Raw genomic sequence first — 111651 nt, 5'->3', positions numbered from 1 at the left:
GACGTGTTTCTGAATAAAATATAACATGATGATTCACGATATGAGGTGAAAAAGATGCTTGCTGATAAAGTAAAGCTTTCTGCGAAAGACATTTTGGAAAAAGAATTTAAAACAGGCGTTAGAGGTTACAGACAAGAAGACGTTGACAAATTTTTAGATATGATTATTAAGGATTATGAAACCTTTCATCAAGAAATTGAAGAACTGCAGCAGGAAAATCTGCAGCTGAAAAAACAGCTTGAAGAAGCAAGCAAAAAACAGCCAGTGCAGTCCAATACGACCAACTTTGACATTCTGAAAAGGCTGTCCAACCTTGAGAAACATGTATTCGGCAGCAAACTTTATGACGAATAAGGCAGATGCACTTGTCAAATGAGACAAGTTGCTTTATAATGAACAAGTGTTCTTAACGTTCGGGTAATCGCTGCAGATCTTTGAATCTGTAGAGGAAAGTCCATGCTCGCACGGTGCTGAGATGCCCGTAGTGTTCGTGCCTAGCGAAGAAATAAGCTAGGGCAGCCTTCATAGGCTGACGGCAGGAAAAAAGCCTACGTCTCCGGATATGGCTGAGTATCCTTGAAAGTGCCACAGTGACGAAGTCTCATCAGAAATGGTGAGAGTGGAACGCGGTAAACCCCTCGAGCGAGAAACCCAAATTTTGGTAGGGGAACCTTCTTGAAGGAACTGAACAGATAGAAGGACAGAATACTTTCTGTAGATAGATGATTGCCGCCTGAGTACGAGGTGATGAGCCGATTGCAGTACGACGGAACAAAACATGGCTTACAGAACGTTAAACATTATTGATATGACAAATTAGAGCTCTCCTTTAAAGGGGAGCTTTTATCTTGAATGAAACGAAAGCTTAAAAGAGACAGGGTGATACGATGAAGAAGTACACACTAATAGCGACGGCGCCGATGGGAATTGAAGCGATCGTCGCCAAAGAAGTGCGTGATTTAGGTTATGAATGCAAAGTAGACAACGGAAAAGTCATTTTTGAAGGAGATGCGCTTGCGATCTGCCGCGCTAACTTATGGCTGCGGACGGCTGACCGCATTAAAGTACAGGTCGCCGAGTTTCAGGCAAAAACGTTTGATGAGCTGTTTGAAAAAACAAAAGCGATTGACTGGCGCGCGTACATTCCCGAAAACGCAAAGTTCCCCGTTATCGGAAAGTCCGTGAAATCAGTGCTTGCCAGTGTGCCCGACTGCCAGCGGATCGTCAAAAAGGCGATAGCGGAAAAGCTGAAACTTCAATCAGGAAAACAAAATGAATGGATTGAAGAAACGGGACCCGAGTATAAGGTGGAGATTTCCCTTTTAAAAGATAAAGCGGTGCTTACGCTGGATTCATCAGGAACAGGCCTTCACAAACGGGGATACAGGGTTGATCAGGGCGGAGCTCCGATTAAAGAAACGCTCGCTGCCGCGTTAATTCTGTTAACCAACTGGACGCCTGACCGTCCGTTCGTCGATCCGTTCTGCGGTTCCGGCACGATCGCCATCGAAGCCGCTTTAATCGGGCAAAACATTGCTCCGGGTTTTAACCGTGATTTTGCTTCAGAAGGCTGGGAATGGATCGGAAAAGAACTGTGGGACAAGGCGCGCCTTGAAGTGGAAGAAAAGGCGAACTATGATCAGCCGCTGCAGATTTTTGCCAGTGACGTGGATCACCGGATGGTAAACATCGCCAAAGAAAACGCAGAAGAAGCGGGACTTGGGGACCTGATCGAATGCAAGCAGATGCGAGTGCAGGATTTTACGACGAAACTCGAATTCGGCGTTATCGTCGGAAACCCTCCGTACGGCGAACGGCTCGGCGAAAAAAAGGAAGTCGAGCAGATGTATAAAGAAATGGGCCGGGCATTTGAATCTCTTGATACATGGTCTGTCTACATGTTAACGTCAAATGAACAATTTGAAGAGGTCTACGGAAGAAAAGCAACAAAAAAACGGAAGCTCTTTAACGGTTTTATCAAAACGGATTATTATCAGTACTGGGCTAAAGTGCGGCCGCAGCGGAAAAAGCCGCAACAAAGAGAAGACGCCTGAAACAGCGTCTTCTCCGGCATCTTTACGTTTTATTCTGCCATTACCAGCGGTGCGCTTTTGCGTTGCTCCGTAAAATAATGTTGGTCTGGGACATTTCGGTGTGGCCGTTCACCTGCGATTTAGAGCGTTTCGGCCGCGTCCAATTGTGATGAAACAATTCAGAATGCTGATCTAATCGATCTTTATAACTCATGTAACCATCACTCCCGGATAGAATAATTTTGTGAAGATGGATATTCGATCGAATATCTGTTGTAGTTTGTGCAGGTCAGGTGCGGATCATTCAGGATGGCATGTATAGAAAGTGAAGCATCGGCATAGAATGATGATTATTTCTATTTGAGAGGTGATCTTATTTTATGCTGAACAGCGAGCACTTCAGTAAAATACAAAAGGCGTTAGACGCAACTGCTTTCCGGCTGGAGGAAGCCGGAGCGGAGTTCGGTCCTTCCGCCATGACACACGCACAGGAAGAACTTGAAAATGCGGTAAAACATACACATTCAACAGACCATCCGTTCCTATGTACACATATCATTAACCGGAAATGAGTAATGACAAAAACTTGGCGTGGCCAAGTTTTTTTGTTGTATTGAAAAGGGTTAAATGATATTATAGATGGTCTGAATGCCGAATAGTTAGGGGTTGGAGTTGGGTGACAACATCACGTTTGCCTTTTGCTTTAACAAAAGAAAAGAATTTTTACGAAGAATTGAACAATTGGATTGGTGACGTGTTTTACGATATCCTTCCCGAGAAAGGCTTTGACCTTCGGGATGAGCAGGTATTTATGGCGTTTCAGCTTGAACGGGCATTTAAAGAGAAAAAGGTCATGTTCGCTGAGGCAGGAGTCGGTACGGGGAAAACGCTGGTGTATCTGCTGTTTGCCATCAGCTATGCCAGATATACGGGTAAACCGGCCATTATCGCATGCGCCGATGAAACGTTAATTGAACAGCTTGTCAAAAAAGAAGGCGACATTTCCAAGCTGACAGAACATTTGGATCTGCAGATTGATACACGGCTGTCCAAATCCCATGAGCAGTATCTGTGTCTGAAAAAGCTTGAGAAAACGATGCAGCGTTCTGATGATGAAAAGTGGCTGGATCTTTATGAGTCGCTGCCTTCATTCGTACACGAATCACAAGCGATGCAGCGCTTTTATCCGTACGGCGACCGCAAACAGTACGCTGATTTGACAAATGAAGAGTGGGCAGGCGTCAGCTATGATTCCTTCCAAGATTGTTTAACATGTGATATGAGACATAGATGCGGTTTAACACTTTCAAGAGATCATTACAGAAAATCAACGGATCTGATTGTTTGCTCCCATGATTTCTACATGGAGCATGTATGGACGGAAGAATCACGCAAAAGGGAAGGGCAGCTGCCGCTTTTGCCGGATCACAGCGCCGTCGTGTTTGATGAAGGACATCTGCTGGAATTCGCCGCGCAAAAAGCGTTAACGTATCGTGTGAAGCAGTCGACGCTTGAGCTGTTTTTAGAGCGTCTGCTTCAAAATGACATCAGAGAGGAATTCGCCGAACTGATTGAAGATGCCCTTGCCGCAAACGATGAGTTTTTCTATGTGCTGTCAGAGGAATCGAAGGAAATCGCCGGCTCTCACCGATTGGACATCCAAAACGACCAGCGTGTTAAGCGTGCGGCTGACGAACTGTGCCGTCTGCTCGATAAAATCGGCGAGGCGCTCGTATTTGAATCGGAAATGTATACGATCGATAAGTACGAGCTGTCAGTCGTAGAAGAATACGTCGAACAAATGGCATATTCGCTGTCGCTGTATCAAAAGGATGCCATCAGCTGGCTTGAAACGCGGGATACAGACTCAACGTTTGTCGTTATGCCGAGAACTGTAGCCGAAGTTTTGGGAGAAAAGGTCTTTTCTAAAAAGATTCCTTATATCTTCTCATCGGCCACTCTTTCTGAGGGCGGTTCATTTGATTATATCGCTGACAGTCTCGGAATCCGTGATCCTTTATCATTTACCGTTGAATCTCCGTACGATTACGAGGAGCAAATGTCTGTTTCGCTTCACGGTGACATGACGTCTGAGCAGAAAACAGCCGAAACGATTGAAACCATTAAGGAGAATGAAGGACGCACTCTCGTTCTTTTCCCTTCCTTTGAAGACATGAAGGAATTTAAAGAACAGGCTGCCGCGTGGGAGCTGCCGTATCCGATTTACTACGAAGGTGACGAGGAGATCAGCAGTCTGGTCGAAAAATTCCAGCGGGATGAAGAATCCGTGCTTTGTTCCGTCCACTTATGGGAAGGTCTTGACATTCCCGGTGACTCGCTCCGGAATGTGACCATTTGGGCATTGCCGTATCCGCCTCATGATCCTGTGTTTACCGCAAAGCGAAACGGAGCGAAAAAAGATCCGTTTGAGGAAGTTGATCTGCCGTACATGCTTTTGAGAGTCCGGCAGGGAATCGGCCGCCTCATCCGTTCTAATCAGGACAGCGGAACCATATCCATTTATGCGGGCGGAGAAAGTGAACGGGTCCTGGCCGAAGTCAAAAAGGTCTTGCCTGTTACACCGAAAATCATATAAAAACAAAAGCTGCAGGAATCTTATCCTGCGGCTTTTTTAAATCCGGGAAGTTGACTTTATTACGGCGTTCCATTAGCCTGTAATTGATAGTGAAAAGGGAGGGGAACGGATATGGATTTACATACATATGAAAAAGAGTTTTTTGATCTGTTAAAAAGAGTATCCCACTATGAAGAAGCCATTGCGCTCATGCATTGGGACTCAAGAACGGGAGCCCCGAAAAAAGGTTCTGATGACCGGGCGGAAAGCATCGGGCAGCTGTCGGCTGACGTTTTTCAAATCCAGACATCCGACCGGATGAAAGAGCTGATTGACATCCTTCTCGCGCATGCAGAAGAGCTCTCTGAAGATACAGTGAAAGCTGCGGAACTTGCAAAAAAAGATTATGATCATAATAAAAAAATACCTGAAGATGAGTATAGAGAATATGTCATTTTGACATCGAAAGCGGAAACGGCTTGGGAGGAGGCAAGGGCAGCCTCTGATTTCTCTATGTTTGCTCCGTACCTTGAGAAGCTGATTGATTTTAATAAGCGGTTTATTTCGTATTGGGGCTATGAAGATCATCCATACAACGCATTGCTCGATATTTTCGAACCGGGCGTTACGGTAAAGGTGCTGGATCAGCTGTTTTCTGAATTGAAGGAAGCGATCATTCCGCTTGTCAAAAAAGTGACGGCATCCGGAAATAAACCGGACACTTCCTTTATAACGAAAACGTTTCCGAAAGAAAAACAAAGAGATCTCTCCTTGTATTTCTTAAAAGAACTTGGGTATGAGTTTGACGGCGGCCGCCTGGACGAAACGGTTCATCCGTTTATGACGACGATCAACCGCGGCGATGTGCGGGTGACGACCAGATATGACGAAAACGATTTCCGCACGGCGATTTTCGGAACGATTCATGAATGCGGGCATGCGATCTACGAGCAGAATATTGACGAAGCGCTGAGCGGAACGAACTTATCTGACGGTGCATCCATGGGAATTCATGAATCCCAATCGTTATTTTATGAAAACTTTATCGGCAGAAATCAACAATTCTGGACCGCCTATTATGAAAAAATGGTTGAGGCTTCACCTGATCAATTTCAAAATGTAAAAAGAGAGGATTTTGTACGCGCCGTAAACGAGGCGAAACCGTCCTTTATCCGAATTGAAGCCGATGAGCTGACATATCCGCTTCATATTATTATCCGTTATGAAATTGAAAAAGCGATTTTCAGCAATGAAGTGACAGTGGAAGAACTGCCGGCATTGTGGAATCAAAAATATCATGATTATTTAGGCATTACGCCGCCATCTGACGCAAAAGGCATTTTGCAGGACGTACATTGGGCGGGCGGCGATTTCGGCTATTTCCCTTCCTATGCGCTCGGATATATGTATGCGGCACAGCTGAAGCATACCATGCTTGAGGATCTGCCTGAATTTGATCAATTAATAGAACGGGGCGACTTTGAGCCGATCAAACAATGGCTGACAGAAAAGGTTCATCAACACGGAAGACGCAAAATGCCGCTTGATATCATAAAAGATGCAACGGGAGAAGAATTGAACGTTCAATATCTCATTGAGTATCTCGACGGCAAATATTCAAATTTATATTTATAAACGAAACGCCCGGCATACACCGGGCGTTTTTCTAAAAATTCTAAAAAGACGAATAATCGAAAACTAATTCTTTGTAAAAGTTCGGAAATATTCAAATTTCACTATGCAAAAGAAGTGTATCTTGTTATAATTTGATTAATATCATACGAACACTCATATAATCGCGTGGATATGGCACGCAAGTTTCTACCGGTCACCGTAAATGTCCGACTATGAGTGAGCAATGGGACGGCTTTATTCGGCTGTTACGTGTAGATCATTCGGCATTGCTTGCTCTTTTTTTGGAGAGCGGGCAATGCTTTTTTTATTTTTTATAAGCGGGGGTAATCATTGTGGAAGCATTAAAACGAAAAATAGCAGAAGACGGAATCGTTCTTTCTGATCAAGTGCTGAAAGTGGATTCTTTTTTAAACCATCAAATTGATCCGGTTCTCATGCAGCAGATCGGCCGGGAATTTGCGAGCCGTTTTGAAAAAGACGAGATAACCAAAATCGTCACAATTGAATCTTCGGGCATTGCCCCTGCGGTAATGGCCGGTCTTGAACTCGGCGTTCCCGTCATCTTTGCGAGAAAAAGGAAGTCTCTCACGTTAACGGATGATCTGCTGACGGCGTCCGTCTATTCTTTCACGAAAAAAACAGAAAGTCAGATTGCAATCTCCGGAAATCATCTCTCGAAAGAAGACCGCGTGTTAATCATTGACGACTTTTTAGCGAACGGACAGGCGGCAGAGGGGCTTTTGTCCATCGTAAAACAAGCAGGCGCAGCAGTTTGCGGGATCGGAATCGTCATTGAAAAGTCATTTCAGCCGGGAAGAGACGAGCTGGTGAAAAAAGGATGCCGGGTCGAATCACTGGCGAGAATTCAATCGCTTGAAGACGGAAAAGTGACATTTGTACAGGAGGTCCGTTCATGAAAAACGGCTATGCCAAAACACTTTCCCTCGGTATCCAGCATGTGCTTGCCATGTATGCCGGCGCCGTCGTTGTTCCTTTAATTGTAGGAGCGGCATTGGGACTGAACGCAGAACAGCTGACATATCTCGTATCAATTGACATTTTTATGTGCGGGGCGGCTACGCTGCTTCAAGTATGGAGGAATAAATGTTTCGGCATCGGCTTGCCCGTTGTGCTCGGCTGTACGTTCACCGCGGTAGCGCCGATTATTTCTATCGGTAAGGAGTACGGGATTTCAGCCATTTACGGAAGTATTTTGGCATCGGGTCTGCTTGTCATTCTGCTGTCATTTTTCTTCGGCAAGCTCGTATCCTTTTTTCCTCCTGTCGTAACCGGATCTGTCGTGACGATTATCGGGATGACCTTAATGCCGGTCGCGATGAATCATATTGCCGGCGGGGAAGGCAGCAAGGATTTCGGTGATCCGGCTAACCTTGCCCTCGGATTTACGGTGCTTGTCATCATCGTGCTGCTTTATCGGTTTACAAAAGGATTTTTGAAATCCATTTCGATTTTAATCGGCATTGTCATCGGGACGGCCATCGCTTATTTCATGGGAAAAGTGCAATTTGACAATGTGGCGAATGCTGACGCAATTCAAATGATTAAACCGTTTTATTTCGGGACGCCGACATTTCATGCGGCACCGATTATTACGATGTCCATCGTTGCCATTGTCAGCCTTGTTGAGTCAACCGGCGTCTATTTCGCTCTCGGTGACCTGACAAACCGGCGCCTGTCTGAACGTGATTTAGCAAAAGGCTACCGCGCGGAAGGTCTGGCGGTATTCATCAGCGGCATTTTCAATGCTTTTCCGTATACGGCCTATTCCCAAAACGTCGGCCTCGTGCAGCTGACGGGGATTAAGAAAAACGCGGTCATCGGTGTCACGGGCGCACTTTTAATGCTCTTCGGCCTTTTTCCGAAAATCGCAGCCTTCACGACCATCATCCCGTCTTCAGTACTGGGCGGCGCGATGGTGGCCATGTTCGGCATGGTCATTTCCTACGGCATTAAAATGCTCAGTCAAATTGACTTTAAAAAGCAGGAAAACCTTCTGATCGTCGCGTGTTCGGTCGGATTGGGACTCGGTGTAACCGTCGTTCCCGATATGTTTAAGCACCTGCCGTCTTACTTAAATCTTTTGACCACAAACGGAATCGTCGCCGGAAGCTTTACCGCCGTCCTTTTGAATATTATTTATAATATGATTCCTAAAACGAAAAAAACCCTTGATGTGACAAGGGTTCAAGAGGGGTAATCACCCGTTTTTCTTTAAAATAACATCTTATTTTATCCAGATCGAGGATGCTTCCGAAAGTTGCTGAACTTTTTGCGAGGCATTCTCTTTTTTTTATTAGTTTCATTGTTTGAAAAAAAACAAATTGGGTGATGCGGCATCCGCCTTATTTCGCCGAAAAACCGTCCCGAACTATATGTACGTGAACATATGACTAAATGTAAGAAAAAAAAGGAGAATGGGGGATCATATCGTAAACAATATCATTGCTCGCACTGTGATGACACGAAACTTGGTTGAGACATGGAATGAAATGCCTGATGCCGAAATGAAACTGCAGGATGGGCACTGAGGGGGAGTGTCTTGTGCACCGATCCTTACAAAAGAGAGTAAAAGAAGGGAAAGCCCCTTCTTCTAATTAATCCATCCTTCAAAAGTTGCGCGATAGAACCCTTCGATTATCTCTACTTTCTTAAGGTAATAAGTAACACCATTTTTAACAGTTGTATTTGGGATATCCCATCTATGAAGGTAATCCATTGTAAAAGAATCTTTGGTCGCTTGTGTCGAAATTTTTGTTTGAGTTGAGTCGCTATTTGTATTGCCAGGGCTGGATGCAAAAGCAGGGGAAGCGGAAACGAGTAAAGTGAGAGACAAGGCAGAACCAGTTAAAACTTTTTTTAATTTCATTTTAAACACTCCTTTGTTTTTGATACACTTGTATTATTACATGAAATACAAAAATAACCAAGGGGTTTTTTGTTAATATTTTGTGAGCGTAGCGTGAATTTTGTTAGGGGAGTGGATGGCAAAAGGGATACTGATAAGTATATAGAGAAAAAGAGTTGATTATTGCTGGCCTCTGGTGAACTGCAGCCTTTGAGTGAGTGTTTGCTTTAGCTATTCCAGCGCTTTTCCAACGGGAAAGGTGTGATATGAAATTTAAAACTGAAACAATTGTACAAAAGTAAAAACTTTATTTAAAATGTTATAAATACTAATTTTCAATATAGGAGGTTATCTGGTGGCAGAAAAGAAAAAAGCGTTAATCATTGTAGATGTACAAAAAGCTTTCGATGATAAAAAATGGGGAGAACGAAATAACGTAAAAGCGGAAGAAAACATTAGTAAAATACTGAAATTATGGAGAGAAAAAGGATGGACAGTCATATACATACAACATATTTCTGATAAACCTGGTTCTTTGTTTTATCCTAAGAATGAGGGGGTTGCTATAAAGGAAATCGTTAAACCTATGGATAAAGAAGTCATTATAACCAAGAAAGTAAACAGCAGCTTTATCGGGACTAATCTAGAAGAGATTTTAAAATCAAATGATATAACAACTGTCGTAATAACTGGTTTGACTACGCCCCATTGTGTTTCAACAACTACAAGAATGAGCGGTAATTTAGGGTTTGATACCTACCTGATTTCAGATGCAACAGCAGCCTTCGGAATGAAAGACCAAAATGATACATATTATGATGCCGAGACTATTCACAATATATCTCTGGCTACATTGCATGACGAATTTGCCACAATATTAACGACTGATCAATTAATCAATGATTTTATAAAAACAAACTGATTAACATTATGGGTAAGGCCGGCGGTGGGTATGGCGGCTGAAAAGCATATTCAGGCGCATACAAGGACCTCGTCGGAAAAAAGGCATCTGCTTCAGATGCTTTTTTGTTTCTTGTAAAACGGGTTTGTAAAAAATGATTGGCGCGGTTAACGGTGTGATTCGGCTTCGGTTTTGAATAACAAAAGGCTTTACTAATCAGCGAATTATTCAAGATTTTTTGGCTTGTGCTGAGTCTGGTGTCTTTTGATTTCCTCAAATAGATTGGCTTGACCCTCTATTTGAGATGGAGACTCATGGTTAAGGAATTTTGGATCGATCACATTTTTAAGATCTTTGATGGTTAAAGGCTTACAGTCATCTTTTAATTCGTAGCCTAATTGTCCATTAGCTTCTAAAGTGGCATATTTAATTGTGTTTATTTTTGAAATGCCAAGAAGCCTTAGACGCATTTCGAGTTGATCTGCTGTCAGTCTCAGCTTCTTTAAGTTTTCTATATTGAGTTGGCCGTCTTCTATAACAAATTTAGATTTTCCGGTTAAAAAAATTCAATCCAGTTTACTTTTACTTGAAACCATTCCATCTAAATCAAAGCACTAAAAAGGATAGACGCAGCGATTAATGTTTTCAATAAACTAGTTTCTAAAATGGGATGAACGATAATCGTACCGATTGAAATCATCACCATTGTCTGTGCAATGGTCATTTGTGCAATGGATTTTCTCCCTGAAATTCTCAGTAAAATCATTCCGAATGCAATTATAATTAATTCTTCCCAAGCAAATCTCATGTTATCACCCTGGATTGTGTTTTATCAAAAATAAAAGAGCAAGTAAGAGGTTTCTTAACGTTAGCTGGGGAACTCAGGCGTCGATAAAATGTTCCGGATTGATAGAGTTGAGACTCGGCTTTTGGATAGACACGCGGGAGAGAATTTTAGATTATGTGTTTTTGCGTCTAAAAGCAGAAAACAGTACGACTGATAATGATCATCGGGTGAAATGAAATTACGCACCTAGGTGCTATATGCTGGATCAATTATAAAAGGCAGTGAAACTAAAAAAAGGGGCAAAGCCCCCTTATATTAGCAGCTTTTTAGTTGTTACTTAAGACAATCATTCCGCCGTCATGAAAAATCAGCTTTTGTAGACGGCTGTCCAAGTGCCATCAGCACCATGGAAGGTGATGTTGTCTAAATAATAGGTGATTCCATTCTGGTAAATTGAAGTAGGATAATCAGGGCCAGAACCATTAAGTATGAACGTCGCCAAAGCAGATACTTCCTTCGTTTTGCTTTCTGCAGAAGGTGTATCAGCAGGACCTGCGGCAAAAGCAGGGGCGGCAGAACAGAGTAAAGCGAGTGATAGGGCTGAGCCGGCTAAAGCTTTTTTCATTTTCATTGCAAACACTCCTTTTCTTTTTTAATACAATTGTATTATTACATATTATGTTAAACATGTACATGCCTATCTTTGTTAATTTTTTGTGAACAAACAGATAATCTATTTAAACGCAGAGATGTAATAAGTATGATGATGAAGCAATTATCATCTATAAAAATAAGAACAGGAAGTGGATGATTTTCTCGAAAATCATCTGCTCTTGCGAAATGAGGAGTTACATGACATTTACGGAACGGGCGGTAGCCATTATCAAACAGATTCCTGAAGGAAAAGTGATGACGTATGGTCAAATTGCCGGTCTTGCGGGAAGTCCGCAGGGAGCGAGGCAGGTTGTGAGGATTCTTCACTCCATGAGTAAAAAGCATCGTCTTCCTTGGCACAGGGTCATCAATGCAAAGGGTGAAATCGGATTAAGAGATGAAGAGATGTTTTCTGTACAGAAGCTGTCTCTTGAAGCTGAGGGGGTAGCGGTCACCTCAGACGGACGGATCGATCTCAATTTATACGTCCATGATCCGAATATGTAAAAACCTTCCGTATATCGGCAGGTTTTTCAGTTATATGCTGCGAGCCGGCCAGAAAGGTTTTGCCGGATATAAGGCCATTCCGCCCGAAGGATGGAGTAGTAGGCGGTATCTCTGAGGCCGCCGTCGACAGCCGGAATATGCGCGCGGCGGATTCCTTCAAATTGGGCACCGATCCGCAAAATCGCAGTTCGTGAGCGCTGGTTGCGAACATCGGTTTTCAACGTCACCCTGACAGCTTGCCACGCGTCAAACGCATGGGTCAGCAACAGAAGTTTACATTCCGTATTGACACCGGTCCGCTGTACGGCAGAGGCATACCATGTGCTGCCGATCTCACACACTTCCGGGGCTGCGTCCGCCGGCCGCGTAAACACTTCCGCATCCATAAACCGCGTGCTTCCGACGATTCGGTCTGTTTCAAGACTCCGTACTGCAAATGGCAATGCAAGTCCTTTTTCATAATCGGAAAGCGCACGTTCAATATAACGCTTTGTTTCTTCGATTCCGTCAGGAACATGGGTGTAAGCGTAAGTCGTCCTATTTTCTGAAGCAGCTTCACAAAGTGCCTGAGAGTGATCAATCGTCATCGGCTCTAACTGAACGAGTGACCCTTTAAGAATGACGGGTTTCAGCATGCTTATCACAACCTTTTTTTATGAATGGATCAAGTATAGTCGAACGGTTTATCATTCAAAAGGGCCAATTTTAAATTAAAATGGCATGTCAGTGAAATCCTCGATTCAAACTTATGCATACATTCAGGAAAAAAGCGGAAACCTTTATGTGAAGAGGTGATGGGCATGGCATATGTGTTGTCGGTCGGAACGAGCATTCCGGAATATCATGTCTCGCAAGAAACGGCGGCAGATTTTGCGAGAGGGATGTTTGCCGATTCATTTAAGGATATTGACCGGCTGTTAAAAGCCTTTCAAAACGGCGAAATTGAATCAAGGCAGTTTGTCCGGCCGATTGAATGGTATAAAACGGCGCGGGGTTTTTCAGAAAAGAACCGGCTGTATACGGAAGAAACCGTTAAGCATAGTGCGGATGCGGCGCTTGATTGTTTAACAAACCCGGATTGTTTAACAAATCCCTTCCCATATGAAAAAGTGGATGCGATCTTTTTTATTTCCAGCACCGGGCTTTCGACACCCAGCATTGAAGCGAAAGTGATGAATCAGCTGCCGTTTTCTGCGAAAACAAAACGGATACCGATCTGGGGCTTAGGATGCGCGGGCGGAGCGGCCGGCCTGTCCAGGGCGTACGAATACTGCCGCGCATATCCTGAAGCATACGTGCTTGTCATCGCGGCTGAACTCTGCAGCTTAACGTTTCAGCCGAACGACAAGTCAAAAAGCAACTTAATCGGAACTTCCCTGTTTGCGGACGGAATTGCCGCAGTACTAATCGGAGGGGAAAAGGCGAACCGAAACGACGTCAAACAGCCGCTTCTTCCGCGGATATTTGCCACTCAATCGGTGATGATGCCGGATGCGGAAGATGTGATGGGCTGGGAATTCACCGACAGCGGTTTTCAAGTCATTTTTTCAAGAGATATTCCCACCCTGGTTTCACAGTGGCTGAAGGACAATGTTGATGAATTTTTATTAGAATATGGTGTCGGTCCTCACGACATTAAAACCTTTCTTGCCCATCCAGGCGGGAAAAAGGTCATTGACGCCTATTTAACGAGTCTTTCAATGGACACCGGTCAGCTTGCGGCATCTCGGAAGGTGCTGCAAAAACACGGCAACATGTCTTCCGCAACTATTTTTCACGTGATAAAAGAACAGTTGCTCCGCGGCCGGCAGAAAGAAAACGAAAAAGGGCTGATCGGCGCTCTCGGGCCGGGATTTTCGTCTGAGCTTTTGCTGTTCAGCTGGGAAAAGGGGGCTTCTTAATGTTTTGGCTGTTTATCATGCTGCTTGCGGCCCAGCGGATTGCGGAGATGATCGTGGCCCGGCGCAATGAGCAGAAGGTGAAAAAGCAAGGCGCAGTCGAATACGGAGAAGGACATTATCCCTTTCTCGTCCTGATGCACGTGCTCTTTTTTGTCTCTCTTACAGCTGAGGTGGCGGCGTTTCAAAAAACGCTTTCTCCAAGGTGGGCCGCCATTATATGTATTATTTTATTTGTACAGGGGATCAGGTATTGGGCTCTATTATCATTAGGGCGGTATTGGAATACGAAAATTCTTGTCGTGCCGGATGCGGAGCTTGTCAGAAAGGGGCCGTACAGGTGGATGAAGCACCCGAACTACGCGGTCGTCATCTTAGAATTTATTTTTCTGCCGCTGTTATACGGAGCATATTGGACACTGTTTCTCTTTTCGATTCTCAATGCCTGCATGCTCACTGTGAGGATTCGCGCCGAAGAGAAAGCGCTAGAAGAAAACACCGCAAAATAGAGATTGAAAATCATTCTCACTCATGATAAGATGTAAATATGAAAATGATTCTCATTCAAGGTGGTGCCGAAAATGACAATGTTATTTTTATTTGCAGCCGTTTGTACATACAGTGTTTTAATTGGTTTCGTATTGAAAAAAGTTTCGAATAAATCGATGTCTTCTTAAACATCTGCGGTTTTTAATGCCGCGGGTGTTTTTTTTATCAGCTGCCGATATCGGCGGCTTTTTTACGTTTCCTGAAGAAAAGTAGGCCATTCTTGTGTAAAATGGGGGAGAGGTTTTTTTCAGAGCTTTCTAAAAATGAAAACGTCATTTGATGCGACAGACACAAAGGGGTAAAGACACATGACAGAAGAAGAACGCCATAACAGGGAGATTTTCAGCAGAACGGGTGCCTTATACGCACAATTTTTGGATCATCAGGATGAAAAACGGGCCGATCAGCTCGCAGCCATTATGAAAAAAGCGGCTGATGAAGAGGTTTATATCGCGTTTACCGGGCATTATTCGGCCGGAAAGTCCTCTTTATTAAACACATTGCTCGGTGAAGACATACTGCCGACAAGCCCGATTCCCACAAGCGCCAACCTCGTTGTCATCCGCCACGGTGAAGATAAAGTCGTGCTTCATACGACGGACGGGGCTTATGCAGAAATTAAAGGAAGTTACGATAAAAAACAAGTGCAGCAATTCTGTAAAGACGGTGAGCAAATTGAAACGGTGGAAGTCTATGCCGGCTTTAAGGAGTCAGAGCCTTATGCGGCCTACATTGACACACCGGGAATTGATTCGACGGACGAAGCGCATTTTTTATCGGCGGCTTCGGTTCTCCATCAGGCTGACGCTTTATTTTACGTCGTTCATTATAATCACGTTCATTCAGAAGAAAATATGCTGTTTCTCAGCTCCATCAAAGACCGTATTCCGAATTTGTTTCTGATCGTCAACCAAATTGACAGGCATGATGAAACCGAAACGAAGTTTGAAGAGTACCGCAGGCAGGTGGAAGATATGCTTGAAGGCTCGGGAATACCGAAAGAATCGCTTTTCTTTACGTCTGTCACTGAGTCTGACCATCCTTTAAACGGCATGGAACAGCTGAAAAAACATCTGCAGAAGCTGAAACAGCAGGCAAAATCAAATTTATGGTCCTTAACGGAGAGAAAAGTCGCACACTTAGTCAAAGAGCATACAGAGATGCTCGTAAAAGAAGATAAAAACGGCAGCGGAGAGCAGTTTGACAAACAAGAAGCACTTGTCCGTTCTGTTGAAGATGAGCTTAAAAAAGCCGTTCAACAGGCTGAAACAGCAGAGAAAGACATCAGAAAAGACGTGCAGAACATATTGCAGAACGCTAATCTGACACCTTTTGAGATGAGGGAGCTTGCATCTGCTTATATTGAATCACAGCAGCCCTCATTTAAAACCGGATTATTCTTTTCAAAAGCGAAAACGGCTCAGGAGAAAGAGAGAAGGCATGCTGAATTTTTTGCCGATATTAAAAAAAGAACGGAAGGGGAAGCGGATTGGCATATTATCGACACATTTACGAAAGCGGCCAAGCGGTATGAAGCGGATTCGGACGAACTGATCAAGAAAATCCAGGCGTACCGCACACCGCTTTCTGATGATATCACCGCTCAGGCCATTAAGCAGGGAGCGGCCTTTTCATCTGAATACGTATTAACTTATACGAAAGACCTCGCTGAGATGATCAGAAGGGAAGCCAAAAGACAAACAGCGGAACTCATTGAGGAGCTGACCGCTTATGTTCAGGCAAAAAACGGACCGCTCATTGAGAACTTGAAAAACCGGCTCGAAAAAGAAAAGAAGATAAGGGATGAGCTCGCGCAATCGGCAAAAGAAGAACGCAATGCCTTGGAAAAAGCAGCCCGGGTCCGCGCTTTGTGGGAAGAAGAATTGACCTGTGATACGGGAAGCGGCGACTGGTATACGCGAAAAAAACGTCTTGCAAAAGCGCCCGTCCAAATAGAGAAACCAAAAGAGACTGTACAGTATGAAGTAAACAAGCCCGAAAAAAATGCGATGAAGGAACTTCCTATAAAAGAGCAGAATGATCGATTCTATGAGCTTGCCGGGATTCTTGAATCCTCGAGCATATTAGGAAAACAGGCAGAAGCCTTTCGAAGCAGGATTGAGCGGCTTGAAAACCGCCAGTTTACCTTGGCGTTATTCGGCGGATTCAGTTCCGGTAAATCATCATTTGCAAATGCGCTTGTCGGTGAATACGTGCTTCCGTCATCACCGACGCCCACAACGGCTACGATCAACAAAATAACGAAACCGCAAGCCGGCAAACCGCATAAATCTGCGGAGATCGTTTTTAAAACGGAGGAGGAGCTGGACGCTGAAATGCTTCAGCTGACTGAGCTGAAAGACGCTGATGTAAAGGGACATTCACTGAAAGAGAGATGGAATTATGCCATTAAAAAGGGAAAAGTTCCGGATGAACTTATCCCGGTGATTCAGACGATGCTGCAGGCGTTTGATTCGTATGAAGAACAGATCCGTCAAAGGCTGACACTGACGGTGCCGGTTGAAGATTTAAAACCGTATGCAGCGGAAGAAAAAACGGCCTGCTGCGTAAAAGAAGTCACCGTGTATTATGATTCGCCTCTCACGCAAAAAGGCATCACCATTGTTGATACGCCGGGAGCAAGCAGTATAAACAAGCGCCATACGGAACTTGCCTTTCAATATATAAAAGATGCTGACGCGTTCTTTTATATGACGTACTATCAGCATTCTTTTTCAAAAGGAGACAGGTCTTTTCTGAAGAAACTCGGCCTCGTCAAAGAATCATTCGGCATGGATAAAATGTTTTTTGTCATTAACGCCGCAGATCTGGCCAAAACCGAAAGCGAGCTGGAAACCGTCAAAGACTATGTCCGCTCAGAACTCTCAAAAGAGGGAATTAACCGGCCGAAATTATATCATGTCTCAAGTAAAGAAGAGCTTGCGGGTAAAAAAGCAGCTTTTTATAACAGGTTCTCTGATGTAAGAACCGGGCTTGAGCACTTTATTGAGGAAGATGTAATGAGGGCAAGCTGCGCCCAGCTGAAAACAGAGGCCGACAAATTGTGCGATATGGTGGAACAGCTTCACGAATCTCTTCACCAGTCGGCAGAAGAAAAAGAGAAAAAGAAAAAGCGTCTGGAGTCTTCCTATGAAAAAGCTCTCGCTGACATTTCAAAGCGCCGTACGTCTGAGGTCATCATTCGAAAAGTGATGAAAGATACGGAAGAGCAGCTCTATCACATTAAACATCGCCTGACGTTTTATGCGAATGATATGCTGAAAACCGCCTTCCATCCGGGTCTTCAAAACGGTGATTGGAAACAAAATATATCAGCGGCGCTGAATGAAGCGCTCAAGGAATTCCGTTTTGAATATATTCAAGAGCTGAAAACGCTCGATATCCGGATGACCGGTTTTATTGAGCGTCATATGACTGAGGAATGGATGGAAAACTGTCAGAAGAAGCTTATGGAAGACGGAGATTTCTCTATTTATGTGAGCGCCGAAAACGAATTTGCCGTTCAGCTGAAAGAGGTCGCTCCGGTCATTGACGTCTCGGCATTCACACATCACATAAAAGAAGTTAAATCGCCGAAGCAGTTTTTTGAACAGAACGGAAAAGCAGCGTTTGTGGAAGGGCTCAGGCTCAGCCTGCAAAAAGTGACAGAAAAGTGGCTTGAGCAGGAGAAAGAAAGCCTTTCAGAGCGATATACTGAGCAGGTGCGCCGTCTGCAAGAAGACATGGCGGATAAAAGCCTGTCCCAGATCCACGAGCAGCGGGACACTTATTTACAAGGTCTTGCGGAAAATACGAGTGCAAGGGAAATTGAACACCTTTACGAAGCCGAAAAAGCATGGAAAAAGAAAGATGAAATGCTGAAAATTTAAAAATCCGGTTGGCGGGCAGATAACAGTCATGGTAGACTAAAATGAAAAAAGCGAGATGAAACCTTTTATGTCAGAAGTCCATAAAGCAATTTCAGCACATTCCGCAAAACAGCATCAGCACGTCAAAACATTTGTACAGCTTGACTATGAGCGTGAACAGGCCATTGAAGAAGCCATTGTAAAATGCAGACAGAATGAACCGTTCACGACAGATGCCATCAATGGCATCACCGCAAAAATGAACCAGCTGGCGAAAAAGGGCATCGTGCCGCAAAGACGATTCGTAAGTGAAGAGATGGTGAAAGAATTCGTCAGCAGACAGTAATGGATGAACCTGCCGCGTGTGTCATCAGCGCTTGCTGTACATACTATCCGTATCTTCTCTAAAGGGGGATATGACCATGGGCAGAACAAAACTGGGAAACAGAAATGCTCAGCAGAATAACAATGCCAAAAAGAAAAACGGTTTCGGACAGAAATTTGATTCCTATGCCGGCCGTGAAGCTGAAAAGCTGATGGCAAGCAATAAAAGACACGGTGAGTAACGTGAGGGCAGCATCTTCCAAATGGGGGGATGCTGTTTTTTTACCGCCTTCTTTGGTAAAATAGGAACATTGAATAAAAAAAGGAGTTTCGATATATGAATAACAAATTACTGCTCGTTGACGGCATGGCGCTTTTGTTCCGCTCGTTTTTCGCGACGGCCGTTCATCGCAATTTTATGATAAATGAAAACGGAATCCCGACAAACGGCGTCAACGGTTTTTTAAAGCATCTCATCACGGCGGTTGATACGTTTCAGCCCACACATGTCGTCTGCTGCTGGGATATGGGGAGCAAAACGTACCGCAATGATTTGTTTCAAGATTATAAGGCCAACAGAAGCGAACCGCCGCTTGAGCTGATTCCGCAATTTGATTTAGCGAAAGAAGCAGCGCGAGAGCTCGGGTTTTTAAACATCGGCATAAAAGGCTATGAGGCGGATGACTGTATCGGTACGCTTTCTGCCCTATTTGCCGGGGAAGCGGAAATTACGATTGTAACGGGCGATAAAGATCTGCTTCAATTGCTGAATGAACAAGTTCAAGTAGCGCTGCTGCAAAAGGGTATCGGCAATTATAAGGTATATACAGATGAGATATTCAGAGAAGAAACGGGGGTTCCGCCAAAAGCGCTGATTGACATTAAGGCGCTGATGGGAGACACAAGCGATAACTATCCCGGCGTTAAAGGGATCGGGGAAAAAACGGCGTACAAGCTGATCCGTGAATACGAAAACATAGAACGGTTATTAGAAAGCCTCGCTCTCTTGCCGAAGGGCCAGCAAACGAAAATTCAGCAAAGCTTGAAAGAATTGGAGCTGTCAAGGCAGCTTGCTGAAATACATTGCGAGGTGCCGTTAGTCTGTACGCTTGAAGAAGCACTTTTTTCATTGAAGATGGAAGAAGCATCCTTAATGCTCAGACGCCATCAGATAAAAGGAATTGAAAGAATGCTCGAAAAGCTGAACGCCAGAGAGATCAGCTGATCCCTCTAGCGTTTTGTATTGCTTTTTTTTGCGTTGTTTTCAAGGGCTGATTTCGGGTCTTTATGCGCATTTCCTTCCATATTTCCCTGAGGATTCACGCCCCCGGTCAGCCGGCCTTTATTTTCTTTTCTCACAGCTGTTCACCTCATTTGTAGGATGAACAGTGAGACGCAATTTCATTCCGGTTATTTATTCAGCCGAATCGCTTTTTTTGCGAGCTGATCGGCTGTTTGGTTTTGTCTGCCGGGAATCCACTTAATGAAAAACAATGGAAACCCGGCCTTTAATCGGACGATTTCATCCACAAACGGCTGGAAAGCCTTGTTTTTAACCGCTTCAAGATCCGCGGCCCGCTCCACGATATCCGAATCCGTCCGGAATGACACGGACTCAAATCCGCGGGCGGCACACAGCTTCATTCCTTCAATTAAAGCGAGAAATTCAGCTTCCTGATTTGAATGGTCGCCGATCGGAATTGAGAAAGATTCTGTTTTCCCGTCATGTTTAATAAAAATACCGATACCGGACGGGCCCGGGTTTCCGGCGCTTGCACCGTCCACGTAAATTTCAGCGGGCATCATCCGTCACTCTCCCTTCGGTGTCATTCGTTTTGCCGCATACGCATAAGGGACAGAAATGAGTGATACCGCAAATTTAATCAGATAAGTCGAAATAAAGATGCTGAACCAGACGCCCGCGGAATAAACGCCGAGAAAGGCCACGGCAGTGAAGATAAATGTATCCAGCAGCTGGCTGAGGGCCGTGCTTCCGCTGTTTCTGAGCCAGAGAAGCCTGTCTGAAGGAAAGATTCTCCGAATGGCTGAATATACATAAACATCTATCGTTTGGCTGAAAATAAAAGCCAAGAGGCTTCCGAGCGCAACACGCGGCAGAAAACCGAAAATCGTCTCAAGGGCAGGCTGTGCGATATCTGACGCAGCCGGTTTATATAAAAGAGCCCCCTGCATGGCGCATGTTAAAGCGAGCAGAGTGGAAAAGCCGAGCCAGACGGCTTTGCGCGCTTCCCGGGGACCGTATTTTTCGTTCAGCACATCCGTTGCGAAGAAAACGGTGCCGTACATGATATTTCCCAGTGTTGCCGTGAGCCCGAACAGCTCAACTGTTTTGACAACCTGCAAGTTGGCGCACACCGTGGCGAAACCGATCCATACGAATAGGCCCGTTTTGCCAAATCCTTTATAAAACAGAAGAACAATGATAAAATGAATGACCGCAAATAAGATCCATAACACATCGTTAAACAAAACCTGCTGACTTCCTTTCAATTTGAGAATGGTTTGATTATAGCACACGCCCGTCAACTAATGAATGGTAAGGTGATTTCAATGAATCTTAAGCCGTATATCGAAATAGAAGCAAAAGGAACAGGCCCTGTCGCGTTTTTTTCCGAAGATTGGCTGACCGTTCCGAAAGCGCGCATGCTTGCAAGAGAAGTCAGCCGCTTTCCTTATATAAAAGACATTTATTTTGAGGATGAAAAAGGCGCGAGCTGGACGCTTAAAGAATTAGAAAAGCTTACTGAAGAACTTGCGTACGAACCTGACGACATTACAGTGTATTTCGACGGCGGCTTTGACAAAACAAGCGGACGCGCAGGACTCGGAATTGTCGTGTATTATTCTCTCGGCGGCAAGCGGCATCGCATACGGAAAAACAAAAGCTTAACGCTTCAGACGAACAATGAGGCGGAATATGCCGCTTTGTACGAAGCGCTTAAGGAAGTGCAGGAACTTGGCGCAAGCAGAAATTCAATCACGATAAGAGGGGATTCCCTCGTCGTTTTGCATCAGCTTGACGGCAGCTGGCCGTGTTATGATGAAACGCAAAACGAATGGCTGGATAAAATTGAAGCGCTGCTCGAATCCTTAAAGCTGACACCGACATATGAAGCCGTAAACCGAAAGGAAAATCAAGAAGCGGATGACCTTGCCAGAAAAATTCTCTCGGACCGGCAAATTGAAAGCCGCATAACATTAGAAGGTAACGGAGATGACTGATATTGGATAAAAAAAGCATTTATAAAGAATTGACAGAGCTTCAGGATGAATATTGCAAAGACTGTTTCGTAAAAAAGCATTTCCGCAAAGAGTTTGGAAAAACGCACGCTCATTCTTTCTGTATCAACCAATGCACGGTGGGGGAGAAGCTGAAAGCCTACGGCAAGGTGCTGACAAATCAATAAAAAATAAAACCGCAGCTTCTGCGGTTTTATTTTTCGAATTCATCAAGCTGATGCTGGCAATCGTCGAGAAGCATTCGCTGCTTTTGCAGAAAATCCTGGTCGAGAGCTTGCAGTTCACTGGATTGTGACATCGTTCTGGCATCCTGAATCGCTTGGTAAGCAGATTCCACCAAAGTTGAATTTTGGCCCCGGGTAGCCGCTCCCGTTGTTTTCTGGGCAGTTTCCACTGCTAATTCAAGCTGGCGTTTATCCGTCAGTCCGTTTGGAAAAAATTCAGAGTCCATTAAAAAACACCTCCGCAAATAGTTTGGAGATTTTTTTTAGAAATATGTACGGAAAATAGAAAAAAATATAGAAAATAAGCCGATATAACTATTGAACCTGATTAATTAGGGCTTATTTACTATTATTCGGGGTATCTTGGGAGAGAAGGGAAAAACCAGCCGTGAATGATAATGATTTAAAAACAATCCTTCAGCAGACATTTAAAGAAATATACGGTGATTTGGGAAGTTTGGCGGAAATGGCAAAAAAAGGAATGCCGTCAAAGGAGAAGCAAATTGAAGAAATCGAGCAGCGCTGTAAGCAGAATCTTGTCGCAATTGAGATTCAGACGGCAATCAAATAGGAGAGGCATACGCCTCTCCTCTATTTGTCATCTGATCAACATGTATTGAGTTTAGAGTTTTACAACATTAGAAGCTTGAGGTCCACGATTACCTTCGACAATTTCAAAAGAAACTTCTTGTCCTTCTTCTAATGATTTGTATCCTTCTCCTTCGATAGCAGTGAAGTGAACAAATACGTCGTCTCCGCCTTCAACTTCGATGAAGCCGAATCCTTTTTCGTTATTGAACCATTTTACTTTACCGTTTTGCATATTGCTTAATTCCTCCTAGTACTGTAGCACCTTCGTGCTAAAAAAAATTTTGTCATCATCCAACCGTACGTATGTAAACGTTGTTAAATGATGGTTCAACTATACACCATATGGGAGCGGGCGTCAAGCGGCCGCTCCCTATTTTTTATCTTTATTTTTCCAGTAACAAAGCTTAACCGGAAAAAAACAAAAAGCACACGAATCGTTCGTGTGCTTTTCTTTTACGATAATGCCATATCCGCCTTCCCGGCCATCATTTCAGATTCTTTTATAATGTCCTGCAAAATGACTTCAGAAGAGTTGGGGAGGTGAAGGCTTTTAATATTGTCCTTCATCCGGTTCAGTTTCTCCTCATCCGCAAGAAGGGAGGTGACAGACTCTAAAATTTCTTCGTGGCGGTTGACCACGACAGCCGCACCGCGATCTTCAAAGAAAATGGCGTTTTCTTTTTCCTGTCCGGGAACCGGTTTGTACAAAATAACGGGTACTCCGATCGCCGTCGCTTCCGTCAGTGTGATGCCGCCTGGTTTTGTGATCATGCAGTCCGTAATACGGAACAGCTCGTCAATTCTTTCTACATAGCCCAGCACTTTCAGCCGGTCGGCATTGTCACTTTCCAAGCTGCTGAGGGATTCTTTCAGCGAGCTGTTTTTGCCGCACACCACCACAACCTGCACCTGATCGTCATGAACGAGATTTTCGCACAGTTCTTTTACGTTTTTCAGCACACCATGCGCTCCCGCCATAATAAGAAGAACTTTTTTGTCGGGAGAGAGATTGTATTTTTTATAAATCGGTTCTTTCGGCATCGATTCCTCGAATTGAGGCCTGATGGGAATGCCTGTGATCTTTACGTTGTTCGGGTGAGTGCCGATTTCAATCAGTTTTTCCTTCACGTAATCTGTGGCGACATAATATTTATCAACATTTTCATGAACCCAGATTTTGTGAAGGCAGAAATCGGTCATAACGTTGAACGTCGGGATCACTTTTCCGGTTCTCCGTCTGTATTCCGGTACGACAATCATCGGAAATGTATTGATAATAATGTCCGGCTTATGCTCTTCGACGAGCTGGCCTAAACGTTTATTCCCCATTTTAAAATAAATATTGAATTTGCGTTTATTATAGATTTTGTCAACTCCGTAATAAAACAAACGATAAAACTGTTTCCCGATTGAGAAGCTTTTTAAATAAAGGTATTGAGTAACCTCTGAAACAATCGGATTTGACTCTTGATACAAATTGGAAACCGTCACATCTAAGCCGAGACGCAGACATTGTTCGTAGAGCGTTTTGGCCACTTGAACATGCCCGTTTCCGTAATTTGCAGTCAAAATTAATACTTTTTTATTGGTATTCAAGTAAATTCACCTCAATGTAATCAACAACAAGCAAGCTTCATGCATCGTAAGGAGTTATTGTCTATAGATAAACATAACACAAGTGCATCATTTTATAATAAGCGCGGCAACATATTTAAACTAAATTTAATTGATATGTTCCATTATTTTAAAGTTTTGTTATACGCATACTGAATCAAGAGTATTTTATCATATTTTTGTCACCGTATCACTCAAAACAAAAATTAATCCCATTCATACGGGGTTTCCTGATATACGTAATAATTCAGCCAATTCATAAACAATAACGTTGCATGAGCTTTCCAGCGGTTAACAGGTTCTTTCCCGCCGGGCGCAAAATAGTGCTTAGGAGCTTCTACGTTTGAAAGATTTCTCTCTATGTCTCTCTCATACTCCTGAAGCAGCGTATCGGTATCATATTCCGGATGACCCGTTAAGAAAATCTGTTTTTCGTCTTTTGAAACGATTAAACAGACCCCCGCTTCCTCTGAAACGCTGAGCACATCCAGATCCGAAGCCGATTGCAGCTGCTCTGTATTAATATCTGTATGCCGTGAGTGGGGCACATAGTATAGCTCGTCAAATCCTCTTACCAATCTCTCATGTTTTTTAAGAACGGTATGCTCAAACACACCGAAGATTTTTTTCGGCAGCTCCACTTTCTCAATGCCGTAATGATAGTATAAACCGGCTTGAGCGCCCCAGCAGATATGGAGTGTTGAAGTGACGTTCGTTTTGCTCCATTCCATGATTTCCTTCAATTCTTCCCAGTAAGAAACATCTTCAAACGGCAGGTGCTCAATCGGAGCCCCGGTAATAATCATTCCGTCAAACCGTTTGTGGCGGATGCTGGAAAAATCCGTATAAAATTCATCCAGATGCTGTCTTGCCGTATTTTTTGGAGTATGTGTGCTCGGAATTAAGAACGTAAAGTGAACTTGTAAAGGTGAATTCCCAAGCATCCTGAGGAGCTGGGTTTCCGTTTGGATTTTTTTCGGCATCAGATTTAAAATCACGATCTTCTGCGGCCGGATATCCTGATGAAAAGCCCGGCTTTCATCCATTACAAAGATGTGTTCACTTTCAAGCACCTGCTTAGCGGGCAGGTGATTTGGTATATTAATAGGCAACATGCCACCTCCGTTATTCCCCGTTAATTTTCTTCATTATAGAAATTTTTAAGCCATTTTTCAATCCATCCCGGCGTAATAAACCGCATTTAACGCATAATGACAGGGATAAAAGCGGTAAATGGACATAAATTCGGAGCGGCTCTTTATTATGACGGGTAAAGAGCCGTATGGTTCCTCGGAAAATACGTTTTCCGTTAAGTGGAAGGAAAAAGCGGTTACCGTTTGTTTTGCAGTGTAAAACAGGTAAAATAAATGAAGAATGTAAAAAGGAGGGCCGCAGATGACAATTTACGATATAAACGTACGGACCATAACAGGCGAAGACATGACGCTATCGGCTTACAGAGGCAAGGTGATGATCATTGTGAATACAGCAAGCAAATGCGGGTTTACATCCCAGCTCAAGCAGCTTCAGGAGCTCTATGATACATATCGGGAGGAAGGTCTTGAAATATTGGGATTTCCCTGCAACCAATTCATGAACCAAGAACCTGGAAACGAAGCGGAAATTCAAGAGTTCTGTGTGAAAAACTACGGAGTCACATTCCCGATGTTTGCGAAAGTTGATGTCAATGGAGCAGACGCTCATCCTCTCTTCACATATCTGACGGAGCAGGCGAAGGGGATGCTCGGCACAAAAGCGGTCAAATGGAATTTCACTAAGTTTATCGTGGACCGAAACGGTGAAGTCACCGGGCGTTTTTCACCTAACGTCAACCCAAAAGAGCTTGAAGATACGGTGCAGAGGCTTTTGGCCCAATAAGAGGTGATACGGTGAACGAAAAAGAGCAGCTGGAAAGCGTCAGGAATTGGGTCAGAGAAAAGCTTATCAATGAACGTACGGGCCATGACTGGCTTCATATTTCCCGGGTCGCAGCACTTTCTGTTTATATGGCAAAAGAAGAAGGCGCCGACTTATTTATCACTGAGACGGCCGCGCTGGTTCATGATCTGATTGACACCAAGCTCGAAAAAAGCGAAAGGCTGACGGCAGGCGAAGTGACAGAACGGCTGGCTGCTTTCAACATTGCGGCTGGCTCCATTGAGGAGATCGCGGATATCATCACGAGAATGTCATTCAGACACAGGGAACTGCTGATAAAGCGGCCGCTTTCATTGGAGGGGAAAGTTGTTCAGGATGCAGACATGCTTGATGCGATAGGCGCAGCGGGCATCGGCAGGGCTTTTATGTTTGCCGGCGCGAAGGGTCACCCGATGTACGGAACTCAAACAAGTGTGCTGGCCCATATAGAGGATAAATTAATCAAGCTTAAAGGCTTAATGAATACAAAAGCGGGGGCCGGTTTAGCAGAGGAGCGGCATCAATTTCTTTTGCAGTTCGCCGCCCGTATCCAAAAAGAGGCCGGCATCGGCAAAAGCTAAGCGGCGCAATAGAACGCTTGTGCCGACTATGTTAGAATAAGTGTCAGATTGCGCATAGGAGGACCAATATGAAGATTAAATCAATAGAACCGACGCCGAGTCCGAACACGATGAAAGTGATTTTGACTGAAGAGCTTCCGGCGGGGAAAAGCAACAATTACAAGCCCGATCAGGCAGATGATGCTCCGGCCGTCGTACGTGATATTTTAAACATTGAAGGAGTAAAGGGCGTTTATCACGTTGCCGATTTCCTGGCTGTGGAGAGAAACGCCCGTTTTGACTGGAAGGACATTCTGCCTCAGGTCCGTTCCGCTTTCGGAATGGAACATACGGAGCAGTCTGAGAGCCGTTCTGAACAGGAATCGTTCGGTGAAGTGAAGGTTTTCGTACAAATGTTCAGCGGAATCCCGATGCAGGTCAAATTGACGGACGGCGAACGTGAAGAGCGCTTCGGCCTTCCGGAACGTTTCCAAGAAGCCATCTTAAAGCTGCGTTCCGAAGCTTCAAATGTTGTATTTGAGCGGGCTTGGAAAGAACAAGGCGTGCGTTTCGGGGATTTTACCGAAATCGGACACGATGTCACAGAAGAGCTTCAGGCCGCCTACAGTGATGAGCGGCTCAAACGCCTGACAGAAGCAGCCGTACAGCAAAAGGGTGAGGCCAAACCGGCAGTGCAGCGGAAAGCTTATAAAGTGACTTTGGAAATGCTCGATGATGAAGACTGGAAACAGCGCTATGCCCATCTTGAGCAAATGGATCCGGATGAAGACGATTTACCAGTATTGGAAAAGGCGCTGCATGATCCGAAGACTTCGATCAGAAGACAAGCCGTCGTTTATTTGGGAATGATCGAAAAGCCGTCTGTGCTTCCGCTGTTATACAAAGCGCTTGAAGACAAAACGGTGACGGTCAGAAGGACGGCGGGTGACTGTCTGTCGGATCTCGGCGATGCGAGCGCCATCCCGGCTATGATGAAATCGCTCAGTGACTCAAGCAAGCTCGTGCGCTGGCGCGCGGCCATGTTTTTATATGAAGTCGGCGATGAAACAGCGCTGGAAGCATTAAAAGCGGCGGAAGACGATCCGGAATTCGAAGTCAGCCTGCAAGTTAAAATGGCGATTGAACGGATTGAGCACGGAGAAGAGGCGAAAGGTTCAGTCTGGAAACAAATGACTGAAAGCAGAAAAAAAGAACAGTTATAACAAAAAGGTGCGCCATGCACCTTTTTTATTTGAATTCACTTTTTATAAAAATTATTTAGAATATTGTTGAAAAATGATTCAAAACTCTATATAGTAAGTACAATATTAATTGTTGGAGGGTTTTTATCGAAATACAGAAAGAATAGAAAAGCGAGACAGGGCAAAGACACTGTAAACAGGTAATTTGCAGAACGCGCCCTAGAATAAACTGAAAATTTTAAAAATAATGCACAGTCTAAAAACAGTAGGGGGATCACCATGGCAGAATTACGCAGCAACATGATCACACAGGGAATTGACAGAGCGCCGCACCGCAGCCTTCTTCGCGCTGCCGGCGTAAAAGAAGAAGACTTCGGCAAGCCGTTTATCGCGGTCTGTAATTCATACATCGATATCGTTCCCGGGCATGTTCACCTGCAGGAATTTGGAAAAATCGTAAAAGAAGCAATCAGGGAAGCGGGCGGTGTGCCTTTTGAATTTAATACGATCGGAGTAGATGACGGAATCGCGATGGGGCATATCGGCATGAGATATTCGCTGCCGAGCCGTGAAATCATTGCCGATTCAGTTGAAACGGTCGTCTCGGCGCACTGGTTTGACGGAATGGTCTGCATTCCGAACTGCGACAAAATTACGCCGGGGATGCTGATGGCGGCTATGCGGATTAATATTCCGACCATTTTTGTCAGCGGGGGGCCGATGGCAGCCGGCCGTACAAGCGATGGCCGCAAAATTTCGCTTTCTTCAGTATTTGAAGGCGTCGGCGCATATCAAGCCGGGAAAATCGGTGAAAGCGACCTGCAGGAGCTGGAACAGTTCGGCTGTCCGACGTGCGGATCTTGTTCAGGCATGTTTACGGCAAACTCCATGAACTGTCTGTCTGAAGCGCTCGGTCTGGCGCTTCCGGGAAACGGAACAATTCTGGCAACTTCACCGGAGAGAAGAGAGTTTGTGAGAAAATCAGCGGCCCAATTGATGGAGACCATCAAAAAAGACATTAAGCCGCGTGATATTGTCACCGAAAAAGCGATTGACAACGCGTTTGCGTTAGACATGGCTCTCGGCGGCTCAACCAACACAGTGCTACATACGCTTGCGCTTGCCAATGAAGCTGGGGTTGAGTACTCTTTAGAACGCATTAACGAAGTGGCTGAACGAGTGCCTCACTTATCGAAATTGGCGCCGGCCTCGGACGTCTTCATTGAAGATCTGCACGAAGCGGGCGGAGTCTCGGCGGCCCTTAATGAATTGGCGAAAAAAGAAGGGGCGCTTCATCTTGACGCGCTGACTGTAACAGGCCGCACACTCGGAGAAACAATTGCGGGTCATGAAGTAAAGGATTATGACGTGATTCATCCGCTTGACAATCCGTTTACCGAAAAAGGCGGTTTGGCCGTCCTGTTTGGGAATCTGGCTCCGGACGGCGCCATTATCAAAACAGGCGGCGTACAGGACGGGATTACAAGACATGAAGGTCCCGCTGTCGTCTTTGATTCTCAGGATGCCGCGCTTGAAGGCATTATAAACCGCAAAGTAAAAGAAGGAGATGTTGTCATTATCCGTTATGAAGGGCCAAAGGGCGGACCGGGCATGCCGGAGATGCTTGCTCCGACGTCTCAGATTGTCGGAATGGGGCTTGGCCCGAAAGTGGCGCTTATTACAGACGGCCGTTTTTCAGGAGCGTCCCGGGGTCTTTCAATCGGGCACGTATCACCTGAAGCGGCTGAAGGCGGCCCGCTCGCATTCGTAGAAAACGGCGACCATGTCATCGTTGACATAGAAAAACGGATTTTGGACGTACAAGTGCCTGAAGAAGAATGGGAAAAACGCAAGGCCGAATGGAAAGGCTTCGAGCCGAAAGTAAAAACAGGATATCTAGCCCGGTATTCCAAACTCGTAACAAGCGCCAATACAGGCGGAATCATGAAAATATAAAACAGAGGCCTGAACAATTGAATTCCGGCCCCCTCTATAGTATCCTTGACTTCATATAAGGATTTTAGAGGGGGCTTTTTTATGTCAATGGCTTATGAAGAATATATGCGCCAGCTGGTCGTGCCGATGCGCCGTGAGCTGACGGGTGCGGGTTTTCAGGAATTAACGACTGCTGAAGAAGTAGAAAGCTTTATGGAACAGGCAGAGGGAACGACATTGGTCGTTGTCAACTCCGTGTGCGGCTGTGCTGCAGGTCTTGCCCGTCCGGCTGCGACTCAGGCTGTTTTACAGCATGAAAAAGCGCCTGATCATACGGTTACCGTATTTGCCGGTCAAGATAAAGACGCAACTGCAAAAATGCGTGAATATTTTACGGGGCAGGAACCTTCCTCGCCATCAATGGCGCTGTTAAAAGGGAAAGAGGTCGTTCATTTTATTCCCCGCCACGAAATCGAAGGGCATGACATGGAGGAAATTATGAAAAATCTGACGGATGCCTTCGATGCGCACTGCTGAAATGCCCGAATTCCGGGCATTTTCTTTTTGGAGAAAAAGATGATCACAACGAGTTACAGACCAAGCGAATACACGATACAAACAGCGCAGTCACTCAGTGTCAGGCTGGGTGACACTTACTGCAGCCGCAATAAACAGCCCATTGAAAAAATGCTGGAACGAGCCGCTAGCGATCTTTTAGTCATCGGAAAGGAACGGTTCGAACTTTACACGAAGCAAGGGGAGAAGTTCTTTTTTCACCCGAATACAGCGATGTTCCGCGCAAAGCGGTTTTTGAGAGGGGAAGCCGAGCCGTTGTTAAAAGCAGCCGGATTACGCGAGGGGGATTCCTTTTTAGATTGTACACTCGGCCTGGCATCCGATGCGATTTTGGCAAGCCTGGCAGTCGGAAAAAGTGGGCAAGTCATCGGCCTGGAGAAAAACAAGCTTGTCTCATTGCTTGTTGAAACAGGACTTCAAACGTGGGAAACCGGAATGGAGCAACTCCAAACCGCCATGAAACGCATTCAGGTTAAACATGCCGACTGCGCCGATTATTTGCGGGAGCTTCCTGATTCATCGGTAGATGTCATTTATTTTGACCCGATGTTTCACGAACCTGTTGAAACGTCAGACGGCATTGCACCGCTCCGCGCGCTGGCAGAAGAGGGTTTTAACGAAGAGTGCATCACGCAAGCCGTCCGGGCGGCGAAAAAATGCGTAGTGCTTAAAGACCATTGGAAAAGCCCGCGGTTTGAACGATACGGCTTCAAGGTGCTGAAAAGAAAGACGGCGCTTTTCCACTTCGGTGTCATCCATGTAAGCTCATGATATCATGGGCTTCTTTTTCGTTAATCAGTGATTTCCATAACGACAAAATAAAGCAGCGTGAGAAGTGATACAGTCGCAAATAAAGCGTTAATCATCTCATCCCCTCCTTTTTCTCCTTCTTATTGTAAGCGGTTTATCCGCTCGGTCACAGTTACCAATTTCCCATATTGCATGATAATACGCTGCCGGGCATGACGCCGCGCTTTAATCTATGCTAAAATAAAGGAAAAAGAGGACAATAAAACAGAGGGGAACAATCTATCATGAAATTGTGGATGAAAAAGACCCTTGTGGTTCTGTTTACCATTGTAACGTTCGGACTTGTGTCTCCTCCGGCTGCTTTGATGACAGACAAGCCTTCAGGACAGTCGAGCAGTCTTGAGCAGAATGATTACACCGCTTTTTATGATGAACACGCCCTGCCGGGAGAAGCGAAGGCAGGGCGGGAGCCTGAATTTCTGTTTCAATCGTATCAGCAGCAGCTTCTCGGTGATGCTGAAAATCAATCATTTTTAAAATTCGGCAGCAAAATCTCTCCGGTCATTGAAGATGATTACAGAAGTGAAATTCTGCCGAAAATCGAAGATGTGATCACAGGACATTTAGCCAAGTTTCAAGATGATGAAGCGTATCAGGATGTGGTTATTTCCAGTAAACCGTCGGCCGGAAAAACCGAAAAAATTTTTCATGTGTATAACAGGCTGACAGGTGAAGATCTTTTAAGGTTCCACGTCCGCCGGGATCATCCTCCGCAAGACGGCTACTGGTTTAATTTTCATTACCATACCGCTGAAGACGGATTTCAATCACATCATGAGCTCGGCAGCATTTACTGGGACCGCAATACGCCGCCTGACTGGATGAGCGTGTAATAGCGAGAAGAAATAAAAAAATCATTTCTGAGAAATTTTGCAGAAATGATTTTTTATTGTGTTACACTACTAAAAGACTACTTTAAAAGGATGAAAAAAATGAAACAATATAAAGATTTGTGCCGTCATGTGTTAGAAAACGGAGAAAAAAAAGGAGACCGTACGGGAACGGGTACGATCAGCACGTTCGGCTACCAAATGCGGTTTAACCTTCAGGAAGGTTTCCCGATGCTTACGACGAAAAAGCTCCATTTTAAATCCATCGCGCATGAGCTGCTTTGGTTTTTAAAAGGAGATACGAATGTCCGCTACCTTCAGGAAAACGGAGTCCGCATCTGGAACGAATGGGCGGATGAAAACGGAGAACTCGGACCGGTTTACGGCTCTCAATGGCGTTCGTGGCGCGGAGCGGACGGCGAGACCATTGATCAAATCTCCCGGCTGATTCATGACATCAAGACAAACCCGAATTCCAGACGTTTAATCGTCAGCGCTTGGAATGTCGGCGAAATTGATCATATGGCGCTTCCGCCTTGCCACTGCCTGTTTCAGTTTTATGTCGCGGACGGAAAACTGTCGTGTCAGCTTTATCAGCGCTCAGCGGATGTCTTTCTCGGCGTGCCGTTTAATATTGCGTCTTATGCGCTTTTAACAATGATGATCGCGCATGTGACGGGGCTTGAACCGGGTGAGTTTGTTCATACATTCGGAGACGTCCACATTTACCAAAACCATGTGGAGCAGGTGAATTTGCAGCTGACAAGGGATGTCCGTCCGCTGCCGAAACTGCGGTTTGCGCGAAATGTTGATTCTATTTTTGATTTTACGTTTGAAGACTTTATCATCGAGGATTATGACCCGCATCCGCACATAAAAGGAGCTGTCAGCGTATGATTTCGTTTATTTTTGCGATGGATGAGAACCGGCTGATCGGAAAAGATAACGATCTGCCTTGGCACCTTCCCGATGATCTCGCGTATTTCAAAAAAGTGACGACGGGCCACACCATTGTAATGGGGCGGAAAACGTTTGAATCAATCGGACGCCCGCTTCCGAACCGGCGTAACATCGTTGTAACCTCACGGGACGAATCTTCATTCCCGGGCTGTATTGCCGCCCGCTCGGCTGAGGAAGTGCTCAAGCTGATCCCGGCGGATGAAGAATGCTTTGTAATCGGCGGCGCCCAGCTGTACAGTGCGCTCTTTCCTTATGCGGACAGACTCTACATGACAAAAATTCACCATGTCTTTGAAGGAGACCGTTTTTTTCCGGAATTTAATGAAGCCGAATGGGAATTGACCTCCCGCAAACAGGGAGTAAAAAATGAAAAAAATCCTTACGATTATGAGTACCTTGTATACGAGAAAAAGAATTAAGCAGGGGGACAAGAATTGATTCGTTACGGCTGCCTTGTGATGTACGTTGTATTTATGTTCATGAAAAATATTCAGGAATATATCAATCAAAAAGAGCTTGACCCGCGGCTTTCTTTTCAAAAACAGATGAGGCTGGTGTATGAACGGCCGAAAGCCTTTATGAGAGGCTGTATTGACGTCTCGGGATCGACAATCGGCATTCATCATGATCAGCCGATCCCGGACGGCCCCGTATTGTATGTGCATCCCAAATTGCGCCCGGCTGATCTTCTGCTGCTCGCGGGACATCTTGAAGAGCCGGCTGGTTTTATCGCTGGCGAGAAAGCTTTCCGGATGCCGTTTCTCGGAAATTGGCTGCGTCTGATGGGTGTCATTTGTGGCGGAGACAGCCGGGATGCAGTGCTTCAGGAGGCGGAAGTCCGTCTGCAAAAAGGGCAAAGTCTGATTCTGTCCGAAGACGGCAAAATCAATCCGGAGGAACTGGCCCTACGTTTCGATCTCCCGATTGTGCCCGTCAGCACTTCGGGAACAGACCGGCTGCTGCGGGGCAGATTATTGAAACGGCTGAAACCGGCTGACATTGAATTACATATAAAGCCCGCTTATTATCCGGCCGGTCAGAAACGGCTCCGTGCATAAAAAAAGCACAGTCTCTATACGAGAGGCTGTGCTTTTTTATTTCAGATAAAGGGAACTTTGACGCAATAAAACAAAATACAGAAAAACATCGAGGCGCTGCCGCCTAAAACAAAACTGTGCCAAATGGCGTGATGATACGGAACTTTTCTCCAAATATAAAATATTGTGCCGGCGGAATACAATAAGCCGCCGAAAAGAAGAAGACCGAAACCGGGGCCTGACAGCGAAGCGTACAGCGGTTTAATGGCGATGATGATCAGCCAGCCCATCATTAAATAGACAAGCGTTGAAAAAATGATAAACCGCTTCACGAAAAAGATTTTAAACACGATGCCTCCGATGGCAAGCGACCAAACAATAATTAAAAGGGTCAGACCGAGCGCCCCTTTAAGGGGTCCTAATAAAAATGGCGTATATGTTCCGGCTATTAATACGTATATCGCGGAATGATCCACAATCTCAAGAATGTCTTTCGTTTTTTTATGCTGGATGCTGTGCAAAAGAGTCGAGCTGAGATACAGCAGGAGCATTGAAGCGCCGAAGATTGAAAAGCTGACGATGTCTGTCGGCGAGCCGTATTTCACCGCGAAGATAATGAGAAAAATAAGCGCCGGAATCGACAGCAATACACCGATTCCGTGTGTGACGGCATTTGCGATTTCTTCTTTTATTGTGAACAATCAAATGTCCTCCTTTTTAAAGGATTTGTTTTTGCAGTGACTGCAAAAAGGTCAACCCTTCTAATGTGATTTTTGTTCCTGCGCGTCCCCGGCCTTTTGTCACATAGTTCATCTTTTCTAAGTAATCAAGCCTGTTTCTGACTTGCTGGGGCGTTAATGTCATTGTGCTGTTTTCGCTTAATTCGGATATGCTCCGTCTGCTGGCGGGTTCGCCCTTTGTATTTAAGTCTTTAATTGCTTCCAAAATAAACAAAAACTCTTCTTTCTCCATCAATGTCAGCCGTTTTTCTTTTTTCTTAGCGGTTTTCGCTTTCTGGCTGTTTTTGATATACGGCGGGACATGCTCGGGATAAATCGTGCTGCCGGATGCTGCCGCGGCCATATAGTGCGCCGCATTTTGAAGTTCTCTGATGTTGCCGTTAAAGGTGTGCCGCTCAAACAGCGGATAAACGGACGGGTCGATATGAATATGCTGTCCCGAGGCTGTCAGCATATGCTGCAGAAGAAGCGGTATATCGCTCTTTCGTTCAGATAAAGCAGGGAGCGGAAGGCATAACACGTGAAGCCTGTAAAATAAATCTATGCTGAACGTGTTTTCCGCGCCGGTATCGCCAAGATTCGCCGTGCTGCTTGCAATGATGCGGGCGGAAAGCCCGGCGTCCAGCTCGGAAAGAAGGCGGGCCTGTACCGAGAGCGGCATGTCTCCGATTTCATATAAGAATAATGTTCCGCGGCGGGCTCTGTTTAATGCACCTTCAGCGCCGAACAGTTCATATTCGAGCCGATCTTCGCTTTGGCTGCAGTGAACGGTAATAAATAGTTCGCTGTTTCTGCGGGATTTATGATGGATCGCTCTGGCCATTTGTTTTTTTCCGGTTCCGACTTCACCTGTTATGAAGACTGGCAAATCAGATAAGGCAAATTGCGAGGCCAATCGTTTCGCTTCTGAAAAGGTGTGATGTTCGCCGGTTAGCTGATAAAAAGGATCAGTTTGTTCAATTACACTCATGAATTGGCTCCTTTTGGTTCTAATTGGTTTAAGTATAACACGTTTATGCGATCGAAAATATCTTTTTCTCTTGTATCGGTTGATTTATTTTTATTTACAAAATTAAAATAATTATCTTATTGTTCGAATATTCATGTTATAATGGCATATTAAATAGGGATTTAAATAAGAAAGGACTCTGTAAATGAAACCGTTGCTTAAAGAAGACTCTCTCATCCAGGTAAAAGACATTTTAAAAGCGCACCAAAACGTAAAGGACGTGGTGATACATACGCCTTTGCAGAGGAATGACAGACTTTCTGAGAGGTATGGCTGCAATATCTATTTGAAAAGAGAAGACCTGCAGGTGGTCAGATCATTTAAGCTCAGAGGGGCTTATAATAAAATGAGGCAGCTCTCAAAAGAGCAGACTGAAAACGGAATTGTATGCGCAAGTGCGGGAAACCATGCGCAGGGGGTTGCGTTTTCATGCAAACACCTCGGCATTCACGGCAAGATTTTTATGCCGTCAACTACACCGAGACAGAAAGTATCCCAAGTGGAGCTGTTCGGAAAAGAATTTGTTGAAATCATATTGACGGGTGACACTTTCGATGATGCGTATAAGAGTTCTGCGGAATGCTGTGAAAAAGAAAACCGCACGTTTATTCATCCGTTTGACGATCCCGATGTCATGGCCGGACAGGGAACGGCTGCCATCGAAATTTTAAATGACATTGATGTTGAACCGCATTTTCTTTTTGCAGGCGTAGGGGGAGGGGGACTCCTGTCCGGGCTCGGCACGTACATGAAAAACATCTCGCCGGATACAAAAATCATAGCGGTAGAGCCGAAGGGCGCAGCCTCCTATTTTGAATCGAAAAAAGCCGGACAAGTGGTTGAACTTGAGAAAATTGATAAATTTGTCGATGGGGCGGCCGTAAAAAAAATCGGCGCTGAAACCTTTCAAACGCTCGAAACCATCGTCGATGACGTTTTGCTTGTCCCGGAAGGAAAAGTGTGCAGCACGATTCTTGAATTATATAATCAATGCGCTATCGTGGCTGAACCGGCGGGTGCATTGTCCGTGTCAGCACTTGATCTGTACAAAGAAGAGATTAAAGGGAAAAACGTCATCTGCATGGTCAGCGGAGGGAATAATGACATCGGCAGAATGCAGGAGATGAAGGAGCGCTCCATGATTTACGAGGGGCTGCAGCATTATTTTATCGTTAATTTCCCGCAAAGGGCGGGAGCGCTTCGCGAATACCTTGATGAGGTGCTCGGTCCTGATGATGACATCACCCGGTTTGAATACACGAAAAAAAATAACAAAAGCAGCGGCCCCGCATTGGTCGGCATTGAGCTTAAGCATCGGGAAGATTACGGCGCGCTCATTGCCCGGATGAATCAAAAAGGATTTCATTACGTAGAGGTGAATAAAGATCAGGATCTGTTCCACCTGTTAATCTGACTTTTTTTAGAACGGCCGCGCAAAATGACAGACACGCTTTCTCAGATTGTATATAATAAAAAGAAAACAATCGAAAAAGAAGGATTGATATCTTGTTACTCAAAAGCCTAGAGTTCAAACGACAGGACGGGATTCAGGTAAAAGTGACAGAAATACCGGTTGTCACGGAAGGTGAACAATATTTTTTTCAAATTCATCAGCACCTTGAGCTTTATTTGAGAGAGGTTTTTGCTTCACAAAGTGTGAGAACAGTGTATTCATTCCGACAATATGTCAAGCGCCGTATGAAGTGGAAAGATTATGAGGCCGTTTTCAGCCAAGAGATTTTAAAACATAACGCATAACGGTGCACATTCCTTAGCGCCTTCCTTTTGATAAGGGAGGGTGCGGGAATTTTTTTATGATGAATGCTGTAAGCGTTTTATCTATGGGGGGAATGGAAATGAAAAAAATGAAAAGCTTCGCTGCCGTCTTTTGTTTGCTGCTCTTGTGCGCCTGCGGGGGGAAAACGATAAAAGACCCGCTGAACTATCAGATTGAGCCGTTTTCATATCAGAACCAAGACGGGAAAACAGTGTCACTGAAAAGCCTGAAGGGGCATGTCTGGATTGCCGATTTTATGTTTACAAACTGTAATACAGTCTGTCCGCCGATGACGGCCCACATGACCGAACTGCAAAAAAAACTGAAGGCTGAGAACCTGGACGTGCGGATTGTGTCATTCAGTGTAGATCCTGAAAATGATACGCCGAAACAGCTGAAAGCCTTTGCTTCCAAATATCCGCTTTCGCTTCGCAACTGGGATTTTCTGACCGGTTACAGCCAAAAGGACATTGAAGATTTTGCGCTGAACAGCTTTAAAGCAATCGTCAAAAAGCCGGAGGGAGAGGACCAGGTCATACATCAAACTTCTTTTTATTTAGTCGGACCTGACGGCAAGGTGCTTAAAGATTATGACGGCGTGCAGAAGGTTCCGTATGATGATATCCTGTCAGATGTCAAAGCGGCTGAGGAGCTCAAGTAAACTGGCAGATTAGACATTTTCAAAACTGAAAAAACATGTTACACTTTCCACTAGTAGACGGGGAAGGAGCAACCAGATTGAAGCTGCGAATGTTCTCATTGATCGCCGGACTGGCTTTGCTTTTATCAGCTTGTTCTGTCCAGCGCACCGGTTCTGACGCTGAAGAACCGAAAACGAAAGATCATATTGTCATAGCTGCGGTCGGTGATTCATTGACTGAAGGAGTAGGAGATCCTGACGGTTCAGGATACGTCGGCAGGGCAGCGGAGTCTCTTAAGAAAAAGGGACATGTGAAAACGGTAGATATTAAAAATTATGCGGTGCAGGGCGACAAAACGTCGGACCTGCTGGAAAAGCTTGATAATAAAAAAGTGCAGAAATCATTAAAGAGCGCCGACTATATCTTTTTTACCATCGGCGGCAATGACTTAATGAAGGTGCTCCGCCAGAATATGATGCAGCTGACGGTTCAGCCGTTCCAAAAGGAAGAGAAACCTTTTGAAAAACGGTTCAAGGCGATCGTTTCAAAAATCCGCAAATATAATGAAAACGCAGAGCTGGTGTATGTCAGCATGTATAATCCGTTCACGTTTACGCTGCCTGAATTAAAAGAAATTAATGGGGTTGTGACTGATTGGAACAAGATCGCCGCAAAAGAGCTGGAAAAAGATCCCCACGCCGCTGCGGTGAATGTTGAAGACTTGTTCAGTCAAAAAAGCGGCAGCAGACGGATTTCAAAGGATGATGATTTTCATCCGAACGCAAAAGGGTATGCACTCATCGCCGACCGATTATACGGCATCATAGAAAAACAAGGGTTACCAGCAGAATAGGGTGAAATGATGAAAAAGTGGAAATCGCTGTTTTTTGTTCTTCTCGCACTCAATGTGATTGCCGCCGCGGTAATTGTGACATTATTGGTTATGCCGGGAGAGCAGGCGAAAATACAAGATCAGACAAAAAGTGAGTACGGCTTTCATATCACAAGCTCCAAAGAATCACTTGCCAGGTTTGTGAATTCGTACTTAAAAGAGAAGGCATCGAATCAGCTTGACTACAAAGTGGACATCAATAACGATGTGCACGTGGCAGGTAAAATCAAAGCATTCTCAACCTCCATTAACGCGGTCGTCACATTTGAACCGTCCGTACAGGAGAACGGAGATGTGGTTTTGAAAGTGACGAAGTTTTCATTAGGCGAATTAAGCCTGCCGATCAGCTTTGTGCTGAATTATATGGACAGCTTTTACGAACTCCCGTCATTTGTGCACGTTCATTCCGGGGATAAAAGCATCGAGATCCGTCTGTCAGAAATGCCTTTAGACAACGGCATGTATGTAAAAGCGGATAAAATCAATCTCGACACGGATGAAATTGAATTTTCCTATTATCATCCGAAACAATAAGTTTTCATAAAAAAACACAGATCCTTTCAGGGATTTGTGTTTTTTTGTGTCAGCGTTTTTTGTCTAGCTTGCTGAACAGTTTGATTAACGTTGCAAGCTCTTCATCAGAGTAGCAGTCAAACCGTTTAAAAAAGTATTCTGTTTTTTTCTGGTTGAAATGATCGACAATTTTCTCCCCGGCTTCCGTAATATGGATTCTGATAATTCGCCTGTCCTCTTTAGAACGGATGCGGGTGATCCATTCCTTTTCTACTAAAGCGTCGGTCACTGCGGTAATGTGGCTTGCGGAGACCTCAAGAATGGGGGCAAATTCCGTTACTTTTTTAGGCCCTTGTTCACTGAGTATCCGCAAAATGGTGAATTCGTTCCTGGACAGCTCTTTATCTAGAATTTCATTAACTTCATTTCTGATTTGTTTAAACACTTTTCGAAGCAAAGCTTCCATATCATACATCATTTGTGTCCTTACTTTCAAATCATGAACCTCCAATATGTAGTCAGCGTGGCATTCGTTCAGCTTCCCCTGAAAGCAGAATTATTTTTATTCTGTTTATACATGCTATAATATAATAATACCACGTATGAACAAAGGAGGGCACCCGTATGTCAGAAAAAAAAGAAATCGCCACATTTGCAGGCGGCTGTTTTTGGTGCATGGTGAAGCCGTTTGACGAACAGCCCGGGATTGAAAAGGTGGTGTCCGGCTATACAGGAGGTCATACTGAGAATCCGACTTACGAAGAAGTGTGCAGTGAAACGACCGGACACAGAGAAGCCGTTCAAATCACATTTCAACCTGACATTTATCCGTATGAAAAGCTTGTCGAGCTGTTTTGGCAGCAGATCGACCCGACTGATGCAGGCGGCCAGTTTGCAGACCGCGGAAGTTCATATCGGGCGGCGATATATTACCATAATGATGAACAAAAACAAATCGCTGAAGCCTCAAAAAAACAGCTTGAAGAAAGCGGCATATTTAAAAAGCCGATCGTCACAGACATTTTAAAGGCTGAGCCTTTTTATGAAGCGGAAGGCTATCATCAGCACTTTTATAAGAAAAATCCTGATCACTACGGGCGCTACCGTGTAGGTTCCGGACGTCAAGGCTTTCTGGATGAGCATTGGAGGGACAGATAAGATGGCTTTTAATAAAGAAGAAAAAATCAAATCATTAAACCGCATGCAATATGAAGTCACGCAAAATAACGGAACGGAGCCGCCGTTTCAAAATGAATTTTGGGATCACAAAGAAGAGGGGCTGTATGTTGATATCGTATCAGGAAAGCCCTTGTTTACATCTCTGGATAAATTCGATTCTCATTGCGGCTGGCCCAGCTTTACAAAACCGATTGAGGAAGAAGAGGTTGACGAAAAACTGGACACAAGCCACGGGATGATCCGGACGGAAGTGAGAAGCAAAACAGCGGACTCCCACTTAGGCCACGTATTTAATGACGGCCCGGGGCCAAGCGGTCTCCGTTATTGCATTAACTCTGCGGCACTCCGGTTTATTCCGAAAGACAAGCTGAAGGAAGAGGGCTATGAAGCCTGCCTGCATTTATTTGAAAAATAGAGCTCAGCAATAAGGCCTGCCTATCAGACAGGCCTTTTTTCTATGTTTTTTTTTCTTCATGTAATCGTTCAATAATCTTTACGATTGTGTCTTTTGTGATGAGCGGCGCCTGATCGGATTGATATCTGGGGAGATTGACCTTCCGAAATTCCGGATGTTTGGCGGGATCCGGCAATATCGCGTAAAGATTGCCCCATTCATATAAAGATTCCGTCTCATGAGGAGAGGTCAGTTCTTCATGAAGCTTCTCACCGGGGCGTTTTCCCACTTCAACAGCGGCTGGCCGCGGCAGTCCGTGCCGGAACGCATATTCTTCAAACCCGTGAAGCAGTTCTTCAAGCCTCAGGGACTCCATTTTAAAAATAAACGTTTCTCCGCCCTTTGTAATCGCCGCAGATTGCAGAGTGAGCGTTGCGGCGTCATCGATCGACATAAAAAACCTCGTCATGTTTTTATCCGTAATGGTGAGCGGACCGCCTGCCATCAACTGCTCAAATAAAATAGGAATTACGGAACCGCGTGAACCGAGCACATTGCCGAAGCGGACCGAACAAAACACCGTACCGCGGTTTTGAACATGATGATTTGCCTGATGAAACAGCTTCTCGGACAACAGCTTCGTAGCCCCCATTGTGTTTACCGGGGAAACGGCTTTATCGGTTTTTTAAGATATTTACTGCATTTTGAGGAACTATCAGTGGCGGTGAGATCGAAAGCGAAAAATTAAACCTCAGGATAGGGGTGATTTCAAACTGAGCCGGAATTGGCCCTTTTCTTTTTTGTGTCATCGTAACGATAACATCTTTGAAGACCATTCTTAATAGTGAGTTCTTTTTCTCTGTGCTTGTTTCAATGTGATATTGATCAATTATCTTATTTATGTTGTTTCTGACTGTATTACTGTCTATTTCTGATTGCGCTTCTTGAGTTCCATTGAGTTCATGCTTGGCAATCTGGAGTTCTTTAAATTCTTCATCTAAAACAGCTTTTCTTTTCAAAAAAAGTTCATCAGTGTAAATGCCGCTTTCATATTTCTCGAAGATAAAATTCTCTTTGTTTTTTAACTCTTGTTCTTTTTGTGAAAGATGTTCAGACATTTGCTTCTTTGTTTTCACATTACTATTTACGTCTTTGTATTTAGAAATCATAGAAATGATATGTTTTGTTAAAGTCTTATTATCTAAGTTGCTTAAAGAAGAGAGGTAATCCAGAATGGCATTTTCAACATCGTTATATCTCACATAAGTGCATTTATTCTTTTTGCAAGTGAGTGATTTAACGTGATACACACTTTCCGTGCCGTTTTTGTTTTCTCGCGTTCGCCTAGTTTCGTATTTAGATAATTGTTCACCACACTTAGAACAAGTGCATACGCCTGCCAATTCACTTAATTCCAATGCGTTTTTATTAGGCAGCAGGGGAACTTTGTTTGCAATTTTCTCTTGTGATTGTTGAAATTGTTCTTGATCTATTATAGGGGCGTGTGCATCCGATACTACAATTTGTTCCTTTTCAGGTCTAATTGTTCGTTTACCGTCTTTTGTTTTTTCCCTAACCTTATATTTAACAGTTCCGATATACGCTTCGTTTTGCAGAATTGCTTTAATTGTGTATTGATTCCAGCGCTTTTTTCCTGATGGAGTCGGTATTTGTAATTTTGTTAAGTGAGAAGCAATCGCTGTATAACTATAATCTTTTCCATTCAACCCATTTAAAAAGATGTTAAAGATGAATTGAACGACTTTTGCTTCTTCTTCGACTGGGACTAGTTTGGATGTTTTTTTGTTTAACCGGTATCCATAAGGCGCTAGTCCGGAAATCCATTTCCCTTGTGCCGCATATGTGTATTTAGCGCCTGTCATACGCTCTCTGGTCATTTCAAATTCTTCTCTGGCCATAAACAATTCAAAACGAATCTGACGCATGTCTGCAGGATTTCGAGGGTCATAAACTTTATATGGTGTAATGATAATCAATCGCTTGCTTTGAAGAAGGTTAACAATTTGTCCCGCATCACTGTAGCTCCCGCGGCTGAGTCTTGTTATTTCTTTAACAGCAATTGCCTGGTACTTGCCTTCCTCGAGGTCTTTAAGACATTCTTTAAAAACAGGGCGACCCTCAATGCTTTCTCCTGACCCGATTTCCATTTTTAATTCATAGGGGATTTCAATCGGCTTCAGTATTTTATTCATGAGTTCATTTTGTTCTGTTAGCGTATCTTCGCCTGTTCTTTTTTCCCGCTCCATATCCTGACGAGAGCGTCTAAGATAACCCAAAATATTTGTAATGTTGTAAGAATGAACGATGTTTTTTAACTCCAAAAAATCAGCACCTCCTCTTTATTGTATTTACTGTAAAAACAGAAGTATTCGTACAATATTCTGTCTGACATTGAATACGAAAATAACGTAATATATTGTAAGGATTGTATTGTTTGAATCTTGATCTATTCTAACGGATATATAGATTAAAAACATCTAAGACTGTCTCAAAAACAGCCTTTTTTGTGTAGCAAATATATCTTAAATTGTGAATGAATATTTGATCACCGCAGTGATTTTTGAACGGTTTCAAACGTAGGACTGCCTTACCTTTTTTAAACGAATATAATAAAAACAGGAAAAAATATAAATGTTTTATGGTATGGTGTTCAATGTGTTAAACAATAAAATTAGGGATAAATGAGAGTTCAAATTGAAAAGTCTATTTGCTAAAATTCTCTTTATGTTGCTTGCAGCCGTTATAGCCATCCCAACTGTTGGAGCTTCGGCCTCGGAAGTGAAAAAAGCGAGTACTTCTAAACAGGATGTGCAATTTACTTATAATCCAACCGAGCTTCAAAAACTTGCTAAAGAATACTCAGTCCCGTCAGTTAAAGAAAAAGGCATTTTAAATGCGGCTGAAGAATTAAAAGGTCTCGAAAATGGTAACTCACAAGATCAAATGAGTACTATGGGAGCTAAAAGCGCCGCAGCTAAAGAAGCGATTAAGGTTATTAGAGGACTAGCGAATAATGCTTGGGCAAAAGACATTTTAGGTACAATGTTCGGAAAGTCCACGGTAAACAAGATTATTAAAAACACAAACAAAATTTGTAAGGTTCTCGAAGGTATAACCGGAGCTCCTAAAGAGGTTGCTGCTATGGCAAGAAAACAAATTCCACCAGCTATTAAAGGTGCAGTTGGCGCAGGAGTTGCTGAAACAATTGGCATGGCGGTAGAATATATCATCCTTGCTGCAGATTATCTTGTTCTTTAAATACTAAAATTAAAGGTGATACCATGACTGGAAATCGTTTTGTAGACTGGTGTAACGAAAATAACCTAAATTCTGAAGACGAAACTTTTCTCGTCCAGTTGTCAGGTGCATTTTGTAATTATGAAAATGATAAAGCGAAAGAAATGAGTAAGCAATTATTCATTACCCGATATGGTGAAGAGCTTGGAATTAGCTCCATTAAAGGAGATAATCGATCAGAATATGAAGAAATTATTCGTACTTATGAAAAGAATAATTACAAGCAGAACGAAATTAATATAGATGAACTGCTGCAGGCATTATTTGAGACAGAGATGATGTTATCTTTAAAAGAAAAGTTTTGATAAAATCCTAATTGATGTATCATAGGGGTTTAATCAGCCACTATAGACTACAGAGTCCTTCACACGCTCTGTGGTTTTTTTGAATGTATCCAAATAAAAAAAGAAGCCTCAGAGGACTTCTAAAATTATCAATTCTTCTCACATGCAAAGTTGTCATTATCGCGATCCATCTTAGATGTATAAGCAGGGTGAGTGCTTGGTACGCCATGCGGGTATTTCTTTCTCAGCTCTGTGCAGTTTGCAAAGTGTTCTGTTCCTCCAGCAGAAGGGGAGGCTTGTGCAGAGTTAGAAGAGCTGCTTGATGCTGAACTGCTTGAATTTGAATTGCTAGGGTTCGATTTATGTGTCTCGGATTGGTGTGTTGTAACTGACTTTTGAGCCGGCTTAGATACACTTACTGATTTCTTCGGTTTCGTTGCGCAGCCATTAAATCCTTTATCAGTCACATACCCATTCTTACTCCAAATCTTCAAGTCTTTATCTTTCGCAGCTTGCTCATCTTTCTTATACGTGTCTAAATACTTCGTGTTTGGCTCATATACATAAGCTACTCGTGCTAATCCTTCTTTAAGCAGTGTTTCTTGTACTGATTTGCCATCTGCATAAACGTAAGCCAGCATTCTGCCATACTTGTCTGTACGATCTCCTTTATCAAACTCCAGTTGTAGCTTATCACTGTTGACCAATTCCCTGTTCCGTTTAGATGCATCCTCACCATATGGTTGAACACAAGAATTTGGTTTCTTCGTCTCAGGTGTATCAATGAGCAAATAGCGGACTGTGTCTACATTTCCGTTGTAGCTAACTTTAATTGTGTCACCATCAACTGCTCTATCTAAAGTAACATCGACCAATTCCTTTTTGTCTTTTTCCTTAGATTTGTCAGCAGTTTTTTCTTTAGTAGATTCCTTTTGTTCTGTTTTCTTTTCTACATCCGTAGACGCTTGTGACGTTTCTTTTTCTGTGCTTACTTTTTCAGAATCATTTGAGCTGCAGGCTGCCAATGATAAGCTCAAAGTGAATCCTGAACCCAGTAAAATTTTAACATACCCCAACAAAACTTAAACAGAGATGTGATTATATTTTGGGAAAATTAAATTTAGAAACAATAATTAGATACAGGATTATAATTATTGATGGTTTACCGATATAAATAGAGAACAAACATTCTAAAAGGGGGAATGAAGTTGAAGAAAGTATTATTGGGTTTTTAAAGTCGGATAATCAAATGGAACTTAATTAAGTGTTTGTACCTTCGGATATATTAGAGGTTTGTTATTCAATGAAAGGGTAATTAAAATTCAAATAATAGGTGGAGTAAAATTGTCCAGTAAAGGGATATGGGAGGAGCAAGTATGGGACAAAAAAATAGACAGCACTATGTTCCGAAATTTTATTTGAGAAATTTTTCTGAAACTGACAAATCAATTAGCACATTTAATATCATGAATTCATTATACATCCAAAATGCTTCGATTAAAGATATGTGCCAAAGAAACAATTTCTACGGTGACGACAAAGTAGTTGAGGATTTTTTAGATAAAGAGATTGAAAGAAAAGCCGCGAGAATTTTAAAGAAAATTATAGACACGAACAGTATCATACACTTTGTTAATGAAATAGAAGATTATGAACATCTACTTACTTTTTTATTAGTTAGTGAGGGAAGAAATTTAAGGAGTGCTGACTCAGCAGAAAATGCAGCTGATAAACTGATTAAAACAATGATTAAGGGACACCCTAATTTTAAAGAAGTAGATTTAGAACAATTTGAAATCAAGATAAATCAACCTGCTAATAATATTATAGGTATTGCTTTAGAAAGTTCCCCGCTAATTTATGATTTGGAACCTATCTTGATATTACAGAAAACATCAAGACAGTTCATAACATCAGATAATCCATTAGTTCGTTACAACTCATTTTATATTGGAAGGAATTATTATGGAAGGGGCTTTGGCCTTGTTACTAGAGGGCTACAGTTGTTCCTCCCAATATCTCCCCAGCACTGTTTACTCTTTTACGATAGTGTAGCATATGATATTCCAGGGGAAGAAAATGGTATTCTAACATTAAAAAGAGCCCGAGAAATAGATTATTTAAATGAGCTGTTCTATTTAAATTCTTATAATAATACTTTCTTTAATCAGAGAATAAAAGAAGACTATATTAGAAAAATTCATAATAAAAATAGGAATACTTCCAAAATTAATGAACTAGATAAAGAAGTTAAATTTTACCATTCATCAGAGGATAATAACCAAATAATAAGTCTCTCACACAATAGAGTTACCAAAAAAATTAATCTTCCGTGGATTACTGATTCTAGATTTGCAAAAAGCTTAGTTCTTCCTCGACATATGGGAGGGTTACAAAGAATGGAATCACCAATTATCAGAGAATATATGAAGAATACTAGAGCTAATTTTGAAAATCAACGATAAAGATATCTTTGGTCATAATTATTTTTAATTTCACGGACGAATTCCCTTTTTCGTCATCAAGATTAACACTACATTCTTACTTAACAATTTATTTCAAAATTAAAAATCCATTTCCAATCAAATAACGATGTATTTCTTGAGCCTAACTATGGGGGAGAGGAGAAAAGCGCAGTAAGGATAGAGTTAGGATAGAGTTTCCTTCTGGCTCTACGGATAGGATAGTAATTAAAACAGCAAATAACACTTACATTTTGTTCACCACAAGTGCTGCTTCAATTATGAATAAAATTGTTACTGATTAACAAATTCGTATCCTCAGTAATTATTCTGAGGAGTATGGGGGTGTTTTTATTGACTAACTTTGTCCATAAGACTATCAATGGTTTGAAAAGTCTTTTAGATGAAAAAGGGGCTATTAAATTGTTTTGTTCTGAGGGATATATTGTAGAGAGCCTTGTGACTTTTTCTCCAAACAAAGCGTCTCTTAGTGAAATCCAAAACTTTCAGTCGAATCATAAATTCACTCTTCCTGATGATTACCTGAAGTTTATTTCTCAGCATAATGGTGCGAAAATTTTCGAAATTCTTTCAGAGGGTGAGAATATTGGAGGAGGACTTCATCTATTTAGCCTTGAAGAAATAGAAGAAGAACTAAAATACGAGCTTTTGTTTGAAGGTATCAATGGAATACCTGTTGGCTACCTGTTGGAAGAATGTCATTTAATGATCGACAAGGATAGAGTGAATCAAGGTGATCCTAATTATCTATTTATATTTGAAAGTGGTTCAGAATATAATCCATTAAATTTAAACTTTGAAATATTTTTAGACCGATATATTATGTCGAACGGGGATGCTTTTTGGGACTGGAAATACTATACAGCTGAAAATTATTACAGGACGAGATAAAACTGTGTATGACAGTCGGAACGGACTGTCTTTTTCTGTTAATCAAATAATAAAGCTATGGTAAAATTTAGACAGAAAGAAGCAGAAAGGAGACGTAAATGAAAGTATTTGAAGCATCCTCGTTCATTTCAGCAGCGGAAAAGCGGGCAAAAGAATATGATCAGGTTAGAGAACAATTTATCAATCTCAGGAAAGCTTTTCAGGGAATGGCTGATTTAGATGACAGCGAGTTTTCAGGTAAAGGTGCTGATAACATCAAAGCATTCTTCCAAGATCACGCTAGTGTTACAGACAGCTGGCTTGATTTGATCGATATGAAGATTGCTTTTCTTAACAGTATTTCAGGAAAAGTAGCTGATGCCGGATTGACCGATTCGTTTGTGGAAGAGTCATTTTTAGAACATGAGCTGATTCATGCGAAGAATAAATCAAAAGCCATCATGCAGGAGCAACGGAATGAAATGAGAGATATTCTTAATGAGATAAGCGATATTGTTCATCTTGATGTTTTCTCGACAGAGGATGTCGATCAACAGCTGGATTCAGCAGATAAGAAACGGGACAATACCATACACAAGCTCGGAAAGCTCGATCATGATCTAACGAAAGAATACGCAGAAACCGAAGCGAACGAGCATTTCATCCAAGCCGACTTTCAACAGCTCCAAAATGCCACGGGTAAAGGGAAAAACGCAACACCACTTCACTATAACGCCAAGGCGTACAGAGAAAGTGACATACATAAGAAAAAAGGCGAGGTTGTAAGACATTCAGATGCTTATTTGACGGTTAAGAAGAAAGAGGCGAAAGAGCGGGAAATCAAGAATCTGAAGAAAAAGCTCGCTGACGGTGTAACTGATCCGGATGAATATTTGGAAATTGCGAAGAAGATCGGCTATGAAAGCCTTGAACCTTCCCAGCAGCAATATGTCATTCAGCTTGAACAAGCAAAACAGCTGGAAGAAGCCGGAGAAGTGACTTGGGATATATTAAAAGGAGCCGGCGTTGGTTTATATGATGTCGGGAAAGACACGGTAACCGGTCTATGGGACTTCATAACCGATCCGGGAGAAACCTTGTCAGCACTGGGAAACGCAGTACTTCATCCAGTTAAAACATATGATGCTGTTTCAGCAGCAATCGAGGAATCGTATCAAAAAGATATGGTGAACGGAGATGCTTACTCTAGATCAAGATGGGTGACATATGCAATTGGTTCAGCAGCTGTGGCTGTCGTCGGAACGAAAGGCGCAGGAGCCGTTAACAAAGCAGATGCGGCGGGGAAGGTCATAAACAAAGCGGGACAGGCAGGGAAGAAAATTAAAGACGTTAAGATTGCAGATTTGCTTCCTTATAACTCTAAGTATGATCTTGCTCTGTCGGGTGACGTACCATACAATGTGGTTGACAGCCAAAACCTTAAAAATGAACTTTTGTCCAGTGCAAAGAAATTGGATGAAAGCAGAAAGCCATTTACTGGTCAGAAAGTAAATGTCCCTTGGTTAAATAAAGAGAAGTATGAGGCCTATGAAATAGACGGCAAGGTAAAAGTTAAGGAAAGCCTAGAGATGTAAGCCGTAGAGTATACACAATGAAAGATATTGACCTTAATCAAAAAAATCGTAAAGGCTTTACGAATCTTCAACTGATGAAAAATGGTAATGCTCCGTTTGCTAAAGATGGCACGCAAATAAATTTACATCACTTAATTCAAGAAGAGCCTGGTACTATGCTGGAGATACCTGAAAGCTGGCATAATAAGTACAGTGATGTTTTGCATGGATTAAAAGGGAATGGACAGAGTTTTAGAAATGATCCTGTGCTTGATAAACAATATAAAAGTTTCAGAAGAAGGTATTGGAGATGGAGAGCTCAGCAATTTGAGAATCAAGAATAAGAGGTGAAAGTTTAATGGATTATTCGAAAATAAAAACTTTCTTTGATGAAAATAAAGAAAATTCAATTCTCACGGGGGGAGTCACTGAAGATCAGATTAGAGAAATAGAAGAGGAGCTCAATGTAACTCTTCCAGACAGCTATAAATGGTTTTTAACTGAGTATGGTTCAGGGGGAGCATACGGAACAATGATTCTCGGATATGACTCTCACGGCGCTGAAGTTGTCGAGCAGACCAATGAATATAAAAAATATTATAACCTTTCCGATGGTCTTGTAGTGATCGAATATGTAGATGAATTTTCTTATTGTCTTGACACTAACAAGATGATAGATGGAGAATGCCCAGTCATTCTTTGGGATAACCAAGAGGGATATGGTAAACAAGTTAGTAGCACATTCCTAGAGTTTTTAATAGAGGAACTAGAAGAAGCGAAAGACGACTGGATTGAGGATGAAGACTGGGACACTTAAGCAAAAGTATTACACTTGTGTAATCTATAAAAAATGTTTTTATCCAATAAACAAATTTTTTGTAAATCTTCCAATGGTTTCATTTGATCTGTTATAATCAAACTGTAAAATACAAACTGGTTATAGTGTATCTTTTTAATAAGAAATGCATAAAATAAAAAGAGCATGGTGTTGGTCACACCCCGTCAAAATTTGAGAGAGGGTGAGTGCTATGGAAGGTCTAAATAACTCTTACAATATCACGAAAGATCCGAAGTTTTTAGCGTTTTGCAGTTTAGCGACAGAAGGTGCAGGAATTAGTTCGAATCAGCAATGTTCAATTGGTTTTAATGAATTCAAAGAAGCGCTGGAGAATGGCAAAGTAGTTGATAATAAAAACCTTAAAAGCAGTTCGGAATTAAATCACCAGTTTGATTACTGGAAGTCCAGAATAACTGGGGGACGAGCTGTAACTGAAACTGATAATCAAGTGCTGGATATCATCAAACAAGCATACAATCTTGGAATGGTGACGAAAGATAATATGCTTTTGAGAAATCAAGCCATTAACGCGTATAAAACATCTATTTAATTTAAAATTAAAGCCCCTATTCAGGAAGGGGCTTTTGCTTTGCAACTCATTCTTTATGTTTAATCTAAAACCATAAAGTCCTGCACTTTTGTTTCTTCTTCAGGCAAATCAAATTCATTAAATTTCTTTTTAGTACGGATATCAAAAATCCCCATATAGCCACCAATGCCTTTTTTGTTTTCCTCTTGTGAAATCACATAAAGTTTTTGATCTTTAAACTTTGCATTCATATACGGAAATTTTAAATCGAATTTTTCAAAAGAAAAATCTTTATCGTACTCAAGTAAGCAGGCGTATCCGGATTTGTTAATATATGTAACGTAAAATTTACCGCTTTTTTTGTCGTAATACACAGCGTCCGCTTGTTCGAGATCATCAGGATATTTTATGAATTTTGATTTCCATGATCCTTTTTCGATTACAGTTAATTCATGTTCTGAGCTAGCCACAACATATTTTTCAGAGTGATCAAATACATCTCCATAGGAAGCTAATCCAATCGTTTTAATAATCTCTTCTGTTTTTCTATCAATGACGTACAAAGACATTCCTTGAATGACGTAAATATACTTATCATTATCATCGCTTCCTCCCATGGTTACGAGGGTAGGCAAAGTCAGGCTATATTTTTTATTGAACTTTTTATCATTTACTTTCAGTTCATTTCCATTGGTGTCGACATTAGAGGCTTTTACGGAAACATCCTCTCTTTGATACCAAAAAGCAAATGGATTGGACAATTTATGTTCCTTAATGGTGTTGTTATCTAATGTGTAATAATATGGTTCATGTTCAGCTAACAAGACGTTTTCGTCTGAAGAGGGGGTTTTTTCTGGATATATGGTATATCCGGTACCTTAAAGTATCGTTTATTGAATTTTTCTCCTTGTGATGTGGATATGAGTACGCTTTTCTTGATGAGTGGATTTGAATAGATAAAAAAGATTTTATCCTCGGTTGGATTAATTTTAGAAGTACTTACAGAGTGTTCACCTTTATTTATAAAGAATGCATTGATCAACAATATAACTATTGCACCAATTAGAACTCCTGAAGTCCCATATAAAACATAAGACTTTTTCATATAACGCTCCTTATCTTTTATATAAAATAAAAAGACACTTGCAGAATAAATCTGCAAAGTAAATGATTAGGAGCAGACAGTTTTTGATGAGCGGTCAATATCTGCAGGTGTGACAAGTGCGCCTCCATTACTGTCTAGGTCGGTTCCTTTTGTGTTTTTGTATGATTGCCACACAAGATTAGAGCAATACTATTTATTTGTGCTTTTTTTGGTTGCAGCTATGAATAAGGCTTACCTGTTTTACTATGAAGGACAGCATTGCATAGAGCTCTACAGGTGAACACAGATCATAAAAAAACACCCCCTATGCGGGAGTGCCAAAACATTTATGCGGTTTGCCCTCGGCGTTCCGCTGAGAAGTCATTATGGTGATCAAGCGCGATATGGATACTGGCTGTGTGGCCTCTTCGGGCTTCTTTAAAAACTTTGTGGCCGTCAAGAAGATAATGTCCAACAAGCCCAAGTAAGATAACCAAAAAGATAAAAGCCGATGCAAATTTAAATTTCATAAAGACAATCCCCTCTCTGAATTTGTTTTCGGGCATAAAGCACTTTCTCATAAAAGGCTGTAGCTACTTTATGGTCTTCATTTACATTATAATACATTGCTGCATCAGTCGCTAGGTCTTCCACATCTGAAAGCATAGCTTTTGATTCTAAGTAATCTAAGATTTTAAAAAGTCGTTCTTTGTCATTCTCAACGAATAAACCCATAAGAAAATCAAACATTTTTCCTAATACGTCATCGTTCAACTCCTTTGACAGCATAAGACCTTGTTCACAAACCTGTTTTCCATCAACCGTGTTGAATAATTTAAAGTGCGTTTTTGCCAACATTAGAAGTATGTCAAGCAGTCGGCTAGAATTGTGAAGAGAATTACTTTGATAAATTGAGACGCCTTCTTTAAAATACTCCAATGCCTTCTCCATATGTCCTGTTGTAAATGAGCATAAACCGAGATTGTACAAAGAAGAACCTATTAACCGCGGCATATCAATTTCTTGTGCTTGTTTTAATGCATTCATGAAATGCGGTATTGCTTTTTCTGGATACTCCATGTCTAAATAATTCAGACCGATGACGAATGAACATTGGATTACTCTTATTGAGTATGTCTCGTGTGCTTTGTAGGTTTCTATTGCTTGAACAATATGATGCATAGACATGTGGGTTTGCTTCATGTGATAGTACACTTCAGCAACTTTATAGTGAAATTCAGCTCGCTCTATTTCATCGGGGACAATAGATATCTTCTTTTCAGCTCGGTTGTAAAAACTTATTGCTTTAAGATATTCGTACTGTTCAAATTCATACATCCCATGAAAAAAGTTAAAATAATATTCAAGAATTCCTTTTAGATCGCTTTGTTTACTTTCGATCTCTTCTGATAAGTCTGAAATTTTAGGTCGTTCTTCATTCATGGTTTTTGGTTCAAGGTAATCAAGCATTAATTGATGTCGAAAACACATGAGCGAGTAGTACAACAATAAATCTTGATCTTCTTCCATATGCTCTATTTCTTGTTCAACTTCACCCTTTAGAATTTCTGCATCTGCAACACTGAATAATCTTATATATTTGTACCATTCATTGATTTTTAAGCCAACCTTTGAAGAAGAGATCAATTGCTCCAAAAAAATCAACCTCCTAGTATTTCGTCTGATTATGTAATATTTTATCATAATGTAATATGTTGGGAAGGGTGTTTTTTCTTAATTTCTCAATTCGGTGTGGAATGCGATAGAACCCCCCTCGTTAGAGAAGGGTACATGATCAGTTTGCTGTTGCGTTCAGTGAGGCAAGCCACTCATCTAATGTTCCGCTTGTTGAACGGCTAATTCATATGCTGATTTTCCATCTTCACCGGCAGCGTTAGTAGCTCCAGTACTGCCTTTTTAATGAAGCTAACCATTCAAAAGTGATGAATATTCAAGGCGGGAGTAAGGGAAATTAACAAAAAAATGTGAGGGAATTTAGATGAAACGATTTATCTTGGTTATACCTTTATTGGCTGCTGTTATTGCCTCTCCAACTCAAATAAAAGCAAGTCCAATGCCTTGTAGTACAGTACTCGAACCGGTAAATCAAAAACTGAAAAATGCGAAGGGTGCGGCCCTAATCTATAAAGTGCAGTTATACCCGCCAAGTGCTGCGAGAACGAATATGAGTATTCTTGCTGTCCACCTTCCTCAGCCATCTTCTTACGGAAGCTACGACGGTTATGAAGGATTTGCCTCCAAAACAGGGGAGATCAGTTGGCGATTTAAACTATATCCGACTCCCGAGAAAGAGAGCCCTAATTGGGCTGGAAGGATTGATTCCATATCGGCTGAAATGACAAATGTTAAAGTGCAAGTACGCCTTTCAAATTCTAAGACGCAAAAGTTGGGGCCGAGTGTATTAACAAACAATATCCAATCTTGCTATTAGAAATGTAGAGCTCTTATCAAAGAGAGCAGTGCGCTTGATCTTTTGTAAATTATCAAAAAAGGTAATTGTTCGAGAAATTCTGGTAAAAAATGATGAAGAGTTCGTTAAGATGGAGTGCCTGAAGTCAATTCATCATTTGACAGAAGACAGCCGGCAAAAGTCGATATTGCATTGCGTTTGATTTTGTACATAGAAAGACGGCATAAAAAGAAGTGGTTAGCTAAAAAAAGGCAAAGAGTCAACGCTCTTTACCATCAGGTGTTTTCCTTAAGCGGTCTGCAATATGCTTAATTAAACTCAGCGCAGCAGTCACTAATGCAATAACTAAAACAATTTCAAGTAAGAGGATAAACCCAAAATTCAAACCGCGCCTTTCAAAGTAATCCTCAGTAAAAAAGAGCAATTGATAAATTCCAAGCATCAGCACAATAAAGGAAGCGCCTATAATAGCGAGAGACTTTTTAGAGAACTCCTTAGTATGGTTAAAATTATAAATCAATAAGAACAAAAATAGACAAGCCATGGCGATCTTATGAGTCAATGAATCACTTGCTGAAAACCCTTGCACAAGTAAGGAGATAATTAATCCGGTCATTCCGATTATTTTATTCATGATTTCACCTTCATTGGATAAGTATGATCTGGTGTCAGCTTACCAATTAAAGGTGATATTCTCAACATAATGCAGTTTAAAGTTAACTTAAAATCGTAATTTTAATGAATTGAGGCCAAGGAAAAGAGCAGCATGAAAAGAAAGAATCTTGATATGGCAAGCACTAGTAAGACGAGCTATCAAACAATTGTTTGATACCTTATATAAAATCGATATCAAAGTATCAGAAAGAAAGCTTTCTGATTTATTTGCAGTCTAGAAAAAATAAATAGAATACGGTTTATATGTATATTTTCAGGATAATGTCTGAGTGTAATATCATAAAACACTGAGAGGGGGAATTAGGTTTGAGAAACACCATTGACAAGATTGGAATTTTACTGAAGTGGTTTGCTTTATGATTTTGGGGCAGGAGTTAATGCGAAAGAATAACTCAGACTAGGAATGATACTGAAAGCAACGTCTACCATCAACTTTGACAAATACTCAACTGCTGCTGTCGTTTAAACATTAGGATTTGCTTAAAATTTGCTTACAGGGGGATGATCATCTTATTAAGCTGGATTAGCTAATGATCATTCTAGGTGAATGTAAAATTGTTTACTTTAAGGATAGGCAGGAATGTAAGATGGCAGTGGCAATTTTAATGACAAAAGACCATGTAACGATTTATGAAGATAAGGATCGAAAGAAAAAATCGGGAGTGACAGCTTTAACATCACAGACAAAGGCGGCTCAAAAGCTGCTGCAATGTGATAAAAAATAATCCTGCCTTAGGTGGGAGGATTATTACATGCTGTTTATTATGCTGTAAACAAACGCAACAATAAATAATGGATAAGAGATAATAGCAATTAGTTTTGAAGATTTGCTCTTTTTTTCAAATGTGTATATTAGTGCAAATCCTAAAAAGAATATTGTGACAAACCAAGAAGAATAGGACGGGTACAATGCAATAAGTAAGACAATAAGAGTGGATAACGCAAAAGAAGAGTCAAGTGTTATTTTCTGATCGTTTTTCAAATAAACCGCCTCCTTACACGTATTCCACATTAGACCGCTTAAAGAAGGTGTTGTGGTTGATCAGCCAATTGAATATTTCATGCTGCAATTGTGCGGTTCTATGATGGTAAAGGCCTCGCCGTGTTCCATATTGTTAAAATCCTTAAAATGAGGCGTTCTAGTCTGTCATTTCCTAAAACAGTGTTTTACTCTTGTTACAAATATGCAAGAAGGGCGGTTTGACCTTGTATAGAGTGTTTATAATGCTGTTAATTTTGTTATGTATAACATTAGGGTGTCAAAACCAACATAACAAACATTTTATGGAGGCTGAGCAAACCATGGTCGGCTATGTCATTTTAAAAGGAGAGAATCAAGCAATTTTCATACCTAATGAAAAAGCTGATGTTAAAGACTATGAAAATCTTAGTGAAAAAGAGATTATTAAAAAGTATAGATCGGATATAGTTTTACTGGGGCTTAGTCAACTTAACAATAAAGATGACTTAAGCAAAGGACAAAAAATTCGTATTTGGTATAAAAAATTAAATGAATCTTCACCGCCAAAAACAAATATCTCAAAGTTTGAAAGGATTTAGTACCTATTCTTTAATTCTCAGAAATACCGCTGCAAAACTGAAGCGGCATATTGAACCGAAATAATGTCTTCAAACCTCACGTCATTCTTCATTCGCGGTGGCTTATTCCTGCCCCGGGATTTATTTGACGATTGTTGACTCAGGTGCAGAGAAGGCATATGTCAAGAACACATTTTGAATTACTGGGCACCTTGAATAAAGCCAGCATTCCCATATTCACATGCGAAGAGATCGGTACTGAACGCTGGATCATACATTTGAACAAGCTTGCGAGGCTTTGATAAAGAAAGAACAGTCAAGAGACGAACCATTACATACATATAATACTCCTGTGAAAGCGGGGGTGTAGTTTTGGAACCTTACCAACGTTATGAGGAATTAAAGAAGAAAACAATAAAGGTTGTCCATAAAGATAATTACAGTATCCGCTATATAGAACAGGATGAAGCGAGTAATGACTTAGATGAATTTTATAAACAATTTGCTCAGCATTTATTGGAGGCTGCTTTGGAAAGGAGTGCAGAGTAAGCTTCTTTTTTTGATTTGTTTGTGGTAAGTATCTTAATAAACGGCTTTATCGGTACTGATATTAATCACATGCGTCACTTCTTGCAGCAAAGCGGCTTCTGCGACATTTTGTCCGCCGATAAGGTTGGTTTGAATGGCTTCAAAGGGATTATCCTCACATGTCGGAACCTGCTTCAGCGCAGCTGTGTGAAAGACAATATCAACACCTTTCATCACTTGGTTGACTCTTCTGTAGTCACGAACATCGCCGAGCACAAACGACAGTCTTTGTTCATCCGCGTATTTTTGTTTCATCACATATTGTTTGCTGTCATCTTTGCTGAACACAATAACTTCTTTAGGGGTTAAGAGCAAAAGGCGTTTTACTATTTGGCTTCCGATTGATCCTGTTCCGCCTGTGACGAGAACAGTTTTATCGTGAAAAAACGGTTGTAGCTCTACTGCTTGCTGTTTAGGCATGGCTTATCCTCCAACTCTCGTTTCTCTACCATGCATCATATGTTGAACAATTTCAGCGAGTTAATGAAAGAAACCAATAAATCAAAAATTAGAGAAAAACATTAATCTGATGCGCTTTCATATGGCTTTACCCGATTAATAGAATAGAAATCACAAATAAAACATTGTACTAAATATTCATTTCAAATATTTGTCCACGTCAATTTTTTCTCTCCATAAATTCTCACATGCGGACAATCTTCACAAAAACTTAACACTGAACTTCCTGTATGTATTTTACAATTAAAGTGCACGTTCATAAAAGGAGGATGGAAAATGAATCATTCAAAAACACTTTTGTTAACCGCGGCAGCCGGATTGATGCTCACATGCAGTGCGGTTTCTTCCCAGGCCAAACATAAGCTGTCTGATCCTTATCATTTTACCGTGAATGCGGCGGCGGAAACGGAGCCGGTTGATACAGCCGGTGATGCAGCTGATGATCCTGCGATTTGGCTCGACCCCAAGAATCCTCAGAACAGCAAATTGATCACAACCAATAAAAAATCAGGCTTAGTCGTGTACAGCCTAGAGGGAAAGATGCTTCATTCCTATCATACCGGGAAGCTGAACAATGTTGATATCCGCTATGATTTTCCGTTGAACGGAAAAAAAGTCGATATTGCGGCGGCATCCAATCGGTCTGAAGGAAAGAATACCATTGAGATTTACGCCATTGACGGGAAAAACGGCACATTACAAAGCATTACGGATCCAGACCGCCCGATTGCATCAGCAATTGATGAAGTATACGGTTTCAGCTTGTACCACAGTCAAAAAACAGGAAAATATTACGCGATGGTGACAGGGAAAGAAGGCGAATTTGAACAATACGAATTAAATGCGGATAAAAATGGATACATATCCGGCAAAAAGGTAAGGGCGTTTAAAATGAATTCTCAGACAGAAGGAATGGCAGCAGACGATGAATACGGCAGTCTTTATATCGCAGAAGAAGATGAGGCCATCTGGAAGTTCAGTGCTGAGCCGGACGGCGGCAGTAACGGAACGGTTATCGATCGTGCCGACGGCAGGCATTTAACCCCTGATATTGAAGGACTGACGATTTACTACGCTGCTGACGGGAAAGGTTATCTGCTTGCATCAAGCCAGGGTAACAGCAGCTACGCGATTTATGAAAGACAGGGACAGAACAAATATGTTGCGGACTTTCAGATAACAGACGGGCCTGAAACAGACGGCACAAGCGATACAGACGGAATTGACGTTCTGGGTTTCGGGCTGGGGCCTGAATATCCGTTCGGTCTTTTTGTCGCACAGGACGGAGAGAATATAGATCACGGCCAAAAGGCCAATCAAAATTTTAAAATGGTGCCATGGGAAAGAATCGCTGATAAAATCGGCTTTCATCCGCAGGTCAATAAACAGGTTGACCCGAGAAAACTGACTGACAGAAGCGGAAAATAAACATGAAAAAAGCAGCTTATCCAAGCTGCTTTTTGATGTGAAGAGCGTTTCATGAGAAAGTCTTGGAACGGATAGCCGTAAGCACAGCCGGCAGCCGGTCATACGTGTACGCCGGTACTGTCTCTTGATAATTAAGTGCCGCGATTTGTTTACGTTCACCCGGGTTTGTCATATAAAAATGGATCTTATCCGCAAAATCCGCAAACCCGCTGTAAGAAACAAATGATGAAAACGGGGGCGCGGGAGAAAGGTCTGTCAGCTGAAAGGCCTGACAAGCCGCAATGTCTAAGCTTCTCGTATTTAAACTGGTATTTTCGATGCCGCGTCCGTTCTGATTGAGCGCAAACCGATAAGAACGGTGAGGGTTTAAGACCACGTCTGCGCTGTTGTAATATAATGCGGCATGTTCGGGTTCAATCCATTCATCCATTACGAGCACATTTTGCTGCCTGGCGATTTTTTTAGGCAGATGTCTGCGCCATCCCTTCCCGATAATACGAAGCGTATACGGAAGCTTCGCCGCTGCTTTCACCAGTTCAACGCGGTTCGGATACGGGTATCCGATCAGAAGCAGATTTGTGTGAAGAGAGGCTTCAGCAGGTTGTTTCTTAAAAAGCCGCTGATTAACGGGGATCGGGACATAATATACGTGCTGTAAGCCCATTTGCCGGTAAGCATCAAGCGCGTTTTGTTCTATCGTTAAAACGGCATCGGCAAGCGGGGCGATTGTCATGCTCACATCGAAATAAAAAGGATCCTCCGTCATCCATAGATAAACGGGAATCTGTTCTGTCTTCAGCCATTGAAGCCATTCAGACGGAATACGGTCTCCCGTCATCATCAGACTGATGTCTGGTTTGAATGCCCGTATACTGCGGATGGTATCTTCCTCAAACTCAGAAACAGAAAAAAAGCGGACGGAAGACTGTAAAAAGCCTTCCTCGATCCAGCGGTCAAAATACGTGTATATGCCTTTATATCCTGAACGGATATATAAAACGTTCATATGCTGTTACGAAGTGAACGTGACACTTTCAACTTTGTCGACGTCAAGCAATGTTGTAGCAGAGCCTGCCGGTGTAACGGAATTTTCCTGCGTAACAAAAACGATTCCGTGAATTTCGTCAAAGGAAACAAATTGAACCGGGCCGATCATGTCTCCTGAATCCATTACAATGCTGATGACAGTGCCGGGCTGAATTCTTGCAAAAATCCATCTCGCCGCTAATGAAATACCGCTTCCCAATACAGATTGTGCACTGAGACTGTCTTTCGCCGCTGCTTCATCTACTTTTGCATCAATTGCCGATTCCAATAATTCTTTTACGCTGTTTTTCACGTTATCTCCTCCATCTGTGCCGCCAGATAAAGCGCTGTTGTCAAATACAGGGGCTAAAAGAGTTTTCAATAAGTTCTTTTTAAGCTCCAAACGATCCTCGCTCATGCGGACATACACCTCCTTTAACAATTTCAACCTCACGTTTATTCATATTCCTGATTGAAGAGATTGGTATAAGTCGAATGCCGTTTTGCTTGTGTTTTTTTCAATATTTAATCAAACAGCTGAATTTTCGAATCAGGCTTTGTTTGCCTATGCGGATTGTAAGAGAATGACATACGTTGTATAGATTAAAAAATGAAGGAGAGGAATATTTTGGATTCAGGAGAAACTGTAAAACACGGGGGTTTTGAGGAGGAATTTCAGCTCGTACTGCTTCTTCTTCTTTTGTTATCTCATCAGCCGTCCGGAGATCATTCAGATTTGCGGCGTCAGCTTATAATGGCAAAAGAGCTTGGGGTTCCTGTACCGCGCGTCAATCTGATTAACGGCAGCACACTGCAGAACGTAATTGTCAAAGAAGTGCTGTCAGATTTGGCCGTTTTTCAAAATCCGCTCAATAATACGAGATCAAACGTCGCGATTTCAAGCATCGTCAGCTGGGGTGCTTTTTAATAACGGATATCAGGCTCTGTCTCTTTCGGAGCCGTTTTTTACGTTTTACAGAAGGGGTGATGGGATGGAAAAGAAGATCTCAATTATCTTAACGAGTTACAACAAACCGGATCTTGTGAAACAGGCGATTGAAAGTGTTTTGCATCAGACCTACAGCAATTGGGAGCTGTTTGTGATGGATGATCATTCAAATGAAGAAACCTCGGCTGCCATCAGTACGTATATAAAAGATCCTCGCATATATTATGACAACAGTTTTATCAATCCGGCCGAACGGCTGAAGTCGACCCGGTATGCCGTTTTGATTAATGATGCGCTTTCACGGGCCGAAGGCGAATACATCACTTATTTGACAGACGACACCGTATTTCATCCGAATAGGCTCAGCCGCATGGCGGAAGCGCTTAATCAATGCAGCGAGTTTGATGCCGTCTATTCCAGCCAGAAGGTGATACATGTAAACGGGCGCGGAACAGAACAATTCCACTTCTATCGTTTCGCTGAAGAGGTGCTTGATCAGGCCGCTTTTCTCGTTGATCACTGTTCAGTGATGCACCGGAGATCATTGCTTGAGCGTGTGAAAGAGAAGTTCGGCAGCTTTTGGGACGAAGATGTTATCCATTGGAATCACGGAGACTCTGTTTTTTGGAGCAGGCTCAACACATTTACATCATTTCTGCCGATAAAAGAAGTGTTGGATACGACCTATAAAACACCCCACTCATTTCAGAACACGTATCAATCGCTTCCGTCTGTCCTGATCGACGGATCCTTTGTAAAGGGGACGGATCAGAAAGTATATCAGCTTGACCGAAATAAAAGGAAGCCTGTAAACGAGCGCTGGCATACGTTATATGAAGGCCGAACCGTCGTCATTCCGGATCCGTTTTTATTTCAATATGAGGAAGAGGACTCCGCCAGTATTCCGAATTTTCAGCTCGTCAGGGATCAGTTTCATGTTTATTTTATAGAAGACGGGGAGAAAAGGCTGGTTGATCATAGCGCATTTCGCTTTTACCGATTTAAACGGCATGACATTCCGGCTTTAGAACGGGCCGAAATACAATCGCTTCCGGACGGTCCGCCGATCAGCCGGGGGGCATCGGGCTGTATTCAACATCTGCCCGGGAGAATGCTGTTTCGCATTGAACGGAAATTTTATGTTTATTTGAGAGGGGTTCTCCATCCGATCAGTCATGACGTAGCGAAACGCTTTTTTGCGAATCAGAAGGCGATACCCATTTCCTTTCAGCAAATTAAACAATTACCAATTGGAATGCCGTTCTATCCGGTGTACGATGAAATTATAAGAAATCTCAATATAACAAAAGGTTGAGAGATGCAGTCGGATGTGTAAGGAAAAGGAGAGCTTTTATGACCGATCAATTTGATAAAACCGAGAAGCAGTATATAGAGCTTACTTCCGGCATTCAGAGGTTCGAGCATTTCAGTGTATATACGGACCCTTTTTTGCCGCAGATTTTTTCGCATAACTTTGTTCAGCTGCACCGTACATTTCCGTTAGACAAACTGCTGCCGTTTTTTTCGTCCGTTCCGGGCATGCTTCAAGCCAATTATATTCATGTGAAAGCGTCTCCGGAGCACGCATTTCCGCTTCTTCTGAAACAAACTCTGGTAAAGCAGGGCTGCGTAGTGGAAGATGAGCTGTTTTTTGCAAGGAAACTGGCAAATGGGGACCTGCAGGCAGGACACCCGCTCACTGCTTGGGGGACGGAAAAAAGCCTCGCCGACGGGTCGTCTATTATGAACATCTATGATGCCCTTTACATTGGCGAGGCGGCGGCCGAACAAAAGCTTGAGCGGAAATATCCTTTGTATAAGGACGGAACGGTTATGCTTGTCGTGTGCTACAGCGACGCCTCGCAAACGATTCCGATCGGCTGCGGAGAGCTTTTCATCAACAAAGCAGATAAAACCGCAAAAATAGAAGAAGTCGCAATTCTGGATCAATTCCAACGAAAAGGCTACGGATCGATATTGATGAATGAGCTGATGGCGGCGGCAAAGCTGAACGGCATGGAAACCGTATACCTTGTGACGTCCGGGATGGACGGTGTAAACCGCTTTTATGAAAAACTCGGTTTCAAAAGATTTCGGCGCGTGCATACAATTTTTCATTATTTTCTTACATAGTTGGGCATTCGCATAAACCAATTGGGAGTTGGCCCGCATACAATGCCGTATATCGTAAGAAGAAAGGATGATTTGCGTATGTACGGATACGGATATGGCTACGGTTGCGGCAGTTTTGGCTATGGTTACGGGCACGGCGGCTGCGGAGGCGGAACCAGCACTTTTGTGCTGATCGTTGTATTGTTTATTTTATTAATCATCGTCGGTGCGGCTTTTATTTGTTAGACTGAAAAAAATCCTATAATGAAAATCAGCCTGCAGAGAACATCACTTTCTGCAGGCTTTTTGTTATTTCCATGCTGAAAAATCAGCTTGAAAAACATTTTAATACATATTACCTTTCTGGAGAAGGGGGAGAAAATGTGAACATAACGATTGAAGAATTACCCGAATCCAGAATTGCTTATTTCCGAAACGTCGGAGAGTATGGAGGAAAGCAAAACAAAGAACTGATGGAGTCATTTAAAAACTGGGCACAATTGAATGGCCTGCTTGATTATTCTGTCATTTTAGGAATTCCGCAAGATCATCCGAATCGTACTCCTAAAGAGAAATGCCGCTATGATGTTTGTCTTGTTATCAATCAAGACCATGTGCCTGAACCAGCCCGGATCGGTACATTTTCCGGAGGGAAGTACGCTGTTTTCTTGCTTGATCATACAAAAGAGGCAGTCAGCGGATTTTGGAACACTGTTTTTTCTGAGATCGAAAAAAATAATTTATCAATCAGAGAACAGCCCATTATCGAAAGGTATACTTTACAAAAGGTGAATCATCATTTGTGTGAAATATTGATTCCCATACAGTAAAGAAGACGGGAATTTTCCGCCTCTTGCTTATACTGATTCAGATCAAAAATGATGTGATGATAAGCTGAGCAGATAAATAGCAGAACCGAAGAAAGAATAAAATCAACAGTAGTAATAGAATTTCCAGAACGCTCTTCAGGCTGTCGGGACATCTCCGGCAGCCTGTTTTACAGAAAGGTATTTTCTGCAAAAAACTTTTTGAAGGAAAGAATGCGGTTATTCATCTGTTCATACAATGAAGCAAATGGGTTTTCGAGGTGGAAAGATATGGGGAGCTATTTAATCAAACCGGAGCTTGACGCAAATTATCCGTCAGTCAGTCATGGAAAGGGATCATATGTGTATGATCAGGAGGGGAACAAGTATCTTGACGGAGCATCGGGGGCGGTCACTTGCAATATCGGTCACGGCACGGAGGATATTATACAAGCTTTAAAAGAGCAGCTTGACTCCGTTTCGTTTGTGTATCGCTCGCAATTCACCAGTACTCCGGCAGAAGAACTGGCTTTATTTCTGGCCGATCATCTGCCGGGCGGGCTGAATTGGTCATTTTTTGTAAACAGCGGCTCAGAGGCAGTCGAAACAGCGATGAAAATAGCCGTTCAATATTGGCAGGAAAAAGGGCAATACCAAAAATCCGTCTTTCTATCAAGATGGGGCAGTTACCACGGCATTACTTTGGGAGCGCTTTCATTATCAGGGTTCTACGAACGGAGATACCGCTTCACCCAGCTGCTTGAACGGTTTCCGGCCGTTTCAGCGCCTAATATGTATCGTTCAGAGCTGCAGGGAGAGGAATTTGTGAAAGCTGCGGCGGCTGAACTGGAAACGGCTGTTCAGCGGATCGGTTCCTCATTTATTGCGGGTTTTGTCGCAGAGCCGATTGTCGGAGCAGCCGGGGCGGCCATCACTCCGCCGGCAGGTTATTATGAAGCGCTTGAGGTTGTCTGCCGCAGGCACGGTATTTTGTTTATTGCGGATGAAGTCATGACGGGGCTCGGGAGAACAGGGCGGATGCTTGCTTCTGAGCATTGGGGGATCGCCCCTGATATCGCGGTGCTCGGAAAAGGGTTAGGCGCCGGTTACGCTCCGATTGCGGCAGCTGTTGCGTCTGATGACATCATTGAAACGATCAAGCGGGGCTCCGGGGTCATTATGAGCGGACATACGTACAGTGCCAACCCATACTGTGCAAGAGCGGCGCTTGAAGTGCTTCGCTATGTCAAGAAACACGAGCTGCTTCGGCAGTCAGAGGAAAAAGGCGTAATGCTGAAGCGGAAATTAGAAGAAATCAAAGACCGCAGCGGGGTGATCGGGGATGTCCGCGGTAAAGGCCTCCTGATCGGGGTTGAATTCGTTAAGGATAAAACGACGAAGGACGTTTTTTCGAAAAAACAGGCCTTCACCGAAAAAATCATTAAAGCGGCAAAAAAACGGGGCCTGCTTATTTACCCTGCAAAGCCCGGTATTGACAGCGGAGAAGGAGACGCCGTCATTATCGCCCCGCCGTTCACGATTTCATATGCGGAGCTGGATGAGCTGTCAGATCTATTTTCCCAGTCCGCAGAAGAAGCTGAAAAAATGATGAAGAAGGATTGAGCTGATATGTCTATTTTTCATAAAAAAATCGATATTCATGAAGCAATTGCCGATGTCAAGGACGAATCTGTCATCATGTTCGGCGGTTTTGGAGGAGTGGGTTCACCTCCGTCATTAATCGAAGCGATTTTGGAAAGCGGCGTTAAAGAATTGACCGTCATCTGCAATGATGCCGGATTTCCGGAAATCGGTATCGGCCCGCTTATCGTTCATAAGCGGGTAAAAAGGCTGATCGCTTCCCATATCGGTTCAAATCCTGTCGCGGGCAGACAAATGACTGACGGAGCGCTTGAGGTGGAATTTTCGCCGCAAGGGACGCTTGCTGAACGGATTCGCGCAGGCGGAGCGGGGCTAGGCGGTATTTTAACTGATATCGGCATTGATAACGCAACCGTTTGTGAAAACAAAGAAACCGTAACGATTGACGGAAAGTCCTATTTAGTTGAAAAAGCGCTGACGGCTGATTTCGCTTTTGTGTCCGCACATATTGCTGATGAATTCGGAAATCTGACGTTTGACAAAACGGCGCGCAACATGAACCCACTGATGGCTGCTGCGGCCGAAAGAACATTTGCTGAGGCGGCAGAGATTGTGCCTGCCGGCGAACTTGACAGCGAGCATATTGTAACGCCGGGCGTTTTCGTAGAGGGTGTCGTGCAAAGTGAAGGAGTGAAGTGGAGATGGGCTTGGGAATAGCGGAAAGAGAGAGTATCGCGAGGCGGGCCGCCAGTGAAATTACCCCAGGTATGATTGTCAACCTGGGGATCGGCATTCCTTCTTTAGTGCCGAACTTTCTGCCGGCCGGCATGGAGGTAATGCTGCAGGCGGAAAACGGCGTCCTCGGTATCGGCGGTAGTCCGGAGCGCGGAGAGGAGGATGAGCTTTTATGCAATGCGGCCGGATTTCCTGTCAGTACAGTTAAGGGTGCTTCCTATTTTGATTCAGCTCTGTCTTTTGCCATGATCAGAAAAGGGCTGATAGATATTACCATTTTAGGCGCGCTCCAAGTCAGCAGGACAGGTGATCTCGCCAATTGGCTCGTGCCGGGGAAAAAAGTGCCCGGAATGGGCGGGGCGATGGAGCTTGCCCAAGGCGCGAAAAAAGTGGTTGTCGTCATGAGCCACACCGATCAGAAAGGCCGGCCGAAGCTGGTCGAAAGCTGTTCATTGCCGCTTACAGCAGCGGGCTGTGCAGATCTCATCATTACAGAGAAAGCCGTCATCAGCATAGATAAGAGGGCTTTTGTTCTTGAAGAACTGCTGAATGGCACGACCATAGACGATGTCATTCAAACAACGGATGCCGAAATCAGATTGGGAGAATGTTTTCTTAAAAGGGGGTCTGTCCATGGATCAATTAGAAAAGAAAGTCACTGAGTGGGCGGAAGAAAACACAGCAAAAGCGGTAAGCCTGCTGAAACGGCTGATCGGGGAAAAAAGCACGTTCGGCCATGAATTTAACGCACAGGCAGTCGTTTTAGAAAAACTGAGACAGTTTGACATGGATATTGATGTCTGGGAGCCGAGTGTCAAACAGTTGAAAGAGCATCCTTATTTTGTATCGGAACGCGAAGACTTCCATGAAAGCCCGAATATCACAGCCGTAAAGAAAGGGGCCGGGGGCGGAAGATCACTGATACTCAACGGACATATTGATGTTGTCCCGGAAGGAAATCCCGCCGCATGGACGTATGAACCGTTTACCGCTGTTGAAAAGGACGGCAAAGTTTACGGACGCGGTTCAACGGATATGAAAGGCGGCAATACAGCCCTCTTGTTTGCGTTAGAAGCGCTTGAAGCCTGCGGGATTACGTTAAAAGGAGATGTTCTGTTTCAAAGTGTCGTAGATGAAGAGTGCGGCGGCGCGGGAACACTGGCGGCTGTTATGAGGGGCTACAAGGCTGACGGGGCGCTTATTCCCGAACCGACTAATTTAAAGCTGTTTGTTAAGCAGCAAGGGTCTATGTGGTTCCGCATTACGGTAAGGGGATTGTCCGCACACGGCGGCACCCGCTATGAAGGGGTGAGCGCCATTGAAAAAAGCCTGCATGTCATCACAGCCCTTAAAGAGCTTGAACACGTCCGCAACGCCCGTATCACAGACCCGCTTTATCGGGACGTTCCGATTCCGGTTCCCATTAATATCGGCACCGTCCAAGGGGGAACGTGGCCATCATCGGTAGCTGACCGTGTGGTGATAGAAGGCAGGTGCGGAATAGCGCCGGATGAAACGCCCGAAGCAGTAAAAGAAGAGCTGGCAAGCTGGCTGAAAGATTTGGAGTACCGGGATGAATGGTTTAAACACCACCCCGCGGAAATAGAATGGTTTGGGGCTCAGTGGCTTCCGAATGATCTCCCGGATGAGCATCCGCTGATTTCCGCTCTGGAATCTTCTTTTGAGAAAATGAAAGAGGCAAAACCGGTTCGTGAAGCGTCCCCGTGGGGAACGGACGGAGGGCTTTTGCAGCACGCGGGACAGACGCCGGTCATCGTCTTCGGTCCGGGGGAAGTCAAGGCGGCGCATCAGGCGAATGAATACATTGAAGTCCGGGCGTTAATCGATGCCGTCAAAATCATTTCTCTTTTTATCATGGAATGGTGCGGGGTGGCAGATGGGGGTGACGGAGCTGATAAAGGAACTGAGGGCTGAAAGCGGAGCGGCCGAGATTGATGCAGACCGTTTCAATGAGCGGATCAGGGTCATTCGTTATGACGGACAGATCACGGCGCTTATACCGGCCGTTTTGGCAGAAGCAAAGCAAGAAGGAGCCCAAAAGGTGATTTTCTTTGCCAAGCGCGGCGATGAGCCGGAATTTGTCAAGCATCTTTTTATTGTTGAGGGTGTCATAGACGGGTATTACAACGGGCATGAGGCTGTTGTGATGGTGCGCTATTTATCAGAGGAACGGAGACGGTCAGATTCATATGTATCAGAAGATTCGACTGTTGACTGTTTATATGAGACACCGCGGCGGGGACTGACTCAAACAGAAAGCACGCTGATGTTCAGAAAAGCGGACGAAGATGATGCAGACTGCTTATCGCACTTATATAAACATGTTTTTCTTACCTATCCGACTCCTGTCTTTAATCCCCTTTATATTAAAAAAACAATGAAAGAAAACACCATCTATTATGCCGCATTCGATCAGGATCGTCTCATTGGGGCGGCAAGCGCAGATATCAATCCGGTATTGGGGCACGCTGAAATGACCGATTGCGCGGTTCTGTCAGATTACAGGGGGAACTCCGTAACGGCACACTTGTTTAAAGCGTTGGAGCAGGAACTCGCTGGCCGGGGAATCATTCATCTTTTTTCCTTGGCCCGTGCAGCGTCTTACGGGATGAACGCCGTTTTGTATCATGCGGGATACGGCTACAGAGGCAGGCTTGTGAACAACTGCCGCATTTCAGAAGGGCTCGAAAATATGAATATATGGTGCAAGACTTTACGTTTGGCCATTCATAAGGAGGAATTCGTTTGACAAACAAATGGTTTCAGCCGAAGCGTCATTGGAAGGAGATTGAATTGTGGAAAGATGTGCCGGAAGACAAGTGGAATGATTGGCTGTGGCAGCTCACCCATACTGTAAGAACCGTCGATGACCTGAAAAAAGTCATTCATTTGACCGAAGAGGAAGAAGAAGGCGTCAGGATGTCTGTAAAAACCATTCCCCTGAACATTACGCCTTATTATGCTTCTTTAATGGATCCCGATAACCCGAGATGTCCGATCCGCATGCAGTCCGTGCCGCTGTCAGAAGAAATGCACAAAACGAAATATGACCTTGAAGATCCGCTGTTTGAAGATGAAGATTCACCGGTTCCCGGTCTTACGCACCGCTATCCCGACCGCGTTCTTTTTCTGGTGACAAATCAATGCTCGATGTATTGCCGATACTGCACCAGAAGGCGTTTTTCCGGACAGATCGGAATGGGGGTGCCGAAAAAACAGCTCGATGCGGCAATCGCTTACATCCGGGAAACGCCGGAAATCCGTGACTGCCTGATTTCCGGCGGAGACGGGCTTTTAATCAACGATCAGATTCTGGAATATATTTTGAAAAACCTTCGTGACATTCCCCACCTTGAAATTATCAGGATCGGAACGAGAGCGCCCGTCGTATTTCCGCAGCGGATAACGGATAACCTTTGTCAGATTTTGAAAAAATATCATCCGGTCTGGCTGAACACTCATTTTAATACGAGCATCGAACTGACGGAAGAATCGGTTGCGGCGTGTGAAAAGCTCGTTAACGCAGGTGTTCCGGTCGGTAACCAGGCCGTTATTTTAGCAGGCATTAACGATTCGGTGCCGATTATGAAAAAACTCATGCATGATTTAGTGAAAATCCGCGTGCGTCCGTACTATATTTATCAATGTGATTTGTCAGAGGGAATCGGCCATTTCAGAGCGCCTGTTTCAAAAGGATTGGAAATCATTGAAGGGCTGAGAGGCCACACAACAGGCTTTGCCGTGCCGACCTTTGTCGTCGACGCCCCGGGCGGAGGCGGTAAAATCGCCCTGCAGCCGAACTACTTGCTCTCCCAAAGTCCGGAGAAAGTAGTGATCAGAAACTTCGAAGGGGTGATTACATCTTATCCCGAGCCGGAAAACTATATCCCGAATCAAGCCGACGACTATTTTGAATCTGTTTTTCCGGGAACGATGGCAAAACGCGAGCCGGTCGGACTGAGCGCCATTTTCGCGGACAAAGAGGTTTCGTTCACACCGGAAAATGTATCGAGAATCGACAGAAGGAAAACGTTTACAGCAAACCCTGATCATGAAACGCTGAAAGACCGCAGGGAAAAGAGAGATGAATTGAAAGAAAAGAAATTTATTGCACAGCAAAAGAAAGAGCAAAAAGCAGGATCGGAAGTCGGAGGTGAGTCGCCGTGAAGCCATGCGAGTGGTGCGGAAATCAGAAGGCGTCAGCTTGTCAGGCGGCTGTGTACTGGGAGCTTCCTGACGGTACGAGAGCCATAGAAATTACAGAAACACCCGCATTCGCCTGTTCCTCCTGCGGCATGACGTATCAGGAGGAAGCGGTCATAGCGGAAATCGAAAATCAGCTTTTTTTAGTCAATGCAAAAAAATTACCGGAAACACTCACATATCAAGAGCTGATGGGGACAGAACGGATCTTGAAACGGAATTATTTTGACTTCTCCTAGTCTTCTTTTGTTGTAATTTCACACTTGAATTGTATAATAGTACAACAAAAGACAGTCATCAGGAGGGGAAACCCATGAAATCCTTTTATCACTATTTGATGAAATACAGGCATCCCAAACCGCAGGACGCAATCAGCCGGTTTGCGAATCAGGCATACGAAGATCACGGCTTTCCGAAAACGTCAAGCGATTATCACGAGCTCAGTTCTTATTTAGAACTGAGCGCCGACTATTTAGAAACGATGTCGACATTTGATGAAGCTTGGGAAAAATATGAGACCGAGGTGCATCACGCCTGACGAAAAACCGCACATTGTGCGGTTTTTTCTGTTGAAATCACTCGCTTATGAGGTGCCGTATGATCAAATCCCGCAATGCCGTCCGTTTTGATCAGCACGTAAACAAATCTTCCTGACGGCACGGATCATAAGGCAATAGAATGTATAGCTGCAGAGTTCACCGGATCAGACCTGCTGCCGGCGGGGTTCCGTGTAAGGAGCCTCTTTTCACGGAGAAATCATCAAACATTTAAATGAAGTGAGAGGAATCAAATGATCTATGGTGAAGCACTGGCGTTTGGACGGAAAAGGGGATTTTATGTGACAAGGTTGAAGCGGATTGAAGTTGTGGCTTCATTGAAAGCCGAAACGAGTTTGGTTCTTCATGATAAACAAGCCATTACGAATATGCAGCCGGAATTGGATCTCCATACACCTTCGATGATGTGTTTCACGGCAAATCTTGAACATCACGGCGGTGATATTGTCAACATGCCTTCGGGCCGGGTATTTATCTTTGCGTCATGGAGAAATAAACAAAAACTCATTCAAAACAGGCGCTTTTTGTCTCGTCATTGTTACTGCTCATTCGATCGAGAGCGCAATGCCATCAGACGCTTCTGTTACGGTAAGTGAAAAAACGCACAAGCATGTTGCGGTTTTTGACATTTTGAACAGGTGCAGAAATAGATATTTCCTGTGGTTTTCATGCCCATGCGAAATGATGGCGGCCGGCATACGATAGCGTATGACAGTCCGCGGCAAGGGGGAGACAGCATGAAGCCAGATAAACCGAAATTTCAAGTGGGAGACATCGTGGTCGTCGTGATGTACGGAACCGTCGGCACCATTACGAAGGTTCATCAAATTGATAAACATTATCTTTATGAAGTCAATCATAATGAAGTGCTTTATTTTGAATCGTCCATCCAGCTTTATAAAGATTATGAGGGCGTAATCGTCGATATGGAAAAATTAGATATTGAATATGAATTTTTGATCGGCGATGTCGTATATGTAAAGGACTACGGAAAGGAATTATTCCGAGTTATCGGTCACAGAACTGAAATTTGGAGATATTTAGAGGATGGCTGGGAGGATATTATTTATGAGCTGACTCGGCTGAAAGACGGAGAGTGGCTTGAAACGGAGGAAGAGGATCTCACGCTGGTTCTGAGAAAATATGAAATGGATCAGTTTGTGCATCAGCTGCTGTTTGTCCACTATGTTGGGGAAGCATCTCATGAGATCGGCGAGGATACCGTCACGTCTGCTCTTCTTCAGTTTGAAGGCGATGCTGATGATCCCGATGCCCTGCATGTGCTGGCGGTATCGATTGTAGATGAGCTGCTTGATATTTATAACGATTATAAGATTCTTTATCATTTGTTCGGTGACGAAGAATATAAAGATATGATGAATTTTGTGCTGGAAAGCCTGCGGGAGCATTTCAGCTAGCCGGCAAAAAAACGGACGGTGACATATAAAAACCAGGGCAGACAGCCGGCAAAGATGACAAACGACATTCCTTTCAGCACTTTTTCCAATACGATATCAAATCCATCTCCGTCCAATAAAGCCATCATTTTCGTCATCATCTTTTCTCCCTCCGGGGCTTGTTTTTTAAAAGTATATGAGCGGACAAAACGTTTAGAACTTTCGGGTATAATTTGAACGGTTTTTTCATAAAACATAAAAAAGGAGGCGGTGTTTGCATGAAAGAAATAGATCTTGTGATTGACACAGAAGAAATAGCTGATTATTTTTACAGTCAGCTTGCTATGCGCGGGTACATACCGAGTGAAGAGGAAATCTTCGAAATAGCCGACATCACCTTTGATTATTTATTAGAAAAATGTATGATAGACGAAGAGCTTGATGAAGACTGAAACTGCGGAACCGAAGTGAAAAAGCTTCGGTTTTTTCAATCAGCTCGGGAGAATGAAACATGGGGGGAAAACGTTGTACAAGCCAGCAAGTCTTTTCGCATTGTTTATTCTGCTCGCAGCAGCGATCCGGATAGAAGCCGTCCGGGCTTTTGATGAGCGTGTGATAGAAGCGGCTGTCAGGATCAGGTCTGTCTGGCTGAATGAATTGATGTTATGGATAACGGAGCTCGGCACGACCGCGGTGCTTTTGCCGCTTCTTCTTTTGACAGGCGCAGCTCTGTATATGTACAAAAAAACGCCGGATGTTGTTTTTTTGCCGCTTCTCTTTCTCATTGAACGGATTGTAAACATAAAAATAAAAGAATTGATTGAAAGAGCCAGACCCGCTTTTGAACCGCTCGTCCATGAAACTTCATACAGTTTTCCGAGCGGCCACTCCATGAATTCGGCAGTGATGTATCCCATCATCGCTTACTTTTTGATCAAGCATGTTCCGTTTTTCACGAAAAGAAAGAGGGCCGTCACCGTCTTTACCGGAGTTCTCGTCATTCTGATCGGATTCAGCAGAATTTATTTGGGCGCGCATTTTCCGACGGATGTCCTTGCCGGATTCAGTCTCGGACTTTGCCTCATTTCGCTTTTTGCGCTCTTTGACGAAAAGTATCATCCGTTTCGACAAAAATAGAGACAGGAAAATTGAGAAAAAACGCTAATACTATTAAGAAATAAGAGGGAGGGATCTTGATGCTGTTATCGCTGCCCGTGTTTAAAAAAAAGACTTGTGCCTATGATGTGACGATTTTTCAAACACCCCGCTACGGCGAGAAAAAGGGATACAGGGTCGTCTATCGGACAGAGCTGGCCGCTGACAATCATCAAGACGCACTGGAAAGGGCATTTTCTGTTTTTAATGTGCCTGATACGGTCCCAAACGACTATCAAGCCAGATTCATAGCGACCGGAGACGTCATACTCATAGACGAAGGAAGAAAAGGAAAGACCTATTACAGGCTTAACCCTGCGGGATGGAGTAAAATTAACCGGCTGCTCGTCCAGCCGAGGTAAGACGGGGCCGGCTGAATCTTCAGCCGGCTTCCGTATTGTCTGGGAAAGACAGTGTTAAGGCTTCCGTTTAGCGGCGGAATGCTCTTTTCCATGCGCTTCATCAGCTGCAATGACGTCTGAAACGGGCACGTGATTGTTCTTTTTCTGGCCGGTCACCCGGTTGCGCTGTTTTTTGCCCATTATGTTCACTCCTTTTTCTTTAGGCTGTCATCCCGCATATTCTGCCCAAGATCGCCCTGATCATGCTGATGATTGTCTCTTACCGTTATTCAGTGTACAATGGGTGGGAGTTTGAATAGGCAGGAGGAAAAGGAAATGAGTGTACATATAAACGCAGAAAAAGGCCAAATTGCGGATACAGTGCTTTTGCCGGGAGATCCGCTCCGAGCGAAATTTATTGCGGAAACGTATCTTGAAAATGTGGAATGCTATAATGAAGTCAGAGGAATGTACGGATTTACGGGTACATATAACGGCAAAAAAGTATCAGTCCAAGGCACCGGCATGGGTGTTCCGTCTATCTCTATTTATGTGAATGAACTGATTCAAAGCTATGATGTTCAAAACTTAATCAGAGTCGGCTCATGCGGAGCCATCCGTAATGACGTGAAGGTGCGTGACGTGATTTTGGCGATGACGTCTTCAACGGATTCACAGATGAACCGTGTCGCCTTCGGCAGTGTAGATTATGCTCCTTGCGCAGACTTCGAACTGCTTCATAAAGCGTACCAGGAAGCGCAAAAAAACAATCTTCCCGTAGCGGTCGGAAGCGTATTCACCGCCGATCAGTTTTACAATGAAGACTCCCAAATCGAAAAGCTTGCCAGATACGGCGTCCTCGGCGTAGAGATGGAAACGACTGCTTTATATACGCTTGCCGCTAAATACGGCAAAAAAGCGCTGTCTATCCTGACTGTAAGCGATCACGTATTAACGGGAGAAGAAACAACGGCAGAAGAGCGTCAAACGACTTTTCATGATATGATTAAACTGGCGCTGCATACTGTATCGTAAACTTGAGATGAGGGTTATGCTGATTAAAGCAGCCCTCTTCTTTATGCATCGCCCTGATTCAAAAAAAGAAAGGTAAGGGTAAAATGAAGAAATCCACTAAATGGTTCTCGCTCGCTGCCGCTCTCAGCGTAACCGCAATCGTGGGCACCGGCTGCAGCATTTCAGGCGGCGACAGCCATAAGGACACAAAAACAGCAGCTGAAACAAAACAATCAGATGACACATCAAGCAAAAAAACAACGAAGACAGAAAACAGCGATTTTGTATTGGAGAGCAAATATTTTAATGATATTAAAGAAGTGAACGGGCTTGAGACCATTCAAAACCCGACAAATACACTTGCGCTCGTGAATAAGACATATACGCTGCCGGGAGATTATAAACCGAATGATCTCGTGATCCCGAAAGTCGAATTTTCTTTTACTGAGAAGATCGAGAAACGATATATCCGCAAACCTGCCGCCGATGCTTTGGCGGAACTATTCAGCGCCGGGAAAAAAGAAGGTTATGACCTGGTTGCCGTTTCAGGATACCGCTCTTATGACAGACAGAAAGTTATTTTCGATAATGAAGTCAGTCTGAAAGGTGAAAAAAAGGCGAAAGAAGCCGTCGCATATCCGGGGCAAAGCGAACACCAGACGGGGCTTGCCATGGACATTTCCAGCAAAAGCAACGGATATGAGCTGAATGAAGCGTTCGGAAACACGGCGGACGGCAAATGGGTGAAAGACCATGCGTATGAATACGGCTTTATCATCCGCTATCCTAAAGGCAAAGAAAATGTTACAAAGTATGAGTATGAACCATGGCATTTACGCTATGTAGGCAAAAAAGCGGCAAAAGCCATCCATGACCATCAATTAACGCTTGAAGAATATTTTAATGAAGTAAAGAAAGTGTAATGAGAAGAAGCCCGCTTGAAAAATAGAAAGCGGGCTTTTTTTATTACCAGAAGAGCAGACCTCCAAGCGCAAATCCGGTAATGAAACCAAGGCCGATACCGTAGGCTGCTCCCCAGCCTCCCCAGCCTCCTCCCCAATAACCGAATCCGTACCCTCTGTGACGGCCGCCGACAGGGGTGATATACACTTTGCTGTTAGTCACCCGTACGATTCTTCCGACGTGGACTCTGCCGTTTCGTTCTGTAATTCTTGCTACTTTTCCTTGGTGCTGCCGGCAAAGATGATAATAGTTTTGCATCTTTTCTCCTCCTATCCAACCTATCTTTCTATGTCAGCTTATGATAGAGTGCGGTAAAAAGGTTGGACGAAAACAGGAGGACAATTGCCGTTTTACTTGTAAGCGACAAAAGCGCAGTGTCCCATATATTCACGGTACGTCTGCATAAGCTCGTAATGAGCCGTCAGCGTATCGTAGTGAACCGGCTGAATAACGGGCGATAAATCCATTTCTGTAGTCGGCTCCTGCGCATTGTTTTCATAGACAGCGGGAATGAAATCCGCTTTCTGAAAGCCTTGCTGAAGCAATCTCTGTTTCCATGCCGTTTCATCCTGCAATACGGTAAAACCGTAGAAGTCTTTTATCTGCGTGATGGCGTTTTCCGGCATGGGCTTTTGTAAAGCAGCTTCAATGCCGATCAGCATGCCCCCGGGTTTAAGGACCCGCAGGATTTCAGACAGCGATGAATCAAGATTTGAAAAGGTGAGAACTGATTCGGAAAGAACGGCGGAAAATTGATTTTCAGCAAACGGAAGCCGCTCAAGCTCCGCCAAATAGCCCGGAATGGTTAAGCCTTCAGCGGCAAATCGTTTTGCTGCTTTTTCAAGCATAAGGGGATCCTTATCCACACAGGTGACGGGATACAGCAGGTGGCCGAGATAAGCGGCCGTCTGTCCCGTTCCGCAGCCGGCGTCAAGAATCGGTTCGTCAGGAGGAGGAGCCGCTTTTGTGAGAACGGCTTTGGAAAAAGCGAGCCCGCCCGGGTGAGCCCCTCCGACTCCGAATAAGGACAGCATTTCTAAATATTTGCTCAAAGGCCGAATCCTCCTTTTTTCCTCAGCATATGTTGAGAGAAAAGCATAGGTTTGGGTAAACGGGAAAGAAGGGCGCCTCACGTTTGAAGTTGACGAATGAGCGTTCGTCTATGATAATAATGTAAGAATAAAAAGGTGGTGTTTTCTTGAAGCGGCAATTTAAACTGTTTTTTATTATATTGATCACTGCGGTCGCAGCCTCGGCGCTTACGCTGTTTATCACGGGCAATACGACCATTTTCGGACAAGGCTCGGCTGCTTTGACGAACAGCAAATTTGAGAAATTCAATAAAGCCTATGAGCAGATTAAAAGTGATTACTATCAAAAAACAGATGACAGCAAATTAATAGACGGAGCGATAAAAGGCATGATCAGTTCCCTGGATGATCCGTATTCTTCTTATATGGATCCTCAGGAAGGAAAGTCGTTTGAAGAAACAATTTCCGCTTCGTTTGAAGGCATCGGCGCACAAGTGGAAGAAAAGGACGGCAGCATCCTGATCGTATCGCCGATTAAAGGGTCACCCGCGGCAAAAGCGGGGGTTAAACCGAATGACCAGATCTTGAAGGTCAACGGCAAAAGCGTTAAAGGCCTTAATGTAAACGAAGCCGTCGCATTAATCCGCGGCAAAAAGGGAACAAACGTCAAGCTTGTGCTGCACAGAGCGGGTGTCGGCGATCTGAACCTGTCGATCAAACGTGACACCATCCCGGTTGAAACGGTGTATTCTGAAATGAAAAAAGGAGACATCGGCGAAATCCAAATCACATCCTTCTCCGAATCGACGGCAAAAGAGCTGAATTCAGCCATTGACAGCCTCGAAAAACAAGGAGCGAAAGGATACATTCTCGATTTAAGGGGCAACCCGGGCGGCCTGATGGATGAAGCCATCAAAATGAGCAATATGTTTATCGATAAAGGGAAAAATATCATGCAGGTCGAATACAAAGACGGCACGAAAGAAGTCATGAAAGCGACGAAAGAGCGCAAAGTGACAAAACCGACAGTCGTCCTCGTCAATGACGGCACCGCGAGCGCCGCGGAAATCATGTCGGCTGCGCTGCATGAATCATCCGGAATTCCGCTGATCGGCGAGAAAACGTTCGGAAAAGGAACCGTGCAGACGGCAAAAGATTACAGCGACGGTTCTACCGTTAAACTGACAATCGCAAAATGGCTGACAGCGGACGGAGAGTGGATTCATAAAAAAGGAATCAAACCGCAATATCTGGTTAAGCTTCCTGAATATGCGAACCTGCCGTATTTAGATGCGAAAAAAACATACAAATACGGGGATTCCGGAACGACCGTCACCAATGCGCAAAAAATGCTGAAAGCGCTGGGGTACAGCGTGAATGTAAACGGCACATATGATAAAGCATTTGAACAAGCAGTCAAACAATTCCAAGCAAAAGAGAAACTGAAACAAACAGGCATTTTAACAGGAGACACAACGGCAAAATTGATGACGGATCTGCAAAAACAGCTTGCGGACAACGATACACAAATGAAAAAAGCCGTTGAAACATTAAATAAGAATATGAAATAGTAAAAAACACCCGATGCGTCGCTCGCGCATGGGGTGTTTTTTGTTTGCGAAAAGCCCGCCTTATGTCGTTTCCTGTTCAAAAAGGTGGCTGTTCGCCTGAATGAAGAACTGTGATTGCTCATAGTGATAGGTGACTTTTGAGAAGTCAAACGGCTGGCCGTTGGTTAAATGAAAAATCGTTTCAACGCAAAGCTTAGGCGCTCCTGTAAACAGACCTAAGTACTCCGCTTCTTCCTCATTTAACATCCCCGCGTACAGATATAAATCTGAAAAACCGCGCTTTAACCCGAGACCTTCTCTAATATAATCAAATATTGATTCTGCCACGATCTCTTTATTCAAATACGTAATAATCGATTTGTTGTAAAATGACTCTTCGATACACAATGTCAGCCCGTCAATATATCGGATTCGCTTGACATAATACACGTCGCCGTCAGGCGGCATATTCAGATTTTGGGCAGCCTCAGGCGTGGGTTTTCTCACTTCCAGCGCTAATAATTTGGAAGTGACATTAAAATCTTCAAGTGATTCTTTAAATCCCTGATTAGAAAGCAGGCTGATATACCCTTTTCTTTTATTCCGTCTGACAAAAATGCCGCTTCCCCTCACTTGAAACACAATCCCCTTTTTTTCTAATAAATCTAAGGACTTGGTGATCGTGCTTTTGCTCACGTTAAACCGGGTCATTAAGGTTTGAAGCACAGGCAGTTTATCCCCTTGCTGCAGCTGATGTTCTTCTATGTATTTTTCAATATCTAACGCGATTTGCTGGTATTTTAACATATACATTCCTCATTCATTTATTGTCCCGCTTCTTTCAGAATTATAGCATAATCGTTTTTAAAAGCCATTTCGTAAATTAACTATAATTGTTTATGTATTGATAAATTATACCGGTACAATTATAATGTAAACGTATAATATGAAAATGAAGGCAGGAATTCTTCTACACTTGTGAAGCGGATGGTTGAAGCTGCTGCAGTGCATTTATTCGGCATGCAAGCGGCAGTCAAATAAAGGAGGATATACACGATGGGGACATTGCCAAAAGATTTTTTATGGGGAGGCGCTCTGGCCGCCCACCAATTTGAAGGGGGATGGAATAAAGGCGGCAAGGGGCCGAGTGTAGTGGACGTCATGACGGCAGGCGCGCATGGTGTGCCCCGGAAAATAACAGATACAATTGAAGAGCGGGAATTTTATCCGAATCATGAAGCGATCGATTTTTATCATCGTTATAAAGAGGACATCGCATTATTCAGCGAGCTGGGCCTGAAATGTTTAAGAACGTCCATCGGCTGGAGCAGAATTTTTCCTAAAGGTGATGAAGCCGAGCCCAATGAGGAAGGATTGGCTTTTTACGACCGGGTGTTTGATGAATTGCTGAAACATGGGATTGAACCGGTAATCACGCTGTCACATTTTGAGATGCCGCTGCATTTGGCGAGGGAATACGGCGGTTTCAGAAACAGAAAAACAGTCGGATTTTTTGTGAAATTCGCTGAAGTGTGTTTTGAACGCTATAAACATAAGGTGAAATATTGGATGACGTTTAACGAAATCAATAATAAGATGGATGTGAATAATCCGATCTTTTTATGGACGAACTCGGGCGTCGCCGTTAAAGAAAACGAAAACGCAAAAGAAGTCATGTATCAGGCCGGCCATCACGAACTGCTGGCAAGCGCATTGGCAGTTTCGAAGGGAAGAGAAATCAATCCCGAGTTCAGGATCGGCGCGATGGTATCACATGTCCCGATTTACCCGTACTCATCTCACCCCGATGATGTGATGCTGGCTGAAGAAACGATGAGACAGCGTTTTTTCTTCCCGGACGTGCAGGTTCGCGGATATTATCCAAGCTATGCGTTAAAAGAGTTTGAAAGAGAAGGCTATCAGATACACTTTGAAGACGGTGATGAAGAGATTTTGAAAAACGGCCGAGTGGACTACCTCGGATTCAGCTATTACATGTCCACTACCGTAAAAAGTGACGTGATAAACGATAATACCGGGGATGTCGTAAACGGAGGATTGCCAAACGGCGTGGAAAATCCTTATATTACAGCGAGTGATTGGGGCTGGGCGATTGACCCGACCGGTTTACGGTACACATTAAACCGCTTATACGACCGCTACCAGATTCCATTATTTATCGTGGAAAACGGATTCGGCGCCATTGACACATTAGAAGAGGACGGTTCAATTCATGACACTTCAAGAATTGAATATTTATCGTCACATATAAAAGCTTTGGAAAAAGCAGTCACATATGATGGCGTGGATGTAATGGGCTATACCCCATGGGGAATTATTGATATTGTGTCATTTACAACCGGAGAAATGAAAAAACGCTACGGCATGATTTATGTTGATCGGGATAATGAAGGCAACGGTTCAATGAAGCGGCTTAAGAAAGACTCATTTGAATGGTATAAAAAAGTGATTGAAACAAACGGCGCATATGTATCCTAAAGGTGTAAAAAGGGAAGGCTTCACCGTTGTGTGAAGCCGGCTTTTTATCAGCGGTTTTGAAAGCGCATTCATTTAAGCGGGAAGGAGGTGACTGTCCGGCTTTTCATTTAGAATCGCTTATAAAAATAAGGAAAGGGATGGTGGTTCATGTTTTTTAAAAAAAGTCTGCACATGACCCTGGTTTTTCTTATGTTTTTCTTTTTCATATCAAGCAGCACGGAAGCCGAAGTGTATGCGGCTGATCGGAAGGCTTCAGACAAAAACAAAGTAAGGGTGTGGTTCAGTTCTGAAAAAGATCCGGCTTCCCGTACGTGGTATGACGGGCCGCTGGAAGTGAAATACGCCTTAGACGAACAAACACCGCTTACATGGACAAAAAAGAAGGCTTCTGACTCCGCCGCCGTGTATATTGATCCGTCGCGCCGCTATCAAAGTGTGTTAGGCGTAGGATCGTCCCTGGAAGAATCCACAATCCATAATTTATCAAAAATGACACCCGCAAAAAGAAAAGAAGTGCTGAAAAAATTGGTTGATCCCAAAGATGGTATCGGCATGGACGTTATGCGCATAACGATCGGGACATCTGATTTTACGGCACAGGAATTTTATACGTATGACGATATGCCTGAAGGCCAAAGAGATCCTAAGCTCCGTCATTTCTCGATCCAAAAGGATATTGATTTACACATTACAGCAACCATCAAGGAAGCGCTGGCGATAAATCCGGAACTGAAAATCATTGCCTCACCGTGGAGCCCGCCGGCTTGGATGAAAACGAATGAAAACCTCAAGCGGGGAAAGCTGAAAGATAAATATATCGGCGCACTGGCCGTTTACTTCCGCAAATTTATTGAGGCGTACGAAAAGCAGGGAATTCCGATTTATGCGATGACCCTTCAAAATGAACCATTGCTGGAAATCGACTATCCGAGCATGTACATGCCGCCGTCTCAGCAGCGCAAACTGGCGATAGCCGTGAAAAAAGAATTGAAAAAACACATAATTGACACGAAAATTTGGATTTATGATCACAATGCGAGCGGGGCGTGGAACTATATTCCGCCGATTTTAGATGATAAAAAAGGAAACCGGGCGGCAGACGGCATCGCTTTTCACGATTATGACGGTGACCTTTCTGTCATGTCGGAAATCGGAAAGAGATATCCTGATCAATCTATTCACTTAACGGAGCGGTCTGTCTGGGGGACGGCAGGGGCGGATCGGATCGCACAGTATTTCCGCAACGGCGCGTCGAGCTACAATGCGTGGGTGACGATGCTCGACAGTCAAATTAAGACGCATCATTGGATAGGCACCCCAGACCCGACGCTGTTTATTCAGGATGCTAAAAACCCTGACCGCTATTGGAATATCCCGATCTTTCATATGACAGGCAACTTTTCAAAATTTATCGACCGGGGAGCAAAGCGGATAGAAAGTAATTACGGCTCCAAAAACACAGTCTCGAATGTATCGTTTCTTAATCCTGATCAATCCATTGTGACAGTCGTAATCAACCAGACATCTTCAGAACAAAAATTCCATGTCGTTTCAGAAAATCGGCAGTTTGAAGCCGTCATCCCGGCAAAAACCGTCGCCACCTACAAATGGCAGCACAAAAAGTAAAAAACCGGCACATTTACGTGCCGGCTTCTTTCTGTTAAGCGCCTTTTTGGTTCAGTTTATCAGTAGGCGCTTTATTGAATAAACCGTCTTTGACGGCGTTTGAAGCCGCTTTTTTTACAAAAAACGGGTTAAGGATAATAACGGCTGCCATGTTAGCGGTCAAACCCCAAAACCCTTCATATATACCGTGGGCGGATTGGGTGATATTTACCGTGAATGTCACGAGAAGACCGACGAGAAGACCGATAATTGTCGCTTCTTTCGTTTGATTCTTCCAAAATAGACTGACGGCGATAGCCGGAAAGATCTGAACCATGCCGGAAACACCGAGAAGCTGAAGGGTAACGAGCGCAGTCGGGAACAGCATGCCGAATAAAAGCGCGAGCCCGATGACGACAAATACCATTGAACGGGTGATCATCGTCAGCTTGCTTGGTGACACATTCGGGTGAATCAAATCCCGATATAAGTTATTCGCAAATAAGTTTGATGCTCCGATGGCCATGATAGAGCAGGGAATCAATGACGCAAGGGCGATCGTGGAGTAAGCAAAGCCCTGCGCGACTCCGCCGTAAGACGTTTGAATCAGCTTCAATAAAGCGAGCCGCGGATTGGTATCTTCCGGCAGGACAAGAAACGCGATAAAGCCGAGAAAGATAACAAGAATCAAAACAATATTATAAAGCGGCAGAAACATGCTGTTTTTGCGGACGGCATCTGCGCTTTTTGCCGTAAATACGCCGGTTGCCGCATGCGCCCACATAAAGAGCGCCAGTGCAGATACGATGGAAGCTGTGATAAACCAAGGAATTCCTTTCGGCCCCGAGTCCGGAATCGTCAGCATTTGCGGCGCTTTTTCAGCCAAAGTGTGAATCATCGGCGTCCAGCCGTGAAAATGGATCAGCGGGAGTGAGACGACCATAAACAGCATAATCACCCACACCAGAATGTCTTTAATAATCGCCGTAAACGTCGGCCCTTTAATCCCGCTGAAAAAAGTATACAGCGCTACAAGAATAAAAGAGATGATGACGACCATATTGACATTAATGACACCCGTTCCGGCCACCTGAAGCGTATCTTGAATCCCGCTCAGCTGGAGACAAATATAAGGAATGAGCATAAGAACGCCGACAATGGCGACAAGACTGGCCAAAAGCTTACTGTCAAAACGCTCACGGGCGTAATCGGCAAGCGTCGTTAATTTATGGATTTTTGCCACTTTCCACAGCTTCGGCAGAAAGAAATAAGCAATAAAATACGCCAAAACAGAATACGGAATTGCAAAAAAAGCTACGCTTCCCCCTGTGTAGGCGGTGCTTGTCAAGCCTAAAAACGTATAAGCCGTATAGAGGTCCGCGCCGACTAAAAACCAGACGAGGAGCCCTCCGAACCGTCTGCCGCCGACAGACCATTCCTCAACAGAAGTACGTGATGATTTGTCTCTTCCGGCTATAAAGCCGATACAGACAACGGTTAAAACGATTACGGCTGTAATGATCAATGCTGTTATATTTGCGGGCATCAGTCCAGTCCTCCTTGTTTCTTCTGCAGCCTATAAATAAGAAACGAACATAATGGAGTGACTGCGATCCATAAAAGCAGCCAGAAATGAAAAAAAGGCAGCCCGATAATGATCGGATGAACCCGATTAGCGACTGACAGCAGGGCCAGCTGGCTGAAAGGGATTAAGATGAGAACGAAAATTAGTGCTTTTCTGACCATTTACTTTCCTCCTGAAACTTGATAATGCTCCTTATCATAGCAGGTGTCAGATAAGATCACAAGATATTTTTCAGAAAAAAAAGAATTCTATTACTTTTTTAACTGAAACACTTTAGTTGCATCTTCATTCATATTAAATTAGAATAGTTAATATCTCGAACTCAAGATATTTAGGAGTGAATACATTGAATACACAAGGATTGCACCATGTTACCGCATTTGCAAAAGATCCTGCTGAAAATCTTCGGTTTTATACTGAAGTGCTGGGTTTGCGGCTTGTTAAAAAAACCGTTAATTTTGACGACCCGGCCACTTATCACTTTTATTTCGGCAACCAAAACGGAGAGCCGGGCACGATCATTACATTTTTTCCTTTTCAGGGAAGCCGCCCGGGAACCGTGGGAAAAGGGCAGGCCGGAAGAATTTATTTTTCCGTGCCGAAAGGAGCACTCGCGTTTTGGAAGCGCCGGCTTGAAGAAAACGGCTTGTCTGTAAAAGAACAGATCATGCTGTCTGAACAAGTCCTTCTCTTTAATGATACAGAAGACCTGCCGCTTGCCATAATGGAAGATGAAAGAAGCGGACAGAGTGAATGGACTCCTTCGGGCATTACTGAAAAAGAAGCGATCACAGGCATGAGAGGTGTTCTTCTGTACTCGTACCGTCCTGAAGCAACCATTCAATTTCTCATAGAACGCTTCGGTTATTCAAAGACAGGAGAAGAAAATCAGATTGTCAGGCTGCAATCGGAGGCGCGGATCGGACATATTATAGATGTTGACCTTGCGCCGAAAGAAGCAGGTGCCGGCGGTTACGGGACAGTTCATCATGTCGCTTTCCGCACGAGCGACAAAGAGCAGGCGGAGTGGAAGGACATTCTTGCTGATTCTCATCTTGCTTCATCTGACATTCTTGACAGGTCTTACTTTACTTCAATCTATTTCAGAGAAAGCGGCGGCATTTTATTTGAAATGGCAACCGATGAACCGGGCTTTATGACGGATGAATCTTTTGAAAATCTCGGAACAGAGCTGAAGCTTCCGGAATGGCTGGAAGAGCATCGCAGTCAGATTACAGCTGTTCTGCCCAAAATGGAGAAAGGAGAATGATGATGAAACATGTGTTTGAACAGGGAACGTCAGAAAATGTTCTGCTGCTTTTGCACGGAACGGGAGGAAATGAACATGATCTTCTGTCGCTCGGACGTTTTATCGATCCGAACGCAAGTCTGCTAGGGGTCAGAGGATCAGTGTCAGAAAACGGCATGCCCCGTTTTTTTAAGCGGCTGAAAGAAGGCGTATTTGACGAGAAAGATTTAATTGAACGGACGGAAGAATTAAAGAATTTCATTGATGAAGCGGCGCAAATGTACGGGTTCAGCAGAGAAAACGTGATTGCTGCCGGCTATTCAAACGGCGCCAATATTGCAGCAAGTCTTTTGTTTCATTATAAAAATGTACTGAAAGGAGCGGTTCTGCATCATCCGATGGTGCCGATACGCGGAGTGAAGCTGCCTGATATGGAAGGGCTGCCTGTGTTTATCGGTGCGGGAAAACGCGATCCCCTATGTACAAAAGAAGAATCGGAGGAGCTTTATCAGTATCTGACAGATGCTCATGCATCCGTTGCTCTTGAATGGCAGGAGGGCGGTCATCAGCTCACACAGCAGGAAGCCGAGCAGGCACGAGCCTGGTACAGTGAGCGATTCCTATAAAAAACCCTTAGTCTGCTTAAGCGGACTAAGGGTTTCTTTCATCTTACAGCCAAGTTGACACTTTAGATACAGGCAGCCGGTTGCTTTTATGCGCCGGCTTAACGGCTTTACCGATTGAAATCAGCATGACGGGCACGAAACGCTCGCTCACGTCGAATTCTTTAACGAATTGCTCTTTATTGAATCCGCCGATCGCGCAAGTGTCGTAGCCTTTTGCTTTAGCGGCAAGCATCAGCTGCATCGCTGCTAAAGAAGCGTTTAAAAATGCTGAATCACGGGCAAACTGATCATTTTGGTATGCACCGTTAATCTGGCCTAAAAGCGTTTGTTTAATCTCTTCTGTGATATTGCCTTGCTCAGCCAGTTCAGCATAAACGTCTTTACCATTTTCATTTGCTTTTAAGTCGCCTAATACGGCAATAACTGCTGATGAATCAATAATCTGTTTTTGATTAAAAGCAACCGGAAGCAGGGCAGCTTTTGCTTCATCACTGTGAAAGACTTGAAAATGCCAATGCTGAAGGTTCCAGGCGGAAGGCGCTTGCGTTGTGATTTCAAGGAGTTCTGTCAATTCCTCTTTTGTAATGACCGCGTCTTTATCGTATTCTTTAACAGATGCGCGTTCCTTTAAAACGTCTAATACGGATGTCATCATGTTTCCTCCTTCGGATAAACGTGTTATCATAATAGAAAAGTTAGAAGCTTACTAAATGTAACTCGAAAACTAATTTTAATGGATCACAAAAAACTTGTCAATTCATAGATGAAGGGATGAACTCACGTGGGATATACAATGTGTCCTAAAATGGAATCCGCTTTTTCTCTTTTGGGAAAGCGCTGGAACGGCCTCATTATCCATGTACTGATGGACGGGCCGAAACGATTTAAAGATATGACCGAAACGATACCGACAATCAGCCAAAAAATGCTCGCGGAGCGGCTCAAAGAGCTGGAACAAAATGAAATCGTCGAGCGTCAGGTGCTGCCTGAAACACCTGTCAAAGTCATTTATAAACTGACTGATAAAGGCATGGCCCTGCAAGCCGTTTTTCAGGAAATGCAAAAATGGGCAGACAGTTTTTGCGAGCCCGGGGGATCTGCGAACGACACATGTGATGAATAATAAAGGCTGCCCAAGGCAGCCTTTTCTTAATGATAATGTTTAATCGTCATAAAAACCATTAATATCAAAATTGTTCAGATTGAGATTCAAGCCTTTTATTGCTTTAATAAAGCATCGAATGTAAGGAAATGATCATTTTTACATTCCGCCGGAACATCGTTTGGAGAAAATAGTTTCATTCCTCCCTCAATCCACTGTTTCCGGTATAACTGAAATGCCGCTTCAATTAAATGATCAGGCGTTACAATAAACCCTAAGCTTACGTCATGGTCCTCACTGTAGCCGAATTCAAACCCGCAGCAAGGGCAGATATCAAATGTTTTTTGATATTCGCCGTTATAAACGGGACTTGTCTCTAATCCTTTAAATCCGCATATCAAACAAGGATACAACTCACTAACCAACGTACATCCCTCTTTTATTCAGTTTGAAATCATCCAAAAAACAAGCAGGGAGGCCTTTTACAGTTTCCCGGTTAAAAACTGAGCCTCACCGAGCCCGAAGCTCCAATCGGCGTTCCCGTTTTCTGTAATGGAAATCATGACGTCCTCGGGTGATATGCCGCATTCTGTTTTAAGCTGCTCAGCCATCAGTTGATATAACGTTTCTTTCTGATGTTCGGTGCGCGCTTTGCTGACAATGCTGATGATGACAAGATCTTTGCTTCTTTTGAAACCGAGCCCGGTATCTTCAATGATAAGCTCATGAGGCCGATGCTGGTGAACGATCTGATAACGGTCCGTTACTGGGACGTCAAAAGCTTTAACCATGGCGTAATGGGCGGTATCCAGTAATTTTTTTAATGCTGCGTCATCCCGGCCTTCAATAACGTCAAAACGAAGTAATGGCATATTTTATTCCCCCTGATGGTTTTATAATGTCGCAACTTGTAAAAAAAGTATAACAGTTAATCAAATTATAACCAAATTGTTTACATGTTAACGTAATATCAAAGAGAGGCACATGTTGTTACAATCGCCCAATCAATTTCCTCATTTTATGAATACGCTTAAGAATAGGCAGACATAAAGGAGGAAAAACATGTACCCTCGTCATGCATTGTATCGCGGGAATTTCGGTCCTGCCGGATTTCCGGCGAGAAGTCCTTTTTTGTTCGGCGCTCCTTTATTCGGCGGATTTTTAGGCGGTCTTCTCGGAGGCGTGATTGCCACAGGTTTTACAAGACCCCGCTATCCTTACGGGTTTGCCGGTTACGGATACGGAGGCGTCCCATACGGCGGTTTCGGGCCGGGAGCCGGCGGTTATCCGCCATTTTATTAAAGAAAAAACGGCCTGCATCGCGCGGGCCGTTTTTTTATCTTAAAATCTCCACTTCCGATAGATTGTAGTCTTCCTGTTTTGAAAACATAACTTCAATCATCCCGTCTTTATAGACTGCTTTTGTTCCTTTCCGTTTGACGAGGCTCGGAAGTACGATTTCTTTTTTTCCTTCTCCCAGGCTGCTGTTCTCTACAACGAGGCTGTGTGACGTATGCTTAATCTTGATACGGTCGAGTTCCTCTTGTTCGGCGGGAATTTTCGCAAAAACATGATCGGATGTTTCAAACAGGTCAATTTCCGGCTTGGGCGGTTCCGCTTCGACCGGATCGGTCTTTTTGGACATCGGGTCGCGAAAAGGGAACTGTCCGGCATAACCGGCGCCGAATACGCTTTCCATCACTCGGTTGACATATGTCTCGACATCTTTCGGATCAGCATTTTTAAACGTTTCTTTAGAGAACTGATTTTGGAAGGGAAAATATCTGTTCCAATCAAACACGGCATCTCACCCTTTCTTAACGGACAACATAGTATATGCCCGCCGGAAGCTTCCCGTGATATAATATAATCTGTTTACAGAAAGGAAGGGGAAGGCCGTGCAAGGGAATAACGTAAGAAAAGGAATCATTTATACCGCTTGTTCTTTCGTCATGTGGGGGCTGTTTCCGGTCTATTGGAAACTTCTTGAACAAATACCCGCATTGGACATTTTAGCTCACCGGATTTTATGGTCATTTGTTTTCATGTGTGTGCTTTTAACTGTGCTTAAGAAGTGGAAAACCGGATGGCGTGAACTGCGTCTTTTGAAATCGGAAGGGGGCCTGCTGGCGCTTTTTTTCGCTTCCGTTTTAATTTCCGTTAATTGGTTTGTGTACATATGGGCCGTCAATCACGGCTTTTTGCTTGAAGCAAGTCTCGGGTACTACATTAATCCGCTCGTTTCCGTTCTTTTGGGCATCCTATTCTTAAAAGAAAAGCTTAACAAGATGCAAACAGCAGCCGTTTCTATTGCCGGGGCGGCCGTGCTCATATCTGCGTTTCAATATGGCGCGGTTCCTTATATCGCATTGCTGCTTGCATTCAGCTTCGGTCTGTACGGCTTATGTAAAAAAAGAACCCGCATGTCCAGCACGATCGGACTGACGCTGGAGACGCTTTTGATTACCCCGGCTGCACTTATTTATTTAGGATATACAGCTGACGGGAGCACTTTTGGGCCCTTGGGGGCAGGAACATGGGCGCTCCTATTTTTCGCAGGCGTATTTACGGCCCTGCCGCTGTTATTGTTTGCAGAGGGGGCAAAGCGTCTGCCGCTGTATCAAGTCGGCATTTTGCAATATATAGCGCCGACCATCACCCTTATGCTTGGCGTATTTGTGTATCATGAACCGTTTTCCGGGCAAAAAGCGTTTACCTTCATTTGTATATGGGCAGCATTGCTTTTGTTTACCTTTTCACAGATAAAATGGAAGCGGCCGATAAAAAGCCGCTAAGCCTTTCGCTTTCCAGCGATAGCTTAAATTATGTATAATCATTACGAGTATGTAAAGGAGCTGTACAATGGGCACTGATAAAGACATAGCAAAAGCCTATCAGGCACTGTGGAATAACCGCACTCTCCCGGCTTCAACCCTTGAAGAAGCGGAAAAGGCGATTGATCTTGAACTGCTTGATCAAAGAACACATCCGAGGCTCCGGAAGTCACCCGAGGAAAAGTTTGCTCTGGCGGTGCAGCGAATTGTAGATTCCCGGCTGCGGCCGATTGAGAAATATGAATTGGTTGAACTACATACGAAGCGTTTGCAATTTTTAAAAGAAGAAAGAGGGGAGCAGCTATGAAAGCGATCATAAAAGAAGATGTGCAAACTTCTTTAGAGCGATATGCCGATCGTCCTGTATATATCCATTTGGAAACAACGACCGGTTCTTATTCAGCGCATCTGAATGAGAAAAATATGACGGTTGTAGCCTATATACGCAATGCAAAAGTGACGTACCATCAGGCGAAAATCAAAGGAAACGGCCCGTACCGCGTCGGTTTGAAAACAGAAGAGGGCTGGATTTACGCAGAAGGTTTGACTGAGTATACAGTAGATGAAGAAGACCGTTTGTTAATGGCGGGGCATCTGCCGGGCGGAAAATTGGCGATTTCGCTTCAAATCAGCGAAAAGCCGTTTACAGTTTAAAGAAAAGGGTGAAAATCATGAAAGAACATGTACTCGTCATCCTGCCTCACCCTGATGATGAATCATACGGAGTGGCAGGACTGATTGCTTTACACAGACAAAAAGATATTCCCGTTACGTATGCATGCGCAACGCTTGGCGAAATGGGCCGGAACATGGGAGATCCCTTTTTCGCGAACCGTGAAACACTGCCGCTGTTAAGAAAGCAAGAGCTGATTGACGCATGCAAAGCAATGGACATTACTGACCTGAGAATGCTCGGGCTTCGTGATAAAACACTTGAATTTGAAGATGACGAGTGGCTCGCGGATATGATGGAAGAGATTATCGACGATGTAAAACCGAGTCTGATTGTCACATTCTATCCGGAGCACGGCGTCCATCCGGATCATGATGCATGCGGCGAAGCGGTCATCAGAGCGCTTTACAGAAAGAAAAAAGAGGACCGCCCGCGCACGCTTTGCATGGCAATCACCCGCAACAGGGAGGAAGCCGTCGGCAAGCCTGATGTCATTCTTGATATTAAAGAGGTTGCCGATATTAAAATGAATGCCTTAAAAGCGCACCGCACCCAAACGGAAGGCATGCTGAGAGAGCTGGAAGAAAAAATTAAAAATAACGAGCCGGTTCTTCAGACATGGTTTGAAGAAGAAGTGTATTGGACATATCCGTGGAAAGACTGATAAAAAAAGGGATAAGGCTGAAATGCCTTATCCCTTTTTTTGTGTCAGATCGGAAGCGATCGCTTCCGCAAGCGAAGACCGTATTGATAAATTTGAAAAACTCAGTCCGAGCTGTACCGCGGTTTGGGCGATTTCAGGGCGGATTCCGGATAATGTCGCTTTCACGCCGAGCATTCCGAGTGATTCAATTAAGGTGAAAAGCTGTTGGGCAACCATCGTATCAACCATGGCTACGCCTGATAAATCAATGTACAGCTGCGTGATGCGCTTCTCTGAACACTGGTGCAGCGTATTCTCCAAAATCATTTTGGCTCTTGCCGTGTCAATATCCCCGATCAGAGGCAGCAGTCCGACATTGTCAAAAAGCACAATGACCGGCGAGCTCAGCTCGGTAATCAATTCTTTTTGCGCTTCAAGCTGAATGTTTGTGTTTTTATACATTTCCTCTATGAAAATATGAATGACCACATCAAACGATTTAATCAGCGTATGGAATATATCTTCGGCATCTTCTTCTGTCACGGTGTCTGAATGAAGTCTGGTAAACTGCTTTACATGGCCGACATACAAATCACGAACTCTGATAAACTCGCGAATGATGTAATGGATGGGAGTTTTTAAATGTTCTTTATCCCGTGCGGCTTCAAACGCCCACTTTTCCAATGCCGCTGTATATACTTCCTTCTCTTCAGAAAAAATCCGATTGAGTTGATAATTAAACGCCAGATTTTGTTTTTTCAGATTTGTGAGAACAGCCGGGTCAGTAGAAGCATAAACAGAATCAGGATCCGTATCATGAAGGGTATCAAACCATGTCTGACTGATGTCCTCCGCCCGTTCGGTTAAATAATCGTACAGCAGTTTATGTTTTGGCATTGCTGCTCCTCCTTTATAAAATCATCATTTTTTTCACATAACGCTTTTGCAGCTTCATCAGTCTGAAGAATAAACCGACAGCTCCTGCGGCAAGTCCTGCAATTAACCCGATCCAGTAGCCGTATGCCCCGAGGCTCGTGTAAGTGCCGACTGCGTAACCGAGCGGAAGCCCGATAATCCAATACGAAACAAAAGCCGCACCGAGTGTATAGTTGACATCCTTATATCCTCTCAGGGCGCCTTGTATCGGAGCTGCTACGGCATCAGAAAGCTGGAAAAACAGCGCATAGATTAAAAAGTGCTGCGTCAACATGAGCACCTCCGGATCTGATGTATACATTCCGGCGATTTGCGGCCTGAACAGTAAAATGAAAGCCGCCGTGCATAAAGAAAAACAAAGGGCCATCACAATGCCGATATAGCTGTATGACCGGGCATCCCTGTAGCGCTTTGCCCCTGCTTCAAAGCCGACTAAAATCGTCATGGCCATAGATACGCTGAGCGGCAGCATATACAAGAGGGAAGCAAAATTCATTGCCGCCTGGTGGGCTGCAATTGTCACCGTCCGGAAATGGCTCATTAGAAGTGTGACAGCCGCAAAAATGCTCGTTTCAAAAAATACCGCAAAACCGATAGGCAAACCGATTTTCAAAAGTTTTCTGCATTCAGACGGAGAAAAACGGTACAGTTTCCGAAAAACAGAGTACCCGGCAAACGGCTCAAATCTGAAGACGATAAAAAAGCTGATGGCGCAAATACACCAGTAAGTCAGGGCGGAAGCGAGCCCCGCACCGACTCCGCCCAATGCCGGCATGTTGAATTTCCCGAAAATAAATACATAATTTAAAACAAAATTAATAGGCAATGAGCAAAGCGTAATAAGCATCGTGACTCGCGTTTTGCCGAGTGCGTCAATAAACGAGCGCAAAACGGCGTACACAAACAAAGGAAAAATACCGAGGGATAAAAAGCCTAAAAAGTGTTTGGCGATCGTCCGGACACGAGGTTCCAGGCCCAAATGTCCCAAGATCATATCAACGGTGAAAAAGCCGATCAGGATAACCGCCGCACTGAGAATGGCCGCTACATAAACGGCCTGGATGACGGAAAACGGCACTTCCTTTCGTCTGCCGGCTCCAAACAGCTGCGAAACAACGGGCGTAACGGCCATTAATATTCCTGCAAGGCCCGTATACACCGGCGTCCACAGGCTTGAACCGATTGCAACACCGGCTAAATCGGCGGCGCTCACTTTCCCTGACATCACCGTATCCAAAAAGGTGATCAGGGAAAGGCCCGCCTGCGTGATTAAAATCGGAATGAAGATATGTAACAGCTGTCTGACCTTTTGGCCGATCGTGTTCGTTTCTCTCAATTTAGGTTCCCCGTTTCTTTATTTTAACGAGAGAAATTATAACATTTTATGTATAAAAAGCAATGAAAGCCGGCCTACTCTTTTTTATCCGGTTTCGGCTTTTTAAACATCTTGGCATAAATGAATGAAAGTGAAATGACCCCTAAAAAGGTGCAGATATATTGCATCAGCCGTGCGAATTCCATATGATGTGCGCCTCCTTTCATGATTATGGTGTACACAGCGGCGCATATCCATGCGCGCGATGCAGAAAATAAGGGAAAGGAGATGATGTGACATGCGCCACACTCAAATGACGGAAAGCGCGTTTACCGCTGCCGTTCAAACGTACTTGAAACAAATTACCGAGGATGCCGGAATGATACTGCGGACATTGGATGAAAAAGACCAATGCCTTCTTTGCGAATTAGATGAACTGGGACATACGTTTCAGGAAATGCAGGCTGTCGCTTCGTCGTTTTACCTGCAGTCATATATCGAACATTTTACGCCTTCCTATACAGAGCTGGCGAGGGCCGTGCAGCACTTGGCGGAAGAAAAGCACGGAGCGCTGATTGTGATTGAACGTGCAGATCCGCTGGACGGAATGATACAAAAAGGGACCAGCCTGCATGCCGAGATCAGTTCAGCTTTAATTGAGAGTATTTTTTATCCCGGCAATCCGCTTCATGACGGAGCCGTATTGGTCAGAGAAAACCGGGTTGTATCAGCAGCCAATGTGCTTCCGCTCACAACAAAACATGTCGATCTCAAATACGGGACGCGCCACAGGGCCGCGATGGGACTTTCGGCCGTGACTGATGCACTCGTGCTCGTTGTTTCAGAAGAAACGGGAAAAATGTCTTTTGCTAAAGACGGCGGACTGTATCCGCTTGTTTCGCCGCGGGCGCTTCATGCGAAATAATAAGAAAATGGGAATATTGTACCCATTTAATATTAATAAGGTGAACATCTTTACCTTTTTCTGTATTGGTGTTATCGTTTAAATATACATAAAATTTAAAAGAATAGGGAGTGGAAAGATGGCAAATGTATTGATGATCGGCTTTCCGGGAGAAGGCCATATCAATCCGTCTTTAGGCGTCGTAAAAGAACTGAAGGCAAAAGGGGAACATGTCGTATATTACGGCGTGAAGGAATATGAGCACAAAATCGCGTCAAGCGGAGCGGAATTCCGTGAATGTGAAGATTTCCGAAAAGATGAATTCGGAAAAAACGCAACGGGTGATGAACAGCGGGATGCTACCGAGTTTTTACTGTTAATGATTGAGACTTCCGAAAAAGCCGCACTCCGTATTCTTGAGGAAGTAAAAGATGAATCATACGACTACATCCTTTATGATCATCATTTTCTGGCAGGAAGGCTTGTGAGAAATAAGCTGAAACTGCCGGCATATTCACTTTGCACAACATTTGCAATGAATGAAGCATTTATTAAAGAAGTGTTTTCAAATACAAACCTTATATCAGAGGAATCATCTCATTATCCGGCTTATACCGAAGCGGTCAGCCGGCTCAATGAAGAATTCAGCGCAGACATTAAAACGCCGTATGATATTTTCTCAAATGACGGCAGAAAAACCATCGTATTTACTTCAAGAGCGTTTCAGCCGAAAGAAGAAGAGTTTGGCGATTCTTATCTCTTTGTCGGTCCGTCCATAACTGAAAGGCCGGCGGCTCAGGATTTCCCGTTTGACCAGCTTGAAGGAGAAAAAGTCCTGTTTATTTCAATGGGCACGATTTTTAACAATCAGAAGGAATTGTTTAATAAATGCTTAAAAGCGGTCAGGAACTTTAACGGAAAAGCCGTCATGTCAATCGGCAAACATCTTGATCCGGCGGAGCTTGATGAAATTCCTGAGAATGTTATTGTAAAGCCTTATGTTCCGCAGCTTGAGATCCTGAAGAGAGCGGACTTATTTATCACTCACGGCGGAATGAACAGTACGAGCGAAGGGCTTTACTACAAAACCCCGATGATCGTCATTCCGATGGGAGCAGATCAGTTCGCCGTCGGAAGCCAAGTGGAAAACACGGGCGCGGGCAAGATGTTTAAAAAAGAAGATGTAACAGCGGAACTGCTCACTGAAGCAATAAAAGAATTGAGCGAAAATCCTGAATATCAGACAAAAGCTTCTGAAATCGGAGAATCCCTGAAAGCGGCCGGCGGAGCACAGCGTGCAGCGGAATTGATAGCAGAAGACGTGAAAACTGCCGAGACCCGGGTTCTGTAATCAGCCGTCACCCGCTTCCTTTATAGGAAGCGGGCTTTTTTTTGTTTGTTTTTCGGGAGGATTTTCACGCCGTTAAGAGAATTGTATGAAAAACAGACAAGAAAGGTGGAATGTCGCGGAAAAAAGCCATGTTATGAAAATGATTCCAAAGTCTTTTGTGAAATGTTCTCAATTTATGTAAAATGTGTGGCATTGGTGATGATCTAAGACCAAATGAATCGGAATTAATGTCGACTTCTGAATGAATCCTGCATAACAGGCGGCGTCCAAAGAAAAGGAACGTCCCTTTCAGCAATGATAAATAGGAGGTTTTTCGTTATATGAAGAAAAAAATCGCAGCCGGACTGGCTGTATCTGCAGTAATGACTTCAACCTTCGCCGTGCATCCCGCTGAAGCAAAAACCATTCAAGTAAAAAGCGGCGACTCTCTTTGGAAGCTTTCCCGGCAATATCATACAAGTATTTCAGCCCTGCAGGCGGAAAATAAACTGAAATCAACGATACTCCACCCAGGACAGCGGCTGCACATTCCCGACGGGAGCGGCACACATAAAACGGGGCAAAAAGGAAAACGAAACACTGGTGCTTACACAGTTACATACGGAGACTCATTATGGGTGATCGCTAAAAAATACCGAATGAGCGTTTCTGAACTGAGAAGCCTGAACCGTTTGAGTTCAGATGTCATCTATCCGGGCCAAAAACTGAAAATTAAAGGGTCTGCCGGCGGCACGGACGGAGGCGGCAGACAGACAAAGCCTGATAAAGGCGCATCAGGGACTTACACTGTGAAGCCGGGTGACTCGCTGTGGAAAATCGCCAATCAAACCGGCATCACCATCGCCGAACTGAAAAAGCTGAATCAATTAACATCAGACATGCTGTATCCGAATCAAGTATTAAAGATCAAAGGTTCTTCACATAACGGAAACAGCGGCACAACACCGCCATCTCATTCAAATCCTTCTGAGAAGCCATCCACTTACAAAGTAAAAGCAGGCGATTCCCTCTGGAAAATTGCTAATCGGTTCGGTATCACCGCTCAGCTCATCAGAGACAAAAATAAACTGACAACTGATGTGCTTCAAATCGGACAGGTTCTGGTGATTAACGGAACGGGAAAAACAGAAGATCCTGTGCGTCAGCCGGATAACAAACCGGAAAAGCCAAACAAGCCAAATACTCCCGAACCTCCGGTGACAGGGTCAAAGATTGACAGAATGATAGGCGAGGCGAAAAAACATGTCGGCGTGCCTTACCGCTGGGGAGGCAATACGCCTGCGGGCTTCGATTGCAGCGGTTACATCTATTACCTTTTAAATAAGGTAAGCTCTGTTTCCCGTCTGAGCACGGCCGGATATTGGAATACGATGAAACATATCAGCCAGCCGTCAGCAGGCGACTTTGTCTTCTTTACGACATATAAAGCGGGCCCTTCTCATATGGGAATGTATTTAGGCGGAGGAGATTTTATTCACGCAAGCTCCTCCGGGGTTGAAATTTCAAACTTAAGCAATCCATATTGGAAAAAAGCTTATTTAGGAGCGCGCAGTTATTTTTAAAAAAAGCCTTTCGGGGCTTTTTTTGTTTACCATTTTCACGTTTTGACAAGACTGATGGGTAAAAAAATAAGGGGGAGGAAGCATGAATCGTCTCTTGCTTTTTCTCATGCTCGCATCAATTACGCTTTGCGGCTGCGGGGGGAGACCCGCTCCTGTTCCGCCCAAAAAACATGGGGAAAGCCGCGCATTGGAAGCATCTGCATACCGTGAGCATGCCGGACTCATCAATCAAAACGGAAAAACGATCGGATATATCGAAGTGAGGGAATCTGATGATGAAGGGTCAGACATTCATATATCAGCGGGACATCTGCCGCCCGGCGCTTCTCTCGGATTTCATATTTATGAAAAAGGGACATGTCAGGCACCTGATTTCGAATCAGCCGGCGGTCCGTTCAACCCTTTGAACAAAGAACACGGCTTCAACAATCCGATGGGTCATCACGCCGGGGATCTCCCCAATCTTGAAGTGGGGGCTGACGGTAAAGTGGATGTCATTATGAACGCGCCGCAAACTTCATTAAAAGAAGGGAGCAGACTCAGCCTGCTCGACCGGGACGGAAGCGCGTTCGTCATTCATGAACATACGGACGATTATTTAACAAACCCGAGCGGAAATTCCGGAGCCAGAATCGCCTGCGCTCCCCTGACAAAAAGCGCCCGCAGGGAATGAGCCCTTTTGTATTGAGTATACAAGGGCTTTTTTAGTATACTCGGTTATGGAATACAAATGGAAAGGAAACATCACCTATGACTTCAGAATTACAGCACCTATCACTTCCGGAAGATATACAAAACAAACTGCAGGCTTATCAAAATCATCCCGTTTCCCAAGAATTCCGGGATTTAATCGGATCATCAGGCTATGAGGCCGAAGATAAAGCGATTGTATTCGATGCCGTCATCGCTTTGACAATGGGAAAAAATATCTTATTAAAAGGACCGACGGGTTCGGGGAAAACAAAATTGGCGGAAACGCTTTCGAACTATTTTCATAAACCGATGCACAGCGTCAACTGCTCCGTAGACCTCGATGCAGAAGCGCTTGTCGGCTATAAAACGATTGAAAATGAACAGGGGCAGGCGACAATTGAATTCGTTCCCGGACCTGTAACAACCGCAATGAACGAGGGACATTTTTTATACATTGACGAAATCAATATGGCAAAGCCTGAAACCCTTCCGATTCTAAACGGCGTGCTTGATTACAGAAAAATGATGACAAATCCCTTTACAGGAGAAGTGATTAAGGCAAGCGAAGGATTCGGTGTTATCGCCGCGATTAATGAAGGCTACGTCGGCACCGTTCCGCTGAACGAAGCCCTTAAAAACCGTTTTGTCATCATTGATGTTCCGTATATTAAAGGAAGCCTCCTGAAACAGGTGCTGACCTCTCAGTCTGTCTTAAAAGATGAGAAATTAATTGAGCGCTTTATGACGCTGTCTTCTGATTTAATCGCACAAGCGCATAACGGACAAGTGTCAGAAGAAGCGGCGTCCATCAGGGCTCTCATTGATACGTGCGACTTGGCTGCGTACATCCCGCCGAAACGGGCGATTGAAAGAGGCATCGTGGAAAAACTTGACGATGACAGGGAAAAAGCCGCTGTCAGAAATATTGCAGAAACGCTGTTCGAATGAGGGATATACAATGAAGTTTATCAAATTTAACGACAGCACGATTGATTCGTTTTTGTTCATGATGCTGACTGATCTGGCCAAAACACTGACCAGAAGCAGTGAAGTTGAAGTGGAATACGGCGTGCAGTCTTACTACAATCCCTTTGAAAAGAAAATTTACATGAGCCACTTTTGGAAAGACCGATCAGCCGGGGATATGGAAGCCGGCCTGAAAAGCGATGTCTATTTGCGCGCTGTCGGAACACGCAGCAGCTCATTTCGGGTATTTGCGGGGTTTTTAAATGACATTCACCGGCACTTCACCCGCCAAAGCTTTGCCAAGCAGCTGTTTATGCTGCTCGAGGATATCAGAATTGAAGAGCAGATCAAAAAAGAACGGCCGGGAACGAAACGTGTTTTTCAGAAGCGGAGGGAGATGTACAGGAAATATTTCACGACGCAGCTGACACTGAATTTAGAACGGAGCATTTTCACCGACGCTTTGTATTGCGCGATGTTTGTCAAGCTGACGGCTGAGTCTCCGCTTGAAGGCATTCCTTCCATGCATGAAAATATTGATATGATGATACCGTATATTGAACGTCAGCTCATCCGGGTGTATGAGGCGGATTCTACGGAACAAATCGCAACAATAACGGAAGACCTCATGGAAGGCCTTGATGAAGTGCTTGAGAAAGATATGCTGAACACATACTTTTTTCTGCCGGAACTTGATTACGAAAAAGCGGCTGAAGAGCCTTTATTCGAAAGCGTAAAAAAAGCGCCTTCGTTAAGTGACGATCTCACGCTCCCTGAGTCTTCCGACGGAGATGAAGAAATCCTTGAAGAGAAAATGAATACGTGGCACCGGGAAACCGAAGCGCCGTCAAAAAGCTTCCTTCAATTTGATATTGAGCACGGCGCGAAATCAGATCTTGGGAAAGACGCGGCCAGAGAAGGCGATGACGGTGACCAGGCGCTCGGCTCCGTTCAAGGTTCCTCACGTCAGACGAAAAGAGAGGATTACTCCAAACTGGAAGCGCTTGAATCCATTCAGGATGAACATGAGGGCGCCGGGCTGGCTGACGGAAAAGAAAACAAATTTGCCTTCCCGGTTTATCAAACGCCTCATAAAGCGTCTCCTGAAGAGGAGCAGTCTTATAAAGAACAGGCAAAAACGATAGAATCATATCAAAAACGCCTGAAGCAGATGATACAAAAAACACTTGAGCACAAAAAAACGCTCCCGCGGACCGACCTTCACGCAGGCCGGCTGAATCGCAAACTCATCCGCTATTTTACGGAACGGAACCCGCGCCTTTTCTATAAAAAGCAGGACCCGTCCTCAGACATTGACGCCGTTTTTACATTGCTTGTCGATTGTTCGGCCAGCATGTTTGACAAAATGGATGAAACAAAAAGAGGGATCGTTCTTTTTCATGAAGCCTTGAAATCAGTGTCCGTCCCTCACCAAATCGTCGGATTTTGGGAGGATACAAACGAAGCAACCGAAACGAGCCAGCCGAATTTCTTCAATACCGTCATTCCGTTTGAAGAGTCGCTGCTGCAGGCTGCGGGTCCGCTGATCATGCAGCTTGCGCCTGAAGAAGATAACAGAGACGGATACGCCATCAGACAAATGACGAAACAGCTGATGCGGCGGAGTGAGGCGCAAAAATTTTTAATCGTGTTTTCAGACGGAGAGCCGGCAGCATTCGGATACGAACAAAACGGCATCGTCGATACGAGCGAGGCTGTCATCGAAGCGAGAAAAAAAGGGATAGAAGTCATAAATGTTTTTCTGTCCAATACTGCGATAGAAGAATCCCAGATGAAAACCATTCAGGATATGTACGGAAAGTACAGTATTTTTGTTCCGGATGTCGATCAGCTGCCCGATGTGCTGTATCCGCTCTTGAAAAAACTGCTTCATAAAAGCATAGGATAGGCTTTTTCCTATGCTTTTTCGCTTTTTATTTTAAAATGATTTAATTTTTTCGGTATTGATCTGTTTTTTTTACTATTTTGTGAACAATCAAGGTAGAATCCAAACGCAATCAGTGGTAAAATATCCTTGGAAGCGTTTTTATTACATAATTTTGGGCACAGCGTTCAAAAGTTATTTCAAGATAGTGAATTGATCACTTGATTATCTAGGTTGGGGGTAATATTCAAATGTTTCAAAATAATATGAAACAAAGAATGAATTGGGAAGATTTTTACGGACCGAACCTCGGCTACGCACTGGAGCTGTACGACCAATATGCTGAAGATCCAGACAGCATTGATCCGGATCTGAAAGACATGTTTGACGAACTAGGCGCTCCGCCAAGCCAAATAAAAGAGGCATCGGAAACAAAGGAACAGGGACGCGTCACCGCAGATCTGATTCAAAAGATCGCAGCAGCAGTTAAACTTGCAGAAGATATTCGAACCTATGGCCATCTGAACGCTTCCGTCAATCCGCTCAGAAAGGATCCGAAAAAGAGCGAGCTCTTTCCGTTATCCGAGTACGGGCTTACAGAAGAAGAAATGAAAGCAATACCCGCGTCTGTCATCTGTAAAGACGCACCTGCCAATATAACAAACGGCTTAGAAGCCATCCAGCATTTACGCAATACCTATAAAAGAACCATCTCTTTCGAGTTTGACCATGTGCATGATTTCGAAGAGCGCGCATGGATTACAAAAATGGTCGAATCCGGAGAACTGTTCCGGAAAAATTCACCGGAAAAACTGTCAGCCGTTTTAGAAAGACTGACGGAAGTAGAAGGATTTGAACAATTTTTACACCGGACATTCGTCGGTCAGAAGCGTTTCTCAATTGAGGGATTAGACGCGCTTGTGCCGGTTCTTGACGACATTATCGCCCAGTCTGTGAAAGCGGGCACAACCAATGTCAATATCGGGATGGCGCACAGAGGCCGTTTAAATGTGCTTGCGCATGTGCTCGGCAAACCGTATGAAATTATTTTCTCAGAATTCCAGCACGCGCCGAATAAAGACCTTGTGCCATCTGAAGGATCGACCGGCATCAGCTACGGCTGGACGGGCGATGTAAAATATCACCTCGGTGCAGACAGACAGCTTCAGGATGCTGAAACCAAAAGCGCGCGGATTACGCTTGCAAATAACCCGAGCCACTTGGAATTCATCAATCCGATTGTTGAAGGAAGCACGCGGGCGGCACAGGAAACAAGAACGCAAAAGGGGTACCCGGTTCAAGATGAAACAAAATCGCTCGCCATTTTAATTCACGGTGACGCAGCGTTCCCGGGAGAAGGCATTGTCGCCGAGACGCTGAACTTAAGCTCTCTGAAAGGCTATCAGGTCGGCGGGGCTATTCATATCATCGCCAATAATATGATCGGCTTTACAACTGAAAGCGATGAATCACGATCAACGAAATATGCCAGTGATTTGGCGAAGGGCTATGAAATTCCGATCGTTCACGTCAACGCGGATGATCCGGAAGCATGCCTGTCAGCCGTTAAATTTGCGGTTGAATACCGGAAGCGGTTCAATAAAGATTTCTTAATCGATTTAATCGGGTACAGACGATACGGCCACAATGAAATGGATGAGCCGTCAACGACACAGCCGATGCTGTATGATGCCGTCAGAAAACACCCGACTGTCAAGCGGATCTTTGCGGAAAAACTCGTAAGTGAAGGACTGATCAGCGAGGAAAAAGCGCAAAACATCGAAATGGCAGTGACAAAACGAATTGAAGACGCCTATAAAAAGGTGCCCGCCAAAAAAGAAGACGCCGTACGGGAAATTGAATTGCCGGAACCGGTGTCCAACGGTTTTCCAGACGTTGACACAGCCATTGATTTTGATGTTCTCCGCAAGCTGAACGGCGAACTTATCAACTGGCCGGAATCCTTTAACGTGTTCGGCAAGCTGAAAAGAATCCTGGAAAGACGTGCAAAAGCGTTTGATGATGACCGTAAAGTTGAATGGTCATTGGCTGAATCGCTTGCGTTTGCTTCCATTTTGAAAGACGGCACGCCGATCCGGCTGACCGGGCAGGATTCAGAGCGCGGAACGTTCGCTCAAAGAAACCTTGTGCTGCATGACAGCGAAACAGGAGAAGAATTTGTTGCTCTCCATCACTTAGACGACTGCGCTTCTTCATTTACGGTGCATAACAGCCCGCTCTCTGAAGGATCGGTTCTCGGCTTTGAATATGGATACAACGTGTATTCGCCTGAAACGCTTGTGTTGTGGGAGGCGCAGTACGGGGACTTTGCCAATGCGGCTCAAGTCTATTTTGATCAATTCATATCTGCAGGACGGGCAAAATGGGGACAAAAATCAGGGCTGGTCATGCTGCTGCCTCACGGTTACGAAGGGCAGGGCCCTGAACACTCCAGCGGCCGCGTCGAGCGGTTCCTGCAGCTGGCGGCGGAAAACAACTGGACAGTGGCCAACCTGACAAGTGCGGCTCAGTATTTCCACATTTTAAGAAGACAAGCGAAAATGTTGCTTCGTGAGGAAATCCGTCCGCTTGTGATCATGACGCCGAAGAGCCTGCTGCGCAACCCGAATACGGTATCTGAAGTGCAGGAACTGAGCGAAAGCCGATTCAAGCCTGTCTATGAGCAGTCCGGTCTTTCCCATGCTTACGAAAAAGTGACTCGCGTCGTATTATCAAGCGGAAAAGTGTCAATTGATATCAGCGATCACTTCAACAAAATGGAAGGCGATAAGGATTGGCTTCATATTGCCAGAATCGAACAGCTGTATCCGTTCCCGGCAAAAGATACGAAGGAGCTTTTCGCCAAACTGCCGAACCTGCAAGAGATCGTTTGGGTTCAGGAAGAGCCGCAGAACATGGGGGCATGGAGTTATATCAGCCCGTATCTGACGGAAATTGCGCCAAAAGGAGTAAATGTCCAATACATCGGCCGAAGAAGACGATCCAGTCCCGCAGAAGGAGATCCGACAGTCCACAAAAAAGAACAGGAACGCATTGTATCTGATAGCTTGACTCGCAAAAACTAAGGGGGAAATGTAAAAATGGCGGAAATTAAGGTACCTGAATTAGCAGAATCAATCTCAGAAGGAACGATAGCCCAATGGTTAAAGCAGCCCGGTGATTATGTAGAACAGGGTGAGTACTTGCTTGAACTGGAGACGGACAAAGTAAATGTTGAATTGACAGCAGAAGAATCGGGTGTTCTAAAAGAGGTATTGAAAGATTCGGGTGATACCGTCCAAGTAGGAGAAATTATCGGTACCATTACAGAAGGCGCTGGCGAAAGTTCTGCACCCGCCCCTTCAGAAAGTGCTCCAGCCAATGAACAAACGAAAGAGGAAGCAAAAGCTGAACCTGCTGCACAAGAAGTCAGCCAGGAAGCACAATCAGAAGCGAAATCCAGAACGGTAGCGTCTCCGGCTGCACGCAAGCTGGCAAGGGAAAAAGGAATTGATCTATCACAAATTCCGACGGGGGACCCGCTTGGCCGCGTGCGCAAACAAGATGTGGAAGCTTATGAAAAACCGGCTTCAAAACCTGCGGCACAGCCGAAACAGCAGGCTCAAAAAACACAGCAAAGCTTTGACAAACCTGTCGAAGTGCAAAAAATGTCCCGCCGCAGACAGACGATCGCGAAACGATTGGTTGAAGTGCAGCAGACTTCTGCGATGCTGACAACATTTAACGAAGTTGATATGACGGCTGTTATGAATCTAAGAAAACGCCGTAAAGACCAATTCCTTGAGCAAAACGATGTAAAACTCGGTTTCATGTCGTTCTTTACAAAAGCCGTCGTGGCTGCTTTGAAAAAATTCCCGCTTCTTAACGCTGAAATTCAAGGCGATGAGCTGATCGTGAAAAAATTCTATGACATCGGTATCGCTGTCGCGGCTGAAGAAGGGCTTGTCGTCCCAGTCGTGCGTGACGCTGACCGCCTGACGTTTGCCGGCATTGAAAGAGAGATCGGCGAACTTGCGAAGAAAGCGCGAAACAATAAATTAACATTAGGTGAGCTGCAAGGAGGCTCCTTCACGATCACAAACGGAGGTACATTCGGATCGCTTATGTCAACACCGATCCTAAACAGCCCTCAGGTTGGGATCTTAGGCATGCACAAAATTCAGCTGCGCCCAGTAGCAATTGATGCGGAGCGCTCTGAAAACCGTCCGATGATGTACATCGCTTTATCATATGATCACAGAATTGTAGATGGTAAAGAAGCGGTTGGGTTCCTTGTCACCATTAAAAACCTGCTTGAAGATCCGGAACAGCTGCTGCTGGAAGGATAATTTGAGACAGACAAAAAGTACACTGCCCTTACAAGCAGTGTACTTTTTTTATTGAGCGAAGGGGAGAATTTATATGAAAAGCTGTTATCCGCTTGAGATCGAATTTGAATATAATGAAGAATTGCATTCAATCACTCCGGTTCTTCTGCAAGACGAACATGACACGATATTAATAGACTGCGGATATCCCGGTTTTACAAACCATCTTCAACATGCTGCTGCCCGGCATGGAATGTCGCTTCATTCATTGACAAAAATCATTGTAACGCATCACGATATAGATCATATCGGCTCACTCGCTGCATTACACCGTTTGCACCCGGATATCAGCGTGACAGTACATGAGCGTGAAGCGCCGTATATTGACGGCTCTAAAAAATCTTTACGGCTTGAGCAGGCTGAATCAACGTTTAGTTCATTGCCAGAGGATGCAAAGCCTTATGCAAAACAGTTCATCCGCTCGCTTCAATCAGTCGAATCGGCTCCAGTTCACCGGACAGTTACTGACGGTGAGCTGCTGCCTTGGTGCGGAGGCATTCGGATTGTAGCCACGCCGGGTCATACACCCGGCCATATCAGTCTTTATCTGCCTGCCGAAAAAACAATGGTCACAGGTGATGCGGTCGTCATTGAAGACGGAAAGCTGAACCTTGCTAATCCTGGCTATACGTTACATATGGATGATGCGGTCCGTTCTGTGCAGCGGCTGCTCGATTACGATATCCGCCAATTGATTTGTTATCATGGAGGTTTATTTCAGGGGGATGTAAAAAAAGCGCTTTTGCGCCTGTTTCGTGATCTGCAGAATAAACAAGGATAGGAGCGGCAGCAGCCTATCCTTGTTCAGTTATGAAAACGGAATCTTTGCCGTTTCTTCTTCGGCGCTGTTTTTCTCTTTTTTCTTAGACCAGTAGGTGGCAAGAACAGACCCCGACAGATTGTGCCATATGCTGAAAATTGCGCTCGGCACGGCTGACAAAGGGGAGAAATGCGCTGTCGCAAGTGCTGCGCCCAGTCCGGAATTTTGCATCCCGACTTCTATCGCAATCGCTTTTTGTGAAGCATAATCCATTCTGAACAGCTTTGCAGTCAGGAATCCTAACAAATATCCGATTCCGTTATGTAAGATGACGACAGACACAATCAGCAGTCCGGATTGAAGCAGATGCTCACGATTTATACTGACGACAGAGGATACAATCGCTACGATGCCGATTACCGATACGAGAGGAAGCGCGTGCACGGCTTGTCCGACCTGTTTTTTGAAGAACAGCTTCACAATCACCCCGAGGACGATCGGCAAAAGCACGGCTTGCATAATGGAAACAAACAGTGAACCGAAAGAAACGGGAAGCCACTCTTTCGCAAACAGCATAATAAGTGCCGGCGTTACAATAGGAGCAAGCAATGTTGAGATCGTGGTGACCGCAACAGAAAGTGCCGTATTGCCTTTCGCCAAAAACGTCATGACATTTGATGCCGTACCGCCCGGACAGCATCCGACCAGAATGACGCCCGCGGCGATTTCTGCGGGGAGGCGGAGCCCGATTGATAAACAGAAAGCCGTAAGCGGCATAATCGTAAACTGGGCAGCGACTCCGATCACGACATGCCAAGGCTTTCTGATTAATTCTTTAAAATCGTCTGTTTGAAGAGTAAGCCCCATCCCAAACATAATAATACCAAGGAAAATCGTCATATAAGAACTGATCCAAGTAAACAAATCAGGGCAGGCGAATCCCAAACCGGCAAAGACGATAACCCACAAGCCAAAGGTTTGGCCCGCAAACCCGCTTATTTTTTTCAGCCATTCCATAAACACAGCTCCTTTTATATCCAATCAATCAGTCAGAAAATATGACTGACTTTTCTGTACTCCATTATAAATAATATTCTGAATAATTCAATATTAAATATAAGTTTTCGATAAAATTATTATGTAAACTAATATCTTCTTGACTATTCAGACATATATTCTTACAATTGATTTTTATACTGAAATGAATTGGGAGTGCTGAAGTGAAAGAAGCTAATCAATGGTCATCTAAGCTGGGATTTATTTTAGCTACGGCCGGCTCTGCAATCGGGCTCGGCGCAATATGGAAGTTCCCTTACGTAGCGGGAACCAGCGGAGGCGGCGCTTTTCTGCTTGTTTTTATTTTATTTACTGTTTTAATCGGACTGCCGCTTTTGCTTGCTGAATTTATTATCGGCAGAAAAACACAAAAAAACGCCGTTGAATCCTATAAGGCGCTGGCGCCGGGGAAAAAGTGGCACTGGATCGGATATCTCGGAATCATTACGTGTTTTATTCTATTATCCTTCTACAGCGTAGTGGGGGGATGGATATTAATCTACATTATAAAAGGCTTTACAGGCGGTTTATCGCTTTCTTCGGGATTTGATACGTTATTTATCGATACCATTTCCAACCCTTATGCAGCGGTTTTCGGTCAGCTGCTGTTTATCGTGCTGACGATTTTAGTTGTGGCAAAAGGGGTGAGCAGCGGCATCGAAAAGGTAAGCCAGGTGCTGATGCCGGCTCTGTTTATTCTGTTTATTCTTTTAATGATCCGCTCCGTTACGCTGCATGATGCAGCGAAGGGATTAAAATTTTTCTTCATGCCTGATTTTGGCGCGATGGATGCCAATACCGTTTTATATGCGATGGGACAATCATTTTTCTCGTTAAGCGTCGGAGTGTCCGTAATGGTTACATACAGCGCATATTTAGAAAAAGAAGAAAATATTGTTCAATCCGCCGTATCGGTGACGGTATTAAATGTCCTTGTTGCCGTGATGGCGGGAGTGGCGATTTTTCCGGCGGTGTTTGCATTCGGCCTCAAGCCGGATCAAGGTCCGCAGCTTTTATTTAACGTGCTGCCGACAGTCTTTAACCAAATGCCGTTGGGCATCGTGTTTTTACTCGCCTTTTTGCTGCTGTTTTTATTTGCGACGCTGACATCGGCTTTTTCAATGCTTGAAATTTTAGTTGCTGTTTTGTCAAAAGGCGATTCGGCAAAACGGAAGCGGTATGCATGGATCGGGGGACTTGCTATATTTATTGTCGGGGTTCCTTCGGCGCTGTCGTACGGAATTTTGAGTGATGTTTCTATTTTTCACCGCAGTATTTTTGACGCTGCGGATTTTCTGGTCAGCAATGTCTTAATGCCGCTGGGCGCGCTTTTAATTGCCGTTTTCGTACCGCTGAAAATTCCGAAACAGATGCTGTTTGACGAACTGAAAAGCGGTTCCGGTATAAAACGAAAATGGTTTGCAGTCTGGCTCCTATTAATCCGTTATGTGGCTCCTGTAGCCATTATTATCGTTTTTCTGCACGTGCTTGGTATTTTTTAGACCAAAAGAAGCAGGCCCCCGTTCAAGACGGGGGCTTTTTTAATAAAGCGGCCATATCACGCGGTGCGCCTGTTCGAACCGTTTCTCCGCCTCCCGCCAATCAACGACATTCCACCATTGATCCACGTAAGCCGCGCGGTCGTTTTTATATTGTAAATAATAAGCGTGTTCCCACACATCCAGCGGAAGCAAAGGAATGACGTCCCACTGGCTGTAGAGCTGATGCTTCTCAGCGGCCAAAATCTCCAGCCGCCCGGCGCGCGGCGCCCAGACTAGGATAGCCCAGCCGACTCCTTCGACTTTTTTCGCCGCTTGAGAAAATTGCTCTTTAAAAGCAGAATAGCTTCCGAATGACACATCAATCATTTGAAAGAGCGCACCCGTCGGCCGTCTTTTTCCGTTTGGATTCATGGAAAACCAGAAAATACTGTGCAAATAATGGCCGGCCCCGTGAAACGCCAATTGCCGCTCCCAATGCGCCACTAAGTCGTACTGTTTCGTTTGTCTCGCTTTTTTGAGCTCCAGTTCTGCTTTATTCAGACCGTCAACATAGCTCTGATGGTGTTTTGTATGATGGAGTTTCATAATCTCTCTTGAAATATACGGTTCCAGTGCGGAATAACTGTATGGCAGTTTAGGGAGGACATGCTTGCCGATCGGCACATAGGCTCTGCGCTCATCCGGCTCATCCGGTTCGGTAATGTCCCGGTAAAGTGCTGATGCCTGTTCGTACCATTCCGCCTCCGTTAATCCATCATCCTGAAGGGTGTGAAAAATCCGGTCGATTTGTGCCGCGAAGCGATCGAACCGACCTTGCTGTATGACTTGTTCCTTCAAGGTTTCACACCAATTCAGCATTTCGGTTTGATAAGCGTGCCGTTTCATTTTTCTTCCTCCTTTTCACTCACTTTCATAAAAGTGCTGAGCGCAAGCAAAGAAAACACATACGGGTAGCTGTGATACTTGATGTAAAACTGTTTCGGCAGGCCGATTCCGGTCGGATAGCTGAAAGCGTCTCCTTCGTAATGCCGGTTTTCAATAAGAAAGGATATGCCTTTTGTGACGGCTTGATGATGAGGTTTTTCGTATTGCAGCAAAGCTTCGGCCGCCCAAGCCGTCTGTACAAGCGTCCCGTAAGAAAGCGGAACATAGGTTTTGACTTCTGCGCTTTTACAGGATTCTCCCCAGCTTCCGTCCTCGTTTTGAATGGACTTCAGCCAGCGGATCGCTTTTTTCACGGCCGGGTGGTTTTGGCTCACGCCGCAAGCCTTCATCCCTGTCAGCGCTGCCCATGTGCCGTAAATATAGCAGACACCCCATCTGCCGTACCACGATCCGTCCTCTTCTTGATGGCGGATCAGCCATTGGACGGCCTTTTCAATCTGAGGGTGATCAGAAGAAAGCCCCGCTTCTCCTAAACAGTGCAGCACCCGTCCGGTTAAGTCGCTTGTTGAAGGATCGATGGCAGCTTCCTCAGCCGATTCCAGCGGCAGCAGGCGGACCAGCGGATGATTGACATTTTTCTCAAAAGCAGAGAAGCCGCCGTCACTGTTTTGCATGGACAAAAGCCAGCTCAGTCCGCGTTCCCATGAGGCGGGATAACGTTTTCGCGGAATGGCTTTGAGCACTGCGGCTGTGTCATCACAATCAGGATTATTTGTATTAATGTTTGAAAAACCCCATCCTCCCGGTTCAGCATGCGGGTTGTGAACGGCCCAATCAGCGACTTTCGTCTGCTGCCGTTCATGCAGAAATCGGGCGGCGCCGGTTATCATTTGATCGTTATCTGAGATGCCGCTTTTCATAAGCGCATAGCTGAGAAGCGCCGTATCCCAAACGGTCGACGTTGAGTTTTCCAGGTGCGGTATATCGCCGCAAGACGTGAGCAAAGCTTTCGTGCCGGCAAGCGCTTTTCTGATAACGGGGGAGTGGCGCGATACACCGAGTGCGAGCAGGCCGTACACCATAAAAATAGTGGCACTCGCATAGCTGTATAATGTGCCGTCTTCTTCAATCCGGTCAAGCATATACGTTTTGGCCGTACGCAGACCGAGCTGGTGAAAAGCGGCAGGAATCTGCAAAAGCTGCTTCCAGTGCGCGAAAAGAGAAGAGAGATCTCTGTTCTCATCCTGATCGGAACGAAGCCATGTAAACGGATTTTTAGTCATATGCCGATCTAAATGCGCGAGAGACGGAACGTTGGGATTTTCCAGCGAAAATCTTTTGTTAAGCGTCACGGCCATCGGTACAAAATGAATACGAGCGTATGTACTGAACTGGTAAAAATGCAGCGGGAAGGATGGGGGAATGACTAAGAAAGATAATGGCAGATGCAGCGCGGGCCATGGATATAGGCCGTTTGCCGCAAGCATCCACTTTGTCATGAAGTGTACGTTGCGCAAGCCGCCATTTGAGATGATAAAGCGTTCGGCCTGAATCATATGCGCCTCAGAACGGCTATATAAACCGGAAGCCAGCAAGCCGGCATAGCCCTGTACAGTAGCGGTCACATTTCCTTTCCGGTCATCAGGATAGTTGGCAAAAGTTCCGTCCGGGCGCTGTTTAGCGCGAATGCCTTCTGCAAGCTCAGCGATCAGTTCTTTATCATTGTCTTCAAGAGAAGTGAGAAGGAGGATCAGAAAGGCGTTTGTCAAAATCGGACCTTCAAAACAAAATGACCATGAGCCGTCCGCAT

At 44.1% G+C, this 111651-nt stretch carries 125 protein-coding genes, 1 other RNA gene, 8 pseudogenes and 1 riboswitch (1 of these 135 cut by a window edge); of the genes and pseudogenes, 91 read left to right on the top strand and 43 right to left on the bottom strand.

The features are described from left to right. The first annotated feature begins 54 nt into the window (after positions 1-54). From gpsB to ACWJJX_RS11005, 3 genes are all read left to right on the top strand, one after another. Positions 55-354 (top strand): cell division regulator GpsB, encoded by a 300-nt coding sequence (gene gpsB / locus ACWJJX_RS11015; RefSeq protein WP_003153541.1) that lies wholly within the window; start codon positions 55-57, stop codon positions 352-354. Between the two features lie 55 nt (positions 355-409). Then, positions 410-791: RNase P RNA component class B (rnpB, locus tag ACWJJX_RS11010), an RNA gene on the top strand. 96 nt (positions 792-887) lie between these two features. Then, complete coding sequence (locus ACWJJX_RS11005) at positions 888-2054, top strand: THUMP domain-containing class I SAM-dependent RNA methyltransferase (RefSeq protein WP_146277064.1); 1167 nt, start codon at positions 888-890, stop codon at positions 2052-2054. Positions 2055-2094: 40 nt separating this feature from the next. Here ACWJJX_RS11005 and ACWJJX_RS11000 read toward each other — a convergent pair whose 3' ends face one another. Then, on the bottom strand, positions 2095-2247 hold the full coding sequence (locus ACWJJX_RS11000; RefSeq protein ID WP_003153548.1) for a YpzG family protein: 153 nt from the start codon (positions 2245-2247) through the stop codon (positions 2095-2097). A gap of 166 nt (positions 2248-2413) precedes the next feature. Between ACWJJX_RS11000 and ACWJJX_RS10995 the strand changes: the two genes are divergently transcribed. The 5 genes from ACWJJX_RS10995 to pbuX all read left to right on the top strand — a co-directional run bounded on the left by ACWJJX_RS10995 (position 2414) and on the right by pbuX (position 8461). After that, positions 2414-2605 (top strand): hypothetical protein, encoded by a 192-nt coding sequence (locus tag ACWJJX_RS10995; RefSeq protein WP_003153550.1) that lies wholly within the window; start codon positions 2414-2416, stop codon positions 2603-2605. 104 nt (positions 2606-2709) lie between these two features. After that, positions 2710-4629, top strand: a complete 1920-nt coding sequence (locus ACWJJX_RS10990; RefSeq protein WP_167860233.1) for an ATP-dependent DNA helicase — start codon at positions 2710-2712, stop codon at positions 4627-4629. Positions 4630-4740: 111 nt separating this feature from the next. Next, positions 4741-6243: a carboxypeptidase M32 gene (locus tag ACWJJX_RS10985; RefSeq protein WP_317461223.1), complete on the top strand. Its 1503-nt coding sequence runs from the start codon at positions 4741-4743 to the stop codon at positions 6241-6243. Positions 6244-6376: 133 nt separating this feature from the next. Then, a riboswitch (purine riboswitch) is annotated at positions 6377-6476 on the top strand. A 99-nt stretch (positions 6477-6575) separates the two neighbouring features. After that, on the top strand, positions 6576-7160 hold the full coding sequence (xpt, locus tag ACWJJX_RS10980) for a xanthine phosphoribosyltransferase (RefSeq protein ID WP_070082008.1): 585 nt from the start codon (positions 6576-6578) through the stop codon (positions 7158-7160). Then, positions 7157-8461, top strand: a complete 1305-nt coding sequence (gene pbuX, locus ACWJJX_RS10975) for a xanthine permease PbuX (protein ID WP_012117824.1) — start codon at positions 7157-7159, stop codon at positions 8459-8461. Before xpt ends, pbuX begins: the two co-directional genes overlap by 4 nt. Positions 8462-8854: 393 nt before the next feature. Here the strand turns inward: pbuX and ACWJJX_RS10970 are convergent, their stop codons facing one another. Next, positions 8855-9130 (bottom strand): hypothetical protein, encoded by a 276-nt coding sequence (locus tag ACWJJX_RS10970; RefSeq protein ID WP_060674168.1) that lies wholly within the window; start codon positions 9128-9130, stop codon positions 8855-8857. 334 nt (positions 9131-9464) lie between these two features. Here ACWJJX_RS10970 and ACWJJX_RS10965 point away from each other — a divergent pair, with 334 nt between their 5' ends. Further along, positions 9465-10031: a cysteine hydrolase family protein gene (locus tag ACWJJX_RS10965; protein ID WP_003153556.1), complete on the top strand. Its 567-nt coding sequence runs from the start codon at positions 9465-9467 to the stop codon at positions 10029-10031. A 203-nt stretch (positions 10032-10234) separates the two neighbouring features. Here ACWJJX_RS10965 and ACWJJX_RS10960 read toward each other — a convergent pair. Together ACWJJX_RS10960 and ACWJJX_RS10955 are read right to left on the bottom strand one after the other, a co-directional pair. Then, positions 10235-10818, bottom strand: a pseudogene (locus ACWJJX_RS10960) (DUF421 domain-containing protein). 346 nt (positions 10819-11164) lie between these two features. Beyond that, complete coding sequence (locus tag ACWJJX_RS10955; protein ID WP_031378986.1) at positions 11165-11428, bottom strand: hypothetical protein; 264 nt, start codon at positions 11426-11428, stop codon at positions 11165-11167. 221 nt (positions 11429-11649) lie between these two features. Here ACWJJX_RS10955 and ACWJJX_RS10950 point away from each other — a divergent pair, with 221 nt between their 5' ends. Beyond that, positions 11650-11958 (top strand): MGMT family protein, encoded by a 309-nt coding sequence (locus ACWJJX_RS10950; RefSeq protein ID WP_146284443.1) that lies wholly within the window; start codon positions 11650-11652, stop codon positions 11956-11958. 26 nt (positions 11959-11984) lie between these two features. Here ACWJJX_RS10950 and ACWJJX_RS10945 read toward each other — a convergent pair whose 3' ends face one another. Continuing rightward, complete coding sequence (locus tag ACWJJX_RS10945; protein WP_182068923.1) at positions 11985-12593, bottom strand: GNAT family N-acetyltransferase; 609 nt, start codon at positions 12591-12593, stop codon at positions 11985-11987. 165 nt (positions 12594-12758) lie between these two features. Between ACWJJX_RS10945 and ACWJJX_RS10940 the strand changes: the two genes are divergently transcribed. The 7 genes from ACWJJX_RS10940 to ACWJJX_RS10910 all read left to right on the top strand — a co-directional run bounded on the left by ACWJJX_RS10940 (position 12759) and on the right by ACWJJX_RS10910 (position 19823). Continuing rightward, positions 12759-13859: a type III polyketide synthase gene (locus tag ACWJJX_RS10940; RefSeq protein WP_454022978.1), complete on the top strand. Its 1101-nt coding sequence runs from the start codon at positions 12759-12761 to the stop codon at positions 13857-13859. Next, positions 13859-14365, top strand: coding sequence for an isoprenylcysteine carboxyl methyltransferase family protein (locus ACWJJX_RS10935; protein ID WP_003153565.1), 507 nt, complete (start codon positions 13859-13861; stop codon positions 14363-14365). The genes ACWJJX_RS10940 and ACWJJX_RS10935 overlap by 1 nt, the downstream gene beginning before the upstream one ends. 72 nt (positions 14366-14437) lie before the next feature. After that, positions 14438-14533, top strand: coding sequence for a Fur-regulated basic protein FbpC (fbpC, locus tag ACWJJX_RS10930; RefSeq protein ID WP_025284905.1), 96 nt, complete (start codon positions 14438-14440; stop codon positions 14531-14533). A gap of 180 nt (positions 14534-14713) precedes the next feature. Next, on the top strand, positions 14714-18295 hold the full coding sequence (locus tag ACWJJX_RS10925) for a dynamin family protein (protein WP_454022977.1): 3582 nt from the start codon (positions 14714-14716) through the stop codon (positions 18293-18295). A gap of 67 nt (positions 18296-18362) precedes the next feature. Then, positions 18363-18620, top strand: a complete 258-nt coding sequence (locus ACWJJX_RS10920) for a YpbS family protein (protein WP_031378990.1) — start codon at positions 18363-18365, stop codon at positions 18618-18620. Between the two features lie 76 nt (positions 18621-18696). Next, entirely contained in the window at positions 18697-18840 is a 144-nt protein-coding gene (locus ACWJJX_RS10915) for a hypothetical protein (RefSeq protein WP_003153570.1), read from the top strand. Positions 18841-18935: 95 nt separating this feature from the next. Then, positions 18936-19823, top strand: a complete 888-nt coding sequence (locus ACWJJX_RS10910) for a 5'-3' exonuclease (protein WP_070082003.1) — start codon at positions 18936-18938, stop codon at positions 19821-19823. A gap of 5 nt (positions 19824-19828) precedes the next feature. Here the strand turns inward: ACWJJX_RS10910 and sspL are convergent, their stop codons facing one another. Genes sspL through ACWJJX_RS10895 form a run of 3 tightly spaced genes read right to left on the bottom strand, consistent with a single transcriptional unit; the run spans position 19829 to position 21088 of the window. Beyond that, positions 19829-19957 (bottom strand): small, acid-soluble spore protein L, encoded by a 129-nt coding sequence (sspL, locus tag ACWJJX_RS10905; RefSeq protein ID WP_003153575.1) that lies wholly within the window; start codon positions 19955-19957, stop codon positions 19829-19831. A gap of 51 nt (positions 19958-20008) precedes the next feature. Continuing rightward, the gene (locus tag ACWJJX_RS10900; RefSeq protein WP_031378992.1) at positions 20009-20401 is read right to left on the bottom strand and encodes a reverse transcriptase-like protein; all 393 of its coding nucleotides are present in this window, start codon (positions 20399-20401) and stop codon (positions 20009-20011) included. Positions 20402-20407: 6 nt separating this feature from the next. Continuing rightward, positions 20408-21088: a queuosine precursor transporter gene (locus ACWJJX_RS10895; RefSeq protein ID WP_077722490.1), complete on the bottom strand. Its 681-nt coding sequence runs from the start codon at positions 21086-21088 to the stop codon at positions 20408-20410. Between the two features lie 81 nt (positions 21089-21169). Between ACWJJX_RS10895 and ACWJJX_RS10890 the strand changes: the two genes are divergently transcribed. Beyond that, on the top strand, positions 21170-21841 hold the full coding sequence (locus ACWJJX_RS10890; RefSeq protein WP_024085518.1) for a ribonuclease H family protein: 672 nt from the start codon (positions 21170-21172) through the stop codon (positions 21839-21841). Between the two features lie 2 nt (positions 21842-21843). Continuing rightward, positions 21844-22026 carry a zinc-finger domain-containing protein gene (locus tag ACWJJX_RS10885; RefSeq protein ID WP_003153581.1) on the top strand — a complete coding sequence of 61 codons (183 nt, stop codon included), beginning with the start codon at positions 21844-21846 and terminating at the stop codon, positions 22024-22026. Positions 22027-22052: 26 nt separating this feature from the next. Here ACWJJX_RS10885 and ACWJJX_RS10880 read toward each other — a convergent pair whose 3' ends face one another. Continuing rightward, positions 22053-22310 (bottom strand): DUF2564 family protein, encoded by a 258-nt coding sequence (locus tag ACWJJX_RS10880; protein ID WP_007409519.1) that lies wholly within the window; start codon positions 22308-22310, stop codon positions 22053-22055. A gap of 161 nt (positions 22311-22471) precedes the next feature. Between ACWJJX_RS10880 and ACWJJX_RS10875 the strand changes: the two genes are divergently transcribed. Continuing rightward, positions 22472-22654, top strand: coding sequence for a hypothetical protein (locus tag ACWJJX_RS10875; protein WP_077722488.1), 183 nt, complete (start codon positions 22472-22474; stop codon positions 22652-22654). Between the two features lie 51 nt (positions 22655-22705). Here the strand turns inward: ACWJJX_RS10875 and cspD are convergent, their stop codons facing one another. From cspD to metA, 4 genes and pseudogenes are all read right to left on the bottom strand, one after another. Next, positions 22706-22906 carry a cold-shock protein CspD gene (cspD, locus tag ACWJJX_RS10870; RefSeq protein ID WP_003153604.1) on the bottom strand — a complete coding sequence of 67 codons (201 nt, stop codon included), beginning with the start codon at positions 22904-22906 and terminating at the stop codon, positions 22706-22708. 15 nt (positions 22907-22921) lie between these two features. Beyond that, positions 22922-23033: pseudogene (locus tag ACWJJX_RS10865) on the bottom strand (hypothetical protein); the annotation flags it as partial. Positions 23034-23127: 94 nt separating this feature from the next. Then, the gene (locus tag ACWJJX_RS10860; RefSeq protein WP_102422245.1) at positions 23128-24270 is read right to left on the bottom strand and encodes a diglucosyl diacylglycerol synthase; all 1143 of its coding nucleotides are present in this window, start codon (positions 24268-24270) and stop codon (positions 23128-23130) included. A gap of 224 nt (positions 24271-24494) precedes the next feature. Further along, a complete protein-coding gene (metA, locus tag ACWJJX_RS10855; protein ID WP_003153608.1) occupies positions 24495-25400 on the bottom strand; it encodes a homoserine O-acetyltransferase MetA in 906 nt (301 codons plus the stop codon). Positions 25401-25683: 283 nt separating this feature from the next. On the opposite strand from metA, the gene ACWJJX_RS10850 reads away from it, so the two are divergent. The 10 genes from ACWJJX_RS10850 to ACWJJX_RS10805 all read left to right on the top strand — a co-directional run bounded on the left by ACWJJX_RS10850 (position 25684) and on the right by ACWJJX_RS10805 (position 34136). Continuing rightward, complete coding sequence (locus tag ACWJJX_RS10850) at positions 25684-26166, top strand: glutathione peroxidase (protein ID WP_061582158.1); 483 nt, start codon at positions 25684-25686, stop codon at positions 26164-26166. Positions 26167-26177: 11 nt separating this feature from the next. After that, complete coding sequence (locus ACWJJX_RS10845) at positions 26178-26786, top strand: HD domain-containing protein (protein ID WP_176283386.1); 609 nt, start codon at positions 26178-26180, stop codon at positions 26784-26786. Between the two features lie 68 nt (positions 26787-26854). Beyond that, positions 26855-27988, top strand: a complete 1134-nt coding sequence (locus ACWJJX_RS10840; RefSeq protein WP_102422246.1) for a conserved virulence factor C family protein — start codon at positions 26855-26857, stop codon at positions 27986-27988. A 258-nt stretch (positions 27989-28246) separates the two neighbouring features. Continuing rightward, entirely contained in the window at positions 28247-29923 is a 1677-nt protein-coding gene (gene ilvD / locus ACWJJX_RS10835) for a dihydroxy-acid dehydratase (RefSeq protein ID WP_007409524.1), read from the top strand. Between the two features lie 81 nt (positions 29924-30004). Continuing rightward, on the top strand, positions 30005-30439 hold the full coding sequence (locus tag ACWJJX_RS10830) for a BrxA/BrxB family bacilliredoxin (RefSeq protein WP_003153619.1): 435 nt from the start codon (positions 30005-30007) through the stop codon (positions 30437-30439). A gap of 39 nt (positions 30440-30478) precedes the next feature. Continuing rightward, entirely contained in the window at positions 30479-31249 is a 771-nt protein-coding gene (locus ACWJJX_RS10825; protein WP_070081999.1) for a class I SAM-dependent methyltransferase, read from the top strand. 263 nt (positions 31250-31512) lie between these two features. Then, a complete protein-coding gene (locus tag ACWJJX_RS10820; RefSeq protein WP_160249279.1) occupies positions 31513-32121 on the top strand; it encodes a YpjP family protein in 609 nt (202 codons plus the stop codon). A 99-nt stretch (positions 32122-32220) separates the two neighbouring features. Beyond that, positions 32221-33015, top strand: a complete 795-nt coding sequence (locus ACWJJX_RS10815) for a thymidylate synthase (protein ID WP_003153622.1) — start codon at positions 32221-32223, stop codon at positions 33013-33015. Next, positions 33012-33497: a dihydrofolate reductase gene (locus ACWJJX_RS10810; RefSeq protein WP_077722486.1), complete on the top strand. Its 486-nt coding sequence runs from the start codon at positions 33012-33014 to the stop codon at positions 33495-33497. Before ACWJJX_RS10815 ends, ACWJJX_RS10810 begins: the two co-directional genes overlap by 4 nt. Before the next feature lie 15 nt (positions 33498-33512). Next, positions 33513-34136 carry a lysophospholipid acyltransferase family protein gene (locus tag ACWJJX_RS10805; protein ID WP_015417675.1) on the top strand — a complete coding sequence of 208 codons (624 nt, stop codon included), beginning with the start codon at positions 33513-33515 and terminating at the stop codon, positions 34134-34136. A 41-nt stretch (positions 34137-34177) separates the two neighbouring features. Here the strand turns inward: ACWJJX_RS10805 and trhA are convergent, their stop codons facing one another. After that, positions 34178-34816, bottom strand: a complete 639-nt coding sequence (gene trhA, locus ACWJJX_RS10800) for a PAQR family membrane homeostasis protein TrhA (RefSeq protein WP_003153625.1) — start codon at positions 34814-34816, stop codon at positions 34178-34180. A gap of 16 nt (positions 34817-34832) precedes the next feature. Further along, complete coding sequence (locus tag ACWJJX_RS10795) at positions 34833-35825, bottom strand: sigma 54-interacting transcriptional regulator (RefSeq protein WP_454022976.1); 993 nt, start codon at positions 35823-35825, stop codon at positions 34833-34835. Positions 35826-36009: 184 nt separating this feature from the next. On the opposite strand from ACWJJX_RS10795, the gene ilvA reads away from it, so the two are divergent. The 5 genes from ilvA to ACWJJX_RS10770 all read left to right on the top strand — a co-directional run bounded on the left by ilvA (position 36010) and on the right by ACWJJX_RS10770 (position 39708). Next, positions 36010-37278: a threonine ammonia-lyase IlvA gene (gene ilvA, locus ACWJJX_RS10790; protein WP_031379000.1), complete on the top strand. Its 1269-nt coding sequence runs from the start codon at positions 36010-36012 to the stop codon at positions 37276-37278. Between the two features lie 92 nt (positions 37279-37370). Beyond that, positions 37371-37622: a DUF2535 family protein gene (locus tag ACWJJX_RS10785; RefSeq protein ID WP_048367428.1), complete on the top strand. Its 252-nt coding sequence runs from the start codon at positions 37371-37373 to the stop codon at positions 37620-37622. Between the two features lie 98 nt (positions 37623-37720). Beyond that, positions 37721-38302, top strand: a complete 582-nt coding sequence (locus tag ACWJJX_RS10780) for an SCO family protein (RefSeq protein ID WP_079005166.1) — start codon at positions 37721-37723, stop codon at positions 38300-38302. A 77-nt stretch (positions 38303-38379) separates the two neighbouring features. Then, positions 38380-39135, top strand: coding sequence for an SGNH/GDSL hydrolase family protein (locus tag ACWJJX_RS10775; RefSeq protein WP_003153635.1), 756 nt, complete (start codon positions 38380-38382; stop codon positions 39133-39135). 9 nt (positions 39136-39144) lie between these two features. Beyond that, complete coding sequence (locus ACWJJX_RS10770; protein ID WP_003153637.1) at positions 39145-39708, top strand: YpmS family protein; 564 nt, start codon at positions 39145-39147, stop codon at positions 39706-39708. A gap of 49 nt (positions 39709-39757) precedes the next feature. On the opposite strand, the gene ACWJJX_RS10765 is transcribed toward ACWJJX_RS10770, so the two are convergent. Beyond that, entirely contained in the window at positions 39758-40183 is a 426-nt protein-coding gene (locus ACWJJX_RS10765) for a MarR family transcriptional regulator (protein WP_003153639.1), read from the bottom strand. A gap of 128 nt (positions 40184-40311) precedes the next feature. Here ACWJJX_RS10765 and msrA point away from each other — a divergent pair, with 128 nt between their 5' ends. Continuing rightward, positions 40312-40845 (top strand): peptide-methionine (S)-S-oxide reductase MsrA, encoded by a 534-nt coding sequence (gene msrA / locus ACWJJX_RS10760; RefSeq protein ID WP_003153641.1) that lies wholly within the window; start codon positions 40312-40314, stop codon positions 40843-40845. A gap of 1 nt (position 40846) precedes the next feature. Further along, the gene (msrB, locus tag ACWJJX_RS10755) at positions 40847-41281 is read left to right on the top strand and encodes a peptide-methionine (R)-S-oxide reductase MsrB (protein ID WP_007409536.1); all 435 of its coding nucleotides are present in this window, start codon (positions 40847-40849) and stop codon (positions 41279-41281) included. Between the two features lie 40 nt (positions 41282-41321). Here msrB and ACWJJX_RS10750 read toward each other — a convergent pair. Together ACWJJX_RS10750 and ACWJJX_RS10745 are read right to left on the bottom strand one after the other, a co-directional pair. Beyond that, positions 41322-41942, bottom strand: a pseudogene (locus ACWJJX_RS10750) (polysaccharide biosynthesis protein); the annotation flags it as partial. Next, a pseudogene (locus ACWJJX_RS10745) lies at positions 41918-43602 on the bottom strand (recombinase family protein). The pseudogenes ACWJJX_RS10745 and ACWJJX_RS10750, both read right to left, overlap by 25 nt. A 373-nt stretch (positions 43603-43975) precedes the next feature. On the opposite strand from ACWJJX_RS10745, the gene ACWJJX_RS10740 reads away from it, so the two are divergent. Both ACWJJX_RS10740 and ACWJJX_RS10735 read left to right on the top strand, forming a co-directional pair. Continuing rightward, positions 43976-44539, top strand: a complete 564-nt coding sequence (locus tag ACWJJX_RS10740; RefSeq protein WP_454022500.1) for a hypothetical protein — start codon at positions 43976-43978, stop codon at positions 44537-44539. Positions 44540-44562: 23 nt separating this feature from the next. After that, complete coding sequence (locus ACWJJX_RS10735; RefSeq protein ID WP_070081995.1) at positions 44563-44883, top strand: hypothetical protein; 321 nt, start codon at positions 44563-44565, stop codon at positions 44881-44883. Positions 44884-45011: 128 nt separating this feature from the next. Here ACWJJX_RS10735 and ACWJJX_RS10730 read toward each other — a convergent pair whose 3' ends face one another. Continuing rightward, positions 45012-45938 (bottom strand): thermonuclease family protein, encoded by a 927-nt coding sequence (locus ACWJJX_RS10730; protein ID WP_454022975.1) that lies wholly within the window; start codon positions 45936-45938, stop codon positions 45012-45014. Between the two features lie 300 nt (positions 45939-46238). Between ACWJJX_RS10730 and ACWJJX_RS10725 the strand changes: the two genes are divergently transcribed. The 6 genes and pseudogenes from ACWJJX_RS10725 (at position 46239) to ACWJJX_RS10700 (ending at position 51177) form a co-directional block, all read left to right on the top strand. Then, on the top strand, positions 46239-47327 hold the full coding sequence (locus tag ACWJJX_RS10725) for a DUF4238 domain-containing protein (protein WP_043021182.1): 1089 nt from the start codon (positions 46239-46241) through the stop codon (positions 47325-47327). Between the two features lie 90 nt (positions 47328-47417). Then, positions 47418-47629, top strand: a pseudogene (locus tag ACWJJX_RS10720) (SunI/YnzG family protein). 49 nt (positions 47630-47678) lie between these two features. Beyond that, entirely contained in the window at positions 47679-48236 is a 558-nt protein-coding gene (locus ACWJJX_RS10715) for an SMI1/KNR4 family protein (protein WP_052587349.1), read from the top strand. A 98-nt stretch (positions 48237-48334) separates the two neighbouring features. Further along, positions 48335-50133, top strand: a pseudogene (locus ACWJJX_RS10710) (T7SS effector LXG polymorphic toxin). A 14-nt stretch (positions 50134-50147) separates the two neighbouring features. After that, positions 50148-50606 carry an SMI1/KNR4 family protein gene (locus ACWJJX_RS10705; RefSeq protein ID WP_454022974.1) on the top strand — a complete coding sequence of 153 codons (459 nt, stop codon included), beginning with the start codon at positions 50148-50150 and terminating at the stop codon, positions 50604-50606. Between the two features lie 211 nt (positions 50607-50817). Beyond that, a complete protein-coding gene (locus tag ACWJJX_RS10700) occupies positions 50818-51177 on the top strand; it encodes a hypothetical protein (RefSeq protein ID WP_021493945.1) in 360 nt (119 codons plus the stop codon). A 59-nt stretch (positions 51178-51236) separates the two neighbouring features. Here ACWJJX_RS10700 and ACWJJX_RS10695 read toward each other — a convergent pair. From ACWJJX_RS10695 to ACWJJX_RS10685, 3 genes and pseudogenes are all read right to left on the bottom strand, one after another. Beyond that, positions 51237-52261: pseudogene (locus ACWJJX_RS10695) on the bottom strand (hypothetical protein). Positions 52262-52587: 326 nt separating this feature from the next. Continuing rightward, complete coding sequence (locus ACWJJX_RS10690) at positions 52588-52770, bottom strand: hypothetical protein (protein WP_003153655.1); 183 nt, start codon at positions 52768-52770, stop codon at positions 52588-52590. Beyond that, positions 52760-53896 carry a Rap family tetratricopeptide repeat protein gene (locus ACWJJX_RS10685; RefSeq protein ID WP_003153656.1) on the bottom strand — a complete coding sequence of 379 codons (1137 nt, stop codon included), beginning with the start codon at positions 53894-53896 and terminating at the stop codon, positions 52760-52762. Before ACWJJX_RS10685 ends, ACWJJX_RS10690 begins: the two co-directional genes overlap by 11 nt. A gap of 343 nt (positions 53897-54239) precedes the next feature. Between ACWJJX_RS10685 and ACWJJX_RS10680 the strand changes: the two genes are divergently transcribed. Further along, a complete protein-coding gene (locus ACWJJX_RS10680) occupies positions 54240-54692 on the top strand; it encodes a hypothetical protein (protein ID WP_094247858.1) in 453 nt (150 codons plus the stop codon). 238 nt (positions 54693-54930) lie between these two features. On the opposite strand, the gene ACWJJX_RS10675 is transcribed toward ACWJJX_RS10680, so the two are convergent. Further along, positions 54931-55305, bottom strand: a complete 375-nt coding sequence (locus ACWJJX_RS10675; protein WP_063636672.1) for a YoqO family protein — start codon at positions 55303-55305, stop codon at positions 54931-54933. 628 nt (positions 55306-55933) lie between these two features. Here ACWJJX_RS10675 and ACWJJX_RS10670 point away from each other — a divergent pair. Next, complete coding sequence (locus ACWJJX_RS10670; RefSeq protein WP_228484100.1) at positions 55934-56071, top strand: hypothetical protein; 138 nt, start codon at positions 55934-55936, stop codon at positions 56069-56071. A gap of 23 nt (positions 56072-56094) precedes the next feature. Here ACWJJX_RS10670 and ACWJJX_RS10665 read toward each other — a convergent pair whose 3' ends face one another. Further along, positions 56095-56328: a hypothetical protein gene (locus ACWJJX_RS10665; RefSeq protein WP_025852477.1), complete on the bottom strand. Its 234-nt coding sequence runs from the start codon at positions 56326-56328 to the stop codon at positions 56095-56097. 320 nt (positions 56329-56648) lie between these two features. On the opposite strand from ACWJJX_RS10665, the gene ACWJJX_RS10660 reads away from it, so the two are divergent. Together ACWJJX_RS10660 and sprB are read left to right on the top strand one after the other, a co-directional pair. Then, complete coding sequence (locus ACWJJX_RS10660) at positions 56649-56906, top strand: DUF3221 domain-containing protein (protein ID WP_454022497.1); 258 nt, start codon at positions 56649-56651, stop codon at positions 56904-56906. A 351-nt stretch (positions 56907-57257) separates the two neighbouring features. Next, entirely contained in the window at positions 57258-57434 is a 177-nt protein-coding gene (sprB, locus tag ACWJJX_RS10655) for a recombination directionality factor SprB (RefSeq protein WP_003153662.1), read from the top strand. 33 nt (positions 57435-57467) lie between these two features. On the opposite strand, the gene ACWJJX_RS10650 is transcribed toward sprB, so the two are convergent. After that, positions 57468-57893 (bottom strand): SDR family NAD(P)-dependent oxidoreductase, encoded by a 426-nt coding sequence (locus ACWJJX_RS10650; protein ID WP_003153663.1) that lies wholly within the window; start codon positions 57891-57893, stop codon positions 57468-57470. Positions 57894-58208: 315 nt separating this feature from the next. Between ACWJJX_RS10650 and phyC the strand changes: the two genes are divergently transcribed. After that, the gene (gene phyC, locus ACWJJX_RS10645) at positions 58209-59360 is read left to right on the top strand and encodes a 3-phytase (RefSeq protein ID WP_070081991.1); all 1152 of its coding nucleotides are present in this window, start codon (positions 58209-58211) and stop codon (positions 59358-59360) included. A 49-nt stretch (positions 59361-59409) separates the two neighbouring features. Here the strand turns inward: phyC and ACWJJX_RS10640 are convergent, their stop codons facing one another. Beyond that, the gene (locus ACWJJX_RS10640; protein WP_063095002.1) at positions 59410-60366 is read right to left on the bottom strand and encodes a CgeB family protein; all 957 of its coding nucleotides are present in this window, start codon (positions 60364-60366) and stop codon (positions 59410-59412) included. Between the two features lie 6 nt (positions 60367-60372). Then, positions 60373-60804, bottom strand: a complete 432-nt coding sequence (locus ACWJJX_RS10635; protein WP_003153666.1) for a hypothetical protein — start codon at positions 60802-60804, stop codon at positions 60373-60375. 210 nt (positions 60805-61014) lie between these two features. Between ACWJJX_RS10635 and cgeC the strand changes: the two genes are divergently transcribed. The 15 genes from cgeC to ACWJJX_RS10560 all read left to right on the top strand — a co-directional run bounded on the left by cgeC (position 61015) and on the right by ACWJJX_RS10560 (position 72789). Further along, the gene (gene cgeC / locus ACWJJX_RS10630; RefSeq protein ID WP_079891442.1) at positions 61015-61314 is read left to right on the top strand and encodes a spore maturation protein CgeC; all 300 of its coding nucleotides are present in this window, start codon (positions 61015-61017) and stop codon (positions 61312-61314) included. 64 nt (positions 61315-61378) lie between these two features. After that, entirely contained in the window at positions 61379-62650 is a 1272-nt protein-coding gene (locus ACWJJX_RS10625) for a glycosyltransferase family 2 protein (RefSeq protein WP_063636668.1), read from the top strand. Positions 62651-62688: 38 nt separating this feature from the next. After that, positions 62689-63468: a GNAT family N-acetyltransferase gene (locus ACWJJX_RS10620; RefSeq protein ID WP_063636667.1), complete on the top strand. Its 780-nt coding sequence runs from the start codon at positions 62689-62691 to the stop codon at positions 63466-63468. A gap of 78 nt (positions 63469-63546) precedes the next feature. Next, entirely contained in the window at positions 63547-63693 is a 147-nt protein-coding gene (locus tag ACWJJX_RS10615) for a YjcZ family sporulation protein (protein WP_014418145.1), read from the top strand. 137 nt (positions 63694-63830) lie between these two features. Next, positions 63831-64277 (top strand): AraC family transcriptional regulator, encoded by a 447-nt coding sequence (locus tag ACWJJX_RS10610; RefSeq protein ID WP_014305226.1) that lies wholly within the window; start codon positions 63831-63833, stop codon positions 64275-64277. A gap of 267 nt (positions 64278-64544) precedes the next feature. Further along, on the top strand, positions 64545-65876 hold the full coding sequence (locus ACWJJX_RS10605; RefSeq protein ID WP_094247863.1) for an aspartate aminotransferase family protein: 1332 nt from the start codon (positions 64545-64547) through the stop codon (positions 65874-65876). Positions 65877-65882: 6 nt separating this feature from the next. After that, the gene (locus ACWJJX_RS10600) at positions 65883-66572 is read left to right on the top strand and encodes a CoA transferase subunit A (protein ID WP_003153673.1); all 690 of its coding nucleotides are present in this window, start codon (positions 65883-65885) and stop codon (positions 66570-66572) included. Continuing rightward, positions 66557-67252 carry a 3-oxoacid CoA-transferase subunit B gene (locus ACWJJX_RS10595; protein ID WP_454022973.1) on the top strand — a complete coding sequence of 232 codons (696 nt, stop codon included), beginning with the start codon at positions 66557-66559 and terminating at the stop codon, positions 67250-67252. Before ACWJJX_RS10600 ends, ACWJJX_RS10595 begins: the two co-directional genes overlap by 16 nt. After that, a complete protein-coding gene (locus ACWJJX_RS10590; protein ID WP_031379011.1) occupies positions 67224-68525 on the top strand; it encodes a peptidase in 1302 nt (433 codons plus the stop codon). Before ACWJJX_RS10595 ends, ACWJJX_RS10590 begins: the two co-directional genes overlap by 29 nt. Continuing rightward, a complete protein-coding gene (ablB, locus tag ACWJJX_RS10585) occupies positions 68488-69360 on the top strand; it encodes a putative beta-lysine N-acetyltransferase (RefSeq protein ID WP_454022972.1) in 873 nt (290 codons plus the stop codon). Before ACWJJX_RS10590 ends, ablB begins: the two co-directional genes overlap by 38 nt. Beyond that, positions 69357-70778, top strand: coding sequence for a lysine 2,3-aminomutase (gene kamA / locus ACWJJX_RS10580; RefSeq protein ID WP_454022971.1), 1422 nt, complete (start codon positions 69357-69359; stop codon positions 70776-70778). Before ablB ends, kamA begins: the two co-directional genes overlap by 4 nt. Continuing rightward, positions 70775-71053 carry a YokU family protein gene (locus tag ACWJJX_RS10575; RefSeq protein WP_053573288.1) on the top strand — a complete coding sequence of 93 codons (279 nt, stop codon included), beginning with the start codon at positions 70775-70777 and terminating at the stop codon, positions 71051-71053. The genes kamA and ACWJJX_RS10575 overlap by 4 nt, the downstream gene beginning before the upstream one ends. Before the next feature lie 74 nt (positions 71054-71127). After that, a complete protein-coding gene (locus ACWJJX_RS10570; RefSeq protein ID WP_016936640.1) occupies positions 71128-71352 on the top strand; it encodes a YozE family protein in 225 nt (74 codons plus the stop codon). 252 nt (positions 71353-71604) lie between these two features. After that, positions 71605-71967, top strand: a complete 363-nt coding sequence (locus ACWJJX_RS10565) for a VOC family protein (protein ID WP_416405601.1) — start codon at positions 71605-71607, stop codon at positions 71965-71967. A 141-nt stretch (positions 71968-72108) separates the two neighbouring features. Next, on the top strand, positions 72109-72789 hold the full coding sequence (locus ACWJJX_RS10560; RefSeq protein ID WP_077722471.1) for a hypothetical protein: 681 nt from the start codon (positions 72109-72111) through the stop codon (positions 72787-72789). On the opposite strand, the gene ACWJJX_RS10555 is transcribed toward ACWJJX_RS10560, so the two are convergent. Continuing rightward, a complete protein-coding gene (locus ACWJJX_RS10555) occupies positions 72786-72929 on the bottom strand; it encodes a hypothetical protein (protein WP_012117771.1) in 144 nt (47 codons plus the stop codon). The two genes, ACWJJX_RS10560 and ACWJJX_RS10555, sit on opposite strands and share 4 nt — an antisense overlap. A 117-nt stretch (positions 72930-73046) precedes the next feature. On the opposite strand from ACWJJX_RS10555, the gene ACWJJX_RS10550 reads away from it, so the two are divergent. The 3 genes from ACWJJX_RS10550 (at position 73047) to ACWJJX_RS10540 (ending at position 74285) form a co-directional block, all read left to right on the top strand. Then, positions 73047-73220 carry a YozD family protein gene (locus ACWJJX_RS10550; RefSeq protein WP_003153696.1) on the top strand — a complete coding sequence of 58 codons (174 nt, stop codon included), beginning with the start codon at positions 73047-73049 and terminating at the stop codon, positions 73218-73220. 73 nt (positions 73221-73293) lie between these two features. Beyond that, positions 73294-73905, top strand: coding sequence for a phosphatase PAP2 family protein (locus tag ACWJJX_RS10545; protein ID WP_353575012.1), 612 nt, complete (start codon positions 73294-73296; stop codon positions 73903-73905). Positions 73906-73964: 59 nt separating this feature from the next. Next, a complete protein-coding gene (locus ACWJJX_RS10540; protein ID WP_003153700.1) occupies positions 73965-74285 on the top strand; it encodes a YodL domain-containing protein in 321 nt (106 codons plus the stop codon). 54 nt (positions 74286-74339) lie between these two features. On the opposite strand, the gene ACWJJX_RS10535 is transcribed toward ACWJJX_RS10540, so the two are convergent. Continuing rightward, positions 74340-74465 carry a hypothetical protein gene (locus ACWJJX_RS10535; protein ID WP_003153701.1) on the bottom strand — a complete coding sequence of 42 codons (126 nt, stop codon included), beginning with the start codon at positions 74463-74465 and terminating at the stop codon, positions 74340-74342. Between the two features lie 135 nt (positions 74466-74600). On the opposite strand from ACWJJX_RS10535, the gene deoD reads away from it, so the two are divergent. Both deoD and ACWJJX_RS10525 read left to right on the top strand, forming a co-directional pair. Then, positions 74601-75299 carry a purine-nucleoside phosphorylase gene (gene deoD / locus ACWJJX_RS10530; RefSeq protein WP_003153702.1) on the top strand — a complete coding sequence of 233 codons (699 nt, stop codon included), beginning with the start codon at positions 74601-74603 and terminating at the stop codon, positions 75297-75299. Between the two features lie 83 nt (positions 75300-75382). Further along, positions 75383-76201: a M15 family metallopeptidase gene (locus ACWJJX_RS10525; RefSeq protein WP_003153703.1), complete on the top strand. Its 819-nt coding sequence runs from the start codon at positions 75383-75385 to the stop codon at positions 76199-76201. A 43-nt stretch (positions 76202-76244) separates the two neighbouring features. Here ACWJJX_RS10525 and ACWJJX_RS10520 read toward each other — a convergent pair whose 3' ends face one another. Next, entirely contained in the window at positions 76245-76499 is a 255-nt protein-coding gene (locus ACWJJX_RS10520; protein WP_003153704.1) for a hypothetical protein, read from the bottom strand. Between the two features lie 92 nt (positions 76500-76591). Then, complete coding sequence (locus ACWJJX_RS10515) at positions 76592-77293, bottom strand: class I SAM-dependent methyltransferase (protein ID WP_077722469.1); 702 nt, start codon at positions 77291-77293, stop codon at positions 76592-76594. A 146-nt stretch (positions 77294-77439) separates the two neighbouring features. Here ACWJJX_RS10515 and ctpA point away from each other — a divergent pair, with 146 nt between their 5' ends. Beyond that, complete coding sequence (gene ctpA / locus ACWJJX_RS10510; protein ID WP_454022970.1) at positions 77440-78843, top strand: carboxy-terminal processing protease CtpA; 1404 nt, start codon at positions 77440-77442, stop codon at positions 78841-78843. Between the two features lie 60 nt (positions 78844-78903). Here ctpA and ACWJJX_RS10505 read toward each other — a convergent pair whose 3' ends face one another. Continuing rightward, positions 78904-79629: a GntR family transcriptional regulator gene (locus ACWJJX_RS10505; protein WP_071391727.1), complete on the bottom strand. Its 726-nt coding sequence runs from the start codon at positions 79627-79629 to the stop codon at positions 78904-78906. Positions 79630-79878: 249 nt separating this feature from the next. Here ACWJJX_RS10505 and bglA point away from each other — a divergent pair, with 249 nt between their 5' ends. Together bglA and ACWJJX_RS10495 are read left to right on the top strand one after the other, a co-directional pair. Continuing rightward, positions 79879-81321 (top strand): 6-phospho-beta-glucosidase BglA, encoded by a 1443-nt coding sequence (gene bglA, locus ACWJJX_RS10500; protein ID WP_454022969.1) that lies wholly within the window; start codon positions 79879-79881, stop codon positions 81319-81321. Positions 81322-81468: 147 nt separating this feature from the next. Beyond that, entirely contained in the window at positions 81469-82947 is a 1479-nt protein-coding gene (locus tag ACWJJX_RS10495; RefSeq protein WP_094246834.1) for a glycoside hydrolase family 30 protein, read from the top strand. Between the two features lie 34 nt (positions 82948-82981). Here ACWJJX_RS10495 and ACWJJX_RS10490 read toward each other — a convergent pair whose 3' ends face one another. Next, the gene (locus ACWJJX_RS10490; RefSeq protein ID WP_094246835.1) at positions 82982-84472 is read right to left on the bottom strand and encodes a sodium:solute symporter family protein; all 1491 of its coding nucleotides are present in this window, start codon (positions 84470-84472) and stop codon (positions 82982-82984) included. Beyond that, positions 84472-84672, bottom strand: coding sequence for a DUF3311 domain-containing protein (locus ACWJJX_RS10485; RefSeq protein WP_003153716.1), 201 nt, complete (start codon positions 84670-84672; stop codon positions 84472-84474). The genes ACWJJX_RS10490 and ACWJJX_RS10485 overlap by 1 nt, the downstream gene beginning before the upstream one ends. Before the next feature lie 185 nt (positions 84673-84857). Here ACWJJX_RS10485 and ACWJJX_RS10480 point away from each other — a divergent pair, with 185 nt between their 5' ends. Beyond that, a complete protein-coding gene (locus ACWJJX_RS10480) occupies positions 84858-85781 on the top strand; it encodes a ring-cleaving dioxygenase (RefSeq protein ID WP_454022968.1) in 924 nt (307 codons plus the stop codon). Between the two features lie 2 nt (positions 85782-85783). Next, positions 85784-86386, top strand: coding sequence for an alpha/beta hydrolase (locus ACWJJX_RS10475; RefSeq protein ID WP_182068911.1), 603 nt, complete (start codon positions 85784-85786; stop codon positions 86384-86386). 43 nt (positions 86387-86429) lie between these two features. Here the strand turns inward: ACWJJX_RS10475 and ACWJJX_RS10470 are convergent, their stop codons facing one another. Next, positions 86430-87038, bottom strand: coding sequence for a nitroreductase family protein (locus tag ACWJJX_RS10470; protein ID WP_182068910.1), 609 nt, complete (start codon positions 87036-87038; stop codon positions 86430-86432). Positions 87039-87167: 129 nt separating this feature from the next. Between ACWJJX_RS10470 and ACWJJX_RS10465 the strand changes: the two genes are divergently transcribed. After that, entirely contained in the window at positions 87168-87509 is a 342-nt protein-coding gene (locus tag ACWJJX_RS10465; RefSeq protein ID WP_003153729.1) for a winged helix-turn-helix transcriptional regulator, read from the top strand. 39 nt (positions 87510-87548) lie between these two features. On the opposite strand, the pseudogene ACWJJX_RS10460 reads toward ACWJJX_RS10465, so the two are convergent. Both ACWJJX_RS10460 and ACWJJX_RS10455 read right to left on the bottom strand, forming a co-directional pair. After that, positions 87549-87913, bottom strand: a pseudogene (locus ACWJJX_RS10460) (hypothetical protein). A 57-nt stretch (positions 87914-87970) separates the two neighbouring features. After that, positions 87971-88360, bottom strand: coding sequence for a tautomerase family protein (locus tag ACWJJX_RS10455; protein ID WP_015388106.1), 390 nt, complete (start codon positions 88358-88360; stop codon positions 87971-87973). 190 nt (positions 88361-88550) lie between these two features. Here ACWJJX_RS10455 and ACWJJX_RS10450 point away from each other — a divergent pair, with 190 nt between their 5' ends. Next, positions 88551-88790, top strand: a complete 240-nt coding sequence (locus ACWJJX_RS10450) for a hypothetical protein (protein ID WP_003153736.1) — start codon at positions 88551-88553, stop codon at positions 88788-88790. Positions 88791-88824: 34 nt separating this feature from the next. On the opposite strand, the gene ACWJJX_RS10445 is transcribed toward ACWJJX_RS10450, so the two are convergent. Then, positions 88825-89289, bottom strand: coding sequence for a spore gernimation protein GerT (locus tag ACWJJX_RS10445; protein WP_102422258.1), 465 nt, complete (start codon positions 89287-89289; stop codon positions 88825-88827). Positions 89290-89386: 97 nt separating this feature from the next. On the opposite strand from ACWJJX_RS10445, the gene rarD reads away from it, so the two are divergent. From rarD to bshB2, 4 genes are all read left to right on the top strand, one after another. After that, positions 89387-90283 (top strand): EamA family transporter RarD, encoded by an 897-nt coding sequence (gene rarD / locus ACWJJX_RS10440; RefSeq protein ID WP_015388108.1) that lies wholly within the window; start codon positions 89387-89389, stop codon positions 90281-90283. Positions 90284-90350: 67 nt separating this feature from the next. Continuing rightward, positions 90351-90629, top strand: a complete 279-nt coding sequence (locus ACWJJX_RS10435; protein ID WP_003153742.1) for a hypothetical protein — start codon at positions 90351-90353, stop codon at positions 90627-90629. Next, complete coding sequence (locus ACWJJX_RS10430; protein WP_003153743.1) at positions 90626-90976, top strand: YojF family protein; 351 nt, start codon at positions 90626-90628, stop codon at positions 90974-90976. Before ACWJJX_RS10435 ends, ACWJJX_RS10430 begins: the two co-directional genes overlap by 4 nt. A 17-nt stretch (positions 90977-90993) precedes the next feature. Next, positions 90994-91659, top strand: a complete 666-nt coding sequence (gene bshB2 / locus ACWJJX_RS10425) for a bacillithiol biosynthesis deacetylase BshB2 (RefSeq protein WP_031379023.1) — start codon at positions 90994-90996, stop codon at positions 91657-91659. 27 nt (positions 91660-91686) lie between these two features. Here the strand turns inward: bshB2 and ACWJJX_RS10420 are convergent, their stop codons facing one another. Both ACWJJX_RS10420 and ACWJJX_RS10415 read right to left on the bottom strand, forming a co-directional pair. Next, positions 91687-92535, bottom strand: a complete 849-nt coding sequence (locus ACWJJX_RS10420; protein WP_070081972.1) for an STAS domain-containing protein — start codon at positions 92533-92535, stop codon at positions 91687-91689. A 13-nt stretch (positions 92536-92548) separates the two neighbouring features. Then, positions 92549-93910: an MATE family efflux transporter gene (locus tag ACWJJX_RS10415; protein WP_102422259.1), complete on the bottom strand. Its 1362-nt coding sequence runs from the start codon at positions 93908-93910 to the stop codon at positions 92549-92551. A gap of 277 nt (positions 93911-94187) precedes the next feature. On the opposite strand from ACWJJX_RS10415, the gene cdaS reads away from it, so the two are divergent. The 9 genes from cdaS to ACWJJX_RS10370 all read left to right on the top strand — a co-directional run bounded on the left by cdaS (position 94188) and on the right by ACWJJX_RS10370 (position 106419). Then, positions 94188-94814: a sporulation-specific diadenylate cyclase CdaS gene (gene cdaS / locus ACWJJX_RS10410; RefSeq protein ID WP_025852338.1), complete on the top strand. Its 627-nt coding sequence runs from the start codon at positions 94188-94190 to the stop codon at positions 94812-94814. 118 nt (positions 94815-94932) lie between these two features. Continuing rightward, positions 94933-96144 carry a macrolide family glycosyltransferase gene (locus ACWJJX_RS10405; protein ID WP_024085478.1) on the top strand — a complete coding sequence of 404 codons (1212 nt, stop codon included), beginning with the start codon at positions 94933-94935 and terminating at the stop codon, positions 96142-96144. A gap of 320 nt (positions 96145-96464) precedes the next feature. After that, positions 96465-97706 carry a LysM peptidoglycan-binding domain-containing protein gene (locus tag ACWJJX_RS10400; protein ID WP_454022967.1) on the top strand — a complete coding sequence of 414 codons (1242 nt, stop codon included), beginning with the start codon at positions 96465-96467 and terminating at the stop codon, positions 97704-97706. Positions 97707-97788: 82 nt separating this feature from the next. Then, positions 97789-98379, top strand: a complete 591-nt coding sequence (locus tag ACWJJX_RS10395; RefSeq protein WP_057080768.1) for a superoxide dismutase family protein — start codon at positions 97789-97791, stop codon at positions 98377-98379. Positions 98380-98456: 77 nt separating this feature from the next. After that, positions 98457-99347 (top strand): AAA family ATPase, encoded by an 891-nt coding sequence (locus tag ACWJJX_RS10390; RefSeq protein ID WP_003153758.1) that lies wholly within the window; start codon positions 98457-98459, stop codon positions 99345-99347. A gap of 10 nt (positions 99348-99357) precedes the next feature. Beyond that, positions 99358-101274, top strand: a complete 1917-nt coding sequence (locus ACWJJX_RS10385) for a vWA domain-containing protein (RefSeq protein WP_454022966.1) — start codon at positions 99358-99360, stop codon at positions 101272-101274. Positions 101275-101501: 227 nt separating this feature from the next. After that, positions 101502-104336, top strand: coding sequence for a 2-oxoglutarate dehydrogenase E1 component (gene sucA, locus ACWJJX_RS10380; protein ID WP_015388115.1), 2835 nt, complete (start codon positions 101502-101504; stop codon positions 104334-104336). Positions 104337-104351: 15 nt separating this feature from the next. Beyond that, a complete protein-coding gene (gene odhB / locus ACWJJX_RS10375) occupies positions 104352-105599 on the top strand; it encodes a 2-oxoglutarate dehydrogenase complex dihydrolipoyllysine-residue succinyltransferase (RefSeq protein ID WP_003153764.1) in 1248 nt (415 codons plus the stop codon). Positions 105600-105672: 73 nt separating this feature from the next. After that, positions 105673-106419: an MBL fold metallo-hydrolase gene (locus ACWJJX_RS10370; protein ID WP_064107644.1), complete on the top strand. Its 747-nt coding sequence runs from the start codon at positions 105673-105675 to the stop codon at positions 106417-106419. Between the two features lie 27 nt (positions 106420-106446). Here ACWJJX_RS10370 and ACWJJX_RS10365 read toward each other — a convergent pair whose 3' ends face one another. Beyond that, positions 106447-107415, bottom strand: coding sequence for a bile acid:sodium symporter family transporter (locus tag ACWJJX_RS10365; protein ID WP_454022605.1), 969 nt, complete (start codon positions 107413-107415; stop codon positions 106447-106449). A gap of 203 nt (positions 107416-107618) precedes the next feature. Here ACWJJX_RS10365 and ACWJJX_RS10360 point away from each other — a divergent pair, with 203 nt between their 5' ends. Then, on the top strand, positions 107619-108956 hold the full coding sequence (locus ACWJJX_RS10360) for a sodium-dependent transporter (protein WP_094246845.1): 1338 nt from the start codon (positions 107619-107621) through the stop codon (positions 108954-108956). Between the two features lie 39 nt (positions 108957-108995). On the opposite strand, the gene ACWJJX_RS10355 is transcribed toward ACWJJX_RS10360, so the two are convergent. Next, entirely contained in the window at positions 108996-109841 is an 846-nt protein-coding gene (locus tag ACWJJX_RS10355; RefSeq protein ID WP_070081967.1) for a superoxide dismutase, read from the bottom strand. Further along, positions 109838-111651: the 3' portion of a terpene cyclase/mutase family protein gene (locus tag ACWJJX_RS10350; protein ID WP_454022965.1), read on the bottom strand. Its footprint extends 70 nt past the window's final position; the window shows 1814 of its 1884 coding nt (coding positions 71-1884); the start codon falls outside the window, past its right edge; its stop codon occupies positions 109838-109840. The genes ACWJJX_RS10355 and ACWJJX_RS10350 overlap by 4 nt, the downstream gene beginning before the upstream one ends.

The sequence above is a fragment of the Bacillus sp. YH3-2-B2 genome, from assembly GCF_053663335.1.
Note: the sequence above shows the minus strand (reverse complement) of the source record. Positions and strands in the feature narration are given on the sequence as shown.

What these genes read in the sequence shown, in the direction of transcription:
- gpsB (WP_003153541.1), top strand. Translation starts at nt 55, where the DNA reads ATGCTTGCTGATAAAGTAAAGCTTTCTGCGAAAGACATTTTGGAAAAA.
- ACWJJX_RS11005 (WP_146277064.1), top strand. Translation starts at nt 888, where the DNA reads ATGAAGAAGTACACACTAATAGCGACGGCGCCGATGGGAATTGAAGCG.
- ACWJJX_RS11000 (WP_003153548.1), bottom strand. Translation starts at nt 2,247, where the DNA reads ATGAGTTATAAAGATCGATTAGATCAGCATTCTGAATTGTTTCATCAC.
- ACWJJX_RS10995 (WP_003153550.1), top strand. Translation starts at nt 2,414, where the DNA reads ATGCTGAACAGCGAGCACTTCAGTAAAATACAAAAGGCGTTAGACGCA.
- ACWJJX_RS10985 (WP_317461223.1), top strand. Translation starts at nt 4,741, where the DNA reads ATGGATTTACATACATATGAAAAAGAGTTTTTTGATCTGTTAAAAAGA.
- pbuX (WP_012117824.1), top strand. Translation starts at nt 7,157, where the DNA reads ATGAAAAACGGCTATGCCAAAACACTTTCCCTCGGTATCCAGCATGTG.
- ACWJJX_RS10970 (WP_060674168.1), bottom strand. Translation starts at nt 9,130, where the DNA reads ATGAAATTAAAAAAAGTTTTAACTGGTTCTGCCTTGTCTCTCACTTTA.
- ACWJJX_RS10955 (WP_031378986.1), bottom strand. Translation starts at nt 11,428, where the DNA reads ATGAAAATGAAAAAAGCTTTAGCCGGCTCAGCCCTATCACTCGCTTTA.
- ACWJJX_RS10950 (WP_146284443.1), top strand. Translation starts at nt 11,650, where the DNA reads ATGACATTTACGGAACGGGCGGTAGCCATTATCAAACAGATTCCTGAA.
- ACWJJX_RS10945 (WP_182068923.1), bottom strand. Translation starts at nt 12,593, where the DNA reads ATGCTGAAACCCGTCATTCTTAAAGGGTCACTCGTTCAGTTAGAGCCG.
- ACWJJX_RS10940 (WP_454022978.1), top strand. Translation starts at nt 12,759, where the DNA reads ATGGCATATGTGTTGTCGGTCGGAACGAGCATTCCGGAATATCATGTC.
- ACWJJX_RS10935 (WP_003153565.1), top strand. Translation starts at nt 13,859, where the DNA reads ATGTTTTGGCTGTTTATCATGCTGCTTGCGGCCCAGCGGATTGCGGAG.
- fbpC (WP_025284905.1), top strand. Translation starts at nt 14,438, where the DNA reads ATGACAATGTTATTTTTATTTGCAGCCGTTTGTACATACAGTGTTTTA.
- ACWJJX_RS10925 (WP_454022977.1), top strand. Translation starts at nt 14,714, where the DNA reads ATGACAGAAGAAGAACGCCATAACAGGGAGATTTTCAGCAGAACGGGT.
- ACWJJX_RS10920 (WP_031378990.1), top strand. Translation starts at nt 18,363, where the DNA reads ATGTCAGAAGTCCATAAAGCAATTTCAGCACATTCCGCAAAACAGCAT.
- ACWJJX_RS10915 (WP_003153570.1), top strand. Translation starts at nt 18,697, where the DNA reads ATGGGCAGAACAAAACTGGGAAACAGAAATGCTCAGCAGAATAACAAT.
- ACWJJX_RS10910 (WP_070082003.1), top strand. Translation starts at nt 18,936, where the DNA reads ATGAATAACAAATTACTGCTCGTTGACGGCATGGCGCTTTTGTTCCGC.
- ACWJJX_RS10900 (WP_031378992.1), bottom strand. Translation starts at nt 20,401, where the DNA reads ATGCCCGCTGAAATTTACGTGGACGGTGCAAGCGCCGGAAACCCGGGC.
- ACWJJX_RS10890 (WP_024085518.1), top strand. Translation starts at nt 21,170, where the DNA reads ATGAATCTTAAGCCGTATATCGAAATAGAAGCAAAAGGAACAGGCCCT.
- ACWJJX_RS10880 (WP_007409519.1), bottom strand. Translation starts at nt 22,310, where the DNA reads ATGGACTCTGAATTTTTTCCAAACGGACTGACGGATAAACGCCAGCTT.
- cspD (WP_003153604.1), bottom strand. Translation starts at nt 22,906, where the DNA reads ATGCAAAACGGTAAAGTAAAATGGTTCAATAACGAAAAAGGATTCGGC.
- ACWJJX_RS10850 (WP_061582158.1), top strand. Translation starts at nt 25,684, where the DNA reads ATGACAATTTACGATATAAACGTACGGACCATAACAGGCGAAGACATG.
- ACWJJX_RS10840 (WP_102422246.1), top strand. Translation starts at nt 26,855, where the DNA reads ATGAAGATTAAATCAATAGAACCGACGCCGAGTCCGAACACGATGAAA.
- ilvD (WP_007409524.1), top strand. Translation starts at nt 28,247, where the DNA reads ATGGCAGAATTACGCAGCAACATGATCACACAGGGAATTGACAGAGCG.
- ACWJJX_RS10830 (WP_003153619.1), top strand. Translation starts at nt 30,005, where the DNA reads ATGTCAATGGCTTATGAAGAATATATGCGCCAGCTGGTCGTGCCGATG.
- ACWJJX_RS10825 (WP_070081999.1), top strand. Translation starts at nt 30,479, where the DNA reads ATGATCACAACGAGTTACAGACCAAGCGAATACACGATACAAACAGCG.
- ACWJJX_RS10820 (WP_160249279.1), top strand. Translation starts at nt 31,513, where the DNA reads ATGAAATTGTGGATGAAAAAGACCCTTGTGGTTCTGTTTACCATTGTA.
- ACWJJX_RS10815 (WP_003153622.1), top strand. Translation starts at nt 32,221, where the DNA reads ATGAAACAATATAAAGATTTGTGCCGTCATGTGTTAGAAAACGGAGAA.
- ACWJJX_RS10810 (WP_077722486.1), top strand. Translation starts at nt 33,012, where the DNA reads ATGATTTCGTTTATTTTTGCGATGGATGAGAACCGGCTGATCGGAAAA.
- ACWJJX_RS10795 (WP_454022976.1), bottom strand. Translation starts at nt 35,825, where the DNA reads ATGAGTGTAATTGAACAAACTGATCCTTTTTATCAGCTAACCGGCGAA.
- ilvA (WP_031379000.1), top strand. Translation starts at nt 36,010, where the DNA reads ATGAAACCGTTGCTTAAAGAAGACTCTCTCATCCAGGTAAAAGACATT.
- ACWJJX_RS10780 (WP_079005166.1), top strand. Translation starts at nt 37,721, where the DNA reads ATGAAAAAAATGAAAAGCTTCGCTGCCGTCTTTTGTTTGCTGCTCTTG.
- ACWJJX_RS10770 (WP_003153637.1), top strand. Translation starts at nt 39,145, where the DNA reads ATGAAAAAGTGGAAATCGCTGTTTTTTGTTCTTCTCGCACTCAATGTG.
- msrA (WP_003153641.1), top strand. Translation starts at nt 40,312, where the DNA reads ATGTCAGAAAAAAAAGAAATCGCCACATTTGCAGGCGGCTGTTTTTGG.
- msrB (WP_007409536.1), top strand. Translation starts at nt 40,847, where the DNA reads ATGGCTTTTAATAAAGAAGAAAAAATCAAATCATTAAACCGCATGCAA.
- ACWJJX_RS10735 (WP_070081995.1), top strand. Translation starts at nt 44,563, where the DNA reads ATGACTGGAAATCGTTTTGTAGACTGGTGTAACGAAAATAACCTAAAT.
- ACWJJX_RS10725 (WP_043021182.1), top strand. Translation starts at nt 46,239, where the DNA reads ATGGGACAAAAAAATAGACAGCACTATGTTCCGAAATTTTATTTGAGA.
- ACWJJX_RS10705 (WP_454022974.1), top strand. Translation starts at nt 50,148, where the DNA reads ATGGATTATTCGAAAATAAAAACTTTCTTTGATGAAAATAAAGAAAAT.
- ACWJJX_RS10700 (WP_021493945.1), top strand. Translation starts at nt 50,818, where the DNA reads ATGGAAGGTCTAAATAACTCTTACAATATCACGAAAGATCCGAAGTTT.
- ACWJJX_RS10690 (WP_003153655.1), bottom strand. Translation starts at nt 52,770, where the DNA reads ATGAAATTTAAATTTGCATCGGCTTTTATCTTTTTGGTTATCTTACTT.
- ACWJJX_RS10680 (WP_094247858.1), top strand. Translation starts at nt 54,240, where the DNA reads ATGAAACGATTTATCTTGGTTATACCTTTATTGGCTGCTGTTATTGCC.
- ACWJJX_RS10675 (WP_063636672.1), bottom strand. Translation starts at nt 55,305, where the DNA reads ATGAATAAAATAATCGGAATGACCGGATTAATTATCTCCTTACTTGTG.
- ACWJJX_RS10670 (WP_228484100.1), top strand. Translation starts at nt 55,934, where the DNA reads ATGGCAGTGGCAATTTTAATGACAAAAGACCATGTAACGATTTATGAA.
- ACWJJX_RS10660 (WP_454022497.1), top strand. Translation starts at nt 56,649, where the DNA reads ATGGTCGGCTATGTCATTTTAAAAGGAGAGAATCAAGCAATTTTCATA.
- ACWJJX_RS10650 (WP_003153663.1), bottom strand. Translation starts at nt 57,893, where the DNA reads ATGCCTAAACAGCAAGCAGTAGAGCTACAACCGTTTTTTCACGATAAA.
- phyC (WP_070081991.1), top strand. Translation starts at nt 58,209, where the DNA reads ATGAATCATTCAAAAACACTTTTGTTAACCGCGGCAGCCGGATTGATG.
- ACWJJX_RS10640 (WP_063095002.1), bottom strand. Translation starts at nt 60,366, where the DNA reads ATGAACGTTTTATATATCCGTTCAGGATATAAAGGCATATACACGTAT.
- ACWJJX_RS10635 (WP_003153666.1), bottom strand. Translation starts at nt 60,804, where the DNA reads ATGAGCGAGGATCGTTTGGAGCTTAAAAAGAACTTATTGAAAACTCTT.
- ACWJJX_RS10625 (WP_063636668.1), top strand. Translation starts at nt 61,379, where the DNA reads ATGGAAAAGAAGATCTCAATTATCTTAACGAGTTACAACAAACCGGAT.
- ACWJJX_RS10620 (WP_063636667.1), top strand. Translation starts at nt 62,689, where the DNA reads ATGACCGATCAATTTGATAAAACCGAGAAGCAGTATATAGAGCTTACT.
- ACWJJX_RS10615 (WP_014418145.1), top strand. Translation starts at nt 63,547, where the DNA reads ATGTACGGATACGGATATGGCTACGGTTGCGGCAGTTTTGGCTATGGT.
- ACWJJX_RS10605 (WP_094247863.1), top strand. Translation starts at nt 64,545, where the DNA reads ATGGGGAGCTATTTAATCAAACCGGAGCTTGACGCAAATTATCCGTCA.
- ACWJJX_RS10600 (WP_003153673.1), top strand. Translation starts at nt 65,883, where the DNA reads ATGTCTATTTTTCATAAAAAAATCGATATTCATGAAGCAATTGCCGAT.
- ACWJJX_RS10595 (WP_454022973.1), top strand. Translation starts at nt 66,557, where the DNA reads ATGGGCTTGGGAATAGCGGAAAGAGAGAGTATCGCGAGGCGGGCCGCC.
- ACWJJX_RS10590 (WP_031379011.1), top strand. Translation starts at nt 67,224, where the DNA reads ATGGATCAATTAGAAAAGAAAGTCACTGAGTGGGCGGAAGAAAACACA.
- ablB (WP_454022972.1), top strand. Translation starts at nt 68,488, where the DNA reads ATGGGGGTGACGGAGCTGATAAAGGAACTGAGGGCTGAAAGCGGAGCG.
- ACWJJX_RS10570 (WP_016936640.1), top strand. Translation starts at nt 71,128, where the DNA reads ATGAAATCCTTTTATCACTATTTGATGAAATACAGGCATCCCAAACCG.
- ACWJJX_RS10565 (WP_416405601.1), top strand. Translation starts at nt 71,605, where the DNA reads ATGATCTATGGTGAAGCACTGGCGTTTGGACGGAAAAGGGGATTTTAT.
- ACWJJX_RS10560 (WP_077722471.1), top strand. Translation starts at nt 72,109, where the DNA reads ATGAAGCCAGATAAACCGAAATTTCAAGTGGGAGACATCGTGGTCGTC.
- ACWJJX_RS10555 (WP_012117771.1), bottom strand. Translation starts at nt 72,929, where the DNA reads ATGATGACGAAAATGATGGCTTTATTGGACGGAGATGGATTTGATATC.
- ACWJJX_RS10550 (WP_003153696.1), top strand. Translation starts at nt 73,047, where the DNA reads ATGAAAGAAATAGATCTTGTGATTGACACAGAAGAAATAGCTGATTAT.
- ACWJJX_RS10540 (WP_003153700.1), top strand. Translation starts at nt 73,965, where the DNA reads ATGCTGTTATCGCTGCCCGTGTTTAAAAAAAAGACTTGTGCCTATGAT.
- ACWJJX_RS10535 (WP_003153701.1), bottom strand. Translation starts at nt 74,465, where the DNA reads ATGGGCAAAAAACAGCGCAACCGGGTGACCGGCCAGAAAAAGAACAAT.
- deoD (WP_003153702.1), top strand. Translation starts at nt 74,601, where the DNA reads ATGAGTGTACATATAAACGCAGAAAAAGGCCAAATTGCGGATACAGTG.
- ACWJJX_RS10525 (WP_003153703.1), top strand. Translation starts at nt 75,383, where the DNA reads ATGAAGAAATCCACTAAATGGTTCTCGCTCGCTGCCGCTCTCAGCGTA.
- ACWJJX_RS10520 (WP_003153704.1), bottom strand. Translation starts at nt 76,499, where the DNA reads ATGCAAAACTATTATCATCTTTGCCGGCAGCACCAAGGAAAAGTAGCA.
- ACWJJX_RS10505 (WP_071391727.1), bottom strand. Translation starts at nt 79,629, where the DNA reads ATGTTAAAATACCAGCAAATCGCGTTAGATATTGAAAAATACATAGAA.
- bglA (WP_454022969.1), top strand. Translation starts at nt 79,879, where the DNA reads ATGGGGACATTGCCAAAAGATTTTTTATGGGGAGGCGCTCTGGCCGCC.
- ACWJJX_RS10495 (WP_094246834.1), top strand. Translation starts at nt 81,469, where the DNA reads ATGTTTTTTAAAAAAAGTCTGCACATGACCCTGGTTTTTCTTATGTTT.
- ACWJJX_RS10490 (WP_094246835.1), bottom strand. Translation starts at nt 84,472, where the DNA reads ATGCCCGCAAATATAACAGCATTGATCATTACAGCCGTAATCGTTTTA.
- ACWJJX_RS10485 (WP_003153716.1), bottom strand. Translation starts at nt 84,672, where the DNA reads ATGGTCAGAAAAGCACTAATTTTCGTTCTCATCTTAATCCCTTTCAGC.
- ACWJJX_RS10475 (WP_182068911.1), top strand. Translation starts at nt 85,784, where the DNA reads ATGAAACATGTGTTTGAACAGGGAACGTCAGAAAATGTTCTGCTGCTT.
- ACWJJX_RS10470 (WP_182068910.1), bottom strand. Translation starts at nt 87,038, where the DNA reads ATGACATCCGTATTAGACGTTTTAAAGGAACGCGCATCTGTTAAAGAA.
- ACWJJX_RS10455 (WP_015388106.1), bottom strand. Translation starts at nt 88,360, where the DNA reads ATGCCATTACTTCGTTTTGACGTTATTGAAGGCCGGGATGACGCAGCA.
- ACWJJX_RS10450 (WP_003153736.1), top strand. Translation starts at nt 88,551, where the DNA reads ATGTACCCTCGTCATGCATTGTATCGCGGGAATTTCGGTCCTGCCGGA.
- ACWJJX_RS10435 (WP_003153742.1), top strand. Translation starts at nt 90,351, where the DNA reads ATGGGCACTGATAAAGACATAGCAAAAGCCTATCAGGCACTGTGGAAT.
- ACWJJX_RS10430 (WP_003153743.1), top strand. Translation starts at nt 90,626, where the DNA reads ATGAAAGCGATCATAAAAGAAGATGTGCAAACTTCTTTAGAGCGATAT.
- bshB2 (WP_031379023.1), top strand. Translation starts at nt 90,994, where the DNA reads ATGAAAGAACATGTACTCGTCATCCTGCCTCACCCTGATGATGAATCA.
- ACWJJX_RS10420 (WP_070081972.1), bottom strand. Translation starts at nt 92,535, where the DNA reads ATGCCAAAACATAAACTGCTGTACGATTATTTAACCGAACGGGCGGAG.
- cdaS (WP_025852338.1), top strand. Translation starts at nt 94,188, where the DNA reads ATGCGCCACACTCAAATGACGGAAAGCGCGTTTACCGCTGCCGTTCAA.
- ACWJJX_RS10405 (WP_024085478.1), top strand. Translation starts at nt 94,933, where the DNA reads ATGGCAAATGTATTGATGATCGGCTTTCCGGGAGAAGGCCATATCAAT.
- ACWJJX_RS10400 (WP_454022967.1), top strand. Translation starts at nt 96,465, where the DNA reads ATGAAGAAAAAAATCGCAGCCGGACTGGCTGTATCTGCAGTAATGACT.
- ACWJJX_RS10395 (WP_057080768.1), top strand. Translation starts at nt 97,789, where the DNA reads ATGAATCGTCTCTTGCTTTTTCTCATGCTCGCATCAATTACGCTTTGC.
- ACWJJX_RS10390 (WP_003153758.1), top strand. Translation starts at nt 98,457, where the DNA reads ATGACTTCAGAATTACAGCACCTATCACTTCCGGAAGATATACAAAAC.
- ACWJJX_RS10385 (WP_454022966.1), top strand. Translation starts at nt 99,358, where the DNA reads ATGAAGTTTATCAAATTTAACGACAGCACGATTGATTCGTTTTTGTTC.
- sucA (WP_015388115.1), top strand. Translation starts at nt 101,502, where the DNA reads ATGTTTCAAAATAATATGAAACAAAGAATGAATTGGGAAGATTTTTAC.
- odhB (WP_003153764.1), top strand. Translation starts at nt 104,352, where the DNA reads ATGGCGGAAATTAAGGTACCTGAATTAGCAGAATCAATCTCAGAAGGA.
- ACWJJX_RS10370 (WP_064107644.1), top strand. Translation starts at nt 105,673, where the DNA reads ATGAAAAGCTGTTATCCGCTTGAGATCGAATTTGAATATAATGAAGAA.
- ACWJJX_RS10365 (WP_454022605.1), bottom strand. Translation starts at nt 107,415, where the DNA reads ATGGAATGGCTGAAAAAAATAAGCGGGTTTGCGGGCCAAACCTTTGGC.
- ACWJJX_RS10355 (WP_070081967.1), bottom strand. Translation starts at nt 109,841, where the DNA reads ATGAAACGGCACGCTTATCAAACCGAAATGCTGAATTGGTGTGAAACC.